The organism is Streptomyces sp. NBC_00234, assembly GCF_036195325.1.
Classification (GTDB): Bacteria; Actinomycetota; Actinomycetes; order Streptomycetales; family Streptomycetaceae; genus Streptomyces.
Genome location: NZ_CP108101.1, coordinates 5889220 through 6004562 on the forward strand (window position 1 = coordinate 5889220; position 115343 = coordinate 6004562).

At 70.2% G+C, this 115343-nt stretch carries 84 protein-coding genes, 1 tRNA gene and 3 rRNA genes (2 of these 88 only partly in view); 61 read left to right on the forward strand and 27 right to left on the reverse strand.

What is annotated here, in order from left to right:
• The 4 genes from OG230_RS26045 to OG230_RS26060 all read left to right on the forward strand — a co-directional run.
• Window positions 1–365, forward strand: the end of a protein-coding gene (locus OG230_RS26045) for an ABC transporter permease (protein ID WP_328906135.1). It extends 439 nt beyond the left edge of the window; only the last 365 of its 804 coding nucleotides appear in the window; its start codon lies off the left edge, out of view; its stop codon occupies window positions 363–365.
• Window positions 366–389: 24 nt separating this feature from the next.
• Window positions 390–1805 carry an NAD(P)/FAD-dependent oxidoreductase gene (locus OG230_RS26050; RefSeq protein WP_328906136.1) on the forward strand — a complete coding sequence of 472 codons (1416 nt, stop codon included), beginning with the start codon at window positions 390–392 and terminating at the stop codon, window positions 1803–1805.
• A gap of 130 nt (window positions 1806–1935) precedes the next feature.
• On the forward strand, window positions 1936–2412 hold the full coding sequence (locus OG230_RS26055; RefSeq protein ID WP_328906137.1) for a hypothetical protein: 477 nt from the start codon (window positions 1936–1938) through the stop codon (window positions 2410–2412).
• A gap of 119 nt (window positions 2413–2531) precedes the next feature.
• On the forward strand, window positions 2532–4355 hold the full coding sequence (locus tag OG230_RS26060; RefSeq protein ID WP_328906138.1) for a chitinase: 1824 nt from the start codon (window positions 2532–2534) through the stop codon (window positions 4353–4355).
• On the opposite strand, the gene OG230_RS26065 is transcribed toward OG230_RS26060, so the two are convergent.
• Window positions 4306–5124 (reverse strand): phosphatase PAP2 family protein, encoded by an 819-nt coding sequence (locus OG230_RS26065; RefSeq protein ID WP_328906139.1) that lies wholly within the window; start codon window positions 5122–5124, stop codon window positions 4306–4308. The genes OG230_RS26060 and OG230_RS26065 overlap by 50 nt on opposite strands.
• 149 nt (window positions 5125–5273) lie before the next feature.
• On the reverse strand, window positions 5274–6614 hold the full coding sequence (gabT, locus tag OG230_RS26070) for a 4-aminobutyrate--2-oxoglutarate transaminase (protein WP_328906140.1): 1341 nt from the start codon (window positions 6612–6614) through the stop codon (window positions 5274–5276).
• A gap of 245 nt (window positions 6615–6859) precedes the next feature.
• Between gabT and OG230_RS26075 the strand changes: the two genes are divergently transcribed.
• The 12 genes from OG230_RS26075 to OG230_RS26130 all read left to right on the forward strand — a co-directional run bounded on the left by OG230_RS26075 (window position 6860) and on the right by OG230_RS26130 (window position 24101).
• Window positions 6860–9250 carry an ATP/GTP-binding protein gene (locus tag OG230_RS26075; protein WP_328906141.1) on the forward strand — a complete coding sequence of 797 codons (2391 nt, stop codon included), beginning with the start codon at window positions 6860–6862 and terminating at the stop codon, window positions 9248–9250.
• A 132-nt stretch (window positions 9251–9382) separates the two neighbouring features.
• Complete coding sequence (locus OG230_RS26080; protein WP_328906142.1) at window positions 9383–10963, forward strand: PucR family transcriptional regulator; 1581 nt, start codon at window positions 9383–9385, stop codon at window positions 10961–10963.
• Between the two features lie 133 nt (window positions 10964–11096).
• On the forward strand, window positions 11097–12542 hold the full coding sequence (locus tag OG230_RS26085) for an aldehyde dehydrogenase family protein (protein WP_328906143.1): 1446 nt from the start codon (window positions 11097–11099) through the stop codon (window positions 12540–12542).
• 223 nt (window positions 12543–12765) lie between these two features.
• A complete protein-coding gene (locus OG230_RS26090; protein ID WP_328906144.1) occupies window positions 12766–14712 on the forward strand; it encodes an acyl-CoA dehydrogenase family protein in 1947 nt (648 codons plus the stop codon).
• A gap of 83 nt (window positions 14713–14795) precedes the next feature.
• Window positions 14796–16034: a 3-phosphoshikimate 1-carboxyvinyltransferase gene (gene aroA, locus OG230_RS26095; protein ID WP_328906145.1), complete on the forward strand. Its 1239-nt coding sequence runs from the start codon at window positions 14796–14798 to the stop codon at window positions 16032–16034.
• A 34-nt stretch (window positions 16035–16068) separates the two neighbouring features.
• On the forward strand, window positions 16069–16713 hold the full coding sequence (locus tag OG230_RS26100) for a hypothetical protein (protein ID WP_328906146.1): 645 nt from the start codon (window positions 16069–16071) through the stop codon (window positions 16711–16713).
• A 54-nt stretch (window positions 16714–16767) separates the two neighbouring features.
• The gene (gene dxr, locus OG230_RS26105) at window positions 16768–18021 is read left to right on the forward strand and encodes a 1-deoxy-D-xylulose-5-phosphate reductoisomerase (RefSeq protein WP_328906147.1); all 1254 of its coding nucleotides are present in this window, start codon (window positions 16768–16770) and stop codon (window positions 18019–18021) included.
• Window positions 18018–19328 carry a M50 family metallopeptidase gene (locus OG230_RS26110; protein WP_328906148.1) on the forward strand — a complete coding sequence of 437 codons (1311 nt, stop codon included), beginning with the start codon at window positions 18018–18020 and terminating at the stop codon, window positions 19326–19328. The genes dxr and OG230_RS26110 overlap by 4 nt, the downstream gene beginning before the upstream one ends.
• A 173-nt stretch (window positions 19329–19501) precedes the next feature.
• Entirely contained in the window at window positions 19502–20656 is a 1155-nt protein-coding gene (ispG, locus tag OG230_RS26115) for a flavodoxin-dependent (E)-4-hydroxy-3-methylbut-2-enyl-diphosphate synthase (RefSeq protein ID WP_328906149.1), read from the forward strand.
• 212 nt (window positions 20657–20868) lie between these two features.
• Window positions 20869–21714: a GNAT family N-acetyltransferase gene (locus OG230_RS26120; protein ID WP_328906150.1), complete on the forward strand. Its 846-nt coding sequence runs from the start codon at window positions 20869–20871 to the stop codon at window positions 21712–21714.
• Between the two features lie 44 nt (window positions 21715–21758).
• On the forward strand, window positions 21759–22364 hold the full coding sequence (locus OG230_RS26125; RefSeq protein ID WP_328906151.1) for a GNAT family N-acetyltransferase: 606 nt from the start codon (window positions 21759–21761) through the stop codon (window positions 22362–22364).
• 36 nt (window positions 22365–22400) lie between these two features.
• A complete protein-coding gene (locus OG230_RS26130; RefSeq protein WP_328906152.1) occupies window positions 22401–24101 on the forward strand; it encodes a proline--tRNA ligase in 1701 nt (566 codons plus the stop codon).
• 78 nt (window positions 24102–24179) lie between these two features.
• Here OG230_RS26130 and OG230_RS26135 read toward each other — a convergent pair whose 3' ends face one another.
• The 3 genes from OG230_RS26135 to OG230_RS26145 are packed head-to-tail and all read right to left on the reverse strand — an operon-like array spanning window position 24180 to window position 26169.
• Window positions 24180–25100 (reverse strand): aminoglycoside phosphotransferase family protein, encoded by a 921-nt coding sequence (locus tag OG230_RS26135; RefSeq protein WP_328906153.1) that lies wholly within the window; start codon window positions 25098–25100, stop codon window positions 24180–24182.
• A 29-nt stretch (window positions 25101–25129) separates the two neighbouring features.
• Window positions 25130–25624, reverse strand: coding sequence for a ferritin-like domain-containing protein (locus OG230_RS26140; protein ID WP_443051381.1), 495 nt, complete (start codon window positions 25622–25624; stop codon window positions 25130–25132).
• Window positions 25621–26169, reverse strand: coding sequence for a hypothetical protein (locus tag OG230_RS26145; protein ID WP_328906154.1), 549 nt, complete (start codon window positions 26167–26169; stop codon window positions 25621–25623). The genes OG230_RS26140 and OG230_RS26145 overlap by 4 nt, the downstream gene beginning before the upstream one ends.
• Window positions 26170–26345: 176 nt before the next feature.
• Between OG230_RS26145 and rimP the strand changes: the two genes are divergently transcribed.
• The 9 genes from rimP to OG230_RS26190 all read left to right on the forward strand — a co-directional run bounded on the left by rimP (window position 26346) and on the right by OG230_RS26190 (window position 38434).
• Window positions 26346–26843, forward strand: a complete 498-nt coding sequence (gene rimP / locus OG230_RS26150; RefSeq protein ID WP_328906155.1) for a ribosome maturation factor RimP — start codon at window positions 26346–26348, stop codon at window positions 26841–26843.
• Between the two features lie 2 nt (window positions 26844–26845).
• A complete protein-coding gene (nusA, locus tag OG230_RS26155; RefSeq protein WP_328906156.1) occupies window positions 26846–27886 on the forward strand; it encodes a transcription termination factor NusA in 1041 nt (346 codons plus the stop codon).
• Window positions 27887–28031: 145 nt separating this feature from the next.
• Window positions 28032–28319, forward strand: a complete 288-nt coding sequence (locus OG230_RS26160) for a YlxR family protein (RefSeq protein ID WP_328906157.1) — start codon at window positions 28032–28034, stop codon at window positions 28317–28319.
• Between the two features lie 140 nt (window positions 28320–28459).
• Window positions 28460–31594: a translation initiation factor IF-2 gene (gene infB, locus OG230_RS26165; RefSeq protein ID WP_328906158.1), complete on the forward strand. Its 3135-nt coding sequence runs from the start codon at window positions 28460–28462 to the stop codon at window positions 31592–31594.
• A gap of 136 nt (window positions 31595–31730) precedes the next feature.
• Complete coding sequence (locus OG230_RS26170) at window positions 31731–32024, forward strand: DUF503 domain-containing protein (RefSeq protein ID WP_328906159.1); 294 nt, start codon at window positions 31731–31733, stop codon at window positions 32022–32024.
• A 38-nt stretch (window positions 32025–32062) separates the two neighbouring features.
• On the forward strand, window positions 32063–32536 hold the full coding sequence (gene rbfA, locus OG230_RS26175) for a 30S ribosome-binding factor RbfA (RefSeq protein WP_328906160.1): 474 nt from the start codon (window positions 32063–32065) through the stop codon (window positions 32534–32536).
• On the forward strand, window positions 32533–33432 hold the full coding sequence (truB, locus tag OG230_RS26180) for a tRNA pseudouridine(55) synthase TruB (RefSeq protein WP_328906161.1): 900 nt from the start codon (window positions 32533–32535) through the stop codon (window positions 33430–33432). The genes rbfA and truB overlap by 4 nt, the downstream gene beginning before the upstream one ends.
• A gap of 210 nt (window positions 33433–33642) precedes the next feature.
• Window positions 33643–37434: a serine protease gene (locus OG230_RS26185; RefSeq protein ID WP_328906162.1), complete on the forward strand. Its 3792-nt coding sequence runs from the start codon at window positions 33643–33645 to the stop codon at window positions 37432–37434.
• 43 nt (window positions 37435–37477) lie between these two features.
• Window positions 37478–38434, forward strand: a complete 957-nt coding sequence (locus OG230_RS26190; protein ID WP_328906163.1) for a bifunctional riboflavin kinase/FAD synthetase — start codon at window positions 37478–37480, stop codon at window positions 38432–38434.
• 81 nt (window positions 38435–38515) lie between these two features.
• Here the strand turns inward: OG230_RS26190 and OG230_RS26195 are convergent, their stop codons facing one another.
• The 8 genes from OG230_RS26195 to eccE all read right to left on the reverse strand — a co-directional run bounded on the left by OG230_RS26195 (window position 38516) and on the right by eccE (window position 49936).
• The gene (locus OG230_RS26195) at window positions 38516–39493 is read right to left on the reverse strand and encodes an ABC transporter ATP-binding protein (protein WP_328906164.1); all 978 of its coding nucleotides are present in this window, start codon (window positions 39491–39493) and stop codon (window positions 38516–38518) included.
• A complete protein-coding gene (locus OG230_RS26200; RefSeq protein ID WP_328906165.1) occupies window positions 39490–40527 on the reverse strand; it encodes an ABC transporter ATP-binding protein in 1038 nt (345 codons plus the stop codon). Before OG230_RS26200 ends, OG230_RS26195 begins: the two co-directional genes overlap by 4 nt.
• A complete protein-coding gene (locus OG230_RS26205) occupies window positions 40524–41444 on the reverse strand; it encodes an ABC transporter permease (protein ID WP_328906166.1) in 921 nt (306 codons plus the stop codon). Before OG230_RS26205 ends, OG230_RS26200 begins: the two co-directional genes overlap by 4 nt.
• Window positions 41441–42532: an ABC transporter permease gene (locus tag OG230_RS26210; RefSeq protein ID WP_328906167.1), complete on the reverse strand. Its 1092-nt coding sequence runs from the start codon at window positions 42530–42532 to the stop codon at window positions 41441–41443. Before OG230_RS26210 ends, OG230_RS26205 begins: the two co-directional genes overlap by 4 nt.
• A gap of 3 nt (window positions 42533–42535) precedes the next feature.
• Window positions 42536–44410, reverse strand: coding sequence for an ABC transporter substrate-binding protein (locus tag OG230_RS26215; RefSeq protein ID WP_328906168.1), 1875 nt, complete (start codon window positions 44408–44410; stop codon window positions 42536–42538).
• A 198-nt stretch (window positions 44411–44608) separates the two neighbouring features.
• Window positions 44609–47545 carry an SCO5717 family growth-regulating ATPase gene (locus tag OG230_RS26220; protein ID WP_328906169.1) on the reverse strand — a complete coding sequence of 979 codons (2937 nt, stop codon included), beginning with the start codon at window positions 47543–47545 and terminating at the stop codon, window positions 44609–44611.
• Between the two features lie 319 nt (window positions 47546–47864).
• Window positions 47865–48587: a hypothetical protein gene (locus OG230_RS26225; protein ID WP_328906170.1), complete on the reverse strand. Its 723-nt coding sequence runs from the start codon at window positions 48585–48587 to the stop codon at window positions 47865–47867.
• The gene (gene eccE / locus OG230_RS26230) at window positions 48587–49936 is read right to left on the reverse strand and encodes a type VII secretion protein EccE (protein ID WP_328911541.1); all 1350 of its coding nucleotides are present in this window, start codon (window positions 49934–49936) and stop codon (window positions 48587–48589) included. Before eccE ends, OG230_RS26225 begins: the two co-directional genes overlap by 1 nt.
• 226 nt (window positions 49937–50162) lie before the next feature.
• On the opposite strand from eccE, the gene eccB reads away from it, so the two are divergent.
• The 4 genes from eccB (at window position 50163) to OG230_RS26250 (ending at window position 53950) form a co-directional block, all read left to right on the forward strand.
• Window positions 50163–51710: a type VII secretion protein EccB gene (gene eccB, locus OG230_RS26235; protein ID WP_328906171.1), complete on the forward strand. Its 1548-nt coding sequence runs from the start codon at window positions 50163–50165 to the stop codon at window positions 51708–51710.
• A gap of 45 nt (window positions 51711–51755) precedes the next feature.
• Window positions 51756–52997, forward strand: coding sequence for a type VII secretion-associated serine protease mycosin (gene mycP, locus OG230_RS26240; RefSeq protein WP_328906172.1), 1242 nt, complete (start codon window positions 51756–51758; stop codon window positions 52995–52997).
• A gap of 244 nt (window positions 52998–53241) precedes the next feature.
• A complete protein-coding gene (locus tag OG230_RS26245; RefSeq protein WP_328906173.1) occupies window positions 53242–53592 on the forward strand; it encodes a hypothetical protein in 351 nt (116 codons plus the stop codon).
• Between the two features lie 52 nt (window positions 53593–53644).
• Complete coding sequence (locus OG230_RS26250) at window positions 53645–53950, forward strand: WXG100 family type VII secretion target (protein WP_328906174.1); 306 nt, start codon at window positions 53645–53647, stop codon at window positions 53948–53950.
• 78 nt (window positions 53951–54028) lie between these two features.
• On the opposite strand, the gene OG230_RS26255 is transcribed toward OG230_RS26250, so the two are convergent.
• Together OG230_RS26255 and eccCa are read right to left on the reverse strand one after the other, a co-directional pair.
• Window positions 54029–54262, reverse strand: coding sequence for a DUF397 domain-containing protein (locus tag OG230_RS26255; RefSeq protein ID WP_328906175.1), 234 nt, complete (start codon window positions 54260–54262; stop codon window positions 54029–54031).
• 151 nt (window positions 54263–54413) lie between these two features.
• On the reverse strand, window positions 54414–58373 hold the full coding sequence (eccCa, locus tag OG230_RS26260) for a type VII secretion protein EccCa (RefSeq protein WP_328906176.1): 3960 nt from the start codon (window positions 58371–58373) through the stop codon (window positions 54414–54416).
• Window positions 58374–58557: 184 nt separating this feature from the next.
• On the opposite strand from eccCa, the gene eccD reads away from it, so the two are divergent.
• The 6 genes from eccD (at window position 58558) to OG230_RS26290 (ending at window position 65632) form a co-directional block, all read left to right on the forward strand.
• On the forward strand, window positions 58558–60039 hold the full coding sequence (gene eccD / locus OG230_RS26265; RefSeq protein ID WP_328906177.1) for a type VII secretion integral membrane protein EccD: 1482 nt from the start codon (window positions 58558–58560) through the stop codon (window positions 60037–60039).
• 179 nt (window positions 60040–60218) lie between these two features.
• Window positions 60219–60509, forward strand: coding sequence for a 30S ribosomal protein S15 (rpsO, locus tag OG230_RS26270; RefSeq protein ID WP_328906178.1), 291 nt, complete (start codon window positions 60219–60221; stop codon window positions 60507–60509).
• A 271-nt stretch (window positions 60510–60780) separates the two neighbouring features.
• The gene (locus OG230_RS26275) at window positions 60781–62994 is read left to right on the forward strand and encodes a polyribonucleotide nucleotidyltransferase (RefSeq protein ID WP_328906179.1); all 2214 of its coding nucleotides are present in this window, start codon (window positions 60781–60783) and stop codon (window positions 62992–62994) included.
• A complete protein-coding gene (locus tag OG230_RS26280) occupies window positions 62991–64370 on the forward strand; it encodes a M16 family metallopeptidase (protein ID WP_328906180.1) in 1380 nt (459 codons plus the stop codon). The genes OG230_RS26275 and OG230_RS26280 overlap by 4 nt, the downstream gene beginning before the upstream one ends.
• A 24-nt stretch (window positions 64371–64394) precedes the next feature.
• Entirely contained in the window at window positions 64395–65147 is a 753-nt protein-coding gene (gene dapB / locus OG230_RS26285) for a 4-hydroxy-tetrahydrodipicolinate reductase (protein ID WP_328906181.1), read from the forward strand.
• A 14-nt stretch (window positions 65148–65161) separates the two neighbouring features.
• Complete coding sequence (locus OG230_RS26290) at window positions 65162–65632, forward strand: tetratricopeptide repeat protein (protein ID WP_328906182.1); 471 nt, start codon at window positions 65162–65164, stop codon at window positions 65630–65632.
• A gap of 60 nt (window positions 65633–65692) precedes the next feature.
• Here the strand turns inward: OG230_RS26290 and OG230_RS26295 are convergent, their stop codons facing one another.
• Entirely contained in the window at window positions 65693–66244 is a 552-nt protein-coding gene (locus OG230_RS26295; protein WP_328906183.1) for a hypothetical protein, read from the reverse strand.
• A 94-nt stretch (window positions 66245–66338) separates the two neighbouring features.
• Window positions 66339–66578, reverse strand: a complete 240-nt coding sequence (locus OG230_RS26300) for a hypothetical protein (RefSeq protein ID WP_328906184.1) — start codon at window positions 66576–66578, stop codon at window positions 66339–66341.
• Between the two features lie 186 nt (window positions 66579–66764).
• On the opposite strand from OG230_RS26300, the gene thyX reads away from it, so the two are divergent.
• From thyX to OG230_RS26335, 7 genes are all read left to right on the forward strand, one after another.
• Complete coding sequence (gene thyX, locus OG230_RS26305) at window positions 66765–67502, forward strand: FAD-dependent thymidylate synthase (RefSeq protein ID WP_328906185.1); 738 nt, start codon at window positions 66765–66767, stop codon at window positions 67500–67502.
• 152 nt (window positions 67503–67654) lie between these two features.
• Window positions 67655–68554, forward strand: coding sequence for a 4-hydroxy-tetrahydrodipicolinate synthase (gene dapA, locus OG230_RS26310; protein WP_328906186.1), 900 nt, complete (start codon window positions 67655–67657; stop codon window positions 68552–68554).
• A 131-nt stretch (window positions 68555–68685) separates the two neighbouring features.
• Window positions 68686–70371, forward strand: a complete 1686-nt coding sequence (locus tag OG230_RS26315; protein ID WP_328906187.1) for a ribonuclease J — start codon at window positions 68686–68688, stop codon at window positions 70369–70371.
• A gap of 613 nt (window positions 70372–70984) precedes the next feature.
• A 16S ribosomal RNA gene (locus OG230_RS26320) occupies window positions 70985–72510 on the forward strand.
• 297 nt (window positions 72511–72807) lie between these two features.
• A 23S ribosomal RNA gene (locus tag OG230_RS26325) occupies window positions 72808–75934 on the forward strand.
• Between the two features lie 76 nt (window positions 75935–76010).
• Window positions 76011–76127, forward strand: a 5S ribosomal RNA gene (rrf, locus tag OG230_RS26330).
• Together the 16S, 23S and 5S rRNA genes with 1 tRNA gene alongside form the textbook arrangement of a ribosomal RNA operon.
• Before the next feature lie 205 nt (window positions 76128–76332).
• Window positions 76333–76405 (forward strand) — tRNA-Thr (locus OG230_RS26335).
• A gap of 61 nt (window positions 76406–76466) precedes the next feature.
• Here OG230_RS26335 and OG230_RS26340 read toward each other — a convergent pair.
• Both OG230_RS26340 and OG230_RS26345 read right to left on the reverse strand, forming a co-directional pair.
• Window positions 76467–77069 (reverse strand): hypothetical protein, encoded by a 603-nt coding sequence (locus OG230_RS26340; protein WP_328906188.1) that lies wholly within the window; start codon window positions 77067–77069, stop codon window positions 76467–76469.
• A 220-nt stretch (window positions 77070–77289) separates the two neighbouring features.
• Window positions 77290–79920 (reverse strand): SpoIIE family protein phosphatase, encoded by a 2631-nt coding sequence (locus OG230_RS26345; RefSeq protein WP_328906189.1) that lies wholly within the window; start codon window positions 79918–79920, stop codon window positions 77290–77292.
• A 401-nt stretch (window positions 79921–80321) separates the two neighbouring features.
• On the opposite strand from OG230_RS26345, the gene OG230_RS26350 reads away from it, so the two are divergent.
• The 9 genes from OG230_RS26350 to OG230_RS26390 all read left to right on the forward strand — a co-directional run bounded on the left by OG230_RS26350 (window position 80322) and on the right by OG230_RS26390 (window position 94702).
• Complete coding sequence (locus OG230_RS26350; RefSeq protein ID WP_328906190.1) at window positions 80322–85766, forward strand: HAMP domain-containing protein; 5445 nt, start codon at window positions 80322–80324, stop codon at window positions 85764–85766.
• Window positions 85767–86010: 244 nt separating this feature from the next.
• Window positions 86011–86694: a response regulator gene (locus OG230_RS26355; protein WP_328906191.1), complete on the forward strand. Its 684-nt coding sequence runs from the start codon at window positions 86011–86013 to the stop codon at window positions 86692–86694.
• 155 nt (window positions 86695–86849) lie between these two features.
• A complete protein-coding gene (locus OG230_RS26360) occupies window positions 86850–89600 on the forward strand; it encodes a DNA translocase FtsK (RefSeq protein WP_328906192.1) in 2751 nt (916 codons plus the stop codon).
• Window positions 89601–89801: 201 nt separating this feature from the next.
• A complete protein-coding gene (locus OG230_RS26365) occupies window positions 89802–90602 on the forward strand; it encodes a helix-turn-helix domain-containing protein (RefSeq protein WP_328906193.1) in 801 nt (266 codons plus the stop codon).
• A 123-nt stretch (window positions 90603–90725) separates the two neighbouring features.
• Complete coding sequence (gene rimO / locus OG230_RS26370) at window positions 90726–92204, forward strand: 30S ribosomal protein S12 methylthiotransferase RimO (protein WP_328906194.1); 1479 nt, start codon at window positions 90726–90728, stop codon at window positions 92202–92204.
• Window positions 92201–93073 (forward strand): CDP-diacylglycerol--glycerol-3-phosphate 3-phosphatidyltransferase, encoded by an 873-nt coding sequence (gene pgsA, locus OG230_RS26375; RefSeq protein ID WP_328906195.1) that lies wholly within the window; start codon window positions 92201–92203, stop codon window positions 93071–93073. Before rimO ends, pgsA begins: the two co-directional genes overlap by 4 nt.
• Window positions 93070–93579, forward strand: a complete 510-nt coding sequence (locus tag OG230_RS26380) for a CinA family protein (RefSeq protein WP_328906196.1) — start codon at window positions 93070–93072, stop codon at window positions 93577–93579. The genes pgsA and OG230_RS26380 overlap by 4 nt, the downstream gene beginning before the upstream one ends.
• A 109-nt stretch (window positions 93580–93688) precedes the next feature.
• Entirely contained in the window at window positions 93689–94072 is a 384-nt protein-coding gene (locus OG230_RS26385; RefSeq protein WP_069169097.1) for a helix-turn-helix domain-containing protein, read from the forward strand.
• Window positions 94073–94393: 321 nt separating this feature from the next.
• Entirely contained in the window at window positions 94394–94702 is a 309-nt protein-coding gene (locus OG230_RS26390; protein ID WP_328906197.1) for a hypothetical protein, read from the forward strand.
• A 4-nt stretch (window positions 94703–94706) separates the two neighbouring features.
• Here OG230_RS26390 and OG230_RS26395 read toward each other — a convergent pair whose 3' ends face one another.
• The 3 genes from OG230_RS26395 to OG230_RS26405 form a co-directional block, all read right to left on the reverse strand.
• Window positions 94707–95471, reverse strand: coding sequence for an SDR family NAD(P)-dependent oxidoreductase (locus OG230_RS26395; protein ID WP_328906198.1), 765 nt, complete (start codon window positions 95469–95471; stop codon window positions 94707–94709).
• 36 nt (window positions 95472–95507) lie between these two features.
• Window positions 95508–96332 (reverse strand): Fpg/Nei family DNA glycosylase, encoded by an 825-nt coding sequence (locus OG230_RS26400; RefSeq protein WP_328906199.1) that lies wholly within the window; start codon window positions 96330–96332, stop codon window positions 95508–95510.
• Window positions 96333–96456: 124 nt separating this feature from the next.
• On the reverse strand, window positions 96457–101142 hold the full coding sequence (locus OG230_RS26405; RefSeq protein ID WP_328906200.1) for a DEAD/DEAH box helicase: 4686 nt from the start codon (window positions 101140–101142) through the stop codon (window positions 96457–96459).
• Between the two features lie 102 nt (window positions 101143–101244).
• Here OG230_RS26405 and OG230_RS26410 point away from each other — a divergent pair, with 102 nt between their 5' ends.
• Genes OG230_RS26410 through OG230_RS26420 form a run of 3 tightly spaced genes read left to right on the forward strand, consistent with a single transcriptional unit; the run spans window position 101245 to window position 103266 of the window.
• A complete protein-coding gene (locus OG230_RS26410; RefSeq protein WP_328906201.1) occupies window positions 101245–102108 on the forward strand; it encodes an AraC family transcriptional regulator in 864 nt (287 codons plus the stop codon).
• A gap of 10 nt (window positions 102109–102118) precedes the next feature.
• Window positions 102119–102964, forward strand: coding sequence for an AzlC family ABC transporter permease (locus OG230_RS26415; protein WP_443051382.1), 846 nt, complete (start codon window positions 102119–102121; stop codon window positions 102962–102964).
• Window positions 102961–103266, forward strand: a complete 306-nt coding sequence (locus OG230_RS26420) for an AzlD domain-containing protein (RefSeq protein WP_328906202.1) — start codon at window positions 102961–102963, stop codon at window positions 103264–103266. Before OG230_RS26415 ends, OG230_RS26420 begins: the two co-directional genes overlap by 4 nt.
• A gap of 71 nt (window positions 103267–103337) precedes the next feature.
• On the opposite strand, the gene OG230_RS26425 is transcribed toward OG230_RS26420, so the two are convergent.
• Both OG230_RS26425 and OG230_RS26430 read right to left on the reverse strand, forming a co-directional pair.
• On the reverse strand, window positions 103338–104699 hold the full coding sequence (locus OG230_RS26425) for an MFS transporter (RefSeq protein WP_328906203.1): 1362 nt from the start codon (window positions 104697–104699) through the stop codon (window positions 103338–103340).
• Entirely contained in the window at window positions 104696–106096 is a 1401-nt protein-coding gene (locus OG230_RS26430) for an alkyl sulfatase dimerization domain-containing protein (protein ID WP_328906204.1), read from the reverse strand. Before OG230_RS26430 ends, OG230_RS26425 begins: the two co-directional genes overlap by 4 nt.
• 147 nt (window positions 106097–106243) lie before the next feature.
• Here OG230_RS26430 and OG230_RS26435 point away from each other — a divergent pair, with 147 nt between their 5' ends.
• Window positions 106244–107476, forward strand: a complete 1233-nt coding sequence (locus OG230_RS26435; RefSeq protein ID WP_328906205.1) for a PucR family transcriptional regulator — start codon at window positions 106244–106246, stop codon at window positions 107474–107476.
• Here OG230_RS26435 and OG230_RS26440 read toward each other — a convergent pair.
• On the reverse strand, window positions 107469–108383 hold the full coding sequence (locus OG230_RS26440) for a hypothetical protein (protein ID WP_328906206.1): 915 nt from the start codon (window positions 108381–108383) through the stop codon (window positions 107469–107471). The two genes, OG230_RS26435 and OG230_RS26440, sit on opposite strands and share 8 nt — an antisense overlap.
• Window positions 108384–108462: 79 nt before the next feature.
• Between OG230_RS26440 and OG230_RS26445 the strand changes: the two genes are divergently transcribed.
• Together OG230_RS26445 and OG230_RS26450 are read left to right on the forward strand one after the other, a co-directional pair.
• On the forward strand, window positions 108463–108657 hold the full coding sequence (locus OG230_RS26445; RefSeq protein ID WP_328906207.1) for a DUF3046 domain-containing protein: 195 nt from the start codon (window positions 108463–108465) through the stop codon (window positions 108655–108657).
• Between the two features lie 260 nt (window positions 108658–108917).
• Window positions 108918–110075, forward strand: a complete 1158-nt coding sequence (locus OG230_RS26450; protein ID WP_328911543.1) for an AI-2E family transporter — start codon at window positions 108918–108920, stop codon at window positions 110073–110075.
• Window positions 110076–110091: 16 nt separating this feature from the next.
• Here OG230_RS26450 and OG230_RS26455 read toward each other — a convergent pair whose 3' ends face one another.
• A complete protein-coding gene (locus OG230_RS26455) occupies window positions 110092–111000 on the reverse strand; it encodes an SDR family oxidoreductase (protein ID WP_328906208.1) in 909 nt (302 codons plus the stop codon).
• Window positions 111001–111267: 267 nt separating this feature from the next.
• Here OG230_RS26455 and recA point away from each other — a divergent pair, with 267 nt between their 5' ends.
• On the forward strand, window positions 111268–112395 hold the full coding sequence (recA, locus tag OG230_RS26460; RefSeq protein WP_328906209.1) for a recombinase RecA: 1128 nt from the start codon (window positions 111268–111270) through the stop codon (window positions 112393–112395).
• Between the two features lie 3 nt (window positions 112396–112398).
• Window positions 112399–113178: a recombination regulator RecX gene (gene recX, locus OG230_RS26465; RefSeq protein WP_328906210.1), complete on the forward strand. Its 780-nt coding sequence runs from the start codon at window positions 112399–112401 to the stop codon at window positions 113176–113178.
• A 210-nt stretch (window positions 113179–113388) separates the two neighbouring features.
• Here recX and OG230_RS26470 read toward each other — a convergent pair whose 3' ends face one another.
• Window positions 113389–114072, reverse strand: coding sequence for a DUF6197 family protein (locus OG230_RS26470; protein ID WP_328906211.1), 684 nt, complete (start codon window positions 114070–114072; stop codon window positions 113389–113391).
• Window positions 114073–114281: 209 nt separating this feature from the next.
• Between OG230_RS26470 and OG230_RS26475 the strand changes: the two genes are divergently transcribed.
• Window positions 114282–115004: an ArsR/SmtB family transcription factor gene (locus tag OG230_RS26475; RefSeq protein ID WP_328906212.1), complete on the forward strand. Its 723-nt coding sequence runs from the start codon at window positions 114282–114284 to the stop codon at window positions 115002–115004.
• Window positions 115004–115343, forward strand: the beginning of a protein-coding gene (locus tag OG230_RS26480; protein WP_328911544.1) for an FtsX-like permease family protein. 2228 nt of this gene lie beyond the right edge of the window; 340 of the gene's 2568 nt are visible here — the first part of the coding sequence; its start codon is at window positions 115004–115006; its stop codon lies off the right edge, out of view. The genes OG230_RS26475 and OG230_RS26480 overlap by 1 nt, the downstream gene beginning before the upstream one ends.

Below are 115343 nucleotides of genomic sequence, written 5' to 3' on the forward strand. Positions count from 1 at the left end.
TCAGTTTCGTGGTGACCGCGGTCAAGGCGCGGGTGATGTCGATGGACCCGAGGCTGGAGGAAGCCGCCCGGGACCTCTACGCGGGCCCCGTGCAGACGTTCGTCAGGGTGACCCTGCCGATCGCCGCCCCGGGAATCGCCGCGGGAGCGCTGCTCGCCTTCGCGCTCTCCTTCGACGACTTCATCATCACCAACTTCAACGCGGGCTCGACCGTGACCTTCCCCATGTTCGTCTGGGGTTCGGCACAGCGCGGCACGCCCGTGCAGATCAACGTCATCGGCACGGCGATGTTCATCATTGCCGTGACGGTGGTTCTCGTCGGTCAGCTCATCGCGAACCGGCGTAAGAACAGCGCACAACCCTAGAAAGTTCCGAAGGAGTTGGAAACCATGGCCCCAGTCGCCATGCGTACTGCCGCACAATCGCTCGCCGGCGCCAAGCCGGTCTCGTACTGGCTCGACGACCCCGCCAGGCCCGAGGCGCTCCCCGCGCTCATCGGGGAGGAGCGCTGCGATCTGCTCGTCATCGGCGGTGGTTACAGCGGTCTGTGGACCGCATTGATCGCCAAGGAGCGGGACCCCGGTCGCGATGTCGTCCTGATCGAGGGGCACGAGGTGGGCTGGGCCGCCTCGGGCCGCAACGGCGGCTTCTGCGCCGCCTCCCTCACCCACGGTCTGGCCAACGGCCTGGAGCGCTGGCCGGACGAAATCGGGAAGCTGGAGGAACTGGGCGAGCGGAACCTCGACGCCATCGAGGAGGCCGTCGCCCGCTACTCCATCGACTGCGAGTTCGAACGCACCGGTGAGATCGACGTCGCCACCGAACCGCACCAGCTCGAAGAGCTGCGCGCCTGGCACCGGGAGACCGCGGATCTCGGCTTCACCGGGATGGAGTTCCTGGACCAGGACGCGGTGCGGGCGGAAGTCGACTCGCCGACCTTCCTGGGCGGGCTCCTGGACCGGCGCGGTGTCGCCATGCTGCACCCCGCGAAGCTGGCCTGGGGCCTGAAGCGGGCCTGCCTGGACCTCGGCGTGCGGATGTACGAGCACACCCGCGGGCTCGACCTGGTCAAGTCCGGTCCGGGGATGGCGGTCCGCACACCGTACGGGCGGATCCTGGCGCACAAGGTCGCGCTCGGTACGAACATCTTCCCCTCGCTCGTCAAGCGCGTACGCCCGTACACCGTCCCGGTCTACGACTACGCGCTGATGACCGAACCCCTCAGCGACGAGCAGCTGGCCGCGATCGGCTGGAAGAACCGGCAGGGGCTCGGCGACAGCGCCAATCAGTTCCACTACTTCCGGCTCTCCTCGGACAACCGGATCCTGTGGGGCGGATACGACGCGATCTATCCGTACGGAGGCCGGCTCAGCGCCGACCTGGACCAGCGGCCCGAGACCTTCCTCAAGCTCGCGGGCCAGTTCTTCGATTGCTTCCCGCAGCTCGCCGGTCTGCGCTTCACCCACGCGTGGGGAGGCGCGATCGACACGTGCTCGCGCTTCTCCGCCTTCTTCGGCACGGCCCATCAGGGACGGGTCGCCTATGCGGCCGGATTCACCGGGCTCGGGGTCGGCGCGACCCGGTTCGGGGCCGATGTGATGCTCGATCTGCTCGCCGGTGAGAAGACGGAGCGGACCGAGCTGGAGATGGTCCGTTCGAAGCCTCTTCCCTTCCCGCCCGAGCCGTTCGCCTGGGCCGGTATCGAGCTCACCAAGAGGTCGCTCGCCAGGGCCGACAACAACGGCGGCCACCGCAACCTGTGGCTGCGGACGATGGACCGGCTGGGTCTCGGCTTCGACAGCTGAACCCGTCCCGTGTGATCCGCTTCACACCGACAGGACTCCGAACCCGCGTAATGAACCGGGCCCGGGCCTCTCTCTTCCGTGAACGCACTGGCAGGAACCTGCCGGTGCCCACGTGAACGGGAGGCATGCCATGACCGGCCCGGGGCCCAAGTCCGCAGTCGAGTGGCTCGCATCAGCGGCACCGGATCCCGACGCCTGCCGGTGGGAATGGGAGCGCAACCCGCAAGGGATCGCGCTCCTGCCCGCCGGCAGGCGCTGGGACGTGCTGATTCTTCCGGGGGAGCTCGGTTATCCGACGCTCGACGTGCTCACCCGTCTCATCGACCGGCCCGGACCGGTGCTCGCCGATTTCGGCGAGGCCCGGATGGGTTTCTTCGTGCCGCCCGGCACCGTGACGCGCTGGATCGGCAGCGGCGTACGGGGCGCGGGCCGGGGCACCTGGATCGTCGTCCCGTATCCCGGCAGGGCCTCCGGCGGCGTGCGGTGGCTCATTCCGCCGGACGGCTCCGGGACGCTCACCGACCCGGCCCTGCTGGAACTCGCGATGCACGAGGCGGCGGGGGCGGCGGCGCGGGACGGCGACGACGGAGGTGGCGGCCGGGGCTGACGGGGGCGAGCGGCGGGGACCGGGAGAGGGCGCTGCGGCGCCAGAGGTCTTGACAAGCTGATTGGTCTGGACCATGTTGTGGCCCGCCGCACCCAATTCCCCCCTGCACGGAGGCTGTTGTGGAACGTACGGGACCCCCTGCCCGATTGTCCGGACTTCTGGCCGCCCTCGCGGCGACGCTGCTCGCCGCCGCGGGACTGGTCGCCACCGCCCCGCCCGCCGGCGCCGCCGACGCCGAACTGGCCCGCAACGGCGGCTTCGAGGCCGGACTGGACGGCTGGAGCTGCACCGCCGGCAGCGGAGCGGTCGTCAGCACCCCTGTGCACGGCGGCACTTCGGCACTGCGGGGCACCCCGGCCGGCAGCGACAACGCCAAGTGCTCCCAGACCGTCACGGTCAAGCCCGGCTCCACCTACACGCTGAGCTCCTGGGTGCAGGGCAGTTACGTCTACCTCGGCGCGTCCGGCACCGGCACCACCGACGTGTCCACCTGGACCCAGTCGCCCGGCGCCTGGAAGCAGCTCAGCACCACGTTCACGACCGGGGCCTCCACCACCTCGGTGACCGTGTACACCCACGGCTGGTACGGCACCCCCGCCTACTACGCCGACGACCTCAGCCTCATCGGCCCGGGCGGCGACCCGGTCGCGCTGCCCGCCGTCCCCGCCGGGCTGAGGGCGGGCACGGCCACCTCCTCCTCCGTCCCGCTCTCCTGGAACGCCGCATCCGGATCCACCGGCTACCACGTCTACCAGGGCGGCGCCAAGGTCCTCACGGTCACCGGCACCTCCGCCACCGTGACCGGCCTGGCCGCCTCGACCGCGTACAGCTTCCAGGTCGCCGCGGTCAACGCCGCCGGTGAGTCCGCCAAGTCGGCCGCGGTCTCCGCCACCACCACGGCGGGCGGCGGCGGGGGCGGGGGAGACCTCCCGGCCCACGCCCTCGTCGGCTATCTGCACTCCAGCTTCGCCAACGGCTCCGGCTATACGCGGATGGCGGACGTGCCCGACTCCTGGGACGTCATCAACCTCGCCTTCGGCGAGCCGACCTCCGTCACCTCCGGCGACATCCGCTTCTCGCTCTGCCCGGTCGCCGAGTGCCCGAACGTGGAGTCCGCGGCCGAGTTCAAGGCCGCCATCAAGGCCAAGCAGGCCGCGGGCAAGAAGGTGCTCATCTCCATCGGCGGCCAGAACGGTCAGGTGCAGCTCGCCACGACCGCGGCCCGTGACACCTTCGTCTCCTCGGTCAGCAAGATCATCGACGAGTACGGGCTGAACGGCCTCGACATCGACTTCGAGGGGCACTCCCTCTCGCTGAACACCGGCGACACCGACTTCCGCAGCCCGACCTCACCGGTGATCGTCAACCTGATCTCGGCGGTCAAGACCCTCAAGGCGAAGTACGGCGCCGGCTTCGTCCTCACCATGGCCCCGGAGACCTTCTTCGTCCAGCTCGGCTACCAGTACTACGGCTCGGGCCCCTGGGGCGGCCAGGACCCCCGCGCGGGCGCCTACCTCCCGGTCATCCACGCCCTGCGCGACGACCTCACCCTGCTGCACGTCCAGGACTACAACTCGGGTTCCATCATGGGTCTGGACAACCAGTACCACTCGATGGGCGGCGCGGACTTCCACATCGCCATGACCGACATGCTCCTCACGGGCTTCCCGGTCGCCGGCGACCAGTCGAGGATCTTCCCGGCGCTGCGCCCCGAGCAGGTCGCCATCGGCCTGCCGGCCTCGACCCAGGCGGGCAACGGGCACACCTCGCCCGCCGAGGTGAACAAGGCGCTGAACTGCCTGACCAAGAAGACCGACTGCGGCAGCTACCAGACTCACGGCACCTGGCCCGCGCTGCGCGGGCTGATGACCTGGTCGATCAACTGGGACCGCTTCAACCAGTGGGAGTTCTCGAAGAACTTCGACGCCTACTTCGGCGGCTGAGCACCCACAGCGCCACCAGCAGCACCCCGCTCAGGCACCAGCTGGCGATCACGTCGAGCGGCCAGTGATAGCCGCGCAGCACCAGACCGATGCTCGTCGCCGCCGTCAGCAGGACGGCGGCGGCGGGCATCGTCCATGAGCGCTTCAGATACGGGACCAGGAGCATCGCCGCCGCGCCGTAGGCCACGGCCGAGGTGGCCGTATGGCCCGACGGGTAGTAGCCGGTGGCCTCGGTCAGAGGGCCCTGGCGGTCGGTCCACAGCTTCAGCGGGACCACCAGCGCGGGCACGGCGGCCATCGCGAGTGCGGCGTACAGCGGTGCGCGGCGGGCGCCGCGCACCAGCGCGAAGACGATCGCGCAGCCCAGTACCGGGAGCGCGACCTGCATGTTGCCGAGATCGGTGAAGAGGTCGGCGAGCCCGGCCGGACCGCGGCCCGCCAGCGCCTCGCCGACGCGCTCGTCGGGACCGAGCAGGGGGCCGTCGGCCAGGACCTGCCAGGTGATGAGCGCGAAGACCGTGAGCAGCACCGCCACCACGGAAACGAGAGGAGCCGGTCGTCCAGGAACAGGGGGGGTTGTTCCTGGACGACCGGCGGGATCGGTTTGCCGCGCGCCCCGGGGGGTGTGGGGCGGGCGGCCATCCGATCGGTGAGGAGTTCCGGAGCCAGAGGCTCCAGTGGTGTGCGCGTGGGCACAACCGGGACGGCACTGGGGAAGCGCCGAACCGGAGTCGCCCGCAGTCTCCTGCGAGCGGCGTGTTTCTCTCATCTGCAGAAACCGTACGTCAGCCGAAGGGGGACCGACAGCCGGAATCGAATCCCGCCATCGGCCCCCCACACGTTCTTCACAGGCCCACACCGGGGCCGGGTCCGGCCCCCGCGAAATCGCCGTGCGGCGTTCGGCGGGGTTCGCACGGATCAGACCGTGGCGAAAGCCTGCTCGAGGACGTCGAGGCCCTCGTTCAGCAGGTCCTCGCCGATGACGAGCGGCGGCAGGAAGCGCAGGACGTTGCCGTACGTGCCACAGGTGAGGACCAGCACACCCTCGGCGTGGCATGCCTTGGCCAGGCCCGCGGCGGCGGCCGGGTTCGGGTCCTTCGTGCCGGGCTGGACGAGCTCGATCGCGATCATCGCGCCACGGCCACGGATGTCACCGATGATGTCGCCGTTGGGGAGCTTCGACTGCATCTCGGCGAGGCGGCCCTTCATGACCTCCTCGATGCGCTTGGCCTTCGCGTTCAGGTCCAGCTCGCGCATCGTCTCGATGGCGCCGAGCGCACCCGCGCAGGCCACCGGGTTGCCGCCGTACGTGCCACCGAGGCCGCCGGCGTGCGCGGCGTCCATGATCTCGGCGCGGCCCGTCACGGCCGAGAGCGGCAGGCCGCCCGCGATGCCCTTCGCCGTGGTGATGAGGTCGGGGACGATGCCCTCGTCCTCACAGGCGAACCACTGGCCGGTGCGGCAGAAGCCGGACTGGATCTCGTCCGCGACGAAGACGATGCCGTTGTCCTTGGCGAACTGGGCGATCGCCGGGAGGAAGCCCTTGGCCGGCTCGATGAAGCCGCCCTCGCCGAGGACCGGCTCGATGATGATCGCGGCGACGTTGTCGGCGCCGATCTGCTTGGTGATCTGGTCGATGGCCTGCGCGGACGCCTCGGCGCCGGCGTTCTCGGCACCGGTCGGCCAGCGGTAGCCGTACGCGACCGGGACGCGGTAGACCTCGGGCGCGAACGGGCCGAAGCCCTGCTTGTACGGCATGTTCTTCGCCGTCAGAGCCATCGTGAGGTTGGTCCGGCCGTGGTAGCCGTGGTCGAAGACGACGACCGCGGTGCGCTTGGTGTAGGCGCGGGCGATCTTCACCGCGTTCTCGACGGCCTCGGCGCCCGAGTTGAACAGCGCGGACTTCTTCGCGTGGTCGCCCGGCGTCAGCTCGGCCAGCTGCTCGCAGACCTCTACGTAACCCTCGTACGGCGTGACCATGAAACAGGTGTGGGTGAAGTCGGCGAGCTGCGCGGACGCGCGGCGCACGACGGCCTCGGCGGAGGCGCCCACCGAGGTCACGGCGATACCGGAGCCGAAGTCGATCAGACGGTTGCCGTCCACGTCCTCGATGATCCCGCCACCGGCGCGGGCCGTGAACACCGGCAGAGTGGAGCCCACCCCTGCGGCGACCGCCGCGAGGCGGCGAGCCTGGAGCTCGACCGACTTCGGGCCGGGAATGGCGGTGACGACGCTGCGCTCCTGCGGGATTGCGCTCATGAGGGGCTCCTGGGGGTGTTTCGTACGCTTCTCTTTCTGCAGGCTAGGGGCGGGGACCCGCGACCGGCATGCTCCGATCGGGAGTGGTGGGGGGCGTGTCCTTGTCCGCTGCGGACAGATGGGCGTACCTGCCACGGAGGTTCCCCGGAAGGGACCGGCCCGGGCGCCTGGCTGAACTCCTGGTGCGGGCGCACTAGATTGACCGGGGCAGCGGACGGACCTGGCCGGTCAGGGGGCAGCGGTTCATGGACACCGAAGGCACGTACGGCGCACGGGACACACGGGCGAACAAGGTGCCCCGTCCCGCCGCGCCACCCTCCGCCGGACCCCCGCCGGCCACTCCGCCCCCTCCGCCGCCCGCCCCGCCGCGCCCGGACCGCGCCCCGGGGACCGGTCCGCGCCTGGACGAGTGGCTGCGCACCCCGCGTCTCCCGCAGGAGCCCGGCGTCTGGCGGTACGGCCACACGCCCAGGCCGCCCGAGAAACCCGAAGGCGTCTCCGACCGGTCCCTGGTGGTCGGCACGGTGATCGCGGTGCTCTGCGGAGTCCTCGTCTGGTCCCTGTGGCGCAACGGGTACATCCCCTACCGGCTGGTCCCGCTCAAGCTCTTCACCCCGCGCGAGTGGTGGTACGTGGGCAGCGCCGGCGGTCCGCGGACGGTGGAGGGCGTCGACGCCCTGACGGTGTACGAGGCCGTCCTGTTCGGGCTGCTCGTGTACGCCTGCGGACGCCTGGGCAACTGGCGCGAGCTCTTCGCGCGGCACGTCGCCGGGCGCGGGCAGCCCTTCCTCGGTGTGGCCACCGCGGCCATGGCGGCCCTGGCCCAGCTCCTCGTCTGGCAGGACGCCGTGCCCCTCGTCAGGCCCGTCCTGGTCCTCGTCGCCTCGGTCGCGGGCGGCGAGGTCTTCCAGAGCCAGAGCGTCGTGAACGTCGTCTACGCGCTGATCACCGCCGCGGTGCTGTACCCGTTCGCCCGCCTGGGCCGCTGGCGGGAGCTCGCCGCCATGTACCGCAAGGGCCGCTTCGGCGGCCCCCGTGCCGCCTCCGCGGCGGAGCCGGCCCCCGAAACGGCCGACGACCGGTGGCCCGAGCTGCGCGCGGCCGGACGGACGGATGCCGCCGAGACGCTCACCGCCGAGGTCCGCGCCGGCCGGATGAACGACGTCGACTGCGCACGGCTGCGCCACGCCTGGACCGTCGCCCGGACGCACCCCGACCGCCTCGCCGGATTCACCGAAGCCGTCCTGCGCGCGGGGGGCGCCGCCGCCCTGCATCCCTCCGGCCGGCGGGACCTGCCGCAGCGCACCGCACGGCACGACGTCCTGACGGGCCAGGTGCGCATCGGCCGGTGCGCGGACGACCCCCACAATCCCTACGAGCGCCGCGGCTCGGGTCTCGCCCTGGAACCCGCGCTGCTGGGCAGCTCCCTGCTGGCGGTGGGGCCGCCCGGCTCGGGCAAGTCCGCCGCTCTCGTACGGCCCGTCGTCGAGTCCCTCGCCCTCCGGGCGCTCGCCGGGCAGGCCGCCGTCCTCGCGGTGGGCGGGGCGGGAGCCGCGCTCGGCCCCGACGACGCGTACGACGTCGTGGTGAGCATCGGCGACCCCCGGTCCGCACACGACTTCGACCTGTACGGGGGGACGACCGATCCCGACGAGGCCGCCGGCGTCCTCGCCGAAGGGCTCATCGGCGACGTGTCCACGGTGGACAGCCGGCGCGCGGCCACCGTGCTCGCCCAGTTGCTCGGCCCCTACCGCACCGTCCACGGGCACTTCCCGCGCGTGTCCGAACTCCGCGAGCTGCTCGACGGCGCCCCCGGCGCCCTCGACGGGCTGCGCCGGGCGCTGGAGGCGGGCGGCCACGCGGCGATGCTGCGCGAACTGGACGCCAGGGCCCGGCAGGCGGGCGGCGCCGGAGATCCCGGGTCGGTGCTCGCCGACCGGATCGCGCTGCTCGACCGGCCCGCGTTCGCCGGATTCTTCGCCACCGGGGACGAGGCCCGCCCCTTCTCGCTGCGCTCCCTGGAACAGCTGCCCCTGCGGGTCCGTATCGATCTGCCGGAGCGCACCCACGCCGAGGCGTCCCGGCTCCTCGCCCGGCTCGTCCTCGCCCAGTTCACGGCCGTGGCCGCGGCGCGCGCCGACCGTTCGCTCTTCGTCTGCCTGGTCCTGGACGACGCGACGCACACCGTGACGCCCGAGACCGTGCGCGGCATCCGGCGGCTGCGGTCGGTCAACGCGGGCGCCGTGCTCGTGCTGCGCACCGTCGACGACGTCCCCGAGGGGCTGCACACCGCGCTGATGGGCGCCGTCGGCTGCTGCATGGCGTTCTCCGGCGTGACCACCTGGGACGGCAAGCGGTTCGCGGAGGTGTGGGGCAAGGAATGGGTGTCGACCCGGGAGGTCGCCCAGCACACGGTCTTCGCCGACCAGCCCTTCACCCGCGCCGTGCACGCCCTGCGCAAGCTGGTGACCGGCAAGGCGGTGACGACGGACGCCGTGACCGTACGGCAGGTGGAGCGGGAACGCTGGTCGGCCTCCGAACTGGCGTACTCCGTTCCGGCCGGGCACGCGGTGCTGTCGCTGACGACCGTGGACGGCGAGCACGTACCGCCGCTTCTGGTGGAACTCGGCGGCTGAGGGGGCCGGCGGGGCCAGAGGTGCTACCGGGGAGTAGGGCGTCGAGCGGCTCCATCGACTCTGCCGCCCTGGCAGAATCGAAGCAGCCGTTCGTACGGGACGGCGAAATCGATCCAAAGGTCCCGCGGTCCCATGCCCCCCACACTCGCCTCGCTCGCCCAGCACTCGGCGCTCAAACTCACGGTCCGTGCGGGGGCCGACCGGCTCGACACCCCGGTGCGCTGGGCGCACGCCAGTGAGCTCACCGACCCCGTGCCGTACATGGAGGGCGGCGAGCTCCTGCTCGTCACCGCCACCAACCTCGACGCCGAGGACGGCGAGGCGATGCTCCGGTACGTACGACGGCTGGCCGCCGCCGGTGTCGCGGGGATCGGATTCGCCGTCGGCGTGAACTACGAGGAGATCCCGCAGGCCCTCGTCGACGCCGCCGAGGCGGCCGGACTGCCGCTCCTCGAAGTGCCCCGCCTCACCCCCTTCCTCGCCATCACCAAGGCCGTGTCGGCGGCCATCGCCGCCGACCAGTACCGGGCCGTCACCGCCGGCTTCGAGGCCCAGCGCGAGCTGACCAGGGCTGCCGTCGCCGGCGACGGACCGGGCGAGCTCCTCACCCGTCTCGCCGCCCACGTCGACGGCTGGGCCGCCCTGTACGACACCTCCGGCGCCGTCGTGGCCGCCGCGCCCGACTGGGCCGCCAGACGGGCCGCCCGCCTCACCCCCGACGTGGAGCGCCTCCGGGACCGCCCCGCACCGGCCAGCGTCGTCGTCGGCGGCTCCGACGACCGGGTCGAACTCCAGTCGCTCGGCACCGGCCGCCTGGTCCGCGGCGCCCTCGCCGTCGGTACGGGGACGGCGCTCGGCACCGCCGAGCGGTACGCCGTGCACTCGGCGGTCGCCCTGCTGACACTCACCACCGTGCGCTCCCGCTCGCTCCAGGGCGCCGAGCAGCGCCTCGGCGCCGCCGTCCTGCGCATGCTGCTCGCCGGTCAGTCCGACCACGCGCGGGCCGTCGCGGGAGACCTGTACGGCGGACTCCTCGACGCCCCCTTCCGGCTGCTGATCGCGGAGGCGGCCCCCGGGTCCACCCCCGAACTCCTCGCCGAGACCGTGGAGGCCGCGGCGGCCCGCGCCGGAGAGGCGCTGCTGTTGGTGCCCGAGGGCGAACGGATCGTGGTGCTCGCCGCGGACGGCGGCGCCGCGGTCCGCGCCTGCGCCGGATACGCCGAGGCGCAGGACGAGCGCCCGGCCCGCGAACCGGGCACGGAGGACGGCGAGGTCGTCGTCGGCCTGTCCGCCCCGTCCGGGCCGATCGCCGTCTCCGCCGCCTACAAGCAGGCCGAACAGGCGCTCTCGGTGGCCCGCCGACGCGGCAGGGCCCTGGTCGAGCACGAGGAGCTGGCCGCGGGCTCCGTCCTCCCGCTGCTCGCCGACGACGCCGTACGGGCCTTCGCCGACGGGATGCTCCGCGCCCTGTACGAGCACGACGCGAAGGGCCGCGGCGACCTCGTCGCCTCCCTGCGCGCCTGGCTGTCCCGGCACGGCCAGTGGGACGCAGCCGCCGCCGACCTCGGCGTGCACCGCCACACCCTGCGCTACCGGATGCGCCGGGTGGAGGAGATCCTCGGCCGCTCGCTGGACGACCCGGACGTCCGTATGGAGCTCTGGCTGGCGCTGAAGGCCACGACGGCGGCCGGCTCGGGCGCCCCCGGAGCCTGATCCCCGACAAAGCGGAGCGTCGGCCGGGTTCTGTACTCCACGCCGGACAAACGTCATCCGCGCCCGGCCGTCCTACGGTGGGGGAGCACGACACCCACGAGCTCCGTACGACCTCCGAAGGGCCGGATCCGCCATGACTTCCACCCACGCCTTCTGGCTGGCCGGCCGCCAGGCCACCGGCGAGGACAGCTTCGACGTCACCAACCCCTGGGACGGCCGTCTTGTCGGCACCGTCAGCGTGCCGACCGACGCGCAGACCGAGGAAGCCGTCGCCGCCGCCCACGCCGTGCGCGAGGAGTTCGCCGCGACCCCGGCGCACGTCCGGGCCGCCGCGCTCGACCACGTCGTGCGCCGTCTGGTGGAGCGCACCGAGGAGATCGCCCAGCTGATCTCCGCCGAGAACGGCAAGCCCATCAAGTGGGCCCGTGGCGAGGTCGGCCGCGCCGTGTCCGTCTTCCGCTTCGCCTCGGAGGAGGCCCGCCGCTTCAACGGCGGCGACGCCCAGCGCCTGGACACCGACGCCGGCGGCACCGGCCGCCTGGGGCTCACCCGGCGCTTCCCGCGTGGCACCGTCCTCGGGATCTCGCCCTTCAACTTCCCGCTCAACCTGAGCGCGCACAAGGTCGCCCCGGCCATCGCCGTCGGCGCCCCGATCATCCTCAAGCCGGCCCCGGCGACCCCGATCTCCTCGCTGATCCTGGGCGAGCTGCTGGCCGAGACCGACCTCCCGGCCGGTTCCTGGTCGGTGCTGACGGTCCCGAACGACCGCATGCCGGCCCTCGTCCAGGACGAGCGGCTGCCCGTGATCTCCTTCACCGGTTCCGGCCCGGTCGGCTACTCGATCATGGACTCGGTGCCGCGCAAGCACTGCACCCTGGAGCTCGGCGGCAACGGAGCCGCGGTCGTCCTCGGCGACTACGCCTCCGAGGAGGACCTGGACTGGGCCGCGACCCGTATCGCGACCTTCTCCAACTACCAGGGCGGCCAGTCCTGCATCTCGGTGCAGCGCGTGATCGCGGACGCCTCGGTCTACGACCGGCTCGTCCCGAAGATCGTCTCGGCCGTCGAGGCCCTCGTCACCGGCGACCCGTCCGACGCCACCACGGATGTCGGCCCGCTGGTCAGCGAGGACGCCGCCAAGCGTGTCGAGTCGTGGGTCGACGAGGCCGTGCAGGCCGGCGCCGCGCTGCTGACCGGCGGCAAGCGGGACGGCGCGACGTACGCCCCGACCGTGCTCACCGAGCTCCCGGACGGCGTCACCCTCTCCGGCGAAGAGGTCTTCGGCCCGGTCCTGTCCGTGCAGAAGGTGGACGGCGAGGCGGAGGCGTTCGCCGCCGTCAACTCCTCCAAGTACGGCCTCCAGGCCGGCGTGTTCACGCACGACCTCCAGACCGCCTTCCGCGCCCACCGCGCCCTGGAGGTGGGCGGCGTGATCATCGGCGACGTCCCCTCGTACCGCGCGGACCAGATGCCGTACGGCGGAGCCAAGCAGTCCGGCGTCGGCCGCGAGGGCGTGCGCTACGCGATGGACGACTACACCTACGAGCGCGTCCTGGTCCTCACCGGCCTCGCCCTCTAGGAGCCCCCGAACGGCCGCCTGCCTTCCGCCCGGACAGCGATCGCAGCAGGCGGTACGACGAACGGCCTGAGCCCACTGTGCGGGGGCTCAGGCCGTTCGTGCGCCCTGCCGCAGGGGTGGTGGGGCCGGGGCACATCGGGTACATACGGACGAGTGGACCGAACGGCGCAGCCGGCCGGTCCGCCGACCCACCCGACCCCAGACGCGGCGAGGTGAGCTCCTCATGTCCGCCCCACAAGAAACGCCCCAGGCGCCCAAAGTCACCGAGCGTGAAGCACGCAGGGTGGCCGAGGCCGCCCGTGAGCAGGACTGGCGCAAGCCCAGTTTCGCCAAGGAACTCTTCCTCGGCCGCTTCCGGCTCGACCTGATCCACCCGCACCCGATGCCCGCCGGTGAGGACGTGCGGCGCGGCGAGGAGTTCCTCTCCCGGCTGCGCGAGTTCTGCGAGACGAAGATCGACGGCGCGCTGATCGAGCGCGAGGCCCGGATCCCCGACGAGGTGATCAACGGTCTCAAGGAACTCGGCGCCCTCGGCATGAAGATCTCCACCCATTACGGCGGCCTCGGGCTCACTCAGGTGTACTACAACAAGGCCCTCGCCCTGATCGGGTCCGCCAGCCCCGCGCTCGGCGCGCTGCTCTCCGCCCATCAGTCGATCGGCGTACCGCAGCCGCTGAAGATCTTCGGCACCGAGGAGCAGAAGGACGCCTTCCTGCCTCGGCTGGCCCGTACGGACATCTCGGCGTTCCTCCTCACCGAACCCGACGTCGGGTCCGACCCGGCCCGGCTCGCCACCTCCGCCGTACCCGACGGCACGGACTACGTACTCGACGGCGTGAAGCTGTGGACGACCAACGGCGTCGTCGCCGATCTGCTGGTCGTCATGGCCCGCGTCCCGAAGTCCGAGGGGCACAAGGGCGGGATCACCGCCTTCGTCGTGGAGGCGGACTCGCCGGGCATCACCGTCGAGCACCGCAACGCGTTCATGGGGCTGCGCGGCCTGGAGAACGGCGTCACGCGCTTCCACCGCGTCCGGGTGCCCGCCGCCCATCGCATCGGTCCCGAGGGCGCCGGGCTCAAGATCGCCCTGACCACCCTCAACACGGGCCGCCTCTCGCTGCCCGCCATGTGCGTGGGAGCGGGGAAGTGGAGCCTGAAGATCGCCCGCGAATGGTCGGCCGCGCGGGAGCAGTGGGGCAGGCCCGTCGCCCGGCACGAGGCGGTCGGCGCGAAGATCTCCTTCATCGCCGCGACCACCTTCGCGCTGGAGGCCATCGTGGACCTCGCCTCGCAGATGGCGGACGAGGACCGCAACGACATCCGGATCGAAGCCGCCCTGGCCAAGCTCTACGGCTCGGAGATGGGCTGCCTGATCGCCGACGAACTGGTCCAGATCCGCGGCGGCCGGGGCTTCGAGACCGCCGACTCCCTCGCCGCCCGCGGTGAACGAGCCGTCCCCGCCGAGCAGTTGCTCCGCGATCTGCGGATCAACCGGATCTTCGAGGGCTCCACGGAGATCATGCACCTGCTGATCGCCCGCGAGGCCGTCGACGCCCACCTCAAGGTGGCCGGAGACATCATCGATCCCGACAAGCCGCTGTCCGCCAAGGCCAGGGCCGGCGCCAACGCGGCGGGGTTCTACGCCCGCTGGCTCCCGAAACTGGTCGCCGGACCGGGACAGCTCCCGCGCACCTACGGTGAGTTCCACCCCTCGGGGCACCCGGACCTGTCCGCCCACCTCCGCTACGTCGAACGCTCCTCCCGCAAGCTGGCCCGCTCCACCTTCTACGCGATGTCCCGCTGGCAGGGCCGCATGGAGACCAAACAGGGGTTCCTCGGCCGGATCGTCGACATCGGCGCCGAACTCTTCGCGATGAGTGCCGCCTGCGTCCGCGCCGAACTCCTGCGCACCACCGGCGAGCACGGCCGTGAGGCGTACCAACTGGCCGACGTCTTCTGCCACCAGTCCCGCATCCGGGTCGAGGAACTCTTCACCCGCCTCTGGGCCAACACCGACGACCTGGACCGGCGCGTGGTCGACGGCGTTCTCTCCGGCGCGTACACCTGGCTGGAGGAGGGTGTCGTCGACCCGAGCGGCGACGGCCCCTGGATCGCGGACGCCACCCCGGGCGCCTCGACGAAGGAGAACGTCCACCGGCCCATCCGCTGAGCCCCGGGTGTCTTCCGGCGGGGCACGTCCACGCGCTGGACGTGCCCCGCCCGCACGCCCGCCGCACGGCAGGATGGGCGCCCGTGACCGTCATCCACATCCCCGGCTCGAAGTCCGTCACCGCCCGCGCGCTGTTCCTTGCCGCCGCGGCCGACGGCACCACCACCCTCGTACGCCCCCTGCACTCGGACGACACCGAGGGCTTCACGGAGGGCCTGACCCGGCTCGGCTACGCGGTGACCAGGGAGCCGGACCGCTGGCACATCGAGGGCCGGCCGGGCGGGCCCGCCGTCACCGACGCCGACGTGTACTGCCGCGACGGGGCCACCACCGCCCGCTTCCTGCCGACACTCGCCGCCGCCGCGGCCTCCGGCACCTACCGCTTCGACGCCTCCCCGCAGATGCGCCGCCGCCCCCTCGCCCCGCTCACCGAGGCCCTGCGCACCCTGGGCGTCGACCTGCGCCACGAGAAGGCCGAGGGCCACCATCCGCTGCGGATCGAGGCGTCCGGCATCAAGGGCGGCGAACTGACCCTGGACGCCGGGGAGTCGTCGCAGTACCTCACCGCCCTGCTCATGCTCGGCCCGCTCACGGCGGAAGGGCTCCGCATCGAGGTCACCGAGCTGGTGTCGGCGCCGTACATCGAGATCACCCTCGCGATGATGCGCAGCTTCGGCGTCGAGGCGGTCCGGGAGGGGAACACCTTCACCGTCCCCTCCGGCGGCTACCGCCCCACCACGTACGCCGTCGAACCCGACGCCTCCACGGCGAGCTACTTCTTCGCCGCCGCGGCCCTCACCGGCCGCGAGGTCACCGTCCCCGGTCTCGGGACGGACGCGCTCCAGGGCGACCTGCGCTTCGTCGACGTCCTGCGCCGCATGGGCGCGGACGTCCGTACGACCGCGGAGGCGACGACCGTCGGTTCCACCGGCAGCCTCACCGGCCTCACGGTCAACATGCGAGACATCTCCGACACGATGCCGACGCTGGCGGCCATCGCGCCCTTCGCCTCCTCGCCCGTCCGTATCGAGGACGTGGCCAACACCCGGGTGAAGGAGTGCGACCGGCTCGACGCCTGCGCCGACAACCTCCGGCGCATGGGCATCACCGTGCTCACGGGTCACGACTGGATCGAGATCCACCCCGGCACCCCCCGGCCCACCGAGATCACCACCCACGGCGACCACCGGATCGTCATGTCGTTCGCCGTCACCGGACTGCGCGCGCCGGGGATGACGTACGACGACCCCGGCTGCGTACGCAAGACGTTCCCCCGCTTCCACGAGACCTTCGCGGATTTCGCTGCCACCACGGCCGGTTAGGGTTCCTGGGCGTTCGTCGTCCACAGGAGAGTCCATGGCCACGCCGCCCCACCACCAGCCCCTGTCCCCGTACGGATTCGGCCGCCCCGCACCGTCGCCGTGCGACATCTGCGGTGCGATACCCGCCGTCCACACCGTCGTCCGCGGGCACCAGGGGCTCGTCGTCACCCTGCGCTTCCTGACCGAGGAAGGCACGTTCTGCCGCACCTGCGGGACCTCGCTGTACCGGAAGATGACCTCGGACACCCTGTGGCAGGGCTGGTGGGGACTGCTGTCCGTGTTCGCCGCCCCGGTCACGCTGTTCATGAACATCGGTGCCCGCTCGCGGATTCGCGCCCTGCCGCACCCGGTGGGCAACCTCCGCCCCCAGCTCGCCCCCGGCCGCCGCGTCCTGGCCCGGCTGCCCGCCCTGGTCATCATCGGCGTCCTGCTCGTGGGCCTCGGCACCTTCGTCGTACCGCGGCTCATCCCCTCCGCGCCGGTCTCGTTCACGGCGGGCGACTGCGGGCGCAACAACGCCGAGTGGCCCGAGCAGGACCTGGAGGAGGTCGGCTGCAGCTCGGCCGAGGCCGAATTCTGGCTCTCGGACGGGGAGAAGTGCTGGGGCATGGACTGGCTGGTGCACATCGATTACAGCGCCGAGCTGAAGTCGCTGTGCGCTCATCCCATGAAGAAGTGACGCGGACGGGGACGCCCTGTCCCGGCACACAGCCGATGCGGCAACAATGGGGGCATGAGCGACAGCCCTGCCCCCCTCGCCGACCCGCATCTGATCTTCGATCCCGCGGAAGGCCGCCGGGATCTCGTGATCCTCGGCTCCACCGGGTCCATCGGCACCCAGGCCATCGACCTGGTGCTGCGCAACCCCGACCGCTTCCGGGTCACCGCACTCTCGGCCGCGGGCGGCCGGGTCGCCCTGCTCGCCGAGCAGGCGCGGCGGCTCGGCGTGCGTACGGTCGCCGTCGCCGCCGAGGACAAGGTGCCGGCCCTGCGCGAGGCACTGCGCGAGGAGTACGGGGCGGGCGAGCCGCTCCCCGAGATCCTGGCCGGGCCCGACGCCGCCACCGAGCTCGCCGCCGGTGACTGCCACACCGTGCTGAACGGCATCACCGGCTCGATCGGCCTCGCCCCGACCCTCGCCGCCCTGAAGGCGGGCCGCACGCTCGCCCTCGCCAACAAGGAGTCGCTGATCGTCGGCGGCCCGCTGGTGAAGGCGCTCGCGGCCCCCGGCCAGATCATCCCGGTCGACTCGGAGCACGCCGCGCTCTTCCAGGCCCTCGCCGCCGGCACCCGCGCCGACGTGCGCAAGCTCGTCGTCACGGCCTCCGGCGGACCCTTCCGCGGACGTACGCGAAGCGAGCTGGCCGACGTCACCAGGGAGCAGGCCCTCGCGCACCCGACCTGGGCGATGGGACCGGTCATCACCATCAACTCGGCGACCCTGGTCAACAAGGGCCTGGAGGTCATCGAGGCGCATCTCCTCTACGACATTCCGTTCGACCGGATCGAGGTCGTGGTCCACCCCCAGTCGTACGTCCACTCCATGGTCGAGTTCACGGACGGTTCCACGCTCGCCCAGGCCACCCCGCCCGACATGGGTGGCCCGATCGCCATCGGCCTCGGCTGGCCGCAACGCGTCCCGGACGCCGCACCGGCCTTCGACTGGTCGAAGGCGTCCAGCTGGGAGTTCTTCCCGCTGGACACCGAAGCCTTCCCGTCCGTCGGGCTCGCCCGGCACGTCGGTACCCTCGGCGGCACCGCCCCCGCGGTCTTCAACGCCGCGAACGAGGAGTGCGTGGACGCCTTCCTGGCAGGACGGCTGCCCTTCAACGGAATCATGGATACGGTCACCGCAGTGGTCGCCGAACACGGCACCCCTGTCACGGGAACTTCACTGACGGTCGCGGACGTCCTCGAAGCGGAGACCTGGGCGCGTGCCCGGGCCCAGGAGCTCTCGGCGAAAGCGACAGCGGAGGCGCGCGCATGAGTATGACGACGATCCTGTTGACGATCCTTGGGATCGCCATCTTCGCCGTGGGTCTGCTGTTCTCGATCGCCTGGCACGAGCTGGGACACCTCTCGACGGCCAAGCTCTTCGGCATCCGTGTGCCGCAGTACATGGTCGGCTTCGGCCCGACCATCTGGTCGCGGAAGAAGGGCGACACCGAGTACGGCATCAAGGCGATCCCCGCGGGCGGCTACATCCGCATGATCGGCATGTTCCCGCCCGGTGCGGACGGACGCATGGAGGCGCGCTCCACCTCACCGTGGCGCAGCATGATCGAGGACGCCAGGTCCGCCGCCTTCGAGGAACTCCAGCCGGGCGACGAGACCCGCCTCTTCTACACGCGCAAGCCGTGGAAGCGCGTGATCGTGATGTTCGCCGGCCCGTTCATGAACCTGGTGCTGGCCGTCGTGATCTTCATGGGCGTGGCCATGACCTTCGGTTTCCAGACGCAGACCACCGAGGTCGCCGGTGTCCAGAAGTGCGTGATCTCCCAGAGCGAGAACCGCGACGCCTGCAAGAAGGGTGACCCGGTCTCGCCCGCGCAGGCCGCGGGACTCCAGAAGGGCGACACGATCGTCTCCTTCGACGGGCAGAAGATCGACGACTGGGCCACGCTCTCCGACCGCATCCGGCAGACCATCGGCCCCGCCACGATCGTCGTGGAGCGCGACGGGCAGGAGCAGACCCTGCACGCCGTGCTGCAGAAGAACGCGGTGGCGCAGAAGGACTCCGACGGCGAGGTCGTCCCCGGCAAGTACGTGGACGCCGGCTATCTGGGCTTCGCCGCCCGCACCGAGATCGTGCCGCTCTCCTTCGGCGACTCCGTCGTCCGGATGGGAGACATGATCGAGAACGGCGTCGACTCGATCATCGCCCTGCCGTCCAAGATCCCGGACCTCTGGAACGCGGCCTTCAGCGACGGGGAACGCGCGGACGACTCCCCGGTCGGCGTGGTCGGCGCCGCCCGCATCGGCGGCGAGGTGATGACCCTCGACGTCCCGGCGCAGAACCAGGTCGCGATGATGCTGTTCCTGCTGGCCGGCTTCAACCTCTCGCTGTTCCTCTTCAACATGCTGCCCCTGCTGCCGCTCGACGGCGGGCACATCGCCGGTGCCCTCTGGGAGGCACTGCGCCGCAACCTGGCGCGGATCTTCAGGCGGCCCGACCCCGGCCCGTTCGACGTGGCGAAGCTGATGCCGGTCGCCTACGTGGTCGCCGGAATCTTCATCTGCTTCACGCTGCTGGTCCTGGTGGCGGACATCGTCAACCCGGTCAAGATCACCTGACCGAACCACGCGCACCACGCGTAGTGGCCGGTCACACATAGGGTGGCCGGCCACCCCCCATGGGGTGGATTCGCCGGACGGGGTGCGCCCGGCGTTCCTCCGGTGCCGTAACCTCGAAGACCGGAGCCCGCCGATCTCGGGACCTTGATCCACACCTTGGGGATGCTCAGCGCATGACTGCGATTTCTCTCGGAATGCCGGCCGTTCCGACCAAGCTCGCCGACCGAAGGGTCAGCCGCCAGATCCAGGTCGGATCGGTCGCGGTCGGCGGTGACGCACCTGTGTCGGTGCAGTCGATGACGACGACGCGTACGTCGGACATCGGGGCGACGTTGCAGCAGATCGCGGAGCTGACGGCTTCGGGCTGTCAGATCGTGCGGGTGGCGTGTCCGACGCAGGACGACGCGGACGCGTTGTCGACGATCGCGCGGAAGTCGCAGATCCCGGTGATCGCGGATATTCACTTCCAGCCGAAGTACGTGTTCGCGGCGATCGACGCGGGCTGTGCGGCGGTGCGGGTGAATCCGGGGAACATCAAGCAGTTCGACGACAAGGTCAAGGAGATCGCGCACGCCGCGAAGGATGCGGGTACGCCGATCCGGATCGGTGTGAACGCGGGTTCGCTGGACGCGCGGCTGCTGAAGAAGTATGGGAAGGCGACGCCGGAGGCTCTGGTGGAGTCGGCGTTGTGGGAGGCGTCGCTCTTCGAGGAGCACGGCTTCGGTGACATCAAGATCTCGGTGAAGCACAACGACCCGGTCGTGATGGTGAACGCCTACCGTCAGCTGGCTGCGCAGAGCGATTACCCGTTGCACCTGGGTGTGACGGAGGCGGGTCCGGCGTTCCAGGGGACGATCAAGTCGGCGGTGGCGTTCGGTGCGCTGTTGTCGGAGGGGATCGGGGACACGATCCGGGTCTCGCTGTCGGCTCCGCCGGCGGAGGAGGTCAAGGTCGGTCTGCAGATCCTCGAGGCGCTGAATCTGAAGCAGCGGCGGCTGGAGATCGTGTCGTGTCCGTCGTGCGGGCGGGCGCAGGTGGATGTGTACAAGCTGGCCGACCAGGTGAGTGCGGGTCTGGAGGGCATGGAGGTTCCGCTGCGGGTCGCGGTGATGGGCTGTGTCGTCAACGGTCCGGGTGAGGCCCGTGAGGCGGACCTGGGTGTGGCGTCCGGCAACGGCAAGGGCCAGATCTTCGTGAAGGGCGAGGTCATCAAGACCGTCCCTGAATCCAAGATCGTCGAGACCCTCATCGAAGAAGCCCTGAAGATCGCCGAGCAGATGGAGAAGGACGGCATCTCCTCCGGCGAACCCCAGGTCTCCATCAGCTGACCCGCACACCGCACGCCCCGCCAACGGCTCACCGCGCCCCGCCGGACCCTGTGTCCTGTCCTCGAACGACAGGCCCCGGTCCGGCGGGGCGCGGCCGTTGCGGACACCGGGCGGGATGCGGTCGCACGGCCCCGGTCCCGGACGCGAGGGGCGCCCGCCGCGCCCTTTCGGTACAGTGCGGAAATCAGCAGACCGCATGGTGAGGCCCCCTCGTGTTGACGCAGACCACCACCCGGGTCCTCGAACCCAGCGACCTCGGCGCCGCGCTCGCCATCCTGGAGAGCGAGCCCGTGGCCAACGCCTTTGTCACGTCCCGCGTACAGGTCGCGGGGCTCGACCCCTGGCGCCTCGGCGGCGAGATGTGGGGCTGGTACGCCGACGGGCGCCTGCGCTCCCTGTGTTACTCCGGGGCCAACCTCGTCCCGATCTGCGCCACCCCCGAGGCCGTCAGGGCCTTCGCCGACCGGGCCCGCCGGGCCGGCCGCCGCTGCTCCTCGATCGTCGGCCCCGCCGAGGCCACCGCCCAGCTGTGGCGCCTGCTCGAACCCGGCTGGGGACCCGCCCGCGAGGTCCGCGCCAACCAGCCGCTCATGGTCACCGAACACCCCTCCGCCGACGTCGAACCCGACCCCCTCGTGCGCCGCGTCCGCAAGGACGAGATGGACGTCCTCATGCCCGCCTGCGTGGCGATGTTCACCGAAGAGGTGGGCATCTCGCCGATGGCCGGCGACGGCGGACTCCTCTACCAGGCACGCGTCGCCGAGCTGATCGGCACCGGCCGCTCCTTCGCCCGCATCGAGGACGGCAAGGTCCTCTTCAAGGCGGAGATCGGTGCGGCGACGTCCCTCGCCTGCCAGATCCAGGGCGTCTGGGTCGCTCCCGAGCACCGTGGCCGCGGCCTCTCCGAGACCGGCATGGCAGCGGTCCTGCGGTACGCGCTGGCCGATGTGGCGCCGATCGTCAGCCTCTACGTGAACGACTACAACACCCCCGCACGCAAGGCGTACGCCCGCGTGGGCTTCCGCGAGACCGGCGCCTTCATGAGCGTCCTCTTCTGACCACGCGGTCCCGGCCCGCCGGGAACGGCCAGTAGGGTTCCCGCATGGCAGCAGCAGCTTCCGGGAGCGGCCCCGGGGTTCCCGACGTCCTGGTCGGCCCCGTCGACCTGGCCGAGCGCGTCGACGAGGCACTGGCGGTGCAGGCCCTCGCCTTCGGCCTGAGCCCGGAGGAGATCGAGGTGCGCCGGCATATCGTGCTGCGCCACCTCGACCATCCGCAGGCCCGGGCCCTCGGAGCCACCACCCCCGCCGGCCGGCTCGTGGGATTCGTGTACGGCATGCCCAACGACCGGTCCCAGTGGTGGTCCACCGTCGTCGAGCCCTATCTGCGCGCCACCGGCTCCGACGGCTGGCTCGACGAGTCGTTCGTGATCACGGAGCTCCACGTCCATCCGGACTTCCAGCAGCGCGGCATCGGCCGCACCCTGATCACCACCGTCACGGACGCCGTCGGCCTGCCGCGTTCCATCCTCTCGGCGATCGACACGGAGAGCCCGGCACGCGGTCTGTACCGCGCCCTCGGCTACCGGGACCTGGCCCGCCAGGTGCACTTCCCCAGTGCTCCCAAGCCGTACGCGGTGATGGGCGCGCCCCTCCCGCTGCGCCGTGCGGAAGCAATCGATTTCCGCCCGCCCCTGCCGCCCGGCTAATCTCGGCCACATCACCCTTCCGAGCAGGAGTTCATCATGGCCCAGGTCCAGCGCATGTCCCGATTGATGATCAAGACACTGCGCGACGACCCGGCAGACGCCGAGACGCTCAACCACAAGCTGCTCGTCCGGGCCGGATACGTACGTCGCACGGCTGCCGGCATCTGGACCTGGCTGCCGCTCGGCAAGAAGGTCCTGGAGAACGTCACGCGTGTCGTCCGCGAGGAGATGGACGCCATCGGCGGCCAGGAGGTCCTGCTCCCCGCGCTGCTCCCCAAGGAGTCCTACGACGCGAGCGGTCGCTACGAGGAGTACGGCGACCTGCTGTTCCGCCTCAAGGACCGCAAGGGCTCCGAGTACCTCCTCGGCCCCACGCACGAAGAGATCTTCACCCAGATCGTCAAGGACCAGATCACGTCCTACAAGGACCTGCCCGTGGTCCTGTACCAGATCCAGACCAAGTACCGCGACGAGGCCCGCCCGCGCGCCGGTGTGCTCCGCGGGCGCGAGTTCCAGATGAAGGACTCGTACTCGTTCGACACCACCGACGAGGGCCTCATCGAGGCGTACCAGCTCCACCGGGCCGCCTACATCCGGATCTTCGAGCGCCTCGGCCTCGACCACCGCATCGTCTCCGCGGTCTCCGGCGCCATGGGCGGCTCCGCGTCCGAGGAGTTCCTCGCCCCGGCCCCGGCCGGCGAGGACACCTTCGCCGACTGCCCCAACTGCGACTACGCCGCCAACACGGAGGCCGTGACCTTCGAGGCCGCCCCCGTCGACGGCTCGGCGCACGGTCCCGTCGAGGAGCTCGACACCCCGGACACCCCCACCATCGAGACGCTCGCCGCCTTCCTCGGCATCCAGGCGTCCGAGACGCTCAAGAACCTCCTGGTCAAGGTCGACGGCGAGATCGTCGCCGTGGGCGTCCCCGGCGACCGCGAGGTCGACCTCGGCAAGCTCGGCGAGCACCTGGCGCCGGCCGTGGTCGAGCTGGTCACCGCCGAGGACTTCGAGGGCCGTCCCGACCTCGTGCGCGGCTACGTCGGCCCGCAGGGCCTGGACAAGGTCCGTTTCATCGCCGACCCCCGTATCGCCTCCGGCACCGCCTGGGTCACCGGCGCCAACAAGCCCGGCACCCACGCGCGCAACGTCGTCGTGGGCCGTGACTTCGAGGTCGACGACTACCTCGACGTCGTGGTCGTCGAGGCGGGCGACCCGTGCCCCAAGTGCGGCGCCGGCCTCAAGCTGGACCGTGCCATCGAGATCGGCCACATCTTCCAGCTGGGCCGCAAGTTCGCCGACGCCTTCCAGCTCGACGTGCTCGGCCAGAACGGCAAGCCGGTCCGGGTCACGATGGGTTCGTACGGCATCGGCGTGTCCCGCGCCGTGGCCGCGCTCGTCGAGCAGACCGCCGACGAGCAGGGTCTGTGCTGGCCCCGCGAGATCGCCCCGGCCGACGTCCACGTCGTCGCCGCGGGCAAGGCGCTCCAGACGGAGCTGGCCCTCGACGTCTCCGAGAAGCTGAACGCGGCGGGCCTCCGGGTCATCGTCGACGACCGCGCGGGCGTCTCGCCCGGCGTGAAGTTCACCGACGCCGAGCTGATCGGTGTGCCGAAGATCCTGGTGGCCGGCCGCCGCTCGGCCGAGGGCGTCCTGGAACTCAAGGACCGCCGCACGGGCGAGCGCGAGGAGCTCACGGTGGACGAGGCGATCGCCCGCCTCACCGACCGGGGCTGACCCTCTCCGACACACCCCGAAGGCCCCCGCGCACCGTGCGCGGGGGCCTTCGGGTTCGTCGGTTCGAGCGAGCGGGTCCTACAGCCAGCCCGCGAACTCCAGGGCCAGTTCGCCGTCCTGTCGGCGTCCCGCGGTCAGTGCCCGGGTGCCCGACTCCACGGCCCGGAACAGCGTCCAGCCGTGCAGCCTCTCCCGGTCCACGTCCAGGGAGTCGGCGAGCTTCTTGACCCGTCGCCGGGCCGTCGCGGCCCCGCCGGGAGAGGCGATCAGATCCTCGACCCGGTCGCGCACCAGCCGTGCCAGGTCGTAGGCCCGCTCGCCGACCAGCGGCTCGGGGCCGACCGTCAGCCAGGGGGAGCGCTCACCCGAGAGCACCTTGCTCTGGCGGAAGTTGCCGTGCAGCAGCAGGACTTCGGGGGAGTGCGCGACCAGTTCCGCACGGGCCGCCAGCGCGTCCGTCACGAGCGGCGCCAGCGTCGGATCGGCCTCCGCGACCGCCCGCATCGGCCCCGCCTGACGTTCCGTCCGCTCGGCCACCGATTCGAAGGAGTGCCCGGCCGGCGGGTCGACCCACAGCCGGCGCACCGTGCCGGCCGCCTCCAGCAGGGCCTTCGCCTCCGGGAGCGAGCGCAGCGACACCTCGTGGTGCAGCCGCTCCAGGAGCAGGGCGTCGCCCGGCAGCGCTCCGGCCGCGGGTTCGAGGAGCTGTACGGCGCCCCAGCCGTTCCAGTGCGCCAACGCCGCCCGCTCGCAGCCGGGCGCGGCCTCGGACGGGGCGATCTTCAGCACGCCCGGGGTCCCGTCGGACCTCCGGACCAGGAGGACGAGGCTGCTGCGTCCGCCGGGGGCGACCACCCGCTCGACGGAGAGTTCCTGCGCGTCCCCCGCGAGCGCCTCTTCGGTCAGTGCGGGAAGCCGCCCGAGCCAGTCGGCCGCGGCGGCGTCCCCGTACATCTCGCCGAGCGCTCGGACCAGACGCTGCGGCGGTTCGAAACCCATACGTGCCTTGTTCCCTTTCAGAGCCTTCTTCAGTGCGTCCCGCTCGTCCCTTCCGGACCCGCGGCTTCCCCGGTCGTGGCCTTCTCGGCAAGCCCGGGAAAGGCTACGCCGGTGCCCCGCCAGCGGACCGCGCGTACGGCGGCCTCCCGCAGAGCGCCCGCGGCCTCACGCCGCAGGGGGCCTTCGGCGGCCCGTACGAGGTCGGAGTAGACGCCCGCGATCCGGTCCTCCAGCACGGCGGCGAGCCGCACCGCCGCCGCCGGATCCCGTACCGCGAACGGCAGAGCGTACGCGGCATCGGCCGCGACCGGCGCACCGCCCAGGTCGCGCACGGTGCGCACCAGCGCGTCGCGCCGGGCCCGGTGCCCGTCGAAGGCGGCCGTGGCCTCGCTGCCGCGCCGCCCGTCGAGCCGGCCGCCGAGCACCGCGTAGCCGTACACCGCGGCGTGTTCGGCGGCCAGGGCGGCCTGTGCGGCCTTCAGTTCCTCGGGGCCGTCCCCGGCCCGCGTGTCCATGACGCTCATGACGCGGTGTCCTTGGCGAGTTCGGTGAGCAGGTACGCGTGCACGGCGCCGGCCGCCGCGACGGAGGCCAGCAGCCGGGCGAGCTCCGGTTCCGCCTCCAGGAGCGAGACGGTGTGCGCGTCGGCGGCGCGTCGTGCCGCCGCGGCGAGTTCCTTGAGAGCGGCCTTCGGCTCGACGGCCGGAGCCGCTGCGGGCGGACCGGGCGCCGTCGCCCCGGCGCCCTTCGACAGGGCCGCCGTGTGCTCCTGTACGGCCGAACGCAGCGGGGCCAGTCCGGCGGCCGTCGCGGGGTGGGCCGCCGCCACCTGGTCGTACCGGGCGAGCAGCGAGGCGCTCACACGCGTCGCGCTCCCGCGCAGTTTCCGCTGTGCCCGGGCGTCCGAGGCCCGGGCGCGGGCCTCGGCCTGGGCCCGTGAACCGGCGTTCGTGGAACCCTTCCTGGCCTCCGGCCCGTCACCGTCGCCGCAGCCCGCCAGCACCGCGCCCATCGAAAGCGCTCCAGTGGCCGCGAGCGCGGCCCTGCGCGTCGTCCCCGTCCGCCGCACGTGTCTCCTCCGGGTCCCGTTCGGTACTGACTGGTTCTGTCCTGAAGTGATCACCGCTGGCGAGCGTACCCGCGCCCCGGGGCAGGCGGACGGCAACACCCCTCCGGACCGGATACCCTTTGACCTGACACACGACGATCCCCACAACAGCACACGCGGCCGAGGAGTCACCCGGGATGAGCACCACCCAGAGCGAGAGGCTGCGCGAACTGCTGGAACCGCTCGTCAGCGCCGAGGAACTGGATCTCGAAGAGATCGAGGTGGCCCGGGCCGGGCGCCGTCAGGTGCTTCGAGTCGTCGTCGATTCCGAACAGGGTGTCGAACTGGACGCCTGCGCCGAGCTCAGCCGCGCGATCTCCGAGAAGCTCGACGAGACGGACGCCATGGGCGAGGGCGAGTACGTCCTCGAAGTGAGCTCTCCGGGCGCCGACCGCCCGTTGACCGAGCACCGCCACTACGTACGCGCCACCGGCCGCCTCGCGAGGCTCCAACTGACCGAGGGCGGCGAGCTGGTCGCTCGCATCCTCGCCGTCGACGACGAGGGACTGGACCTCGAAGTGCCGGGCGTGAAGGGCCGTAAGCCCACCGCCCGCCGGGTCTCCTTCGACGAGATCGCGAAGGCGCGCGTGGAGATCGAATTCAACCGCAAGGACAAGAAGGAAGAGGAGGCGTAGCCGTGGACATCGATGTGAAGCTGCTGAAGGGCTTGGCGCAGGACAAGGAGATCCCCTTCGACGTGCTCGTCGGGGCGATCGAGTCGGCCCTCCTCATCGCGTACCACCGTACGGACGGCAGCCACCGCCGGGCGCGGGTCGAGCTGAACGAGCGCGGCCACGTGACGGTGTGGGCCAAGGAGGACCCGGCCGACCTCGAAGAGGGCCAGGAGCCCAAGGAGTTCGACGACACCCCGTCCGGCTTCGGCCGGATCGCGGCGACGACCGCCAAGCAGGTCATCCTGCAGCGGCTGCGCGACGCGGAGGACGACCGGACGTTCGGCGAGTACGCCGGCCACGAGGGCGATGTCGTCACCGGTCTGGTCCAGCAGGGCAAGGACCCGAAGAACGTCCTCGTCGACATCGGCAAGATGGAAGCCATCCTGCCCGTCCAGGAGCAGGTGCCGGGCGAGGAGTACACGCACGGCCTCCGGCTGCGTTCGTACGTCGTCCGGGTCGCCAAGGGCGTCCGCGGTCCGTCCGTGACGCTGTCGCGTACCCACCCCAACCTCGTGAAGAAGCTCTTCGCGCTGGAGGTCCCGGAGATCGCCGACGGCTCGGTCGTCATCGAGGCGATCGCCCGCGAGGCCGGTCACCGCAGCAAGATCGCGGTGCGCTCCACCCGCGCAGGTCTGAACCCCAAGGGCGCCTGCATCGGCCCGATGGGCAGCCGGGTGCGCAACGTCATGGCCGAGCTGCACGGCGAGAAGATCGACATCGTTGACTGGTCGGACGACCCGGCCGAGATGGTCGCCAACGCGCTGTCGCCCGCACGGGTGAGCAAGGTCGAGGTCGTGGACCTCGGTGCCCGGTCCGCCCGGGTCACCGTGCCCGACTACCAGCTGTCGCTGGCGATCGGCAAGGAGGGGCAGAACGCCCGCCTCGCCGCCCGCCTCACCGGCTGGCGCATCGACATCCGCCCGGACACGGAGACGGACGAGGAGCGGGACATCGCGGACCGTGAGCGCGCCGAGCGCGCCAGGGACCGGTCGCAGCGGGGCTGATCCCGGCCCCTCCGGTATCGGGCCGAGCCGATTCGTGACCGGCCCGAAGGAATAGATCGGGGCGCCACGGCGCTGAGATCACGACAACATCCGTTCGATTTTTGCCCCAAAGGGGTGAGGTCGTTGCGGGGAGGTAGACTTAAACGTGTCTGGCCGGACGCACGCCCGCGCTTGCCCCGAACGAACCTGTGTGGGATGCCGGGAGCGGGCGGCCAAGAGCGAGCTGGTGCGCATCGTGGTGGATGAGGGTGAATGCGTCCCTGATCCGCGCGGTACGCTGCCCGGCCGGGGTGCGTATCTGCACCCCGCCTCTGTCTGTCTCGACCTGGCGGTTCGCCGCCGGGCATTCCCCCGGGCCTTCAAGGCCAAGGGGCCGTTCGGATCCGCGGCACTGCAGCGGTTCGTCGAGCGGGTGACAACGCAAGAAAAGTGAACGGCACGGGACCCCGTGCGGTCAGGTACCTCGCGAGTTGGAAGTAGGTCGAGATTGCGATGAGCACTCGATGAGTACGCGATGAGTACGCCCATGAAGTAGCGACGGTCCGGCGGTAACCCGGACCTAAAAGGAGCGAAGTGGCTAAGGTCCGGGTATACGAGCTCGCCAAGGAGTTCGGGGTTGAGAGCAAGGTCGTCATGGCCAAGCTCCAAGAACTCGGTGAATTCGTACGTTCGGCGTCCTCGACGATCGAGGCGCCGGTTGTACGCAAGTTGACTGACGCACTGCAGGGGCCCGGCGGCAACGCCGGCAAGTCCGCTGCGAAGCCTGGCGCGCCCCGCAAGGCCGCCCCCTCGAAGCCCGCAGCGCCCTCCCCGGCCGCTGCGGCACGTCCCGCTGCCCCGAAGCCCGGCGTCCCGGCCCCCAAGCCGGTCGCAGCCGAGGCCCCGGAGAGCAGCGCCCCCGCCGCACCTTCCGCGCCGTCCGCGGGCCCGCGTCCGGGCCCCAAGCCCGCGCCGAAGCCCGCACCGGTCACCCCGGTGCCCGCGGCTGAATTCTCCGCTCCGGCCCCGGCTCAGCCGGCCCAGCCGCAGCAGGCCCCGCGTCCCGCGGGTGCCACCCCCGGCCCCCGCCCCGCCTCCCGTCCGGCTCCGGCCGGCGGTCAGCGCGACGGTGGCCGTGACGCAGGTCAGCGCGACGGCGGCCGTGGTGGCGAGCGTGGCGGCGACCGCCCCGCGCGTCCCGCGGGCCAGGGAGCGCCGCGACCCGCAGGTGCTCGTCCGGCGGGTCCCCGTCCGGGCAACAACCCCTTCACCTCCGGTGGCTCCACCGGCATGGCGCGTCCCCAGGCCCCGCGGCCCGGCGGCGCCCCGCGTCCCGGTGGCGGTCAGGACCGTCCGGAGCGCCCCGGCGCCCCGCGTCCGCAGGGCGGCCCCGGTGGCGCCCCGCGCCCGCAGGGTCAGGGTGGTGCCCGTCCGAGTCCCGGCGGCATGCCCCGTCCGCAGGCTCCCCGTCCGGGCGGTGCCCCGTCCGGTAACCGGCCGAACCCGGGCATGATGCCGCAGCGTCCCGCTGCGGGTCCGCGTCCCGGTGGTGGCCCCGGTGGCGGTGGCCGTGGTCCCGGTGGCGGCGGCGGTCGTCCCGGCGGCGGTGGCGGCGCAGGCCGTCCCGGTGGCGGCGGCTTCGCAGGCCGTCCGGCCGGTCCCGGTGGTGGCGGCGGCGGTTTCGCCGGTCGTCCCGGTGGTCCCGGTGGCGGTGGCGGCGCAGGCCGTCCCGGTGGTGGCGGCGGCTTCGGCGGTCGTCCCGGCTTCGGTGGACGTCCCGGCGGCCCGGGTGCCCGTGGTGGCACACAGGGTGCGTTCGGCCGTCCCGGTGGTCCCGCGCGTCGTGGTCGCAAGTCGAAGCGTCAGAGGCGCCAGGAGTACGAGGCCATGCAGGCCCCGTCGGTGGGCGGCGTCATGCTGCCTCGCGGCAACGGGCAGGCTGTCCGGCTGTCGCGCGGTGCGTCCCTCACGGACTTCGCGGAGAAGATCAACGCCAACCCGGCGTCGCTCGTCGCCGTGATGATGAACCTCGGCGAGATGGTCACTGCCACGCAGTCCGTCTCCGACGAGACGCTGAAGCTTCTCGCGGACGAGATGAACTACATCCTCGAGATCGTCAGCCCCGAGGAGGAGGACCGCGAGCTGCTCGAGTCCTTCGACATCGAGTTCGGCGAGGACGAGGGCGGCGAAGAGGCCCTGGTCTCCCGTCCGCCGGTCGTGACCGTCATGGGTCACGTCGACCACGGTAAGACCCGACTGCTGGACGCGATCCGCAAGACGAACGTCGTTGCGGGCGAGGCCGGCGGTATCACGCAGCACATCGGTGCGTACCAGGTCGGCGCCGAGGTCAACGGCGAGGACCGTCGCATCACCTTCATCGACACCCCGGGTCACGAGGCGTTCACCGCCATGCGTGCACGTGGTGCGAAGTCCACCGACATCGCGATCCTCGTGGTGGCGGCGAACGACGGTGTGATGCCCCAGACGATCGAGGCGCTGAACCACGCCAAGGCGGCCGAGGTGCCGATCGTGGTCGCGGTCAACAAGATCGACGTCGAGGGTGCCGACCCGACCAAGGTGCGCGGTCAGCTCACCGAGTTCGGTCTGGTGGCCGAGGAGTACGGCGGCGACACGATGTTCGTCGACATCTCCGCCAAGCAGGGCCTCAACATCGAGGCTCTTCTGGAGGCCGTCGTCCTCACCGCCGACGCCTCGCTCGACCTGCGGGCCAACCCGGAGCAGGACGCGCAGGGTATTGCGATCGAGTCCCACCTCGACCGCGGCCGTGGTGCCGTTGCGACCGTCCTGGTCCAGCGAGGCACGCTGCGGGTCGGCGACACGATGGTGGTCGGCGACGCGTACGGCCGAGTCCGCGCGATGCTCGACGACAAGGGCGAGAACGTCGAGGAAGCGGGTCCCTCGACCCCCGTCCTCGTGCTGGGTCTCACCAACGTCCCGGGTGCCGGCGACAACTTCCTGGTCGTCGACGAGGACCGTACGGCCCGTCAGATCGCCGAGAAGCGTGCCGCTCGTGAGCGCAACGCCAACTTCGCCCGCAAGGGTGTCCGGTTCTCCCTGGAGAACCTGGACGAGGCGCTCAAGGCCGGTCTGGTCCAGGAGCTCAACCTCATCATCAAGGGCGACGCGTCCGGTTCGGTGGAGGCTCTCGAGTCCTCGCTGCTCCAGCTCGACGTCGGTGAAGAGGTCGACATCCGGGTCCTGCACCGCGGTGTGGGTGCGGTCACCGAGTCGGACATCGACCTGGCGACCGGCTCCGACGCCATCGTGATCGGCTTCAACGTGCGCGCCGCAGGGCGTGCGCAGCAGATGGCCGAGCGCGAAGGCGTGGACGTCCGGTACTACTCGGTCATCTACCAGGCGATCGAAGAGATCGAAGCGGCCCTCAAGGGCATGCTCAAGCCGGAGTACGAAGAGGTCGAGCTCGGTACGGCGGAGATCCGCGAGGTCTTCCGCTCGTCCAAGCTGGGCAACATCGCCGGTGTGCTGGTCCGGTCCGGCGAGGTCAAGCGCAACACCAAGGCGCGCCTGCTGCGTGATGGCAAGGTCATCGCGGAGAGCCTCAACATCTCCGGTCTGCGCCGCTTCAAGGACGACGTCACCGAGATCCGCGAAGGCTTCGAGGGCGGTATCAACCTCGGAAACTTCAACGACATCAAGATCGACGACGTCATCGCGACGTACGAGATGCGCGAGAAGCCGCGAGGCTGACCCGTACCTCAACAGTCGGGGCCGGTCGACGGGTCTTATTCCGTCGATCGGCCCCGGCCGTTCCGTGTACGGTTCTTGTGTCCCTGCCAAGCGCTGGCAGGGCACGAACCCGAACCGGCGGGACATCCGGACATACATGTATGTGGGGACACTGTCCTTCGATCTGCTCCTCGGCGACGTACGTTCGTTGAAGGAGAAACGCTCCATCGTCCGGCCGATCGTTGCCGAACTTCAGCGCAAGTACGCGGTGAGCGTGGCGGAGACGGGTGAACAGGATCTCCATCGCAGGGCCGAGATCGGCCTCGCGGTGGTCTCCGGGGACACCGGACATCTCACAGATGTACTGGACCGGTGCGAGCGGCTGGTGGCCGCGCGCCCCGAGGTGGAGCTGCTGTCGGTTCGACGGCGGCTGCACAGCGACGAAGACTGAACGAGCAAGGCAAACCCAGAAGGAAGAGTGACGGACCGGTGACCGACAACGCGCGGGCCCGAAAGCTGGCCGATCGCATCCAGGTCGTGGTCGCGGAGACCCTGGACCGGCGTATCAAGGATCCGCGGCTCGGATTCGTGACGATCACGGACGCTCGCGTCACCGGCGATCTGCGGGAGGCCACGGTCTTCTACACGGTCTACGGGGACGACGAGGAGCGTGCGGCCTCCGCCGCCGCGCTGGAGAGCGCCAAGGGCGTCCTCCGCTCCGAGGTCGGCAAGCAGATCGGGGTCCGGTTCACGCCGACCCTGGCCTTCGTGCCGGACGCCCTCCCGGACAACGCCCGCACCATCGAGGACCTCCTCGACAAGGCGCGTGCCAAGGACGCGGCGGTGCGTGAGGTGTCGACCGGCGCGACGTACGCGGGCGGGGCCGACCCGTACCGCAAGCCGGAGGACGAGGACGACGAGGCCGACGGGTCCGACGAGAACGAGGGCCCTGCCTCCGCATGACTCAGCAGAACAGAACGCCGGACGGCCTCGTCATCGTCGACAAGCCGTCCGGCTTCACTTCGCACGACGTCGTCGCCAAGATGCGCGGCATCGCCCGTACCCGCCGTGTCGGTCACGCCGGCACGCTGGACCCGATGGCCACGGGCGTGCTCGTGCTCGGCGTGGAGAAGGCCACCAAGCTGCTCGGCCACCTCGCGCTGACCGAGAAGGAGTACCTCGGCACGATCCGGCTCGGCCAGGACACCGTGACGGACGACGCGGAGGGCGAGATCACCTCGTCCACCGACGCGTCGGGCGTGACCCGTGAGGGCATCGACGCCGGCGTCGCGGCCCTGACCGGCGCGATCATGCAGGTGCCGTCCAAGGTCAGCGCCATCAAGATCGACGGCAAGCGGTCGTACGCGCGGGTGCGCGGCGGCGAGGAGTTCGAGATCCCGGCGCGTCCGGTGACCATCTCGTCCTTCCACGTCTACGACGTGCGCGAGGCCGTGGCGGAGGACGGGACCCCGGTCGTCGACCTGGTCGTCTCCGTCGTCTGCTCCTCCGGTACGTACATCCGGGCCATCGCCCGCGACCTCGGTGCCGGGCTCGGCGTCGGCGGACATCTGACCGCGCTGCGTCGCACCCGGGTGGGCCCGTACGGACTGGACATGGCCAGGACGCTCGACCAGCACCAGCAGGAGCTGACCGTGATGCCGGTCGCGGAGGCCGCCTCCTCGGCGTTCCCCCGCTGGGACGTCGACGAGAAGCGGGCCAAGCTGCTGCTCAACGGGGTCCGGCTGGACATGCCCTCGTATCCGCCGGGGCCGGTCGCGGTCTTCGGTCCCGACGGGACGTTCCTGGTGCTCGTCGAGGAGCAGCACGGCAAGGCCAAGAGCCTCGCCGTCTTCGCCTGACCCGCCGCCGGTCCCGCGTGCCGTTCGCCGTGGAGCGGGCAGTGCCCCCTGTGCCCGCTCCACGATCCCCCTCCCTCGGAGAGCTCTGTCCAAAGAGCGGTGTGAATTCACCCCAATGGACGGGCGCTCGGAGTGAATACGGGGTGCACAAGGGGGCGCGTTACCTCGGTCCGCTACGCGCGCCGATCCGTGCCGACCTACGGTCGGACCATGGGCAGCGGGGACCGGCCGGAGCTGGTAAGAATCTGCGATCGCGCCGGCCGGCCGCGGGGGACGGGATTCGTCGCGGACGACCGCGGCACGGTCCTCACCAGCCATGAGGCCGTCGCCACGTCCGTACCGCTGACGCTGCACGGACGGGACGGACGGCGCTGCGCCGTGCGGCCCGAGGACGTCACGCCCCTGGCGGAGCTCGGCCTCGCCCTGGTGCGCACCGACGGGCCCGACGCCCTGGGCGCGCAGCCGCTGCCGGTGACCGTCAGGGACCGGATCGGGACGGGTACGTACGTGCGCATCGCCGCCCACGGGTGGCGCGAGGCCCGCGTGCTCGGATCGGCCCCCGCGACGTACGCCCACGGGGGCCTGACCCACCGGATCGACGGGGCGCTGGTCCTGGCCCTCGGCACCGACGGACGGGACGCACTGCGCTCGGGCGGGGCGGCCGTGGGCGGGCCGGTGATGGACCCGGAGACCGGTGCGGTCCTCGGCGTGCTCTCCACGGCCCGCGGAGCGGGACACGAGTCGGCAGGGCTCGCGGTGCCCCTCACCGGGCGGACCGCGGGGCCCGGCTCCGAGCTCTTCCAGGCCCTGCTGCGGCGGAACGCGACGACCGTGCCCGGCTACGGCCGCGACCTCAACCTCGCGGGCGCCCACCAGCTGACCGCCACCTCGGTCGGGTCGCTGGGCGGTCCGGGCCACCGTACGGAGCCCGTCGACCGGCCCGACGTCGCCGGGGCCTTCGCCGCCTTCGAGGCGGGTACGGGACAGGTGCTCGGTCTCGTCGGGGCCCCCGGAACCGGCCGCACCACCGAGCTCGCCGCCCTGGCCGCCCGCCGCGCGCAGGGGTCCGTGCCCGCCCTCACCCTCTGGCTGCGCGGCGCCGACCTGCTGGCCGACGACACCTCGGTCGCCGACGCGACGGCCCGCACCCTTCAGCGGTCCGGACGGATCATCGCCGCCGCCGGCGCCGGGGGAGACATGGCGGCGGCCACCCCCGAGGGTGTGGCGGCGCTCGCCACCGCGGCCGGAAGCCCCCTGCTCGTCGTGCTCGACGGCCCGGAGGAGATGCCGCCGCTGCTGGCCCACCGGCTGGCCGACTGGACCGCGGGGACGGCCGACTGGCTGAGCGCCCACGGGGTGCGGATGGTCGTCGCCTGCCGCCCCGAGCACTGGGAGACCGCGGGCGGGCTCTACCCGCCCGACGTCCTGCACCGCCCCGAGCGGCCCGCGGGACGGCTGCCGTCCGCCGTGCGCCTCGGCGACCTGACCGCGGGCCAGGCGGCACTGGCCCGGGAGCGGTACGGCATCCCGGCCGGTGCGATCACCCCGGGCCACGACCGCCATCCGCTCACGCTGCGCCTGCTGGCCGAGGTACGGGAAGCGCTGCCCCCCGACGTCGCCGGCCGGCCCGGCACGGAGGACGTCTTCGGTGCCCACCTGGACCTGATGTGCGTCCGCATCGCCGTCCGGATCGCCGCCGGGGACGAGCAGCGGCTCCGGGGCTCGGCGGTGCGCAGGCTGGCCGCGAAGGTGGCGGGCCAGGTCCACGAGGCGGCCCGGCGCTGTCTCGGACCGGGGCAGGGGGAGCTGGACAGGGCCGCGTTCGAGGAACTCTTTCCGTGGCGCACGGGCTGGGCCTCGGCGGTCCTCACGGAGGGCCTCCTGACCCCGGCGGGCGCCGGCTACCGCTTCGCTCACGAGGAACTGGGCGACTGGGTCCAGGGCGCGCACCTGGACCTCGGCGCGGCGCTGCACGCCCTGGTCCACCGCTGGCACGCGTCGCGCTCACCGGACGGAGCCGGGATCGGAGCCGGAGCCGCATCCCGGGCCGGGGAACGCGGGGACGGGCCGCCCGTCCGGGGTGTGCGCGGCCTCCGGGCCGGTCACGGTGCCGACCCGGTCTCCGCACGGCGCCGCGCCGTCAGGAGCGGACGCGGGATCCCGGCCCCCCGGTCCGCCCCCGAGCCGGTCCCCGGGGCCGCTCCGGAGCGGGACGAGCCCCGCACGCTGCCCGTGCCGCGTCACCGCATCGGCCCGGTGATCCAGGCGATGCTGCTGCTGGGACGGCGCCAGGGGGCGTCCGCGCTGGCGCACCGCATGGCGGACCTCATCGAGGCGATCGACCGGCTCTCGGCGCAGCCGGGCGGGGCCGGGGCCCCCGGGCGGCCGGTCGGGGCGAGCGCGGCAGGACCCGACGGGTTGCCGGAATCCCCGGCGGGGACCGGCGACGCCGTCTGGTGGGCCGCGCACCTGCTCGGGGAGAGTCTGCTCCGGGTGCCCGACGCACGGCCGTACCTCGGAGTGCTCCGGGTGCTCGCGGGACGGATCACCCGGCAGGACCTCGCCGGCGACGGGTCCTCGCCGCCGGAGGCGTACGGAGAGTTCGGCCCGTGGTTCTGGCGGCGGCTGCGACTGCCCGAGGACGAACGGATCGATCTGCTGCGTCGGCTCCTGCCCGCCGACGGCGCCCCGCGCGCGGACGGGGACGAGCGGTATCTCGACGCCGTGGCACGGCGGCTCACCGCCGCCCCGCACACCGTGCAGGCCCTGCTCTGCCGGTGGTTCACCGACGAACGCCCCCTGCACGCGGAGGAGGGGCTGCCGATGCGGCCCACCGTGGCCGCCGCCGCGCAGGCCCTGCTGTACGCCCGCCGCGACCTGGACATCGACGCGCTGACCGAGGCGCTCGCCGCGACCGCCCACCCCCGCGCCGAGGAACTGCTGCGCACCTTCGTCGAGGACGAGCCGTCCGCGCTCTGCCGGGCCGTCGAACGCTGGGCGGGGGACGAGGACCGGCCCGGCCGGCGGGCCGCCGCGGCGGCGTACGCCCCGGTCCTCCTCACCCGCGCCGTCCCGGACGCCGACCGCGCCCTGCTGCGCGGCGCCGCCCTCCACCTGCTCGCGCGCCCCGCCGACTCCCGGCTGCACGGGGCGGCGCTCACCGTCCTCGTACACGATCCGGGGACCAGGGACCGCTATCTGCCGCAGGCCCTCCGGGTGTTCGCCGCCGGTGACCCGCGGCTTCCGGTGGAGCTGCTCGCCGAGGTGTTCCCGGCCCACCCGGGTCCGGTCCTCGCCGCACTGCGGGCCCGGCTGGCGCGCCCGGACGACGGTGCGGGGGACGTGCTCCTGGCGCTCGCCGGTCTGGACACCCCTGCCCTGGCGCTGCACGCCGCCGGCCTCGTACGGGACTACATCGACGCCCACCCCGAGGACGGGGAACGTGTCGCCGCGTACGTCGACGCCCGGCTCGAACACGGCCCTGCCGCCCGCGCGCTGCTGCTGCCCCTGGTCACCGGCTTGCTGCGGGACCGGCCCGCGCCGCCGCCCGCCCGCGGCGCCCTCGCCCGGGTACTGGCCGCGCCCGGGAGCGCGGCCTCGCGTCCGCTGCGGGCCGAGCTGCTGGAAGCGCTGCTGGAGTTCGAGCAGAACACCGGCAGGGACCAGGAGGTGCTCGACGCGCTCCTGCACGCCGCGGCGGCCGGCTCGGGTGCGCGTTCCCCGGTCCGGACGAGGGCACTGGTGCACCGCACCGGCATGCTCCTGGTGCGGACCCCGGAAGGCGCGGCGCGCTTCGACCGCCGCCTGGTCGAACTCGCCCGCGAGGTACCCGGATTCGCGGGCATGGTCATCGGCTGGCTGGCCGACGCGCCCCAGGAATGGGCGGCGGTCGTCGGTCCCAGCGCCCGGCGGACGCTGGAGGCCCTGGATACGTCACAGCCTGCGATGACGGTGCCGATGCAGGCCGTGGGGCGTGAGCATGGCAGTCTTAGACCTGCGTAATGGACAGAGGCACGTACACAGGTTCGGGCGAGGAGCGGTCACAGTGCAGCGCTGGCGTGGCTTGGAGGACATCCCCCAGGACTGGGGACGCAGCGTCGTCACCATCGGCTCCTACGACGGTGTGCACCGCGGACACCAGCTGATCATCGGCCGGGCCGTGGACCGGGCGCGCGAGCTGGGCATCCCGTCCGTGGTCGTCACCTTCGACCCGCACCCCAGCGAGGTCGTCCGTCCCGGCAGCCACCCGCCCCTGCTCGCCCCGCACCACCGGCGCGCGGAGCTGATGGCGGAACTGGGTGTGGACGCGGTGCTGATCCTGCCGTTCACGACCGAGTTCTCGAAGCTCTCGCCGGCCGACTTCATCGTGAAGGTGCTGGTCGACAAGCTGCACGCGCAGGCCGTCATCGAAGGGCCGAACTTCCGGTTCGGCCACCGGGCGGCCGGGAACGTGACGCTGCTCACCGAGCTCGGCGGGACGTACGACTACACCGTCGAGGTCATCGACCTCTATGTGAGCGGCGAGGCGGGCGGCGGTCAGCCCTTCTCCTCGACCCTCACCCGCCGGCTGATCGCCGAGGGCGACGTGACGGGCGCGGCGGAGATCCTCGGCCGGCCGCACCGCGTCGAGGGCATCGTGGTCCGTGGCGCGCAGCGCGGCCGTGAGCTGGGCTTCCCGACGGCGAACGTCGAGACCCTGCCGCACACCGCGATCCCCGCCGACGGCGTGTACGCGGGCTGGCTGACCGTGGACGGCGAGGCGATGCCCGCCGCGATCTCGGTCGGCACGAACCCCCAGTTCGACGGGACCGAGCGCACCGTGGAGGCGTACGCGATCGACCGCGTGGGCCTCGACCTCTACGGGCTGCACGTGGCCGTGGACTTCCTCGCCTACGTACGCGGGATGATGAAGTTCGACTCGATCGACGAGCTGCTCGTGGCGATGGCCGCCGACGTGAAGCGCTCCAGCGAGCTGATCGCCGCCCACGACAACCGGGGCTGAGCGACAGCGACCGACGTACGACGGCGCACGGCCCCGGACCGATCGGTCCGGGGCCGTGCGCCGTCGTCGTGTCGCGGGGTACTACACCGTCGCCGCCCAGTGGCACGCGACCTGGGTCGCCCCGCCGCCCGCGAGGACCGGCAGATCCTCCGTGCGGCAGGCGTCGGCCACACCCGCACGCTCCGCCTCGCCCGTGGCGAGGATCTGGCAGCGCGCGTGGAACCGGCATCCGGACGGCACCTTCGACGGGTCCGGCGGTTCCCCGGTCAGGATCACCGGTTCGCCCTCCGCCTCCGGCAGTACGGACAGCAGGGCCTGGGTGTACGGGTGCCGGGGCGCCGTCAGGATCTGCTCCACGTCACCCGTCTCCACGATCCGGCCGAGGTACATCACGGCCACCCGGTCCGCGATGTTCCACGCCAGACCCAGGTCGTGCGTGACCACCAGCGCCGACAGCCCCAGATCGTCGCGCAGCCGCAGCAGCAGCGCCAGGATCTCGCCGCGCACCGACGCGTCCAGCGAGGCCACCGGCTCGTCGGCCACGATGAGTTCCGGCTCCAGCACCAGCGCGCCGGCGATCACGACCCGCTGGCGCTGACCACCCGACAGTTCGTGCGGATACCGCAGGAAGAACCGCTCCGGGGGCCGCAGCCCCGCGCGCGACAACGCCTGGGCCACCGCCGTTTGTTCGTCCCCCGCGTACCCGTGGATGCGCAGGCCCTCCGCCACCGCGTCGTACACCGTGTGCCGGGGATTGAGCGAGCCACTGGGGTCCTGGAGCACCAGCTGGACCCGCTTGCGGTACGCCTTCAGGGCGCGGCCCGAGTAGTCCAGCGGCTCGCCGCCGAAGGTGACCCGCCCGGCGGACGGCGGGACCAGGCCCAGCAGCGAGCGGGCCAGCGTGGTCTTGCCGCAGCCCGACTCGCCGACCAGCGCGACGATCTCGCCCGGCCGGATGTCGAGGTCGACCCCGTCGACGGCGCGGGCCGGGTCGGCGCCGCGCCTGCCGGGGAAGGTGACCCTGAGTGCCTCCGCGCTGAGCAGGGGAGTGGTGGTCATGTCGTGCTCCTTGCTTCCTCGGCGGCCGGCTCGTCGCTCGGCCCCGGGCCGGGCCCGACGAGCACACAGGCCGCCCGGCGCCCCTCTCCGGCGCTCCGCAACTCCTGGTCCTCGGTGGCGCAGGTGCCCAGCGCGACCGGGCAGCGCGGATGGAACGTACAGCCGGACGGCAGCGCCGACGGGTCCGGCGGGTCGCCCGGCAGACCGCGCGGGGCGTGCCGGGACGAGAGGTCGCCGATCCTGGGGAAGGCGGCGGACAGCGCGTTCCCGTACGGGTGCGAGGCGTTCTCGTACACCTGCTTGGCCGGACCCTCCTCGACGACCCGGCCCGCGTACATCACGGCGAGCCGGTCGCAGGTGTCGGACAGCACCGCCAGGTCGTGGCTGATCATGATGAGGCCGAGGTCCTGGTCGGCCACGAGCTGCTCGATCAGCCGCAGGATCTGCGCCTGGATCATTACGTCGAGCGCGGTCGTCGGTTCGTCGGCGATGACGAGACGCGGATCGCAGGCCAGCGCCATCGCGATCATCACACGCTGGCGCTGACCGCCGGAGAGCTCGTGCGGATACGCGTCGGCGCGCGCCGCCGGGAGCCCGACCTGTTCCAGCAGTTCGCCCGCCCGCTTCCGCGCGGCGGCGGGCGTGGCCTTCTTGTGGAGGAGGATCGGTTCGGCGATCTGGTCCCCGATGCGGTGCACGGCGTTGAGCGAGTGCATCGCGCCCTGGAAGACGATCGACGAGCCCGCCCAGCGCACCGCCCGCAGACGGCCCCACTTCATGGTGAGGATGTCCTCGCCGTCGAGCAGGATCTCGCCCGACAGCGTCGCGGACGCGGGCAGCAGCCGGAGCAGGGCGAGCGCCAGCGTCGACTTCCCGCAGCCGGACTCCCCGGCGATGCCGAGCTTCTGGCCCGCCTCGACCCGCAGATCTACGCCGCGCACGGCGGGGACGCCCGAGGCCCCCGAACCATAGGTGACGTGGAGATTTCTGACGTCGAGCAGCGGCTGCCCGGTCGTCGGCCCGGATGTGGTCAACGGGTCACCCCCAGCTTGGGGTTGAGCACGGACTCGATCGTCCGGCCGCACAGCGTGAACGCGAGCGCGACGACGGCGATGGCGAGTCCGGGCGGGGCGAGGTACCACCAGTTACCGGAGCTGACCGCACCGGCTTCGCGGGCGTCCTGGAGCAGTCCGCCCCAGGAGACGATCGTCGGATCGCCGAGCCCGAGGAAGGCCAGGGTCGCCTCGGTGAGAATGGCGGTGGAGATCACCAGCGTGGTCTGCGAGAGCACCAGCGGCATCACGTTGGGCAGGACGTGGCGGGACATGATGTGGCCGTGTCCGCCGCCGAGCGCCTTGGACCGCTCGATGTACGGGCGTGACTCGACGGACAGCGTCTGTGCCCGGACCAGTCGTGCCGTCGTCGGCCAGGTCGTCACCCCGATCGCGAGGATCGTCGTCCAGACGGACCGGGAGAGCACGGTGGCCAGCGCGATGGCGAGCACCAGGGTCGGCATGACCAGGAACCAGTCCGTGATCCGCATGATCACGGTCCCGTACCAGCCCTTGAAGTGTCCCGCGGTGATACCGACCAGCGTGCCGATCGACACCGAGAGGAAGGCCGCGAGCAGGCCGACGGTCAGCGAGACCCGCGTACCCCACAGCAGCAGGGCCAGCAGGCTGCGTCCGAACTGGTCGGTTCCGAGGGGGAATTCGGCGCTGGGCGACTCCAGCGGGCCACCCGTGGCCTCGGTGACGCTCTGGGACTCCTCGCCCACCAGTAGGGGAGCGGCCAACGCGAGCAGTGCGATCACCCCGAGGACGACGAGTCCGGCGACGCCCGCCCGGTGGGTGCGGTACTGGTTCCAGAAGCGGGTCACGGCGCGGCGTCGGCGGGCCCAGGTGAGGGAGCGCACGCTGCTTGCCTTCACGGCATCGGTCGAGGCAGTCATCGGCCCACCCGGGGATCGAGCAGCGGATAGATCACATCGGCGAGCGTGTTCATGAGGATCACCGCGGCGGCGAAGACGAAGAACAGGGCCTGCACCAAGGGCAGGTCGGGCACGCTCAGCGCCTGGTAGAAGAGCCCGCCGAGGCCGGGCCAGGAGAAGACGGTCTCCACGAGGATGGCACCCGCCACCGTGTTGCCCAGGTTCACGAAGAGCAGGGTCACGGTCGGCAGCATCGCGTTCGGCACGGCGTGGCGGCGTCGTACGAGATCGTCGCGCAGCCCCTTCGCGCGTGCCGTCGTCAGATAGTCGCTGCCCATCTCGTCGAGCAGCGAGGAGCGCATCACCAGGAGGGTGCGGGCGTACTCGACGGCGACGAGGGTGACGACCGGCAGCACCAGGTGGTGGGCGACGTCGAGGGCGTAACCGAAGCCGCTCTCGTTGCCGGACTCCATGCCGCCGGTCGGGAAGATCCCGGGGATCGGGCCGATGCCCACCGACAGCGTGATGATCAGCAGCAGGCCGAGCCAGAAGGACGGCACCGAGTACAGCGTCAGCGCGAAGGCGGTGTTGAAGCGGTCGCCGGCCGAGCCGTTGCGCCAGGCGGATCTGGCACCCAGCCAGATGCCGATCACGGTGTAGATCACGAAGGCGGTGCCGGTGAGCAGCAGCGTCGCGGGAAGCGCCTCGGAGATCTTGTCCATGACGGGGGCGCGGAACTGGTACGAGGTACCGAAGTCGCCGGTGAGGGCCTTGCCGCAGTAGTCGGTGAACTGCCGCCAGACGGGCAGGTCCAGGCCGAACTCGCGCCGCATCGCGGCGATCTGTTCCGTGGACACCTGACGCCCGCCGGTCATCTGCTTCACCGGGTCGCCGGGAATCATCCGGAAGAGGAAGAAGCTGGTGACGAGCACGGCGAGCAGCGAGATGGCCGCACCGGCCAGCTTGCCCGCCACATAGCGGAAATAGGCGGTCGTGCTACGGGATCGCGGACCGCGGGCCGACGGCCCGGCCGGAGCCGGACCGTCGGTCTGCGCACTGTCCACGCCCGGCGCGCTCTTCAGCGGCGCGGGTGTGCTGTCTGTGCTCATGGACTATTCACGGTCTTCCGCGGTGGAACGACGACGCATGGCGAACAGCAGCCCGCCACCGGCGAGGACGACGACGGCGACACCGATCCCGATCAGGACACCGGTGGAGCTGCCACCGTCGTCGGAGGAACCGCTCGAAGCCGCAGCGGCCGGAACCGCCGACCACCAGCTCCAGTACCCGTCCTGACCGTAGATGTTGCCCCCGGCGGAGGGCATCGTCGTGATCGACTTGATCTGGTCGGTACGGTACGCCTCGACGGCGTTCGGATAGGCCATGACATTCATGTACCCGGTGTCGTACAGCCGCGATTCCATCTGCTTCACGAGATCGGCCCGCTTGGCCGGGTCGTACTCGGCCAGCTGCTGCTTGTAGAGCTCGTCGTACTGCTTGTCGCAGATGAAGTTGTCCGTCGCCGCCGACTCCTTCGGCTTGGCCGGCAGGGCGTCGCAGGTGTGGATCGACATGACGAAGTCCGGGTCCGGGTTGACGGACCAGCCGTCGAAGGCGAGGTCGTACTCACCGGCGTACCAGGGGTCGGACACGTTGTCGATGCAGTTGACCTTCAGGCCGATGCCCAGGTCGCCCCACCACTCCTGGAGGTACTTGCCGATCGCCTTGTCGTTCGGGTCCGTGGCGTGGCACAGGATGCGGAAGTCGAGCGGCTTGCCGTCCTTGCCGGCCCGCTTGCCGTCGCCGTTCTTCTTGTAGCCGGCCTCGTCCAGCAGGGCCCCGGCCTTCGCCGGGTCGTAGCTGAGCTTCTGGTCGGCCGAGGGCTGCCAGAAGTACTCGGAGTAGCGCGGCGGGATGTAGCCCTCGCCCTCCACCGCGTGGCCCTGGAAGACCTTGTCGATGATGGTCTTGCGGTCGACGGCCATGAAGAGCGCCTGACGGACCTTCTGGTCGAGCAGCGCCGGATGCCCGTCGCCGAACTTCTTGCCGTCCTTCGTCTGCGCGCCCGGGTTGGTCGCCAGCGCGTAGAAGCGCCGGCCGGGCGCGTCGTTGACCTTGATGTTCTCGGCGGTCTTCAGCGAGGCGGACTGAGCGGGCGTCAGGCTGGGGCTGCCCGCGACGAAGGAGACCTCACCCTTGCGCAGGGCGGCGACGGCGGCGTCCTGGTCCTTGTAGTAGCGGAAGACGACCTCGTCGAACTTGGGCGAGCCGCGCCAGAAGTCCTTGTTGGCCTTGAGCTTCACATAGCTGTCGACCTTGTAGTCCGTCAGGATGAACGGACCGTTCCCCACGATCGGGAACTTCGTGTCGTTGTTGAACTTGGAGAAGTCACCGACCTTCTCCCACACGTGCTTCGGCACGATCGGCACGTCCAGCGCGGCCATCGTGGCCTGCGGCTGCTTCAGCTTGATGACGAGCTGCTCCGGGGTGGGGGCCGTCACCTTCTCGAAGTTGGCGACGAAGCTGCCGTTCGAGGTGGCCGCGCCCTCGTCGGTCATCATCTTGTTGAAGGTCCACGCGGCGTCCTCGGCGGTGGCCTTCTGCCCGTCCGACCACTTCGAGTCGGACCGGATGGTGTACGTCCAGGTCAGCTTGTCCGCCGACGGCTCCCACTTCGTGGCGAGCGCGGGGATCGTGTGGTTGTCCTTGGCGTCGTAGTTGGTCAGGTAGTCGTACATGAGCCGGTGGATGCTCGTGCTGAGCAGACGTTGCGCGAGGAACGGGCTCAGGGAGTCGACACTCTGGGCGACCGCGACCGTCAGGGTCGTCTTGCCGCCGTCGGCCTGCGCCTCCTGCGGCGTGGGCGCGAGTGGGTTTCCCGGTACGACCGAACCGGCTGCGAGCGCCAGTGCGGCGGCGCCGGAGGCCAGGAGGAGACGCACGCTGCGGTGTGGGCGGGGGGATCGGGGTGGAACTCTTGTGACCATGGGACGTTGACCTCGCGTCATGACTCGCATGGAGAAGGCGGGCAGATCTCTGGTTCGCCAGCTGGTGAAGCGAAGGTTTATCAGCGGGGGTCGAGCCGCGTCAACGGTGGGTCAAACGGCGTGTGGGCTGCGGGAATGCAAGAAGGGCCCGCATCGTGGAAACGATGCGAGCCCTCATTGGTTTAGACCTCTACTGCCCTACTGCTGAGGGGCTGGTGGGGGCTGCTGCTGCCATCCCGCGGGCGGTACCGGACCCTGCAGTTCCGACTCCCCGGTCCTGCCGTCGTGCTGTTGGGGCGCCGGGGGAGCGCCGGCCGGGCTCGCGCCGGACTGGGCCTGTGAGGGCAGCGACTGCTGCCAGCCGTTCTGCTGCGCACCGGGGCCGGGCTGCGGCGGGTACGGCTGCTGGGGAGGCAGCTGCTGCGGGGGCTGCTGTCCTCCGTACGGCTGCTGCGGATACGGCTGTTGGGGGTGCTGCGGCTGCTGCGGCTGCGGGTAGGGCTGGTACGGCTGCCCGGCCTGCGGCTGCCCCGGCTGCTGCTGCGGTACGTAGGGCTGCTGGCCCGGCGCCTGCTGACCCGGCGTCTGGTGACCCGGCATCGGCGGAGCGAACTGCGGCGGCTGGCTGCTGCCGTCCGAGGTCCACAGCCCCTGCTGCTGCTGGGCGCGCGCGAAGTCCTCCGCGACCATGGCCGAGAGGTTGAAGTACGCCTCGCGGGTCTTCGGACGCATCATGTCGAGGTCGACCTCGGCGCCCGCCGAGAGGTGCTCGTCGAACGGCACCACGACGACGCCGCGGCAGCGCGTCTCGAAGTGCTGCACGATGTCGTCGACCTTGATCATCTTGCCGGTCTCGCGGACGCCGGAGATGACCGTGATGGAACGCTGCACCAGGTCCGCGTACCCGTGGGCCGACAGCCAGTCCAGCGTGGTCGAGGCACTCGACGCACCGTCCACCGACGGCGTGGAGATGATGATCAGCTGGTCGGCGAGGTCCAGCACGCCGCGCATCGCGCTGTACAGCAGGCCGGTGCCCGAGTCCGTCAGGATGATCGGGTACTGCTTGCCGAGCACGTCGATCGCGCGCCGGTAGTCCTCGTCGTTGAACGTCGTCGAGACCGCCGGGTCCACGTCGTTGGCGATGATCTCCAGACCGGAGGGTGCCTGCGAGGTGAAGCGGCGGATGTCCATGTACGAGTTGAGGTACGGGATCGCCTGGACCAGGTCACGGATGGTGGCACCGGTCTCGCGGCGCACCCGGCGGCCGAGCGTGCCGGCGTCCGGGTTGGCGTCGATGGCGAGGATCTTGTCCTGCCGCTCGGTGGCCAGCGTCGAACCGAGCGCGGTCGTCGTCGTGGTCTTGCCGACGCCGCCCTTGAGGCTGATGACCGCGATCCGGTAGCAGGACAGCACCGGCGTACGGATCAGGTCCAGCTTGCGCTGGCGCTCGACCTCCTCCTTCTTCCCGCCCAGCTTGAAGCGGGCGGCGGCGGAGGGGGTGCGGCTGCTCTTGGCCTTCTGCTTGCCCCGGACCAGGCGGTCCGAGGAGAGCTCCACGGCTGCCGTGTACCCGAGCGGCGCCCCCGGCACGGAACGCTCGCGCTGGTCGTGGGTGACCGGGGTCGGCCAGGCGTTTCCGGTGCGCGGGTCCACGGGGGGTCCCTGCGGGGCTCCCTGCGGTGCCTGCTGCTGCGGATGCTGGGCGGGCGGCTGCTGCTGATGCTGCGGCGCCTGGTAGAGCTCCGGCTGCTGCTGCGGCGTGGCGGGCGTGAGCGGGGCGGGCAGATTGGGCGTTCCCGGGACCGGCGGCTGCGGGGCCTGCGCGGGCAGCGGTGCGCTCTGCGCGGGGAAGTGCGGCTGCTGCGGCTGCTGAGGCGTGGGGGCCTGCGGAGCCTGGGGCGGCTGCGGGAACCCGTATCCGCCCTGTGCCTGCGGGAATCCGTAACCGCCCTGCTGCTGCGGTGCGCCCTGGCCCGGGAACTGCGGCTGCTGTTGCTGGGGCGGCTGAGGTGCCTGCGGCGGCTGGGGCTGCTGAGGCGCCTGGGGGAATCCGTATCCGCCCTGGGGGGCCGGGACCCCGGGCTGCGCCGCCGGGACCGGACCCTGCGGCGGCTGAGGTGCCTGCGCCGCGTGCGGGAAGCCGTAGCCTCCGGGCGCCTCGTTCGTGGGTACCGGCGCGGGCCACTGGGACGCGGGCTGGGGCGCCGCGGGCTGCGGGGCGGCCGGCTGGAAGGCGGGCGGCAGCGGAGGCAGGGCGCCCTGCGCGGGCGGTGCGGGTGACCAGGGGACCGGCGCGTGGGACGGCGCGGCGTCCTGGGGCGCTTCGGCGGGCGGTACGTCCTGGGGCGCCGCGTCCACCGGAGCGTCGGCGGACACCGCGTCCACTGCGGCGGGCCCGGCGTCTCCCGGCGCGTCGGCCGCCGGTTCCGCGGCGGCCGGGACGGAGTCCTCCGCGGAGGCGTCCGGAGCGTCCGGCTCGTCCGTGGACCCGTCATCGGACGTACCCGGGGCCCCGTCCGTCACCGGGGCGACGGCAAGAGCCGCATGCTTCCCGTCGTCCGAGGCGTCGGCGTCCGCGTCCGCTTCCGGCTCCGGGCCGGAGCCCGTACCCGGGGCCGCGCTCGCGTCCGGCGTCGGCTCCGAGGCCGCGATCGCGGCCTCCGCTCCCGCAGCCGCTTCCCGCTCCGCGATCTCCCGCTTCAGGGCCGCCGGCGAGAACCGCATGGTCGCGCCGCTCTCCACGTCGCCACCGCCGAACGGATCCGGCGCCGCGCCGGAACCGGCGGGCTCGGCGGACGGTACGGAGGGTCCGGGGGCGGATGAGGGTTCGTCCGCCGCGGCCGAAGCCGCCGGGGAGGCCGGCGCCGCCGGTTCGGAGCGCGGTGCCCAGTTGGGCTCGTAGCCGCCGCCGGCCGGCAGCCCCGGCACGGAGACCGGCGCCCCGTTGGGCGGCGGAGGCGGCGCGAGATGCGAACCGGCTCCGCCCGACGAGTCCCCCGCCGCGTTCTGCGTGTACCAGGCGGGAGGGGTGTAGTCGATGGTGAACTCACCCGTCATCTCGGCGGGATCCGCGTCGGACGACTCGTCGACGGGCGTGTTCCATCCCCCGCGGATCTCGTCCCGATCGCCGTTCACTTTGCCTCCTGGTGTGGTCGAGCACCCTTGTGCCGTGGTGGGTGGGGGCGACCGTTCCCGTTGTCCGATCCGCCCGGCTCTCCCCCTTGGGACGCGCGTGGCCTGTCCACAGGTTCTCCTGGCGCGCCCTCACCCACCCTAATCGCCATCGGGCTCACTACGGCAGGCCGTACCGCGTCGCAAGAAGCGTCCCAGTACGACACGTACTGCGCCCAAGTGGGCGCCGAGCGGCTGAACGTGAGGACAGAAGCGGTCGAATTCGGATATCTGCGTACGGAACACGGAGCCTCCCGTGCGCAACGCGCCCCTCGCGGGGCGCTCAGTCCATCCGGCGTGCGCTGCCCAACAATCCGGTCTCGGAGTCGGTCGCCTGGGTCATCACGAACTGCCGGTCACGATCCGCGCACCACAGGGTGACGCCGTCGGCCAATGTGGACAGCGCCTGCGACTCGGAGGGCGACAGATGCAGGATGCGGCCGATCTGCGCGGCCTCGTCCGGCGAGACCCGCTGGATGCCGACGAGCGCCGACTTCTCCATCAGGCGCGGAGCCACCGGGCTCAGATACGGCAGCAGCGTCACCACCGACTGCCAGGGGCCCGCCACCACACGTCCGCGCGGCGGTCGCATCCCGCAGTCCCGCACCACGACGACCGGGGATCCGGCCGACGCTCCCTGCGGCGGCACCCGCCCCACGTCGTGCAGCGAGACGCACGGCTGCCCGCCGCCCGCCGCCTGGGCCAGCCCCGTCCAGGCGGCTGCCCGGCCGGTCTCCACGGCGATGCGGGCACCCGTGGCGGCGGCGCGCAGCGCCAGCACCTGGGCCGTCCACAGACCGCCGATCAGCGTGACCTCGTACGGAGTGGGCCGGTTGATGCCCAGCACCGCGGGACGCCCCTCGGCGTCGACCCCGATCACCGTGCCGTCGTCGCCGACCGGCAGGGCCAGGGACTCCAGCTCGTCGAAGGAGACCGCGTGCCTGCTGCGGCGCGGACCGATCAGACCGAAGCCCAGCCGGGCCCGGGTGCTCGACGGTGTGGACATCAGCGGGTACCCCCGAGCGGCAGCGTGGCGAGCACACCGGGCAGCTGCTCGCGGTCCAGTCGCACCAGCGCCGTCTTCACTCCGCGCGCGGTGCGCTCCAACTCATGGCGGGCGGCGACCAGTTCCTCGTCGCTGCGGCCCGTGATCCGGATGTGTCCGGTGACCGAGACCTCCGAGCGGTTGCCGTGGCCCAGCGTCAGGCTGAACGTCGTGGCGAGCGCCGGAATCGAGGTGAGCAGCGCGACCAGCTGCGGCATAGAGGCACCGCCGCCGCCCAACTGCGGCCAGCGGCCGACCCAGTACGTGGTGTGGCGCCGGTCGTCGCAGCGCCAGGTGCGCGAGGTCTCCTCGGTGCGCCGGCCCGGGGTCTCCGACCGGCTGGCCTGCGCCATCGCCAGCGGGCTGACACAGGCGGAGGTCGCGATCGCGGCGGTCAGTTCCTGCTCGGTGAGCACCGTCGCGCGGAACCCGGCCCCGGTCAGCCGGCTGGCCAGCTGGTCGGCGGCCCGCACCGCGCACTTCTGCGCCCCTTCGATGCCGCCGCCGCGCGCCTGCACCGCCTCGGGGCAGAGTTCCGGGTCCAGCTTGAGCGCGATCCAGGTGATCCGCACCGCCGGCGAACCCGTCTGGGCCTGCAGGGGCGCGTAGTTGCGCGCGGCGACCGACTGCGACGGCAGGTGCGGGGCGGGAGCGGGCTGGGTGTGCTGCACGATCTGCGCGGACTCCAGGCGGATTCCGTCGACGTCGAGCACATCGCGCACGAGGGTCAGGGGCAGCGGCCGCGCCGAGCGGTCCGGGCGCAGCGCCGTGGCGTCCGACTCGACCTGGACGACCGCCGTCAGGAACGTGCCGTCGCCGATCATGCCGACCGGGCGCCGGTCGCGGTCGCTGAAGGAGTACGTGCGCAGGGCGGGCTCGCACTCGACGGCGGGCGCCAGGCCGGGCTCCGTACCCGCGGGCAGGACCAGGGAGGCCGCACGCCGGCTGCGGGCCCGCAGCGCGAAGACCGTGCTCAGCCACTCCGGCAGCGACCGGCGGTGCCGGCGGACGACGGCGAGCAGGACCAGGATCGCGGCGGCGACTCCGGCCGGAACCAGCAGCAGCGGTTCGACGACCCAGGCGGCGACCAGCAGGGCGGCGGCGATTTCGATCAGTACGAGTTGTTGCAATCGGAACGAACCGAACTGTCCGGCCCGTCCGTTCAGCCGCGGCGAGGCCGCTCCACCGGAGCCGGGGACGCCCGGAGGTGAGGTGCGGGAACCGCGGCGGGAGGCCCGTGGGCCGCCTGATCCGGGAGCCCCGGACGCCTGTGTGGTCCCGGCCGGACGTGTCCGCGTTGCGGAAGCCATCATTCCGGCATTCCCCCGTTCATAAGGCCCAACTCCACCCGATCGCCCCTGCCCCGCCGGGGCTTCGGCGGCTGGATCACCCTACCCGGCCCACGGGCACTCACGATCAGCAGGCATAGTAGGGGGCCGGTCCGGCACCAGGGTCCGGCATCCGGGGTCCGGCACAGGGGGCGGGGATGCGTCCGCTCCTGGGCCGCGCGGGGAGACACGGGAGACAGACAGACTCATGGCATCACGGCGGGATGAGCTCAACGCGTACACCTTTGCGAAGAAGCGCACGGTGGCGGCATTCCTCCAACCGTCGCCCACCGGGACCGAGGAGGGCGCGCCCCGGCCCTTGCGGGCCGTCGTCCCGAGCCTGATCGTCGGCGCGCTGATCCTCGCCGGATTCGGCGCCTGGGGCATGTTCAAGCCCACCGCGCCCAAGGACTGGGACAAGCCCGGCACCAAGGTGATCGTCGGCAAGAAGTCCACCACCCGCTACGTGGTGCTCAGCACGGGCGAGGGCAAGAACAAGAAGACGCTCCTCCACCCCGTACTGAACCTCGCCTCGGCCCGACTGCTCCTCACCCCGCAGCAGTTCGACGTGGTCCAGGTCGGCGACGACATCCTGGACGCGGGCAAGCCCCCGCGCGGACCGATCCTCGGCATCCCGTACGCCCCCGACCGGCTCCCCGAGCCGAAGGACGCGGGAACGCCCAAGCGCTGGGCGGTCTGCGAACAGCCCGGCGGCAAGGGCAACACCGTGCAGAAGGCGGCGTTCGTCTTCGCCGAGCGGGACCTGAAGCTGACCGAGGGCAGGAAGCAGCTCGCCGGCGGACAGGTGCTCTACGTCCAGGGCCAGGACAGGGCCCGCTACCTCGTCGACGCGAGCGGCACCAAGTACCGCATCGACGAGAGCGCCACCGACAACGGCCATCTGACCAACGCCCTGGTCGGCAGCAGCCTCCCGCAGGCCGTCACCGACGACTGGCTCGCCACCCTGCACGACGGCAGCCCGGTCGTCTTCCCGCGGATCCCCGGCACGGTCGGCGCACCCGCCCGCATCCAGGGCCAGCTCTCCGCCGAGGAGAACAAGGTCGGCATGGTGCTCAGGACCGAGACCGGCAACGGCACCCAGCACTACGTGGTGCTCGACGGCAGGGTTCAGCCGATCTCCGAGTTCACCGCCTGGCTGCTGATCAACTCCCCGCAGACCGCGCCCCTGAACCTGGACAGCGAGGCGCGCGCCGTCGGACTCCAGGACTTCGTCCCGGACGGCGAGACCTTCGCCGGCCAGGGCGCGCGCTGGCCGGCCCACAAGGCCGAGCAGGTCAACTCGGCGTCCGGCGACGGCAGCAGGGACACCATCTGCAGCGTGCTGCGCAAGGTGGACGACAAGGGCCGTACGACGCTGAGCGTCTGGGCCGGTACGGAGTACCCGGCCGCGATCAACGCCGGTGGCACCAGCACCTACGTCACCCCCGGCAGCGGGCTGCTCTACACCCAGGTCCAGGGCCGCCAGACCAGCCCCGACGGCTCGCTCTTCCTGGTCACCGACACCGGGCTGCGGTACGCGGTCCAGGCGAACGGCGACAGCGACGCCCGGCGCTCCGACATCGGCACCGGCGACCAGCAGGGCCAGGGCGACGGCCGCCCCGAGCCGAGCCAGGCGCAGATCCGGCTCGGCTACGAGAAGATCGTCCCCTCCCTCGTGCCGATCGCGTGGTCGGACTTCCTGGCCAAGGGCCCCCGGCTCGACACCAACAGCGCCCGCCAGCCCCAGGGCTCGTAACCGCCTCGTTCGCAGTGGGACCACGAACTCGGGGGAGAGGAACAGATGTTGTACCGGAAGACCGCGCTGCTGACGGCGGCCACGGCCGCGCTGGCCGCACTCGCGGCGCCGCAGGCCGCCTACGCGGCCACGGGGACCGAGGAGCCCGGCGGCCTCGGGATCAACGGCAGCGGTGAGTGCACGTTCCCGATGAAGAAGCAGTTCGAGGGCAGGCCCTGGTCGCTCCAGCGGGTCCTGCTCGACGAACTCTGGCAGGACTCCAAGGGCAAGGGCGTCCGCGTCGCGGTCATCGACACCGGTGTGGACAACGCCAACCCGCAGCTCAGGACCGCCGTCGACACCACCGCCGGCCGTGATCTCCTCAGCGCCAAGGGCGACGGCACGACCGACGAGGTCGGACACGGCACCAAGGTTGCCGGCATCATCGCCGCCCGCCCCCGCAAGGGCACCGGATTCGTCGGACTGGCCCCCGAGGCCACGATCATCCCGATCCGGCAGAACGACGAGAAGAACAGCGGCAAGGACACCACGATGGCCACCGCCATCGACCACGCGCTCGCCAAGGGCGCCGACGTCATCAACATCTCCCAGGACACCACGAAGCCGCTGGCCGCCACGTCCGACCTGGGCAGGGCCGTCGCCAGGGCGCTCGCCAGGAACGTCGTCGTCGTCGCCTCCGCGGGCAACGACGGCGCGGACGGAAAGCGGAAGGCCACCTACCCGGCAGCCTTCGACGGCGTGCTCGCCGTCGCCTCCTCCGACCGCAACAACGAACGCGCCGAGTTCTCCCAGGCCGGGGAGTTCGTCGGCGTCGCCGCCCCCGGCGTGGACATCGTCTCCACCGTCCCCGGCAACGGCCAGTGCGCCGACAACGGCACCAGCTTCTCCGCGCCGTACGTGGCCGGGGTCGCCGCCCTCCTCAAGGCCAAGTACCCCACCTGGACGGCCGCCCAGATCGTCGCCCGGATCGAGCAGACGGCCGAGCGGTCCATCACCGGCCACGACGACTTCGTCGGCTGGGGCGTCGTCGACCCGGTCCGCGCGCTGGCCGGCGACAAGGACGACGTACCGCTCGACGCGGCGCACCCCGACACCCCGCCGCCCAGGGCCCAGGCCCCGGAGCCCGCGCATCTCGCGATGTCCGAGACACCGCAGGAGCGCAGCGAGCGCTACGCCACCTACGCGCTGGCCCTCGCGGCCGTCCTGGTCTCCGTCGTGGCCGGGACCGCGACCGTCGTCCGGGATGTCCGGCGGCGGCGCGGTTTGCGGGAGAGCGCCGCCCAGTGAAGTACCTCTCTCCCCGGAAACCCCAGTTGGGGCGAGATGATGAAGTGACTAGGGTGGTAGCAGACTTCACGTGTGTGACGGGGGAACGAGAAGTGGTCGAGGCCGACGCGGGCGGACGGAAATGCCGCAGCGCGCTCCGGGGACCCCGCACTTACCCCACTCCGTATCCGGAGCACACGGGGGCAGGAAGAAGCCTGACCGCGACCTGCGGACAGGCCCGGGAACTGAGAGATAGGACCTCCGGATGACCAACCCCGCAGGTGGTTTCGGACTTGCCGACGATCCGATCGTCCAGGCGAAGAACAAGATCATCGACACCGCCGAGGCGGTGTCCAAGCAGGCCAGGGAGCTGGCCGACATCCTCGCGACGGTGAGCGCGGGCTGGACCGGTGTGGGCGCCTCGGGATTCTCGTCCGCGCAGATCGTGATCAACGAGGACCACGACGAGATCCGTCGGCTGCTCAACGTGCTCCTCAACGCCGTGAGCCAGACCAAGAACCTCAGCAACGCCAACGACGACGAGGTCCGCGCGGCCTTCAACGCCGTGAAGGCACCGGCGTCCTCGGGCAACACGTCCGGGCTGAACGGCGTCTGAGTCCCGCCGCAGCACCCTTCCACGTACACGCTGAGCACAGAGGAGAAGACTGATGGCTGGGGACCCGAACACCAAGGTCAGGTACGAGAGCGTCCAGGAGATGGCGAACCGCATCCGTGTGGTGTCGCGCAACATCATCACGGACCTCGCGGAGATGGACGCCGCCCTCAAGGTCGTCACCGACACCTGGGACGGTGACGCCCACGCGGAGTACATCACGCTCCAGGGCAAGTACAAGGGCAAGGCCGATCACATGAAGGACCGGCTGGAGCAGGTCGCGAAGATCATCGAGACCGGCAAGGACAGCTACCGCTCCACGGACGTCAAGGCTTCGCGCCTGTTCACCGAGTCGTACTGACCCACCCGTTCGTACACACGCGAGAGGGGCACGCTCGGCGGAGCGTGCCCCTCTTCGCCGTTCCCGCGCGGAACCGTCCTACTTCAGGTCGAACTCGCCGTCACGCGCGCCCAGTACGAAGGCGGTCCACTCGGCCTCCGTGTACCGCAGCACGGTCTCCGGGTCCAGCGAGGAGCGCATCGCCACGGCCCCGCCCGGCAGATGAGCGATCTCGACGCGCTCCTCGGCCTGCTCGGTGCCGGGCGCACCCAGCCATTCCACCCCCGAGATGTCCAGTGCGTACAGCTCGTCCTTCTCCTGCTGAGTGCCCATCAGGCGCCCTTCCTCTCCCGCAATCCATGTACCTGGCCCGCACCCCGATTATCCCGGGTCCGCCCTGTCCACGGGGGCCGAAAGCGGCAAGCCCGTCCGGCCGCCGGAAGAACCGGCAACCGGACGGGCCCGGGATACGTCCGCGGCGCCCTCAGCGCTGCTCGGGCAGCCGCCCGATCTGCACCAGCGGAGTCCCGCGCCTGCGGGAGGCGAAGTAGCCACGCCCCGGCGGCATCGCGTGACCGCGTACCGAGCCGATCAGGTCGCCCTCGGACGGGTCGCCGGAGAGCACCACGCCCTGCGCGCCCAGCTCCTTGATGCGCTGCATGAACCCCTCGTACATCGACCGCGACGCCCCCGCGGAGTTCCGCGCGATGATGAAGCGGACGCCGGTATCCCGGGCGAACGGCAGGTACTCCGCCAGCGGGGCCAGCGGGTTGCCCGCGTTCGTCGCCACCAGGTCGTAGTCGTCGACGATGATGAAGATCTGCGGACCGCTCCACCAACTGCGGTCCCGCAGCTGCTGCGGAGTCACATCCGTCGGCGGCTGCCGGCGCGCGAACACCCCGGCCAGTGCCTCCATGTGCATCTGCATGGAGCTCGCCATCGGCGCGTACTCCAGCAGGTGGGACTCCGGCAGCGCGCCCAGCAGCGCCCGCCGGTAGTCCCCGACGACGAGCTTCGCCTCGTCGGGGGAGTACCGCTCCGCGATCTGCTTGGCGATCAGCCGCAGCAGGTTCGTCTTGCCGGACTCGCTCTCGCCGAAGATCAGGAAGAACGGGTCCGTCTCGAAGTCGACGAACACCGGCTCCAGCGCCGTCTCGTCGATACCGATCGCGATGCCCCGCTCCGGGAACTCGAAGCCCTTGGGCAGCTGGTCCGCGGCCAGCTTGCGCGGCAGCAGCCGTACGGCCGGCGCGGCGGGACCCGTCCAGTTCGCCCGCACCGTGGCGACGAAGGCGGCCGTGCCCTCGGAGAGGTCCGAGGCGTCGCTGACCGAGTCGATACGCGGCAGAGCGCCCATGAAGTGCAGCTTCTCCGGCACCTGCCCGCGGCCCGGCACCCCCGGCGGCACGTTCACCGCGACCTTGCGGTCGAACTCCGAGTCCATGACGTCGCCGAGCCGCAGTTCGAGCCGGCCCAGGATCTGGTCCTTCAGCGCCGCCCGGACCTCCATGTAACGGGCCGCGGTGATGACCACGTGGATGCCGTAACCGAGACCGCGCGAGGCGATGTCCGTGACGGTCTGCTCCAGCATCTCGTACTCGGCCCGGAAGCCGCCCCAGCCGTCGATGACCAGGAACACGTCGCCCCACGCCTCGCCGGGCAGCTCGCCCTGGGCGCGCTTGCGCCGGTAGGTGGCGATGGAGTCGATGGAGTGCGCCCGGAAGAACTCCTCGCGCCGGTTGAGCACGCCCGCGACCTCGGCGACCGTACGACGCACCCGCTCCGGGTCCAGCCGCGAGGCCATCCCGCCGACGTGCGGCAGGTCCGCCAGCGAGACGAGCCCGCCGCCACCGAAGTCCAGCCCGTAGAACTGCACCTCGTGCGGGGTGTGCGTGAGCGCGAACGACGAGATCAGCGCCCGCATCATCGTGGACTTGCCGGACTGCGGACCGCCGACGACCATCATGTGGCCCGCCGCACCGGAGAAGTCCCGGTACAGCACCTCACGCCGCTGCTCGAAGGGCTTGTCGATCAGGCCCAGCGGGACCGTCAGACCGCCGGGCCGGGTGTACTCGGTCGCCGTGAACCCGCGGTCCGCGGTCGGCGCGAGACCCGGCAGCAGCTGGTCCAGCGTCGGCGCCCGGTCCAGCGGGGGCAGCCACACCTGGTGGGCCGGCACCCCCTGGCCCTCAAGGCGCCGCACGATCACGTCCAGCACCGTGTCGGCGAGCGCGTCCTCGTCCGCCTCCGAACGGGCCGCGGCCAGCTGCGCCGGGTCCGGAGCCGCGTACACGACCGGCACCGGAACGGCACTGAACACCGCGGGCCGCCGCTCGACCGGCAGCTGCCCCACCGAGAGATCGGGACCGCCCGTGCGGTACGCCCCCGACACGTACGCCGCCTTGAACCGCGTCATCTCGTCCGTACCGAACTTGAGATAGCCGGAACCCGGCACCGAGGGCAGGTGGTACGCGTCCGGCACACCCAGCGCCGTGCGCGACTCCGCAGCCGAGAAGGTCCGCAGACCGATCCGGTACGAGAGGTAGGTGTCCAGACCGCGCAGCTTGCCCTCCTCCAGGCGCTGCGAGGCCAGCAGCAGATGCACGCCCAGGGAGCGGCCGATCCGGCCGATCTGGATGAACATGTCGATGAAGTCGGGCTTGGCCGTGAGGAGTTCGGAGAACTCGTCGATGACCAGCACCAGCGAGGCCAGCGGCTCCAGCGCGGCACCCGCGGCGCGCGCCTTCTCGTAGTCGTGGATATTGGCGTAGTTGCCGGCCGAGCGCAGCAGCTCCTGCCGGCGCTGCAGCTCACCACGGATCGCGTCACCCATGCGGTCGACCAGCGTCAGGTCGTCCGAGAGGTTGGTGATCACCGCGGCCACGTGCGGCATGTGCGACATGCCGGCGAACGTCGCGCCGCCCTTGAAGTCGGCGAGTACGAAGTTGAGCGTCTCCGAGGAGTGCGTGACCGCGAGCCCCAGCACCAGGGTCCGCAGCAGCTCCGACTTGCCGGAGCCCGTCGCGCCGACACACAGCCCATGCGGGCCCATGCCCTCCTGCGCGGCCTCCTTGAGGTCCAGCATCACCGGCTGGCCGTCCTCGCCGACACCGATCGGCACCCGGAGCCGCTCCGAGACCGACCGGGGACGCCAGGTGCGCGCCACGTCGACCGCGGCCGCGTCGCCCAGGTTGAGCAGATCCGTGAAGTCCAGGTTGGCGAGCAGCGGTTCGTCGTCGTCGCCCCCGCCCATCATGAGCGGCGCCAGCTGCCGGGCCAGCGCCTCGGCGGCAGGCAGCGAGATCCCGTCCGGCACACCCTCGTACGCCAGTCCGGCACCGGACTCCAGCCGCAGCATCCCCGGCCGCACCACCACGGAGAGACCACCGCGCGGCTCGTCCAGCTCGCCCGGCACCACCTCGACGATGGTCACGCCCTGAAGGCCCTCGGCCGCCGCGAACAGCGAGTCCGGCGGCACCATCCCACCGTCCAGGACCACCACGATGTGCGGCTGGTCCAGCACCGGCTGGCTCTCCCGGCCGAACCGCGGCCGGCCCTCGAGACGGCTCGCGAGCAACAGCTCCAGCTCACCCAGATCGTCGCCGAACAGCCGCTTGGTACCGGCCCCGTCGACCTGCCCGCGCACCTGCGTGTGCGGCAGCCACTTCGTCCAGTCCCAGCGCGCCACGGCACCCGGCGCCGCCACCACGGCGACCACCAGGTCCTCGGGGGAGTGCAACGTCACCAACTGCGCCACCAGCGAGCGGGCGGTGGACTGCGCCGCCTCCGGCTGACCGGAGACCGTCACGTGGTAGAACGCCCGCATCGAGACGGCCATCGGCAGCCCGTCCAGGGACCCGTGCACGGCGAGGAACTGCTGCATCGCGCCCGCGCACATCGGCTCCAGCTCGTCCACCGGAGCGGTCTCGGGAGCGATCAGCGGAGTCGCCAGCTGCTGCGCGCCGAGCCCCACCCGCACATGGGCGAAGTCCTTGTCGCCCACGCGCCGTTCCCAGACCCGGCTGCCCTCGGCGACCACCGACCACAGCTGTTCGGGCGCGGGGTGCAGATACAGCTGTACGTCACGCTGCGCGCGGGCGGTCCTGCGGACCGTCCGACGGGTCTGCGCAAGGTATTTGAGGTAGTCGCGCCGCACATCCGCCATTTGCCCCTGCGTACCGCGACGGTGGCGGACCAGCTGGGCGACCACCATTCCGACGGTCGACACGAGCATCAGGACACCCATGATCCGCATGAACGGCGGTGCCTGCGGCGAGAAGAAGAACACCACCGAGGAACCCATGCCGAGCACCGGCAGGATCTGCATCAGCATGCCCTCCTGCTGCCCGCGCGGCAGTTCGGGAGGGGCCTCCAACGTCAACTCGTCCGCGGGTACTTCCGGCGGCAGAGACCGCGGAGGTCGTTTCACGACGATCTGGCTCACCGGAACATCAATCCCTCAATACGGACGGGCGGAAGGCCGGTCTGGTCCGCACCGACGCCCCCGTGGCTGCGTTCGCGCGGACTTCCCTCCGCGCGACGGTGATCCTACTTGCAGATCACCTGGCCCCCTCCCGGTAGGGTGGCGCGCGCACTGTGCGCAACCGCGAATCAGGGGGACCAGACACGTGAGTACGACCGCAGCGACGGGTTTCTGCCGCGTCACTGTCGTGGCGCCCGACAGCCGGATCGACGTCGCCCTTCCGGAAGACATCGCCGTCGCCGACGTCTACCCGGAGATCCTGCGCCTCACGGGCCAGACCCAGGCCGCCGGAACACCCACCGGCTTCCACCTCGTACGCCGCGACGGGACCGTCCTCGACGGCGCCCGCACGCTGGCGGCCCAGCAGGTACTCGACGGCGAACTCCTCAGCCTGCGCCCGTTCGCGCAGTCGCTGCCGCCCGCCGTCTTCGACGACGTCTCGGACGCGGTCGCCTCGGCCGTCACCCGCGACCGCCACCTGTGGAGCGACGAACTGCTGCGCGGCGCCGGCCTGGTCGGCGGCGTACTCCTGCTCGTACTCATGGGCTTCGTGCTCTGGTTCGCGGACCCCCTGCGCCACGACATGCACAGCCTGCCCGGCATCATCGCCGGCTCCGCGGGCCTCCTGCTGACCGCCTTCGCCGGAGTACGCGCCCGGGTCTACGCGGACCGTGCCACCGCCGTCGCCCTCGGCCTCGGCGCACTCCCGCTCGTCCTCATCGCCGGCTCCGGCATCATCGGCCCGGACGCCGGACAGGGACCCGGCCGCCTGCAGTTCCTGCTCGGCTGCGTCGCCGTGCTGGTCGCGTCGGTCGCCCTGGTCGCCCTGACACCGAGCGGGGACGCGCCGTTCGTCGCGGCCACCTTCCTCGCCACCGTCGGCACCCTCGCCACCTTCGTCGCGATCCTCACCGAGGCGTCCGCCACGCAGACCGCCGCCGTCTGCGCCCCGGTGGCCCTCGGCCTCGTCGCCTTCCTGCCCGGCCTCTCGGCCCGCTTCGCCCGGCTCCCCATCGGATACGCCTCCCCGCGCACCACGCCGGCCGGCTACGACGACACCTTCGCCGACGCGAACAGCGGCCCCGAGGCGGACGGCGAACCCGTCGACGCCGAGCGCATCGCCGCCCAGGCCCGCCGCGGCCACGAGATGCTCCTCGGCCTCGTCGGCGGCTGCGCGGCCGTGGCCGTCGGATCGGCGGCCGTGCTCGGCTTCAGCGACAACATCTGGGGCCAGATCCTCGCCCTCGCGGCCGGCCTCGCGATGCTGCTGCGCGCCCGCCTCTTCCGCTACACCTCGCAGGTCGCCTGCGTCCTCGTCGCCGGAATCGGCGCGATCGCCCTGCTGGTCCTCGGCCTCTCCCTCAACCCGCCGACCGACCTGCTGTACGAGCTCGCGCGCTACGGAGACCGCGGCTCCCTCGACATCCGTACGATCTGGCTCTCCGCCGCGGTCGCGGGCGGTGCGGCCCTGCTCACCGCGATCGGCCTGATCATTCCGCGCAAGGGGCTCTCCCCCTTCTGGGGCCGTCTCCTCGACCTCACCGAGAGCGCCCTGCTCCTCTCCCTCGTCCCGCTCTGCCTGGCCGTCCTGGACATCTTCAGCCGGGCCCGCGCGATGACGAGCTAGGTACTCGTCCGGAGCGCTCCGGAACGGCTGGTACTCTGACTGGTGGCCGTTTGTGTACGCGTTCCCGGTTCGTTCTGGGGGCTGCGCTCATCGGACCTTCGCTCCCGAGTCACACAAGCTCCCCTGAGAACAAGACCAGGGGCACTCGTGGGCGCATCGAATACCTAGAGGAGTACCGCGTGCCGCTCGACGCCGTTACGAAGAAGCAGATCATGACCGAGTTCGCGCAGAAGGAGGGCGACACCGGTTCCCCCGAGGTCCAGGTTGCCATGCTCTCCCGCCGCATCTCGGACCTGACCGAGCACCTCAAGACGCACAAGCACGACCACCACTCCCGTCGTGGTCTGCTGATCCTGGTCGGCCAGCGTCGCCGCCTCCTGCAGTACCTTGCCAAGAAGGACATCCAGCGCTTCCGTGCGCTCGTCGACCGCCTCGGCATCCGCCGCGGTGCGGCCGGCGGCGCCAAGTAAGGACGCTGTGAGAGGGAGCGGTTCCCACTTCTAGGGGGCCGCTCCCTTTGCTGTACGTGCGGGACCGGGGTCAAGCTCAGTAACCTGGACGTACAACACCAGAACGAGGAGGAGCGCCCTCCAGCCTCCGCCGGTCCTCGGTAGTGGCCCCCGGGACAACGCCCGGGTGCTTCGATCGAAGACCGGCCCGCACTCAAGGAGCGCTTCTCCGTACCGTCCCCCCGCCACACGGGCGGAAGGACGAAAGACGACGAGTATGGAGAAATCACTAGTGGAGAACGAGACCCACTACGCCGAGGCCGTTATCGACAACGGAACCTTCGGCACCCGCACCATCCGCTTCGAGACGGGCCGCCTCGCCAAGCAGGCCGCCGGCTCCGCCGTTGCGTACCTGGACGACGACACCATGGTGCTGTCGGCCACCACCGCCTCCAAGAGGCCCAAGGACAACCTCGACTTCTTCCCCCTCACGGTGGACGTCGAGGAGCGGCAGTACGCCGCCGGCAAGATCCCCGGCTCGTTCTTCCGCCGGGAGGGCCGCCCCTCCGAGGACGCGATCCTCACCTGCCGCCTGATCGACCGCCCGCTGCGCCCCTCCTTCAAGAAGGGCCTGCGCAACGAGATCCAGATCGTCGAGACGATCATGGCGCTCAACCCCGACCACCTGTACGACGTGGTCGCGATCAACGCCGCCTCCGCTTCCACGATCCTGGCGGGCCTGCCCTTCTCCGGCCCGATCGGCGCCACCCGCGTCGCCCTGATCAAGGGCCAGTGGGTCGCGTTCCCGACGCACACCGAGCTCGAGGACGCCGTCTTCGACATGGTCGTCGCCGGTCGCGTCCTCGAGGACGGCGACGTCGCGATCATGATGGTCGAGGCCGAGGCCACCGAGAAGACCATCCAGCTCGTCCAGGACGGTGCCGAGGCCCCGACCGAGGAGATCGTCGCCGCCGGTCTGGAAGCCGCGAAGCCCTTCATCAAGGCGCTCTGCAAGGCCCAGTCCGACCTCGCCGCCAAGGCTGCCAAGCCCACCGGCGAGTTCCCGGTCTTCCTCGACTACCAGGACGACGTCCTGGAGGCGCTCAGCAAGGCCGTCAGCACCGAGCTCGCCAAGGCGCTCACCATCGCCGGCAAGCAGGAGCGCGAGGCGGAGCTGGACCGCATCAAGGAGATCGCGGGCGAGAAGCTCCTCCCGGCCTTCGAGGGCCGCGAGAAGGAGATCTCCGGTGCCTACCGCGCGCTGACCAAGAAGCTGGTCCGCGAGCGCGTCATCAAGGACAAGGTCCGCATCGACGGCCGCGGCGTCACGGACATCCGTACGCTGGCCGCCGAGGTCGAGGCCATCCCGCGCGTGCACGGCTCGGCGCTCTTCGAGCGTGGCGAGACCCAGATCCTGGGCGTCACCACCCTCAACATGCTCCGTATGGAGCAGCAGCTGGACACCCTTTCCCCGGTGACCCGCAAGCGCTACATGCACAACTACAACTTCCCGCCGTACTCCGTCGGTGAGACCGGCCGCGTGGGCTCGCCCAAGCGCCGCGAGATCGGCCACGGTGCGCTCGCCGAGCGCGCCATCGTGCCGGTGCTGCCGTCGCGCGAGGAGTTCCCCTACGCGATCCGCCAGGTCTCCGAGGCGCTGGGCTCCAACGGCTCGACGTCCATGGGCTCGGTCTGCGCCTCGACCATGTCCCTGCTGAACGCCGGTGTGCCCCTCAAGGCCGCCGTCGCCGGTATCGCCATGGGCCTGATCTCGCAGGAGATCGACGGCAAGACCCACTACGTCGCCCTCACCGACATCCTCGGTGCGGAGGACGCCTTCGGCGACATGGACTTCAAGGTCGCCGGTACGAAGACCTTCGTCACCGCGCTCCAGCTCGACACCAAGCTCGACGGCATCCCCGCCTCGGTCCTGGCCGCCGCGCTGAAGCAGGCCCGTGACGCGCGTCTGCACATCCTGGACGTCATGAACGAGGCCATCGACGTCCCGGACGAGATGTCCCCGAACGCCCCGCGGATCATCACCGTCAAGATCCCGGTGGACAAGATCGGTGAGGTCATCGGCCCCAAGGGCAAGATGATCAACCAGATCCAGGAGGACACCGGCGCCGACATCACGATCGAGGACGACGGCACCATCTACATCGGTGCCCAGCAGGGCTCGCAGGCCGAGGCCGCGCGCGCCACGATCAACGCGATCGCCAACCCGACCATGCCGGAGGTCGGCGAGCGTTACCTGGGTACGGTCGTCAAGACCACCACCTTCGGTGCCTTCGTCTCCCTCATGCCCGGCAAGGACGGCCTGCTGCACATCTCGCAGATCCGCAAGCTCGCCGGTGGCAAGCGCGTGGAGAACGTCGAGGACGTGCTCGCGGTCGGCTCCAAGGTCCAGGTCGAGATCGCGGAGATCGACTCCCGCGGCAAGCTCTCCCTGATCCCGGTCGTCGAGGGTGAAGAGGACGAGAAGAAGGACGACGCTGCCAAGTGACGTCCCGTAGTTCCGTGACGACGGCCCGCACCTCCTCGGAGGCGCGGGCCGTCGCCCGTACCCAAACGCTTCTCAAGGGCAGCAACGGCATCGGCACGGTCCGCCGTACGATCCTCCCCGGCGGTCTCCGGATCGTCACCGAGTCCCTGCCCTCCGTACGCTCCGCCACCTTCGGCATCTGGGCCAACGTCGGATCACGCGACGAGACGCCCGCGCTGAACGGCGCGACGCACTACCTCGAACACCTCCTCTTCAAGGGCACCGCCAAGCGCAGCGCCCTCGACATCTCCTCCGCGATCGACGCGGTCGGCGGCGAGATGAACGCCTTCACGGCGAAGGAGTACACCTGCTACTACGCGCGGGTCCTCGACACGGACCTGCCGCTGGCCATCGACGTCGTCTGCGACATGCTGACCGGCTCCCTGATCGCCTCCGAGGACGTCGACGCCGAGCGCGGCGTCATCCTCGAAGAGATCGCGATGACCGAGGACGACCCGGGCGACTGCGTGCACGACCTGTTCGCGCACACGATGCTCGGCGACACCCCCCTCGGCCGCCCCGTCCTCGGCACGGTCGACACGGTCAACGGGCTGAACCGCGGCCAGATCGCCCGCTTCTACAAGAAGCACTACGACCCCACGCACCTGGTCGTCGCCGCCGCGGGCAACGTCGACCACGCCACGGTCGTACGCCAGGTCCGCAAGGCGTTCGAGCGCGCCGGCGCCCTCTCCCGTACCGACGCCGTCCCGATGGCGCCGCGCGAGGGCTCCCGCACCCTGCGCACCGCGGGCCGCGTGGAGCTCCTGAACCGCAAGACGGAGCAGGCCCACGTGGTCCTCGGCATGCCGGGCCTGGCCCGGACCGACGAGCGCCGCTGGGCGCTCGGCGTCCTCAACACGGCGCTCGGCGGAGGCATGTCCTCCCGCCTCTTCCAGGAGGTACGGGAGAAGCGCGGGCTGGCCTACAGCGTGTACTCGTACACCTCGGGCTTCGCCGACTGCGGACTCTTCGGTGTGTACGCGGGCTGCCGGCCCAGCCAGGTCCACGACGTCCTCAAGATCTGCCGCGACGAGCTCGACCGCGTCGCGAACGACGGGCTCGACGACGAGGAGATCGGCCGTGCCATCGGCCAGCTCTCCGGCTCCACGGTCCTCGGCCTGGAGGACACCGGCGCGTTGATGAACCGCATCGGCAAGAGTGAGCTGTGCTGGGGCGAGCAGATGTCGGTCGACGACATGCTGGAGCGGATCGCGGCGGTCACGCCCGACGACGTCCGCGCGGTGGCGGGCGATGTCCTGGGACACCGTCCTTCGCTCTCCGTCATCGGTCCGCTCAAGGACAAGCAGGCGGACCGCCTGCAAGAAGCGGTCTCCTAACACTCCTCGTAAGGAAGAGATCACATGAGCAAGCTGCGCGTGGCCGTTCTCGGCGCCAAGGGACGCATCGGGTCCGAGGCGGTACGAGCCGTCGAGGCCGCCGACGACATGGAGCTGGTGGCCGCCCTGAGCCGCGGCGACAAGCTGGAGACCCTCGCGGACGCCGGCGCCCAGGTCGTCGTCGAGCTCACCACCCCCGCATCGGTGATGGGCAACCTCGACTTCTGCATCCGGCACGGCATCCACGCGGTCGTGGGCACGACCGGCTGGACCGACGAACGGCTCGCGCAGCTGAACACCTGGCTCGACGGCTCGCCGGAGACCGGGGTGCTCATCGCGCCGAACTTCTCCATCGGCGCGGTCCTCACGATGAAGTTCGCGGCACAGGCCGCGCCCTACTTCGAATCCGTCGAGGTCGTCGAGCTGCACCACCCCCACAAGGCCGACGCGCCCTCCGGGACCGCCACCCGTACCGCCCAGCTCATCGCGGAGGCACGCGAGCGGGCCGGCTCGGCTCCTCAGCCGGACTCCACGGTCACGGCCCTGGACGGCGCACGCGGCGCGGACGTCGACGGCGTCCGCGTCCACGCCATCCGCCTCAGCGGCCTCCTCGCACACCAGGAGGTCCTGCTCGGCGGCGAGGGCGAGACCCTCACCATCCGCCACGACTCCCTGCACCACAGCAGCTTCATGCCGGGCATCCTGCTCGGTACGCGGCGTGTGGTGACCACTCCCGGCCTCACGTTCGGCCTGGAACACTTCCTCGACCTGAACTGACTGAGCCGACACCCATGCGCGCAAAGATCACTTACCTTGTCACCGCTGCCGTCCTGGTCTTCTACTTCGCCCTGGTCGGCAGCCGTGGCCTCCTGCTCATACGGCACGGCACGCTGCTCACGGTCACCTTCGGCGTCGCGGTTCTGATCCTGCCGGTGATCGGCGTCTGGTTCCTGTGGAAGAACACCCAGTTCGTCCGCAGGGCCAACGCCCTGGCCGCCGAGCTGGAAGCCCAGGGCGGCCTGCCGGTCGACGAACTGCTCCGTACCCCGTCCGGCCGTATCGACCGGGACTCCGCCGACGCCGTGTTCGCACGCCGCCGTGAGGAGACGGAGGACAACCCCGACGACTGGCGCTGCTGGTTCCGCCTGGCAGTCGCCTACCAGGACGCCAGGGACACCCCGAGAGCCCGCAAGGCCATGCAGCGAGCCATTGCCCTGCACCGGGCGAGCCCGACGAGCGATCCCGCTCCGTCGGGCGTCTGATCCGTTCGAGCCCGTCCGGCGACCAGCGTCGGCCGGACGGGCCGCTCCGAACGACAGGCCCTAGCCCCGCCGGTACTCGTCGCCCCACGCCTCGATCGCGTCGGTGGCCCGCTCGAACGCCTCCGCACGCGCCAGGAAGTCCGCGTTGTGGTCCGTGACCAGCGGCGGCAACGTTTCGCCACCCTGGCGCACGACGATCAGCGCCTGGCCCTGGACCGTGCGCGGCAGCCCGAGCCACTTGACCGGCTGCTGAACGGTACGCACCGCGGCGGCCCGGTTCCACCGGACCGTCGTCGTGCGGAAGAAGCCCACCCGACGCACTCCGTGCCGGCTGACCCAGGCGCCCACGCGCAGCAGCCGCAGGGCAGAGACGATCACCACCGTGGCGAGGACGAGGCACAACGTCGCCCCGGAAAGTCCTCCGGCCACGGCGGTGATCATCCCGGCGAGCAGGACGAACGAGGCGAGCAGCAACAAAGTGGCCGCCGCCGCGACCCGCCACGGCCCGGGGCGGTAGGGCCGCCGCCAGCTGTCGTGGTCGTCGAACGGCAGCGCGATGTCCTCTGCGCCCGCGTCGAATGCGCGGTCGGCCGTCAGAAAGGGCAGGGGCACGACTGATCCTCACTCACAAGCACGCTCGATTGCTGTGCCCGGTGAGGCTACCGAGGAGCCCACCGACCCGACCACCCCAGGGGGTCCGTACGAGTCAGCGGCCCTGAGCGGCCTCTGAATTCTGGCCGTGCGACGGGCTCCGGTCGGTGTCGAGCGCGGGAACGCCGAAGAGCAGCGATCCGGCCAGACCGGCGACCACGGTGAGCCCCACGAGATAGCGGCCGGCCAGCTGCGAGACGCTGGCCCGCTCACGGGGAGGGGGAGTGACATTGCTGCGGAACCGGTCGGCCTCGGCAACGAACGAGAACGGGACGGATTCACGCCGGCGGAACATGAGGAAGCTCTCCTTGAACTATGTGACGGGTGCTGCTATTGAGTCAGACGCACGGCGGGCCCGATCGGTGCCCCGAATCGCCGAACGATTCGAAGAATTCCTGCGTACGGATGCCGTACGGCTGCCCCCGCCGCGGCCCGTAGAGTGGACGCCGCCCGAGCGCAGCAATTGGAAGGACCCCCGCCGGTGAGCGAGACCCCCGAGCCCACAAAGCTCAGCTTCCGCAGCGATGTCACCGTTGACCTGGTGAAACATGCCGCAGGTGACTCCGACGTACTCTTCGCGGCCCGTGTCTCCACGGCCGGTGAGCAGTCCCTGGAAGAGGTCACCAAGGACCCTGAGCGCTCCAAGGGGCTCATCAACTTCCTCATGCGGGACCGCCACGGAAGCCCCTTCGAGCACAACTCGATGACCTTCTTCATCAGCGCCCCGATCTTCGTGTTCCGCGAGTTCATGCGGCACCGCGTGGGCTGGTCGTACAACGAGGAATCGGGCCGCTACAGGGAGCTGGAGCCGGTCTTCTACGTCCCCGGCGAGTCCCGCAAGCTCATCCAGCAGGGCCGCCCCGGCAAGTACGAGTTCGTCGAGGGCACCCAGGAGCAGCACGAGCTCACCGGCCGCGCCATGGAGGACTCGTACCGCCAGGCGTACGAGGCGTACCAGGAGATGCTGGCCGCAGGTGTGGCCCGCGAGGTCGCCCGCGCGGTGCTCCCCGTTGGCCTGTTCTCGTCCATGTACGCCACGTGCAACGCCCGCTCGCTGATGCACTTCCTCGGCCTGCGCACCCAGCACGAGCTGGCGAAGGTCCCGTCGTTCCCGCAGCGCGAGATCGAGATGGTCGGGGAGCAGATGGAAGCGCACTGGGCGGCTCTCATGCCGCTCACTCATGCGGCCTTCAACAAAAATGGACGGGTCGCCCCGTAAGCGGTGTCCGTATTGCGGCGTTTCGTGAAGTTCATCTAGGCTGATCAAACGGACCCGGCACTGCTTGAACCCCCGAGCAGGCAGTGCCGGGCTCCACTTCCTCGTCCCCCCGAGGGGACACGGCGCTCCGAGCAACGAGTAGCGTGTTACCCATGGCTCCGATCTCCACTCCGCAGACCCCCTTCGGGCGGGTCCTCACCGCTATGGTCACGCCCTTCACGGCGGACGGCGCACTCGACCTCGACGGCGCCCAGCGGCTCGCCGCCCATCTGGTGGACGCAGGCAACGACGGCCTGGTCATCAACGGCACCACCGGTGAGTCCCCGACCACCAGCGACGCGGAGAAAGACCAGCTCGTACGGGCTGTACTCGAAGCAGTCGGAGACCGGGCACACGTCGTCGCCGGCATCGGCACGAACGACACCCGGCACAGCATCGAACTGGCCCGCACCGCGGAGCGCGCCGGCGCGCACGGCCTCCTCGCCGTCACGCCGTACTACAACAAGCCGCCGCAGGAAGGTCTCCTGCGACACTTCACCGCCATCGCGGACGCCACCGGTCTCCCCGTGATGCTGTACGACATTCCGGGCCGCAGCGGTGTGCCCATCGACACAGAGACGCTCGTACGGCTCGCCGAGCACCCCCGGATCGTCGCCAACAAGGACGCCAAGGGGGATCTGGGCCGAGCCAGCTGGGCCATCGCCCAGTCCGGCCTCGCCTGGTACTCCGGCGACGACATGCTGAACCTCCCGCTCCTCTCGGTCGGCGCCATCGGCTTCGTCTCGGTGGTCGGCCACGTCGTCACCCCCGACCTGCGGGCGCTCATCGAGGCCCACCTCGGCGGCGACGTCCAGAAGGCGACGGAGATCCACCAGAAGCTGCTCCCGGTCTTCACCGGGATGTTCCGCACCCAGGGCGTGATCACCACCAAGGCCGCGCTCACCCTGCAGGGCCTGCCGGCCGGTCCACTGCGCCTCCCGCTGGTGGAACTCACCGCCCAGGAGACGGCGCAGCTCAAGATCGATCTGGCTGCCGGTGGGGTACAGCTGTAACCACGGACTTCACAACTGAATAAGCGAGGAACACTCGCGAAAGCACCATCCCCAGACAACAGCAAGTGCACGAATGACATGCGCGCCACGTGCCCTCAGCGGTACGTGGCGTGCGTGGTAAGGAGAGTCTTTTGAGTCATCCGCATCCTGAACTCGGTACCCCGCCGAAGCTCCCGAAGGGCGGCCTGCGCGTAACCCCGCTCGGCGGCCTGGGGGAGATCGGCCGCAACATGACGGTCTTCGAGTACGGCGGACGCCTGCTCATCGTCGACTGCGGCGTCCTCTTCCCCGAGGAGGAGCAGCCGGGCATCGACCTGATCCTGCCGGACTTCACCATCCTCCGGGACCGTCTGGACGACATCGAGGGCATCGTCCTCACGCACGGACACGAGGACCACATCGGTGGTGTCCCGTATCTGCTGCGCCTGAAGCCGGACATCCCGCTCATCGGCTCCAAGCTGACCCTCGCGCTGATCGAGGCGAAGCTCCAGGAGCACCGGATCCGTCCGTACACCCTTGAGGTCACCGAGGGCCAGCGCGAGCGCATCGGCGTGTTCGACTGCGAGTTCATCGCGGTCAACCACTCCATCCCGGACGCCCTCGCGGTCGCCATCCGCACTCCCGCGGGCATGGTCGTCGCCACCGGCGACTTCAAGATGGACCAGCTTCCGCTGGACGGCCGCCTCACCGACCTGCACGCCTTCGCGAGGCTGAGCGAGGAAGGCATCGACCTTCTCCTCTCGGACTCGACGAACGCGGAGGTCCCCGGCTTCGTGCCGCCCGAGCGGGACATCTCCAACGTCCTGCGTACGGTCTTCGCGAACGCCCAGAAGCGGATCATCGTGGCGAGCTTCGCGAGCCACGTGCACCGCATCCAGCAGATCCTGGACGCCGCCCACGAGTACGGCCGCAGGGTCGCCTTCGTCGGCCGCTCGATGGTCCGCAACATGGGCATCGCCCGTGACCTCGGCTACCTCAAGGTCCCCGCGGGCCTCGTCGTGGACGTGAAGACCCTCGACGACCTGCCGGACGACGAGGTCGTGCTGGTCTGCACGGGTTCCCAGGGCGAGCCGATGGCGGCCCTGTCCCGCATGGCCAACCGCGACCACCAGATCCGCATCGTCCCGGGTGACACGGTCATCCTGGCGTCGTCGCTCATCCCGGGCAACGAGAACGCGGTCTACCGCGTGATCAACGGCCTGACCCGCTGGGGCGCCAACGTCGTCCACAAGGGCAACGCCAAGGTCCATGTCTCGGGCCACGCCTCGGCCGGCGAGCTGCTGTACTTCTACAACATCTGCAAGCCGAAGAACCTGATGCCGGTCCACGGCGAATGGCGCCACCTCAGGGCCAACGCCGAACTGGGCGCCCTCACCGGCGTACCCAAGGACCACATCGTCATCGCCGAGGACGGCGTCGTCGTCGACCTCATCGACGGCAAGGCCAAGATCGTCGGCAAGGTTCAGGCGGGATATGTGTACGTCGACGGCCTTTCGGTCGGCGATGTCACCGAGACCTCCCTCAAGGACCGCCGCATCCTCGGCGACGAGGGCATCATCTCCGTCTTCATCGTCGTCGACAGTTCCTCGGGCAAGATCGTGGGCGGCCCCCACATCCAGGCCCGTGGCTCCGGCATCGACGACGCGGCGTTCAGCGCCGTCGTCCCGAAGGTCCAGGACGCGCTCAACAAGTCGGCACAGGACGGCGTCATGGAGCCGCACCAGCTCCAGCAGCTGGTCCGCCGCACGGTGGGCAAGTGGGTCTCCGACACCTACCGCCGGCGCCCGATGATCCTTCCGGTCGTGGTCGAGGTCTGACCTCTACCAGGGCCAACACGGAGCGGGGCGCCTCGATTTGCATCGGGGCGCCCCGCTCCAGTACGTTTACGGCTCCGCCTGACCGGGAAGCACCTCGCGCACTTGTGCGCAGGGAGCACCCGAAGCGGGGCGGGAATTCCGACTCAGATTCTCTGATAAAGTCGGATCCGCCGAAAGGCAAAGGCCCTCCAACAGGCCGCCGGAATCAAATTCGGACCGGAAACGGAACGGAAATGAATCTGGTAAGGTTGGAACCGCCGGAAAGGGAAACGCGAAAGCGAAGAACTGGAAAGCGAAACCCGCTTCGACCGGGAATCGGACACGAAAGAGTCTGATAGAGTCGGAAACGCAAGAACGAAGGGAAGCGCCCGGAGGGCCCCGGTGAAACGGGACCGAAGGAAGCGTCAGTTCCTTGAGAACTCAACAGCGTGCCAAAAGTCAACGCCAAATATGTTGATACCCCGGCCCACTTCGGTGGGTTGGTGGTTCCTTTGAAGTCCTACCGGCCCATGTGGCGGGTAGGCAACACTAGCGAGGACGCTGTGAACGATCGGTCATATTCCGACTCGGTCGTTCCGCTCTTTTATGGTGCTCTCCCGATTACGGGAAAACATTCATGGAGAGTTTGATCCTGGCTCAGGACGAACGCTGGCGGCGTGCTTAACACATGCAAGTCGAACGATGAAGCCCTTCGGGGTGGATTAGTGGCGAACGGGTGAGTAACACGTGGGCAATCTGCCCTTCACTCTGGGACAAGCCCTGGAAACGGGGTCTAATACCGGATAACACTCTGTCCCGCATGGGACGGGGTTAAAAGCTCCGGCGGTGAAGGATGAGCCCGCGGCCTATCAGCTTGTTGGTGGGGTAATGGCCTACCAAGGCGACGACGGGTAGCCGGCCTGAGAGGGCGACCGGCCACACTGGGACTGAGACACGGCCCAGACTCCTACGGGAGGCAGCAGTGGGGAATATTGCACAATGGGCGAAAGCCTGATGCAGCGACGCCGCGTGAGGGATGACGGCCTTCGGGTTGTAAACCTCTTTCAGCAGGGAAGAAGCGCAAGTGACGGTACCTGCAGAAGAAGCACCGGCTAACTACGTGCCAGCAGCCGCGGTAATACGTAGGGTGCGAGCGTTGTCCGGAATTATTGGGCGTAAAGAGCTCGTAGGCGGCTTGTCACGTCGGATGTGAAAGCTCGGGGCTTAACCCCGAGTCTGCATTCGATACGGGCTAGCTAGAGTGTGGTAGGGGAGATCGGAATTCCTGGTGTAGCGGTGAAATGCGCAGATATCAGGAGGAACACCGGTGGCGAAGGCGGATCTCTGGGCCATTACTGACGCTGAGGAGCGAAAGCGTGGGGAGCGAACAGGATTAGATACCCTGGTAGTCCACGCCGTAAACGTTGGGAACTAGGTGTTGGCGACATTCCACGTCGTCGGTGCCGCAGCTAACGCATTAAGTTCCCCGCCTGGGGAGTACGGCCGCAAGGCTAAAACTCAAAGGAATTGACGGGGGCCCGCACAAGCAGCGGAGCATGTGGCTTAATTCGACGCAACGCGAAGAACCTTACCAAGGCTTGACATATACCGGAAAGCATCAGAGATGGTGCCCCCCTTGTGGTCGGTATACAGGTGGTGCATGGCTGTCGTCAGCTCGTGTCGTGAGATGTTGGGTTAAGTCCCGCAACGAGCGCAACCCTTGTTCTGTGTTGCCAGCATGCCCTTCGGGGTGATGGGGACTCACAGGAGACTGCCGGGGTCAACTCGGAGGAAGGTGGGGACGACGTCAAGTCATCATGCCCCTTATGTCTTGGGCTGCACACGTGCTACAATGGCCGGTACAATGAGCTGCGATGCCGCGAGGCGGAGCGAATCTCAAAAAGCCGGTCTCAGTTCGGATTGGGGTCTGCAACTCGACCCCATGAAGTCGGAGTTGCTAGTAATCGCAGATCAGCATTGCTGCGGTGAATACGTTCCCGGGCCTTGTACACACCGCCCGTCACGTCACGAAAGTCGGTAACACCCGAAGCCGGTGGCCCAACCCCTTGTGGGAGGGAGCTGTCGAAGGTGGGACTGGCGATTGGGACGAAGTCGTAACAAGGTAGCCGTACCGGAAGGTGCGGCTGGATCACCTCCTTTCTAAGGAGCATCTAGATTCTCTTCGGGGAATCCAGAGACCATTTCGTCGGCAAATGTTCGACGGTGGTTGCTCATGGGTGGAACGTTGACTATTCGGCACGACAGGTTGTTTCTTCGAGTACTGCTTCGGCGTGGAAAGAAGAAATGGATCGGTCGGGTCGGGCACGCTGTTGGGTATCTGAAGGTACGGCCGTAAGGTCGCCTTCTGTTGCCGGCCCCAGTGAACTCGCCTGTAAGGGTGGGGTGATGGGTGGCTGGTCGTTGTTTGAGAACTGCACAGTGGACGCGAGCATCTGTGGCCAAGTTTTTAAGGGCGCACGGTGGATGCCTTGGCACCAGGAACCGATGAAGGACGTGGGAGGCCACGATAGTCCCCGGGGAGCTGTCAACCAAGCTTTGATCCGGGGGTTTCCGAATGGGGAAACCCGGCAGTCGTCATGGGCTGTCACCCACTGCTGAACACATAGGCAGTGTGGAGGGAACGCGGGGAAGTGAAACATCTCAGTACCCGCAGGAAGAGAAAACAACCGTGATTCCGGGAGTAGTGGCGAGCGAAACTGGATGAGGCCAAACCGTATGCGTGTGATACCCGGCAGGGGTTGCGCATGCGGGGTTGTGGGATCTCTTTTTCATAGTCTGCCGACTGTGAGACGAGTCAGAAACCGTTGGTGTAGGCGAAGGACATGCGAAAGGTCCGGCGTAGAGGGTAAGACCCCCGTAGCTGAAACATCAACGGCTCGTTTAAGAGACACCCAAGTAGCACGGGGCCCGAGAAATCCCGTGTGAATCTGGCGGGACCACCCGCTAAGCCTAAATATTCCCTGGTGACCGATAGCGGATAGTACCGTGAGGGAATGGTGAAAAGTACCGCGGGAGCGGAGTGAAATAGTACCTGAAACCGTGTGCCTACAAGCCGTGGGAGCGTCGCTGTATGTGCTTGCACATGCAGTCGTGACTGCGTGCCTTTTGAAGAATGAGCCTGCGAGTTAGCGGTGTGTAGCGAGGTTAACCCGTGTGGGGAAGCCGTAGCGAAAGCGAGTCCGAATAGGGCGATTGAGTTGCACGCTCTAGACCCGAAGCGGAGTGATCTAGCCATGGGCAGGTTGAAGCGGAGGTAAGACTTCGTGGAGGACCGAACCCACCAGGGTTGAAAACCTGGGGGATGACCTGTGGTTAGGGGTGAAAGGCCAATCAAACTCCGTGATAGCTGGTTCTCCCCGAAATGCATTTAGGTGCAGCGTCGTGTGTTTCTTGCCGGAGGTAGAGCACTGGATAGGCGATGGGCCCTACCGGGTTACTGACCTTAGCCAAACTCCGAATGCCGGTAAGTGAGAGCACGGCAGTGAGACTGTGGGGGATAAGCTCCATGGTCGAGAGGGAAACAGCCCAGAGCATCGACTAAGGCCCCTAAGCGTACGCTAAGTGGGAAAGGATGTGGAGTCGCAGAGACAACCAGGAGGTTGGCTTAGAAGCAGCCACCCTTGAAAGAGTGCGTAATAGCTCACTGGTCAAGTGATTCCGCGCCGACAATGTAGCGGGGCTCAAGCGTACCGCCGAAGTCGTGTCATTCATACACATATCCCCAACGGGAGTATGGATGGGTAGGGGAGCGTCGTGTGCCGGGTGAAGCAGCCGCGGAAGCGAGTTGTGGACGGTTCACGAGTGAGAATGCAGGCATGAGTAGCGATACACACGTGAGAAACGTGTGCGCCGATTGACTAAGGGTTCCTGGGTCAAGCTGATCTGCCCAGGGTAAGTCGGGACCTAAGGCGAGGCCGACAGGCGTAGTCGATGGACAACCGGTTGATATTCCGGTACCCGCTTTGAAACGCCCAGTACTGAATCAGGCGATGCTAAGTCCGTGAAGCCGGCCCGATCTCTTCGGAGTTGAGGGTAGTGGTGGAGCCGATGAACCAGACTTGTAGTAGGTAAGCGATGGGGTGACGCAGGAAGGTAGTCCAACCCGGGCGGTGGTAGTTCCCGGGGTAAGGGTGTAGGCCGTGTGATAGGCAAATCCGTCACACATTAAGGCTGAGACCTGATGCCGAGCCGATTGTGGTGAAGTGGATGATCCTATGCTGTCGAGAAAAGCCTCTAGCGAGTTTCATGGCGGCCCGTACCCTAAACCGACTCAGGTGGTCAGGTAGAGAATACCGAGGCGTTCGGGTGAACTATGGTTAAGGAACTCGGCAAAATGCCCCCGTAACTTCGGGAGAAGGGGGGCCATCACTGGTGATCCGATTTACTCGGTGAGCTGGGGGTGGCCGCAGAGACCAGCGAGAAGCGACTGTTTACTAAAAACACAGGTCCGTGCGAAGCCGTAAGGCGATGTATACGGACTGACGCCTGCCCGGTGCTGGAACGTTAAGGGGACCGGTTAGTGCACTTTCGGGTGTGCGAAGCTGAGAACTTAAGCGCCAGTAAACGGCGGTGGTAACTATAACCATCCTAAGGTAGCGAAATTCCTTGTCGGGTAAGTTCCGACCTGCACGAATGGCGTAACGACTTCTCGACTGTCTCAACCATAGGCCCGGTGAAATTGCACTACGAGTAAAGATGCTCGTTTCGCGCAGCAGGACGGAAAGACCCCGGGACCTTTACTATAGTTTGATATTGGTGTTCGGTTCGGCTTGTGTAGGATAGGTGGGAGACTTTGAAGCGGCCACGCCAGTGGTTGTGGAGTCGTCGTTGAAATACCACTCTGGTCGTGCTGGATGTCTAACCTGGGTCCGTGATCCGGATCAGGGACAGTGTCTGATGGGTAGTTTAACTGGGGCGGTTGCCTCCTAAAGAGTAACGGAGGCGCCCAAAGGTTCCCTCAGCCTGGTTGGCAATCAGGTGTTGAGTGTAAGTGCACAAGGGAGCTTGACTGTGAGACCGACGGGTCGAGCAGGGACGAAAGTCGGGACTAGTGATCCGGCAGTGGCTTGTGGAAGCGCTGTCGCTCAACGGATAAAAGGTACCCCGGGGATAACAGGCTGATCTTCCCCAAGAGTCCATATCGACGGGATGGTTTGGCACCTCGATGTCGGCTCGTCGCATCCTGGGGCTGGAGTCGGTCCCAAGGGTTGGGCTGTTCGCCCATTAAAGCGGTACGCGAGCTGGGTTTAGAACGTCGTGAGACAGTTCGGTCCCTATCCGCTGTGCGCGTAGGAATATTGAGAAGGGCTGTCCCTAGTACGAGAGGACCGGGACGGACGAACCTCTGGTGTGCCAGTTGTCCTGCCAAGGGCATGGCTGGTTGGCTACGTTCGGAAAGGATAACCGCTGAAAGCATCTAAGCGGGAAGCCTGCTTCGAGATGAGTATTCCCACCCCCTTTGAGGGGTTAAGGCTCCCAGTAGACGACTGGGTTGATAGGCCAGATGTGGAAGCCCGGTAACGGGTGGAGCTGACTGGTACTAATAGGCCGAGGGCTTGTCCTCAGTTGCTCGCGTCCACTGTGTTAGTTCTGAAATAACGAACAGCTGTGTTTTTGCCAGCGTTCAAATTTCATAGTGTTTCGGTGGTCATTGCGTTAGGGAAACGCCCGGTTACATTCCGAACCCGGAAGCTAAGCCTTTCAGCGCCGATGGTACTGCAGGGGGGACCCTGTGGGAGAGTAGGACGCCGCCGAACAATTATTCCGGGAAAGCCCCGTGCCCTTGTGGCACGGGGCTTTTCTGCGTTTACGGGTAGGAATGCGGCAGATGCGTGGGTGTCCTCGTGGGGCTGCGGTTGTCCGTTCCCCTGCCCTCCACCGGCGGTCGTGCCACGACGATCGACGGTTTTGCGTACCCCTCAACTCGGGGTATGCTTTAGCTCGTTGCCGCAGGGCAGCAAGGCCCCAATAGCTCAGTCGGTAGAGCGTCTCCATGGTAAGGAGAAGGTCTGCGGTTCGATTCCGCATTGGGGCTCAGGAAAGAGAAAGGCCCCCGCCATTGGCGGGGGCCTTTCTCGTGTTCAGATGCTCGCCGGTCAGGAACGCAGCTTGGGCATCAGCGCCCGGACGGTCTCCGCCATAGCCGGCCAGGCCGCTGTGACCTGTTGATCGGTCAGGGGGGTCAAGCTCTGCACCTGGACCTCGCACTCCAGGTTGCTGTCCCGGACCACTGACCGGAGGTCGCTACGGAAGACCGCGGCCTCTTTGACGCTCTCGTAGCGGAAGGCACCGCCGCCAAGACCCGGTACCCGCACCACCGGGCCTTGAGCCTCCTTCGACGCGGAGGACCGCACGTACTCGTACTGCTTGATCGCGGTGGCCACGTCCTTCCACGCGGTGCAGTAGACGACGGAACGGCCGTCCGCCTTCGTCCCGGCCGTCCTGAAGCCCTGCAGGCAGGCGGCGCCCCTGCCCGTGGCCGGATCGGAGCCGGTCTTCTGCCCCTTCGGCGGACCGTCCGTCGGTGCGACGGCGGCGGTCAGAGGGCCGAAGTCGACCTTCGGGCAGAGGTCCGTCGGCGGACGGTAGTCGCCGGGCCCGCTCGTGGGTGCGGCAGCCGCCGTTGGTGTGCCTCCGGCATCGGCGGACCCTTTCCCGTCCCCGCTGTCACACCCGGCCAGTGAGCCGAGCACGAGCACGAGACCCGTACCCCATCTCGCTGCACGAACGCCTTTGCCTGTCTGGGACAACGCCACGTTCTCTCCCCCTCGGTGCCGGCCCGTCTACGGCCAACGGCGGCACCACCATCGCAAGGCGCAGCCCCGCGCACATCCGGGAGAGTACGTAGTCCTCTACGTAGAGACCGGCGCTACCGGTAAGGCGCTGCCGTGCAAGTCCGTGACGTGACAGGGTGATCGGTCACGGCACCAGGGTCTGCGGCTCGGGGACGCGCATGGCAAGGATGGCCATGTCGTCGGAGGCCGGCTCGGCGGCGAAGCGCTCCACAGCTCGCAGGATGCGTGCGGCCACCGCGCCTGCCGTGAGGCCCGTACAGGTGGCCAGGACATCGGCCAGGCCGTCGTCGCCGAGCATGCGAGCGCCCTCTCGGCGCTCGGTGACGCCGTCGGTGACGCACAGCAGGACGTCGCCCGGGTCGAGGGTGACCTCCTGCTCGTACAGCTCCAGGTCCTCGATGACACCGAGCAGGGGCTGAGGTTCCGCGGCGGCGACGACCGAACCGTCCTGCCGCAGGCGCAGTGGCAGGGGGTGGCCGGCGCACACCACCTTGAGGAGTGCGCTGCCGTCATCCTGGGGCCACAACTCGCCGTAGAGGAGCGTGAGGAAGCGGCTGCGGGTGCCCTCGTCCAGGATGGCCGCGTTCAGGCGCTCCAGGACCGCCGGGCCCGGGAAGCCCTCGCGCGCCAGGAGGCGCAGGGCGTGCCGGGCGAGGCCCGTGACGGCCGCGGCTTCGGGGCCCGTACCGCAGACGTCACCGATGGCGAAGCCGTAGGCGCCGTCATGGATCGGGAAGACGTCGTAGAAGTCGCCCCCGACCTCGTTGCCCTCGCCGGCCGCGCGGTAGATGACCTCGATCTCGACGTTGGGTACGTCGGGCAGGCCCGGGGGCAGCAGGCTGCGCTGGAGCGACTGGCTGATCGCCATGCGCTCCGAGTAGAGCCGGGCGTTGTCGAGAGCGAGCGCGGCCCGGCGCGAGAGGTCCTCGGCCAGTTCCAGGATCTCCTGGCGGAAGTGGTCGTCCGACGGTTTGCCCAGCGTGAGCATGCCGATGACGCGGTTGCGGGCCACCAGGGGGAGCACCACGGTCTCTCCGCCGACGGCGGCTGCCGTCGCGAGCGTGGTGCGTGTCGCCATTCCCATGCTCAGCGGTGCGTCGCGGTCGAGGCTGCGCAGGGACGTGTGGAGGGCCGCCTGGTGGGCGGCCTCCGAGGGGGCGGACCAGACGCGGGCTCCGGGTGCCGGTACCGGGTCCGGCGGGGCGATCTTCGACAGCAGGTCCTTGAGGCCGTCGATGCGCTCCTCGTCCTCGTGGAGCACGTACGAGAGGTACGGCTCGGAGGACTGGTCCGCGATCGTGTAGACGGCGCACCAGGTGGCCAGTGTGGGGACCGTCATCTGGGCCATCAGCGCCAGGGTCTGGTCCCGGTCGAGGGTGCCTGCGAGCAGGTCCGACGCCTCGACGAGGAAGGACAGGGAGCCTCGGCGCAGCCGTTCCAGCTCGCCGAGGCGGGCGGACTCGACGGCCAGGGCGATGCGGTCGGCGGCGAACTGGAGGCGCAGGGCCTCCTCGTTGGAGTAGCGGCCGGGTGCTTCGGCGGCGACGCCGAGGGAGCCGGTGAGGCGTCCCTCGACCTTCAGAGGAACCGTGACGACGGACCGCATGCCGGTGTCGACGAGCAGGGGGACCGCGCCGGGAACCGCGTTGAGGTCCTCGTGGACCGCGGGCATCCTGGCGGAGCCGTAGCGCCCGGTGCCGGCTTCGACGGGGACCCGGGCGAAGCGCTGGCGAGCCGAGGGGAGGCCGGTCGTGGCCCGTACTTCGAGTTCGGTCTCGTCGTCGGTGGCGAGCAGCAGGAACGCCGAGTCGGCGTCGAGCATGTCGCGCGCCCGCTCGACCGTGCGCTGGAGCAGCCCGTCGAGGTCGTCGGGGGCGGGGGAGCCGATGAAGACCTCGAACGGGTCCGTGGCCCGGTGTTCCGTGCCCGTGTCGGTGACCGGCGTGCGGACGGGCGACTGGAGCACGGCGCGTTCGTAGTCGCGGACGAGGAGGCAGACCGTGGACGGTTCGCCCTGGGTGTCGCGGACCCGCAGGTGCGAGGCGTAGACCGGGATGACGCGGCCGTCGGCGCCGCGGAATCCGTAACTGCCTTCCCAGCGGGAGAGTCGGAGTGCGTCGGCGATGCCGGTGTTGGTGCCGGGGGTGTGCGGCCAGGCCGCGAAGTCGGTGAGCTGTTTGCCGGTGACCTGGTCGGCGGCGTAGCCGAAGAGGAACGTGGCGTCGTCGTTCCAGGCGGTGACGCCGCCGGTGCTGTCGATCTGGACGACGGCCACACGTACCCGTTCATCGGTGACGGGGAGCATGGCCGTGGGCAGGAGGGGGCCCGCGGAGCGGATGCCGATGGGGCGTTCGGGCAGGTCGAGTTGGAACCAGACATGTTTGTGCGTGGGGGTGTACTCCACGCCCCAGCGGGAGGCGAGCGCGGCGCAGAGCAGCAGGCCGCGTCCGCTCTCGCGCTCCGGGCCGGCATCGATGCCGGAGCCCTGCAGCGGGACCTCCCGCTCGGGATAGTGGTCGGAGACCTCGACCCGTACGCCGTCCTCCGTGCGCAGGCACAGCACGTCCGCGGCGGTTCCCGCGTGCACGACGGCGTTGGTGACCAGCTCGCTGGTGAGGACGACGGCGTCGTCGACGACGTCGGTGTACCCCCAGCCCTGGAGGGTGTCGCGGACAAAGGCGCGGGCGGTCGCGACCGAGCGCCCGACCGGGTCGAAGGTGGCAGCCGCGCGCGCGGTGATCACAGCACTCCCCATATGGATTCTCGTCGCTTCCCCGAGTCCTGTGCCCGATTCTCGCCGCTTCGATTCGCCTAGCCAGGCTAGACGCTCGCTCACTGTCCCGGGTACACGAGGGCCGACTTCGGTACGGAGGCGGTCTGATAAGCGTGCGCGGGCGCACAACTATGGACTTCGGGAGGAAGGATGGGGGGCAACCGCCGGAGGTTCCGCCCCGACCTGTTTCGGCCTGGTACGTTTCAACGATTTGACGTCCGCATGGTCACCCGTCGACGGTGTCCTGTGGCGGTGAGCCAAAGAAGATCTGGGCAAGCTTCCGGATAGGCCCGAGCTAAACGGTCAACCCCTGCGGGAGGGACACGGTGGAGTCTGGCGTGGCGGCGCGGGGTTCAGGCACGCGCACTAAAGGCGGACAGTCCGTGAAAAAACAGCGCAATGGGACCATCGATGTGGACGCGGCAGCTCTGAACAGACTGCTCGCGGCCCTGGTGGCGATGCGGGACGGAAACTTCCGCAGGCGGCTGACCGTCTCCGGCGACGGGGTACTGACCGAGATCGCGGCGGTCTTCAACGAGGTCGCGGACCGGAATCTTCACCTCACGGGCGAGCTGGCACGTGTACGTCGTGTGGTGGGACGTGAGGGAAAGCTCACCGAACGGCTGGAGACCGGGGCCTGTGAGGGGTCCTGGGCGGCTGCCATCGACGCGTCCAACGAGCTCGTGGACGATCTGGCCCGTCCGGTCTCCGAGGTCGGACGCGTGCTGTCGGCGGTCGCCGACGGTGACCTCGAACAGCGTATGGAACTGCGCTCGCACACCGCCGACGAGACCGTACGGCCCTTGCGCGGCGAGTTCCTGAAGGTCGCCCGCACGGTCAACAACCTGGTCGATCAGCTGTCGGCGTTCACCGAGCAGGTGACGCGGGTCGCGGTCGAGGTGGGTACCGAGGGGAAGCTGGGCGGACAAGCGCAGGTGCGCGGAATGTCCGGTTCGTGGAAAGACCTCACGGACTCCGTGAACACCATGGCGTACCGGCTGACCGCACAGGTGCGGGACATCGCGCTCGTGACGACGGCGGTCGCCAAGGGGGATCTCTCCCGGAAGGTCACCGTTCATGTGGCCGGCGAGATGCTTCAGCTGAAGAACACCGTCAACACGATGGTGGACCAGCTGTCGTCCTTCTCCTCCGAGGTGACCCGGGTCGCGCGTGAGGTGGGTACGGAGGGCGAGCTGGGCGGTCAGGCCACGGTGCCGGGTGTGGCCGGGGTGTGGAAGGACCTCACCGACTCCGTCAACACGATGGCCGGGAACCTGACTTCCCAGGTGCGCGGTATCGCCGAGGTGACGACGGCGGTCGCCAACGGCGACCTGTCGCAGAAGGTCACGGTCAGTGCGCGCGGCGAGGTCGCGCAGCTGGCGGAGACCATCAACCAGATGACCGAGACGCTGCGGACCTTCGCGGACGAGGTCACGCGGGTCGCGAGCGAGGTCGGTGGCGAGGGTCTGCTCGGTGGGCAGGCCCAGGTGCCGGGTGCGGCGGGGACCTGGAAGGACCTCACCGACTCGGTGAACACGGTCTTCCGGAACCTGACGACCCAGGTGCGCGACATCGCGCAGGTGACGACCGCGGTGGCCAGCGGCGATATGACGCAGAAGGTCACGGTCGACGTGGCCGGCGAGATGCTGGAGCTGAAGAACACCGTCAACACGATGGTGGACCAGCTCCAGTCCTTCGGTTCGGAGGTGACCCGGGTCGCCCGGGAGGTCGGCGTCGAGGGCCGCCTCGGCGGGCAGGCAGAGGTGCCGGGTGCGGCGGGGACCTGGAAGGACCTCACCGACTCGGTGAACACGGCGTTCCGGAACCTGACGGGTCAGGTGCGCGACATCGCGCAGGTGACCACGGCGGTCGCGAACGGCGATCTGTCCCAGAAGGTCACCGTGGACGTGGCCGGCGAGATGCTGGAGCTGAAGAACACCGTCAACACGATGGTGGCGCAGCTGTCCTCCTTCGCCGACCAGGTGACCCGGATGGCGCGGGACGTGGGTACGGAGGGCCGCCTCGGCGGGCAGGCGCGGGTCGACGGTGTCTCCGGTACGTGGAAGGAGCTCACCGACTCCGTCAACTTCATGGCGGGGAACCTGACATCCCAGGTGCGTCAGATCGCGCAGGTGACCACGGCGGTGGCCCGGGGTGATCTGTCGCAGAAGATCGACGTGGACGCCCGGGGCGAGATCCTGGAGCTGAAGAACACCATCAACACGATGGTGGACCAGCTCTCCGCCTTCGCCGAGCAGGTGACCCGGGTGGCCCGTGAGGTGGGCACGGACGGGCGGCTCGGTGGTCAGGCGCAGGTGCCCGGTGTGGCCGGGGTGTGGCGCGATCTGACCGATTCCGTGAACGGTATGGCGGGGAACCTCACCGCCCAGGTCCGTAACATCGCGCAGGTCGCCACGGCGGTGGCCCGGGGTGATCTGTCGCAGAAGATCGACGTGGACGCCCGGGGCGAGATCCTGGAGCTGAAGAACACCCTCAACACGATGGTGGACCAGCTGTCCAACTTCGCCGAGCAGGTGACCAGGGTCGCCCGCGAGGTGGGTACGGAAGGCATCCTGGGCGGTCAGGCCGAGGTGCAGGGCGTGTCCGGCACGTGGAAGGACCTCACCCAGTCCGTCAACGGCATGGCGAACAACCTGACCATGCAGGTCCGCAACATCGCCGAGGTCACCACGGCGGTGGCCAAGGGCGACCTCTCCAAGAAGATCACCGTTGACGCCAAGGGCGAGATCCTCGAACTGGTGACGACGGTCAACACGATGGTCGACCAGCTGCTGAACTTCGCCGACGAGGTGACCAGGGTCGCCCGTGAGGTGGGTACCGAGGGGATCCTCGGCGGTCAGGCCCGGGTGCGGGGCGCGACGGGCATCTGGAAGGACCTCAGCGACAACGTCAACCTGATGGCCAACAACCTGACCAGTCAGGTGCGCAACATCTCGCGGGTCTCGTCCGCGGTCGCCAACGGCGACCTGACGAAGAAGGTCACGGTCGAGGCGCGCGGTGAGGTCGCCGAGCTCGCGGACACCGTCAACACCATGGTGACGACGCTGTCCTCGTTCGCCGACGAAGTGACGCGTGTGGCGCGCGAGGTGGGTACGGAGGGCGAGCTGGGAGGCCAGGCGCGCGTCCCGGGTGTCTCCGGTACGTGGAAGGACCTCACCGAGTCGGTGAACTCGATGGCGTCCAACCTGACCGGGCAGGTGCGGCAGATCGCGACCGTCACCACGGCCATCGCCAAGGGTGATCTCACCAAGAAGATCGACATCGACGCGCGCGGTGAGATCCAGGAGCTGAAGAACACCATCAACACGATGGTGGATCAGCTCTCGTCCTTCGCCGAGCAGGTGACCCGGGTGGCCCGTGAAGTGGGCACCGAGGGGCAGTTGGGCGGTCAGGCCCGGGTCCGTGACGTGGACGGCACCTGGCGCGACCTCACCGAGTCGGTGAACGAGATGGCCGGGAACCTGACGCGGCAGGTGCGTGCCATCGCGGCCGTCGCCACCGCCGTGACCCGGGGCGATCTCAACCTCAAGATCGACGTGGATGCCGCCGGCGAGATCCAGGTGCTGCAGGACAACATCAACACCATGATCGCGAACCTGCGCGACACCACCCTCGCCAACAAGGAGCAGGACTGGCTCAAGGGCAACCTCGCGCGGATCTCCGGTCTGATGCAGGGCCGCCGCGACCTCGACGACGTGGCGTCGCTGATCATGAGCGAGCTGACTCCGGTGGTCTCGGCCCAGCACGGCGCGTTCTTCCTGGCCATGGCGCAGGGTGACACCGACGAGGTGGGCGCGGACGGCCGGGAAAGCGCGTACGAGCTCCGTATGCGCGGCAGTTACGGCTACTCGGCGGGCTCCATGCCGACGTCCTTCCGGCCCGGCGAGACGCTGATCGGGACAGCGGCCGAGGAGAAGCGGACGATCCAGGTGGACAACGTGCCGCCGGGCTATCTGAAGATCTCCTCCGGTCTCGGTGAAGCGCCGCCCGCGCATGTGATCGTGCTGCCGGTGCTCTTCGAGGGGAAGGTCCTCGGTGTGATCGAGCTGGCCTCCTTCCAGCCGTTCACGCACATCCAGCGGGACTTCCTCAACCAGCTGGCCGAGATGATCGCGACCAGCGTCAACACCATCAGCGTCAACACCAAGACCGAGAAGCTGCTTGAGCAGTCGCAGGAGCTCACCGAGCAACTGAGGGACCGGTCGCAGGAGTTGGAGAACCGCCAGAAGGCTCTCCAGGCGTCCAACGCCGAGCTGGAGGAGAAGGCCGAGCTGCTGGCCCAGCAGAACCGCGACATCGAGGTGAAGAACACCGAGATCGAGGAGGCCCGGCAGGTGCTGGAGGAGCGAGCCGAACAGCTCGCCGTCTCCATGCGCTACAAGTCCGAGTTCCTGGCGAACATGTCGCACGAGCTGCGCACGCCCCTCAACTCGCTGCTCATCCTGGCCAAGCTGCTCGCGGACAACGCGGAGGGCAATCTCTCTCCGAAGCAGGTCGAGTTCGCCGAGACGATCCACGGCGCAGGTTCCGATCTGCTCCAGCTGATCAACGACATTCTCGACCTCTCGAAGGTCGAGGCGGGCAAGATGGACGTCAGTCCGACCCGGATCGCGCTGGTTCAGCTGGTCGACTACGTGGAGGCGACGTTCCGGCCGCTCACGGCGGAGAAGGGGCTCGATTTCTCCGTACGGGTGTCACCCGAGCTTCCGGCGACGCTGCACACGGACGAGCAGCGGCTCCTCCAGGTGCTGCGCAACCTCCTGTCCAACGCGGTGAAGTTCACCGACAGCGGGGCCGTCGAGCTGGTGATCCGCCCGGCCGGTGCCGATGTGCCCAACTCCATCAGGGAGCATCTGCTGGAGGCGGGGTCGCTGAGGGACGCCGACGCCGATCTGATCGCGTTCTCGGTCACCGACACCGGTATCGGGATCGCGTCCAGCAAGATGCTGGTGATCTTCGAGGCGTTCAAGCAGGCGGACGGGACGACCAGCCGCAAGTACGGCGGTACGGGCCTCGGTCTCTCCATCAGCCGGGAGATCGCCCGGCTGCTGGGCGGCGAGATCCACGCGGCCAGCGAGCCGGGCCGGGGTTCGACCTTCACGCTCTATCTGCCGCTGCACGCGAGCGAACTGCCGCCCCAGGGCTACCCGCAGATGGGACCCGGTCCCATCGAGGCGCACGGCAACGCGATCGAGAGCGGTCTGCGTCCGGAGGCCCCGGCCGGCCGCGCGACCGGTGCGGAGCCGCCGCTGGGTGACCCCTCGGCGACCGCGGGGATGTTCCGGCGGCGGCGCAAGGCGCTGGGCGGGGCCGGGCGGCAGCCCGCTCTGCCGACCGGCCGGCAGAGCGCCGGGAGCGCGGCGCACGAGGAGTGGGTGCAGGAAGCACCGGAGGGCCAGGAGGAGAAGGAGCCGCGGCGGACGTTCCGGTTCCATGGCGAGAAGGTGCTGATCGTCGACGACGACATCCGTAACGTCTTCGCGCTCACCAGCGTGCTGGAGCAGCACGGACTGTCGGTGCTGTACGCGGAGAACGGGCGCGAGGGCATCGAAGTCCTGGAACAGCATGACGATGTGACGGTCGTGCTGATGGACATCATGATGCCCGAGATGGACGGGTACGCGACGACGACGGCGATCCGCAGGATGCCGCAGTTCGCCGGTCTGCCGATCGTCGCGCTCACCGCGAAGGCGATGAAGGGTGACCGGGAGAAGGCGATCGATTGTGGTGCTTCCGACTACGTCACGAAACCGGTCGATCCTGACCACTTGTTGTCGGTCATGGAGCAGTGGATGCGCGGAGAGTGATGACGAATGGAAAGAATCACGATGAGTTGCTGATCGGCTCTGTCTGAACGGGTGTGAGTACGGGGTATTCGGGGAACCTTCTGGTCTCCCACCGCGTTTTCGGTACGTGCACAGTGACATCGCGGTGACAGGGTGTGGTGACGGGCGGGGTGCGGCTACCATGACCGGCACAAGGACGGACGGCGTAAGGGAGTCGTCCCCTGGGGAGGCACCCGGTGCGATTCCGGGGCGAGGAGGACGGGCCATGGTGCAGAAGGCCAAGATCCTCCTGGTCGATGACCGGCCGGAGAATCTGCTGGCGCTGGAGGCCATCCTCTCTGCGCTCGATCAGACACTGGTACGGGCATCGTCAGGGGAGGAAGCGCTCAAAGCGCTGCTCACGGACGATTTCGCGGTCATTCTGCTGGACGTCCAGATGCCGGGCATGGACGGCTTCGAAACCGCCGCGCACATCAAGCGGCGGGAGCGGACCCGGGATATCCCGATCATCTTTCTCACCGCGATCAACCACGGTCCGCATCACACCTTCAGGGGTTATGCGGCGGGCGCGGTGGACTACATCTCGAAGCCGTTCGACCCGTGGGTTCTCCGCGCCAAGGTCTCGGTCTTCGTCGAGCTGTACATGAAGAACTGCCAACTGCGCGAACAGGCCGCTCTCCTGCGGCTCCAGCTCGAGGGCGGCGGCCACGCGGGCGCGGAGCACGAGAAGGAGCCGGCCGGTCTGCTGGCCGAACTCTCGGCGCGCCTCGCGGCTGTCGAGGAGCAGGCGGAAGCGCTTTCCAAGCAGCTCGACGACGAGTCGGCGGACGCGGCTGCCGTGGCGACCGCGGCCCATCTCGAACGCAAACTCACCGGGCTCCGCCGTGCGCTCGACGCGCTGGAGCCGGGCACCGGCGGCTCCGCGGCCGTACTGCCCTCGCAGGGCTGACACCGGTCGTTCGGGGCGCCCACCACCTGGCTGGGCTCTCCGGGCTCTCGTGTGTCGTGAACGCGCGTCAGTTTCCTGCCCCTGCAGGGCGACACGGTCGGGTGAAGCAGTAGGCACACGTGTCCACTGGCGTCGACACCGGTAACCTCTGGCCCATGGCCTCACGTACGTCCGGCAAGGGTTCCCAGGGCACGGCGGGCACCGCGAAGCGCGTCGGCCGTACCCAGGGGCCGGCGAAAAAAGCCGCGCCCGCGAAGAAAGCCACCGCGAAGAAGACCGCGTCACCCAGGAAAGCGCCTGCCAAGAAGGCCGCGCCGAAGCCGGCGCCGTCCCCGACCGGGGGCATCTACCGGCTCGCGCGCGCTGTCTGGCTCGGGCTGGCGCACGGTGTCGGAGCGATGTTCCGCTCGATAGGGCGTGGCGCGAAGGGACTCGACCCCGCGCACCGCAAGGACGGTCTCGCCCTGCTGCTGCTCGGCCTCGCGCTGATCGTGGCCGCCGGCACGTGGTCGAATCTGCGCGGTCCTGTCGGCGATCTCGTCGAGATGCTGGTGACCGGCGCGTTCGGCCGGCTCGATCTCCTCGTCCCGATACTGCTGGGCGCCGTCGCCGTACGGCTGATCCTCTATCCGGAGAAGCCCGAGGCCAACGGCCGCATCGTCATCGGCCTCTCCGCCCTCGTGCTCGGGGTGCTCGGCCAGGTCCACATCGCCTGCGGGGCGCCCGGCCGCGAGGACGGTACGGAAGCGATGCAGGACGCGGGCGGGCTGATCGGCTGGGCCGCGTCCAAGCCGCTCATCTTCACCATGGGCGAGGTGCTCGCCGTACCGCTGCTCCTGCTGCTGACCGTCTTCGGGCTCCTGGTCGTGACCGCGACCCCGGTGAACGCCATTCCTCAGCGGCTGCGCCTGCTCGGTGTGAAGCTGGGCATCGTCGAGCCGGCGTACGAGCGCGGCGCGGAGGGCGAGAGCGACGACGACCGCTACGACGAGCAGTGGCGCGAGGCGCTGCCCGAGCGGTCGCGCCGCTCCGCACGCCGCTCCGTAGCGGACGCGGACCTCGACCCCGAGCACGCCGAGTCCGAGGCGCTCTCCAAGCGCCGCCGGCCGCGCAGGCCGTCCGTGCAGCCCGCCATGAACCGGACCATGGACGCCGTGGACGTCGCGGCTGCCGCCGCGGCGGCGCTCGACGGAGCGGTGCTCAACGGCATGCCGCCCTCGCCGATCGTCGCGGACCTGACGCAGGGCGTCTCGGTCGACCGGGGGCGCGAGCGGACCGGCACTCCGGTGCCCGGGGCCCGCGAGGCCGAGCGGCCCAGGGCCGGTGAGCGGGTCGCGTCGCCGTCCGGCGGCGTACCCGACCTGACGAAGCCGGCCCCCGAGCGCTCCGAGGCGCTGCCCCCACGCGCCGAGCAGCTCCAGCTGTCGGGCGACATCACGTACTCGCTGCCCTCGCTCGACCTGCTGGAGCGCGGTGGGCCCGGCAAGACGCGCAGCGCCGCCAACGACGCCGTCGTGGCCTCGCTGACGAACGTGTTCACGGAGTTCAAGGTCGACGCGGCCGTCACCGGGTTCACCCGCGGCCCGACGGTCACGCGGTACGAGGTGGAGCTCGGCCCGGCCGTCAAGGTCGAGCGGATCACCGCCCTCACCAAGAACATCGCGTACGCCGTGGCCAGCCCGGACGTCCGGATCATCTCCCCGATCCCGGGCAAGTCCGCAGTGGGCATCGAGATCCCCAACTCGGACCGCGAGATGGTCAACCTCGGCGACGTCCTGCGTCTCGCGGACGCGGCGGAGGACGACCACCCGATGCTGGTCGCACTCGGCAAGAACGTCGAGGGCGGCTACGAGATGGCCAACCTCGCGAAGATGCCGCACGTACTGGTCGCGGGCGCGACCGGTTCGGGCAAGTCCTCCTGCATCAACTGCCTGATCACCTCGGTCATGGTGCGGGCGACCCCGGAGGACGTCCGCATGGTGCTGGTCGACCCGAAGCGGGTCGAGCTGACCGCGTACGAGGGCATTCCCCATCTGATCACCCCCATCATCACCAACCCGAAGAAGGCCGCCGAGGCGCTCCAGTGGGTCGTGCGGGAGATGGACCTGCGCTACGACGACCTCGCGGCGTACGGCTACCGGCACATCGACGACTTCAACCACGCCGTGCGCAACGGCAAGGCCAAGGCGCCCGAGGGTAGTGAGCGCGAGCTCTCGCCGTACCCGTACCTGCTGGTCATCGTGGACGAGCTCGCCGACCTCATGATGGTCGCGCCGCGTGACGTCGAGGACTCCATCGTCCGCATCACCCAGCTCGCCCGCGCTGCCGGCATCCACCTGGTGCTCGCCACCCAGCGCCCCTCGGTCGACGTCGTGACCGGTCTGATCAAGGCCAATGTGCCCTCCCGTCTGGCCTTCGCGACCTCCTCGCTCGCCGACAGCCGGGTGATCCTCGATCAGCCCGGCGCCGAAAAGCTCATCGGAAAGGGTGACGGACTGTTCCTGCCGATGGGGGCCAACAAGCCCACCCGTATGCAGGGAGCGTTCGTCACCGAGGATGAGGTCGCCGCCGTCGTCCAGCACTGCAAGGACCAGATGGCCCCCGTCTTCCGTGAGGACGTGGTCGTCGGTACCAAGCAGAAGAAGGAGATCGACGAGGACATCGGCGACGACCTGGACCTGCTCTGCCAGGCCGCCGAGCTCGTGGTCTCGACCCAGTTCGGGTCGACCTCGATGCTCCAGCGCAAGCTGCGCGTTGGTTTCGCCAAGGCCGGCCGGCTGATGGACCTGATGGAGTCCCGCAGCATCGTCGGGCCGAGCGAGGGGTCCAAGGCCCGCGACGTGCTCGTGAAACCGGACGAGATCGACGGAGTGTTGGCCGTCATCCGCGGGGAAACCGCTTCGTAGAGGTTCTGTGGGCAACCGTTTCGCCCGGTCGTACGTCAAGTTGAAGGGAGGGACGGAAGGATGTTCCGCTCTCGGCCCTGCCCGCAGGACTGTCCGGCGAACCCGATGGCGTACAAAGTCGTCCCTCCCGGTTGCCCCACCCTTTCGTACCCCCCCTAGACTGAACATCCAGCAGGTGGCTCACGCTCGAAAGGCGCCCCCGTGTCCATCGGCAACTCCCCCGAAGACGACCGGCCTTCGATCGGTCGCGTGCTCCAGCAGGCTCGTATCGCCGCAGGTCTGACGGTCGAGGAAGTCAGCAGCTCCACCCGGGTGCGCATCCCCATCGTGCACGCGATCGAGGAGGACGACTTCTCGCGCTGTGGCGGCGACGTCTACGCGCGCGGTCACATCCGCACGTTCGCCCGTGTCGTCGGTCTCGACCCGGACCCCCTGGTCGCCCAGTTCGACGACGAGCACGGCGGCCGTCCCGTTCCCACCCCCGCGGCGCCGCTGTTCGAGGCCGAACGCATCCGTTCGGAACCCCGACGGCCCAACTGGACCGCGGCCATGGTCGCGGCCATCGTCGTCGTCGTCGGTTTCGTCGGCTTCACCCTGTTCAGCGGTGAGGACAACGGCCCGAGCACGGCGCAGGTGGCCGAGGGCTCGACCCCCGACAAGACCACTCCCAAGCCCACCACCACCAAGCCATCCGATCCCAAGCCCGTGCCCTCCGAAAGCGCCATCGCGGCAGCTCCCCGGGACAAGGTGACGGTCAAGCTCAGCGCCGTACAGGGCAAGAGCTGGATCTCCGCCAAGGACCACAACGGACGGCTGCTCTTCGACGGGCTGCTGCTCCAGGGCCAGTCCAAGACCTTCCAGGACAAGGAGCGCATCGACCTCGTCCTCGGCGACGCCGGGGCGATCGAGCTCTTCGTGAACGGCAAGAAGGTCGAGGACCAGTTCGAGCCCGGCCAGGTCGAACGGCTCTCGTACACCAAGGGTGACCCCGAAGCGGGCTGACCCTACGGTTCCACCACAGTGAGCGCCCGGCAGTCATGCCGGGCGCTCACTGCTTTGTCACTGCCTGTAAGGGGGGAACCCTGCACGGCGGGGGCAGTGCCGGGACAAAGTAGTCTTGAGTCCATGCCCGAACGCCGTACCGTCGCCCTTGTCACTCTCGGCTGCGCCCGTAACGAGGTGGACTCGGAGGAGCTTGCAGGCCGCTTGGCAGCGGACGGCTGGGAGCTCGTCGAGAACGCCTCCGACGCGGATGTCGCCGTCGTCAACACCTGTGGATTCGTCGAGGCCGCCAAGAAGGACTCCGTCGATGCCCTCCTCGAAGCCAATGATCTGAAGGACCACGGCAGAACCCAGGCGGTGGTCGCCGTCGGCTGCATGGCCGAGCGCTACGGCAAGGACCTCGCCGAAGCCCTGCCGGAGGCCGACGGGGTGCTCGGGTTCGACGACTACGCCGACATCTCCGACCGGCTGCAGACGATCCTCAACGGCGGCATCCACGCCTCGCACACGCCTCGTGACCGGCGCAAGCTGCTCCCGATCAGCCCGGCCGAGCGCCAGGACGCCTCCGTGGCCCTTCCCGGCCACGCCCAGGAGGTCCTCGCGGCCCCCGAGGACCTGCCGGAGGGTGTCGCCCCGGTCTCCGGCCCCCGGGCCCCGCTGCGCCGCCGGCTCGGCACGAGCCCCGTCGCCTCGGTGAAGCTCGCCTCCGGCTGCGACCGCCGCTGCTCCTTCTGCGCCATTCCGTCCTTCCGCGGCTCGTTCATCTCCCGACGTCCCTCCGACGTCCTGGGCGAGACCCGCTGGCTGGCCGAGCAGGGCGTCAAGGAGGTCATGCTCGTCTCCGAGAACAACACCTCGTACGGCAAGGACCTCGGCGACATCCGGCTGCTGGAGACCCTGCTGCCGGAGCTCGCGGACGTCCAGGGGATCGAGCGGATCCGGGTCAGCTACCTCCAGCCCGCGGAGATGCGGCCCGGCCTGATCGACGTCCTGACGTCCACGCCCAAGGTCGCTCCGTACTTCGACCTCTCCTTCCAGCACTCCGCACCCGAGGTGCTGAGGGCCATGCGCCGCTTCGGCGACACGGACCGTTTCCTGGAGCTCCTGGACACGATCCGCGGCAAGGCGCCGCAGGCGGGCGCGCGGTCGAACTTCATCGTGGGCTTCCCGGGTGAGACCGAGGCCGACCTCGCCGAGCTGGAACGCTTCCTCACCGGAGCCCGGCTGGATGCCATCGGCGTCTTCGGGTACTCCGACGAGGAGGGCACCGAAGCGGTCGGTTACGAGAACAAGCTGGACGCCGACGTCATCGCCGAGCGGCTCGCCCACATCTCGCAGCTGGCCGAGGAGCTCACCTCGCAGCGTGCGGAGGAGCGGATCGGCGAGACCCTCCAGGTGCTCGTCGAATCCGTGGACGACGACGAGGACGGTCCGGTCGCGGTGGGCCGTGCGGCACACCAGGCGCCCGAAACGGACGGACAGGTCGTCTTCACCACACGCGAGGGTCTCGTGCCGGGCCTTATGGTCGAGGCAAAGGTCGTAGGTACCGAGGGAGTGGACCTCGTGGCCGAACACCACGAGCTCGCGGAGGTGGCCAGATGACCGGAGTCCCGGCATCCGCGGCAGGCGGGTCCGGCGCGAAGCCGGTCCGCGGCGGCAAGCTGGGCACTGCGGCCGTCAACCAGGCCAGCCTGTGGAACATCGCGAACATCCTCACGATGGTGCGGCTCCTGCTCGTGCCGATCTTCGTGATGCTGCTGCTCCACAACGGCGGCTACGACCCGGTCTGGCGTTCCTTCGCCTGGGCCGCGTTCGCCGTCGCCATGATCACCGACCTCTTCGACGGCCATCTGGCACGCCGGTACAACCTGGTCACCGACTTCGGGAAGATCGCCGACCCCATCGCCGACAAGGCGATCATGGGCGCGGCACTGATCTGTCTATCGGTTCTCGGTGATCTGCCCTGGTGGATCACGGGCGTGATCCTCTTTCGGGAGCTCGGCATCACGCTGATGCGCTTCTGGGTGATCCGGCACGCGGTGATCCCGGCCAGCCGCGGCGGCAAGCTGAAGACGCTCGCGCAGGGCACGGCCGTCGGCATGTACGTGCTGGTGCTGACGGGGCCGCTGGCCACGCTCCGCTTCTGGATGATGATGATCGCCGTCGTGCTGACGGTGCTCACCGGACTCGACTACGTGCGCCAGGCCGTGGTGCTGCGGCGCAAGGGGCTCGCGGCCGAGCGGGTCGCGGCCCTGGAGGCCGTCACGTCCGCCGCGGACGTGACGGGGGCCGACAGGACCGCAGCCGTCGCGGACGCGTCCGGGCCGGAGATCCGCACGGACGCCGCGGATCTGCCGGGGCCGGAAGGCCCTGCGGACGTGCCGGGGCCCGAGAGGCCCGCGGACGTGGACGCCGGCGCGGCTTCCCGCGCGGGCGCCGATGCACGGGGCCCGGCGGAGGCCGAGCGGTGACCGCCGCGGCCCGGGTACTGGGGCGGCTCGTGGAGCGTGGCGAGACTCTCGCCGTCGCCGAGTCGCTGACCGGTGGCCTGGTCGCGGCCGAGATCACCTCCGTGGCAGGCGCCTCACAATCCTTCCGGGGGTCGGTCACGGCATACGCCACCACCCTCAAGAGGGACCTTCTGGGCGTCGACGGACCTCTTCTGGCCGAGCGCGGCGCGGTTGATCCGGACGTGGCCCTCGCCATGGCCGCGGGAGTGCGGCAGGCGCTGGGAGCGGACTGGGGCCTCTCGACGACTGGGGTCGCGGGTCCGGAGCAGCAGGACGGCAAGCCGGTCGGCACGGTCTATGTGGCGGTTTCCGGGCCCGGGGGCGTGGAGAAAGTCGCGGCGCTGCGGTTGAACGGCGGGCGGGCGGACATCCGTAAAGAGAGTGTACGGAGCGTGCTCGAGCTGCTGTCCGGAGAACTCGGTGAAGATGCGAGGGCACAGGATACGGAACAGATCGGGGGGAATTGATGTTTGCAGCCCTGAGTGAACACGACATCGCTCCCCGCACGGCCGCAGCGCAAGGCGGTACGGTGGGGCGTGAAGGATGCGGCTACGCGGTCCGAGGAGGGAGCCACCGATGATTCTGCTCCGTCGCCTGCTTGGTGACGTGCTGCGTCGGCAGCGCCAGCGCCAAGGCCGTACTCTGCGCGAAGTCTCCTCGTCCGCCCGGGTCTCGCTCGGTTATCTGTCCGAGGTGGAGCGGGGGCAGAAGGAGGCATCCTCCGAGCTGCTCTCCGCGATTTGCGACGCGCTTGACGTACGGATGTCCGAGCTCATGCGTGAAGTGAGCGATGAGCTGTCGCTGGCTGAACTGGCCGAGTCGGCAGCAGCCAGTGATCCGGTACCTGTACCGGTACGCCCGATGCTCAATTCCGTCTCCGTTTCGTCGGTGGCAGGTGTGCCGACGGGCCGGGTGACAATCAAGGCGCCCGCGGAAGCGGTGGATGTCGTCGCCGCCTGATCCGCGCGGTCATGCGTGAACCGGAAGCCCCGGTCCGCCCCAGTTGGGGTGGGCCGGGGCTTCTGCGTGTGCCTGGTGCGCCGGGGAGCGGGTGTGGGGGCTGTTCGGATGCAGCCCCGTCGGTCTCGGGGGAAACTGCCCAGGAGGGGCCCCGGTTCTCCGGGGTCGTGTCAGGACGACGCCCCTGTGGCAGTACGTGGCAGGTGGCGGGCGGCAGGCGCGCGGAATCGGGTCCGTCCTCGCTGTGCGCCCCGGTGTCACACCGGTACGCCCTCCCGCCGGGTGATCGTGCCGGACTAGCGTCGGCCGGAGGAGGCAGCCATGACACGGCGATGGGTGCCGGCGCTCGTCCTCGGTGGGCTGTGGTGGTGGGCCGTGCTGCGGCTGGTGCTGGAGCCGGAGCACGCCGGGGTGATCGAGGGCGCGGTGGCGGCGGGCGGGTGGGGGCTGAGTCTTCTGCCGGTCCATGTGACGGCGAGCGCCCGGCCGGCCGGTGCGGGGCGGCGGTCTGCCGGGGCACGTGAGGGTACGGGGTCGCGGTCTGCCGGGGCGCGAGAGGGTACGGGGTCGGGGTCTGCCGGGGCGCGAGAGGGTACGGGCGAGGGCGGCGTGGGGGACGTGGAGCCGTGACGCGTCACCGGGGCATGGCGACGCCACCGTTCGGCCGGAGGATCTGACCGGTCATGAAGGCCGAGGCGTCCGATGCGAGGTGCAGGACGGTGTGGGCGACGTCCAGCGGTTCCCCGACCCGGCCCAGCGGGGATATGCGGACCATCGCGGCTTCCGCCCGGTGCTGCTGGTCCGCGTCGTGGCGGTCGGTCATGGGCGTGCGGACCCAGCCGGGGGCGACGGCGTTCACGCGAATGGTGTGCGGGCCGAGTTCGGTGGCGAGCGTCCTGGTCAGCTGGACGACCGCAGCCTTCGCGGTGCTGTAGCAGAGCAGACCGGGGCTTGCGGCGTCGATGGCGCCCGAGGCCATGGTGATCAGGGACCCGGGTGCGGAGCGGGCGATGAGGCTCCGGGCGACTTCCTGACAGGCGTACAGCACGCCCTTGAAATTCACCGCCATGACCCGGTCGAGGTCCTCGTCCTCGGTGTCGAGGACGAGGCTCGTGTGCATGATCCCGGCGACGGCGGCCAGGATGTCCACCTCGCCGGCCCGCGCGACCGCGGACCGGACCTGACTACGGTCTGTCACGTCGAGGACGTGGGTGTGAGCCGCGCCGCCCGAGCCGGAGATGAGCTCCTGGGTCGCGCGCAGGCCCTTCTCGTCCCGGTCCGCACAGTGGACCGTGGCTCCCGCTTCGGCGAGAAGGACGGCGCTTGCGCGGCCGATGCCGCTTGCCGCGCCGGTGACGAACGCGGACCGGCCGGTGAGGTCGTACGCGGAGAGGGCCATGACGGGACCGTACGACCGAATCTGATGGGTCGTCAACTATGCTGTGGGGCCTGCTTGGCAGTGCGGACACCAGTAGGTGGGGCGGCCGGCTTCGTCGGCCTTCCTGATGGGTGTGCCGCAGCGCAGACAGGAACGGCGCTCCCGGCCGTACACGTAGAGACGTTCCTGCGAGCGGGTCCGGGCGGCGGCACGGGGGCCGCCGAAGGCGGGAGTGGGGCCCGTGGTGGTGCGGGTGGGACGGTCGCGGTTGGCTTCGAGGAGCTGCTTGGCGGTGGTGACCAGGCGGGCCGCGAGGGGTGCGGGGAGTTCGCCGACGGGGAGCCAGGGGGTGACGCGGGCCATGAAGCAGAGCTCGCACTTGTAGACGTTGCCGATGCCCGCGAGATTGCGCTGGTCCAGGAGCGCCTCCCCGAGCGGTCTGTCCGGATCGGCGAGCAGATTGCGCAGGGCGGTGTCGGCGTCCCAGTCGGGGCCGAGCAGGTCGGGACCGAGATGGCCGACTGCCTTCTCCTCGTCGCGGGTGCGGAGCAGTTCGAGGACGGGGAGGCGGTAGCCGACGGCTGTGTGCGTGGCGTTGCCGAGGACGGCGCGGATCTGATGGGCGGGTCCGCCGCGCCAGCGCTCGCCGGCCGCGTAGACGCGCCAGGCTCCGTCCATGCGCAGGTGGCTGTGGAGGGTCAGGCCGTCCTCGATACGCGTGAGGAGGTGCTTGCCGCGCGGGGTGACGTCGAGGACCTTCCGGCCGGTCAGGTCGACCGTGGCGAGGCGCGGGACGCGGAGGTCGGCGTGGGTGAGGACCTGACCTGCGAGCGCTTTGTGCAGACGCTCGGCGGTCTGCAGGACGGTGTCTCCTTCGGGCATGTCTCCATGATGCGGGGTACGGGGTACGGGGGCCTGGGTCTGTGCGGTGCCGGGGTGTGGGACGGCGTGTTCCCCGGGCGGTGTGACGCGGCCGTGTTCGGTTCGGCAGGCGGAGCACCTGCGCTCAGGCGCGCAGGCGCAGGCCCCTCGGGGTGGCGAGGAAGCCGGCCGCTTCCAGGGTGCGGCCCAGGGGAGACGTGAGGGACGAGGCGCCGTTGGTGCGTTCCACCGTGACGGTGCCCAGAGCCCCGGCCCGCGCCGCGGAGGCCAGTGCCTCGGCCGCTGCCCGGAGCGCGGGGTCGTCGGGGTCGTCGGGGTCGGTCGGCCAGGCCAGCAGGGTCTTCCCGCCGCGCTCCATGTAGAGCGTCAGTTCGCCGTCGACCAGGACGACGAGCGCGCCTGCCTTGCGGCCGGGCTTGTGTCCCGCCCCGTCCGGTGGTTCGGGCCAGGACAGGGCGGCGCCGTACGCGTTGGCGGGGTCGGCCGCGGCGAGAACCACTGCGCGCCGGGCGCTGCCCGGGTCCGTGCGGTCGCGGGCCGTGGACGCTGCCCGGAGCCGGTCCACGGCTCCCTCCATCGCGAACTGGGCCGCTCCGAGGCCCTCGACGACATAGCCGCGACGCGCCTGCCCGTTGTCCTCGAAGGCGGCGAGGATGCGGTACGTCGCGGAGAAGCCGCCCTCGACGCCCTCGGCCTGGACGGCTCCGCGCGTCACCACGCCGTGGCGGTCCAGGAGTGTCCGGGCCAGCGCGTGCGCCCGGTGGGTCGGTTCGGGTTCGGCAGCGGGGAGCAGGGACCAGCGGCCCGAGACCGTGGGTGGGCCGGTCCGGGAGGCCGGGCGCGCGGAGGCGGTCAGCGAGCCGTAACGTCCGCGCGGCACGCTGCGTCTGGCCCGGTGGGCCGTGGAACCCGCCGTGCGGCCGGAGCCGAGGAGCGCACGCAGCGGGGCGAGTGTGTCATTGGTGAGACGTCCCGACCAGGCGAGGTCCCAGAGGGCGTCGGCGAGTTGGGGATCGGTGCAGTCCGGGTGGGTGGTGGCGCGGACCTGGTCGGCGATCTGGCGGAAGAACAGGCCGTATCCGCCGGAGAGGGTGGTCAGGACCGATTCGTGCAGCGCCGATTCTTCGAGGGGGTGCGGCGGGGGGAGCAGCAGGGGTGCGCTGTCGGCGAGGTACAGGGAGAGCCAGCCGTCCTTGCCGGGGAGAGCGCCCGCGCCGGCCCAGACGACCTCGCCCGTCGTCGTCAGCTCGTCGAGGAGTGCGGGGGTGTAGCCCGAGACACGGCTCGGCAGGATCAGCTTCTCCAGCGCCGACGCGGGAACGGGGGCTCCCTGCAACTGCTCGATGGCGCGGGCCAGTCCGTCGATCCCGCGCAGGCTGTTGTCGCCGAGGTGCTGCCACTGGGGGAGGAAGGTCGCCAGGGCCGCGGGGGGTACCGGCTCCAGCTCGTGGCGGAGCGCGGCGAGCGAGCGGCGGCGCAGTCGGCGCAGGACCGTGGCGTCGCACCACTCCTGGCCGATGCCGGCCGGGTGGAACTCGCCCTGGACGATCCGGCCCGAGGCGGAAAGCCGCTGCAGGGCTCCGTCCGTGACGGCGGTGCCCAGGCCGAAACGGTCGGCGGCCTGTGTGGACGTGAACGGGCCGTGCGTACGGGCGTGGCGGGCGAGGAGGTCACCGAGGGGGTCCTTCACCGGTTCGGTGAACGCTTCCGGAACACCGACGGGGAGCGCTGTGCCCAGGGCGTCGCGCAAGCGGCCGGCGTCCTCGATCGCCGCCCAGTGGGGGGTTCCGGCGATGCGCACCTGAATGGCCCGGCGGGCCGATGCCAGTTCCGGTGCCCACTGCGGCTGCGCGCCGCGCTCGGCCAGCTCGGAGTCGGTCAACGGGCCCAGGACGCGCAGGAGATCGGCGACCCCTTCGACGTCCTTGATCCTCCGGTCCTCGGTCAGCCACTGGAGCTCCCGCTCCAGCTCGGTCAGCACCTCGGGGTCCAGGAGTTCGCGCAGCTCCGCCTGGCCGAGCAGTTCGGCGAGGAGGTGAGAATCGAGGGAGAGCGCCGCTGCCCGCCGTTCGGCGAGGGGGGAGTCACCCTCGTACAGGAACTGGGCGACGTAGCCGAAGAGGAGGGAGCGGGCGAAGGGCGACGGCTCCTGGGTGGTCACTTCCACCAGGCGGATGCGCCGGGCTTCGAGGTCGCCCATCAGTTCCGTCAGGCCAGGGACGTCGAAGACGTCCTGGAGGCATTCACGGACCGCTTCGAGGACGATCGGGAACGAACCGAACTCGGAAGCGACCTGAAGCAGTTGGGACGCGCGCTGGCGCTGCTGCCAGAGAGGCGTGCGCTTGCCGGGGCTGCGCCGGGGCAGCAGCAGCGCGCGTGCGGCGCACTCGCGGAACCGGGAGGCGAACAGCGCCGAGCCGCCCACCTGGTCGGTGACGATCTGACCGATCTCGCCCTTGTCGAAGACGACGTCGGTCGCACCGACGGGTGCCTGCTCGCTGTCGAAGGCGGCGTCCGGCAGCGCGAGGCCCCGGTCGCCGCCGGCGTCCGGTGCCGGATCGAAGTCGAGGAGATCGAGGCCCATGAGATCGGCGTCGGGAAGTCTCAGGACGATGCCGTCGTCGGCGTGCATGACCTGGGCGTCCATCCCGTACCGCTCGCCGAGACGGGCGGAGAGGGCCAGGGCCCACGGAGCGTGCACCTGGGCCCCGAAGGGGGAGTGCACGACGACCCGCCAGTCGCCCAGCTCGTCCCGGAACCGCTCGACGAGGATGGTCCGGTCGTCCGGGACGTGTCCGCAGGCGCGGACCTGTTCCTCCAGGTACGACAGGATGTTGTCGGCGGCCCATTCGTCCAGGCCGGCGGCGAGCAGCCTGGCTCTGGCGTCCTCCGCGGACAGGCCCCCGATCTCCCGCAGGAACGCGCCCAGTGCGCGGCCCAGCTCCAGCGGGCGGCCCAGCTGGTCGCCCTTCCAGAACGGCAGTCGGCCGGGGACGCCGGGGGCGGGGGAGACCAGGACCCGGTCCCGGGTGATGTCCTCGATCCGCCAGGACGTGGTGCCCAGCGTGAAGACGTCGCCGACCCGGGACTCGTACACCATCTCCTCGTCCAGCTCGCCGACGCGCCCACCGCCCTTCTTCGGGTCGGACCCGGCGAGGAAGACCCCGAAGAGCCCCCGGTCGGGAATCGTCCCGCCGGAGGTGACGGCGAGCCGCTGGGCGCCCGGGCGGCCCGTGACCGTACCGGCGACGCGGTCCCACACCACGCGGGGGCGCAGCTCCGCGAAGGCGTCGGACGGGTAGCGGCCGGCGAGCATGTCGAGCACCGCTGTGAACGCGGATTCGGGGAGCGAGGCGAAGGGGGCGGCACGGCGGGCCAGGGCGAGGAGGTCGTCGGCCTGCCAGGTGTCCAGCGCGACGATGGCGACCAACTGCTGGGCGAGCACGTCCAGGGGATTGGACGGCACCCGCAGGGCTTCGATGGCTCCTTCGCGCATGCGCTCCGTGACCACGGCCGCCTGGACGAGGTCGCCCCGGTACTTCGGGAAGACCACTCCGGTGGAGACGGCACCCACCTGGTGCCCGGCCCGGCCCACCCGCTGCAGTCCGGAGGCGACGGACGGCGGCGACTCGACCTGGATCACCAGGTCGACCGCACCCATGTCGATGCCGAGCTCCAGGCTGGACGTGGCGACGACGGCGGGCAGCCGCCCGGCCTTGAGGTCCTCCTCGACCTGGGAGCGCTGTTCCTTGGAGACCGAGCCGTGGTGGGCGCGGGCGAGCAGGGCCGGGGCACCCTTGGCGGCGCCGGACTGGGCCATGATCTCGGCGGGGGAGTGGGCGTCGGGCAGGGGTGCGGCGTCCGGGTCGAACACGGTGCCGGTCGCCCGCTCGTAGGCGATCTCGTTGAGCCTGTTGCAGAGCCGTTCCGCGAGACGGCGGGAGTTGGCGAACACGATGGTGGAGCGGTGGGACTGGACGAGATCGGCGATCCGCTCCTCGACATGGGGCCAGATCGACGGCTTCTCGGCCTGGTCCGCTCCGCCGTCGGTTGCCGGGGAGCCGCCGAGCTCTCCCAGATCCTCGACGGGCACGACGACCGACAGGTCGAACTGCTTGGTGGAGGGTGGCTGGACGATCTCCACCTTCCGCTGGGGCGACAGGAACCGTGCCACCTCGTCGACCGGGCGGACGGTCGCGGACAGACCGATCCGTCGCGCGGGCCTGGGCAACAGCTCGTCGAGGCGCTCCAGTGACACGGCGAGATGGGCGCCCCGCTTGGTGCCGGCGACGGCGTGCACCTCGTCGAGGATCACCGTCTCGACGCCCGCGAGGGCTTCCCTGGCCGACGAGGTGAGCATCAGGAACAGCGATTCGGGTGTGGTGATCAGGATGTCCGGCGGCCTGGTCGCCATGGAGCGGCGCTCGGCGGGCGGGGTGTCGCCGGAGCGGATCCCGACGCGCACCTCGGGCTCGGGGAGCCCCAGCCGTACGGACTCCTGGCGGATGCCCGTCAGGGGCGAGCGGAGGTTGCGCTCCACGTCCACGGCGAGGGCCTTGAGCGGTGACACGTACAGCACACGGCAGCGCTTCTTCGCCTCGGCGGGCGGGGGGACGGCGGCCAGCCGGTCCAGCGCGGCGAGGAACGCGGCGAGGGTCTTGCCCGAGCCGGTCGGCGCGACCACCAGCACGTCCGAACCCTCGGCGATGGCCCGCCAGGCACCTTCCTGTGCCGCCGTGGGCGCGCTGAAGGCCCCCGTGAACCAGCCGCGGGTCGCGGGCGAGAAGGAATCGAGTGCGCTACCGGCCATGTCCCCCATCGTGCACCTCACCACTGACAACGGCCGGTGCCGGCGGGTCGTGGCGGTGACCGGGATCAGCCGGCCGGGACCCGGACCTGCGAGAATTCGCGTATGGCGACAGCGGGGACGGAGAAGGAGTGGGCACGGTACTGGCAGTACGCGGAGCTGCCCGAGCTGGATCTGCTGCGTGCCCGCTACGTACGCCACACCTTCCGGCGCCACAGCCACGAGGGCTACGTCTTCGGCACGATCACGCAGGGAGTCGAGGACGTCGGTCTGCCCGGCGGCACCGTGCACGCGGGTCCCGGAGCCGTGGTCATGATCAATCCGGAGGTGCCGCACACCGCCCGTGCAGGCGTCCCCGAGGGCTGGGTGTACGCGACGCTCTACCCCTCCGCACAGGTGGTCAACGACATAGCGGCCGACATGACGAACCTGCGCGGCACCGTCGGCTTCGGCGAGACCAGCGTGATGGACCCGCACGCGGCAAGGCTGATCACCGAGGTCCACCGGGCCGCCGAGGAGGGCAACGCCCTTGCGGCGGACAGCGTGCTCCGCGTCCTGGTCGCCCGGCTCCTCGGCAGCCACGGCGGTGTGCTGCCCACCCCGGTGCCGCACTCGGCGGGTGCCCGGGACGCGGCGCGTGCCCGGGCGGCGCTCCAGGAGCGGATGGCCGACCCGCCGACGCTGGAGACGCTCGCCGCCGAGCTCGGGACGAGCCCGTTCGCGCTGCTCCGCGCGTTCAAGAAGCAGTACGGGATGCCCCCGCACACCTGGCTCACCGATGCCCGGGTGAGGCGGGCCCGCAGCATGCTGGACGGAGGCACCGCACCTGCCGAGGCAGCTGTCGCCGTCGGCTTCACCGATCAGCCCCACCTCAATCGTCACTTCACCCGGATCGTGGGAGTGCCCCCGGGGGCGTACCAGCGCGAGCGCGCAAGAACGTACAAGACGGGTACGGACGTCCCCGCCTAGCGTTCCGGGCGTGGCAGAACAGACAGCACCCCCAGGAAGCGCCCGCTCGGTCGGCGGTACCGCCGACGGCCCGGACGCACGAGTGACCGGGGCGCCCGGCAGGGAGACGCCCGGTACCGCGCTGCCCGGCGCCGGTCCGGCCGGTGGGCCGAAGCGCGATGCGGAGGTCGTACGGGACGCGCTCGGCGTGGGTATCGCCGTCGGGCTCTCCGGATTCGCCTTCGGGGTCACCTCGGCCGGTTCCGGACTGACTCTTCTCCAGACCTGCGCGCTCAGCCTTCTCGTCTTCACCGGCGCCTCGCAGTTCGCCCTGGTGGGTGCGCTCGCGGCGGGAGGGAACCCGTACACCGCGGCGGCCGGAGCCTTCTTCCTCGGCGTGCGGAACGCGTTCTACGGCCTGCGGCTCTCGCAACTGCTCGCGCTGCCCCGGGCCGTACGACCGTTCGCCGCGCAGTGGGTCATCGACGAGACGACCGCCGTCACCCTGCCCCAGCCCACCCGACGGGCCGCCCGGATCGGTTTCACGGTCACCGGGCTCACCCTGTACGTCCTGTGGAACCTGACCACCCTGGTGGGGGCGCTCGGCGCCGAGGCGCTCGGTGACACCGACGCGTGGGGGCTGGACGCGGCGAGCCCCGCGGTCTTCCTGGCGCTGCTCGCGCCGATGCTGAAGAGCACCACGGAACGGGTCACGGCTGCTCTCGCGGTGCTGCTCGCCCTAGGGCTCCTGCCCGTACTGCCCGCAGGGCTGCCGGTCCTGCTCTCCGCGCTCGCCGCGCCCGTCGTGCTCTTCCTGATGGGGCGCGGACGCGGCGGAAAGACCGTGCCGACGAACGACGAGGAGCCCCGCCGATGAACGTCTGGATCGCCATCGGGCTCACGGCCGCGGGCTGTTATCTCGCGAAGCTCCTGGGGCTGCTCGTGCCCGCCGGAGCGCTGGAGCGTCCCCTCGTGCAGCGGCTTGCCGCGCTCCTGCCCGTCGCGCTGCTGGCGGCCCTCACCGCACAGCAGACGTTCGGTGACGGACAGCAGCTCGTCCTCGACGCCAGGGGAGCGGGACTTGCGGCGGCGGCTGTCGCCCTGGTCCTTCGCGCGCCCTTCCTTGTCGTCGTCGGGGCCGCCGTTGCGGTGACGGCCGGGGTGCGCGCCCTGGGGTAGGTGTCGGCGCAACGGTAAGGGGCTCGGTCCAATGGACCGAGCCCCTTACCGTTCGCCTCGCCGCCCCCCGCTCAGTGGGCGAGCGGAGCCGTCGGTGGCGTCTCCGGGACACCCAGCCGTGCCGCGTCCCTCTCCGGCCGCAGGAAACAGACCGCGCAGACGCCGGCCACCGCTACCAGCCCCGCCATCAGCAGGTACGCCGAGTGGTACCCGGCCGGCACCGTGGCGGCGGAGTCGACCATCCGCCCGGTGACCAGCGGGGAGAGAATGCCCGCCAAGGCGTATACGAAGGCCAGCGCGCCCAGGACGACTCCACGCTGCGTGGAGGGCGTGATCCGGGCGACGGCGGTCTGCGACACCGTCAGGATCACGTTCGTCAGGGCCATGGGACCGACCATCAGCGCGATCTTCACCCCCACCGAGTCCACCTCCGCGAACGCCGCGATCGCCACCGCGGCCACACACATCACCAGACCGCCCCCGAGCCCGGAAGCCCGCCTGCCGGAGCTCTCCTTGCGGGATGCCCGGCGGGCCAGCAGACCGTGTCCGAGGAGCACCACGGCGTTGCCGACAGCGGTCGCCGTCACCACCGCGCCGGACTGCCGCAGACTCAGGCCGGAGACCTCGTGCAGGTAGTCCGGTGCCCAGGTCAGTCCGGCCGACAGCAGCCAGTACGCGGCGAAGGCGCCGAACGCGGCCGTCAGCCAGGTGCCGGACAGCAGCAGCCTGCGGTACGGCACCGTGGGCGCGTCCCCGCCACCGGAGGCGGCCCGGCCGAGCGGCGGGGCGAGCGGTCCCTCCTCGCCGCGGAGCTGCCAGCAGACCGCCCAGACCAGGCCCACCAGCCCCACGACGCCGAAGGCCCAGCGCCAGCCCCACACATCGATCACCACGGTGAGCAGGGGAGCGGACACGGCCACCCCGCCGGCCGCGCCGACCATCAGCACGGCGGTCGGCAGGGTCCGGTCCTTCTGCCCGAACCAGCCGTGCAGATGGTGCACGGCGACCGGGGCGGCGGGTCCCTCGGCCGCGCCGAGGAGCACCCGGGTCGCCACCAGCGTCCCGAATCCGGCTGCGCCGAGCAGCATCGGCAGCTGGGCCACCGACCACAGCAGTGCCATGGCGAGCAGGAGAACGGTCGTGCGGACCCGGCGGGTCAGGAAGGACACCCCGAGAGCGGCCAGGCTGAACAGTGCGAAGAACGACGACTGTGCCGTGCCGAACTCGCCCCGGGTCAGCCCCAGCTCGTCGCGGATCGGACCGGCGGCCAGACCCATGACGGTCTTGTCGGCGAAGTTGACCAGCATGAACGTGAGCAGCAGCCAGGTGGTGCCCCAGGCCCCGCGCCGCACCCGGTCCGTGCCGCTGCCCGGGCCGGTGGCCCCGGGGCCGTCTGCCGCACGGGTCGGCGCCGCTCCCGGCGAGATACTCATCCGTCCTCCCCCGGAGCCCCGCCGCAGCCGCAGGAGTCGTCCTCCGTGACGCCGACGCTGATCATCCCGGCGGCGCGCCTGCGACCCTCGGGAGAGCGTGTCAGCTCGGTCTCCAGGTCCGTTCCCTCGGCCACCGCGGCCGATTCGGCGGACGCCCAGTTGAAGACTCCCCGGGCCATCGTCGACGTTTCGGCCACCGCACGCTCCGCGTACACCCGTGCCCGTATCCGCGCCACCGCCACATCGGCCGGGGCCGCCAGGGCGGCCGTCTCCGCGAGGTGGGAGGCGAGCCTCAGCTCCCCCTCCTCCAGCAGCTTCGCCGCACGATCGGCCAGGACCCCCGCGCCGCCCGCCGCCCGTGCGAACTCGGTGGCGACGTCGGCGTCCGGTGCGGGCTTGAGATGGGCCGGATTCTGGTCGTACCAGCCGCCCCAGAGCCGCCACAGATTGCGTACGACGAACTCGGGCTCGTCGTAGGCGGGATGCAGATACGGCTTCTCCAGCAGCTCCTGGGGCACCCGGACCCCGTGCAGCACGGCATCGAGGCGGTGGCCCGCGTTCATCAGCGCCCGCGTCTGCTCGCACAGCGACTCCAGGAGCCGCGCCGTGTCGTCGAGTGCCCGGTGGACCCGGTCCTTGCCGACGATCGGCACACCGTGCCCCGGGAGCAGCAGTTCGGCGCCGAGCTCCTGCATGGCACGCAGGGCGCGCGCCCAGTCCTCCGGGTAGCGCTGCACCTTCTGGGGGTTGCCCGCGTTGGGGGTGTTCCAGATGAAGAGATCGCCCGTGCACAGCGTCTTCAGTTCGGGCACCCACACATAGGTGCTGTCGTCCGTCTCACCCTTGGCGTGAACCAGCTCGAACGTCAGGTCACCGCGCTCGACGGTCATCCGGTCCCGATAGGTGGTGTCGGGGTAGCGGTAGGTGGAAGGCCAGTTCAGGGACGGGACGCCGAACTGCCGCCGGTTGATCCAGGTGTTGTAGCCCGCCGTGCTGACGTACCGGTCGAACCGTGCCGTGACCGCCTCGTGGGCGATCACCTCGGGACGCTCACGCCCCTCGGCCGCGGCCTGGGTGTCGAACGGGGTCACTCCGAAGACGTGGTCCACGTGGCCGTGCGTGTAGACGACCGTGCTGACGTGCTGCTCGCTGAACGCCCCTACCGCCCGGTGCAGCGGCTGCGCCGTACGGATGTCCCCGGAGTCCACGAGCACCAGGCCGTCACCGGTGTCGAACACCGCGACGTTGGCGAACGCGGGCAGGAAGCCGACCCGCTCGCGCACGGTCACCAGCCCTGCGTCCGAGTAGGCCCCGGAGAGGTGGGCGAACAGTGTGTCCTCACCTCGCCACACCCGGTCGACATAGCTGAGATAGTCCGTCGGGTTGTGCTCCGTCATACCTGCGGCTCCTTCGGCTGTACGGCGATGGCCAGGAACCCGAGTGTCAGCCCCGGAAGTGACGTCCGACACCCGCTCTCGTCACACCGTCGGGCGCTGCGTACTGTGATCCGTCACAAGAGCCGCCGGGGGACACAGGGAGCCGCCATGCCGCTGTCCGACGAGGCCAGGGCCCTCGCTCTGCGGTGCGAGCCCAAGGTCAACGAACTGGCCCGCCGCATGGCCCGCGAGTCCTTCGAGGAGCTTCCCGGCTATGCCGGGCTCCCGGGCGAGATGAAGGACCTTGAGGTCGCCGCCACCGCCCGGTACGGAGTCCGGCTCTTCCTGCGCCGGGCCGCCGATCCGCATCCCGGCCCCGGCGGGCTGCGGCTGTTCCGGGAACGGGCCGCGCAACGGGCCGAGGAAGGCTTCCCGCTCCACCTGCTGCTGCGCTCGCACGCGCTCGGGGCGTACGTGCTGTGGCAGGCGCTCCGAGACGCCGCGGAGCCCGGCGAGGAGGGTGCTCTCATCGAACTCGTCGACCTGCTGCTGCGCTCGCACCACAAACTGATGGGCGCTGTCGCGGAGACGTACCTGGACGAGCGGTCGGCCCTGGACGCGGAACAGCGTGAACAACGCCGCTCCCTGGTACGCGGTTTTCTCGACGGTGTCCTGGAGCCCCGTCAGGACCTCCTGGAGGAGCTCGGCCTCACCGGGCCCGCCCTGGTGCTCGCCGTGGCCCTGGAGCACTCGGCCGGTGCCGATTCCGGGGACTCGGTGACCGTGCGACGGCGGATGCGACGCGTCCAGACCGCCCTCGACCAGACCTTCGGGACGGAACTGCTGGTGCTGTTCGACGCGGGGGACGGCCGGGCCGTCGTACCGCAGGGAGGCGAAGCGCCCGCCGATCTGGCGCAGCGGCTCACCAGGGCCTGCGGGGCGGAGGTCCGGATCGCGACCGTCCGGGCAGACACTCCGGACACCGTCCCCGAGGCGTCCCGGACGGCCGTGGAAGTGCTGCGGGTGGCGCGCGCGTGCGGGCTGCCGCCCGGGACGCACTCCCTGGACGACGTCCTGCTCGAGTACCACCTCTCGCGCCCGGGCCCGAGCAGCCGGCGCATCGCCGCGCTGCTCGCCCCGGTCGCCGCCCGCCCCGAGCTGCTGCGGACCCTGCGCACGCACCTGGCGGAGCAGCAGGACCGGCGCCGCACCGCGGCCGTGCTCGGACTCCACCCGAACACGGTCGACAACCGTCTCGCCCGATTCGCCGAGCTGACCGGTCTCGACCTGGCGTCGCCGCGGGGCACCGCGCTCGCCATCGCCGCACTGCTGCTGCACGACACCGCCGCGGACGGCGCGGCCACGGCGAAGGGTGCGGGCACCCGGCGACGGATCAGCTGAGGCTGCGCCCGTACGCCCGCAGTGTCTGGAGTGCCCGGAGCGTCACGAGCGGGCGGCCCTCCAGAGCCGTACCGGGGGCCCACTGCCGCCAGGTGAGGGGCCAGCCGCCGTCCTCCTGCTGCCCGGCCGCCAGGTGGTCGAGCGAGCGGTCCAGCTCCTCGTCGGTGAACCAGCCGCGTGCGAGCGATCCCGGTGTGCGGGCGAAGTCGTACGGGAAGTGGTGCTCACCCGGTGCGTATCCGGGCGCCACCGGGTACTCCTCGCGCCGCTCCGGATCCAGAACCGCCAGCCGCTGGTCCCGTACCAGCCGTCCCAGACGGTCGGCCGCCGCTTCGGCCCGCGCACGGTCCGGGACATCGTCCAGGAAGGCGACGGCCGCCTGGATCTCGTACGGATGGGACTGCTCCAGCGCGTCGACGGCGGCCCAGCAGAAGTCGGTGGCCCGGAAGAGCCAGGCGTGCCACACCTGGTTGCGGTGGAGCAGCCCGACGACGGGGCCGGTGGCGAGCAGCTCGGCGGGAGGGTCGTCGACAACCGGGATGAACGGAGCGGCCGGGTAGCCGCGCTGCGAGGGGTGGATCGCGGGCAGCGCACCCTCCTTGGTCGACACATCCGTCAGATAGCGGCAGATCCGCTCGACACGCATGCCGGTGCACCGGCCGATCGAGTCGAGCACGCTCAGCGCGTGGGCGGTGTGCAGCGGCTGGCTCACGGGGCCGCGGAGATCGGGTTCCAGCGCGTGGCCGTAGCCGCCGTCCTCGTTCAGATAGGCGGCGAGCGCGGTCTCGACCGCGTCCGTGCTTCCGCCCAGGAACTCCTGGGCGAACCGCCGCTGTTCGAGGACGCGGGCCGTGAGCCAGATGAACTGCTCGGCGCGGGCGAGTGGATGTGCTCCGGTTCCAGCCATGGACCGACCGTAGAGCGGAAAGCGCTGTCGACAAGGCCGAGCGGCGAGGCTGCACTCCCAGGAGCGGGATAATGGATGCATGCGGTTGACGATTTTCTGGGAGCGGATGGCGGACCACTTCGGTGAGACGTACGCGGACTCCTTCGCGCGCGATCACGTGATGTCCGAGCTCGGAGGCCGCACGGTGCACCAGGCACTGGCGGCCGGATGGGACGCGAAGGACGTCTGGCGCGGGGTCTGCACAGCGGTCGGTGTTCCCGCCGAAAAGCGCTGACGGCTTCCCCGGCCGCGCACGTACGAACCCGGCACGAGCGTCGGCGTCATCCCCCGGACGAGCGGTGGGACCGGGTGTTGTTGACGGCGCCGGCCGTTCCCCCGCCGACGCCCAGGGGCGCGGGGCCGAGCACCACGAGTATGGGTGAGACTTGTCGGGTGGCACCGACAGACGAGACCGCTCAGACCCAGCCGCCCGCCTCACCGCCCGTCCCGCCGGCCGCGCCACCTGCGCCGCCTGTCGGCACCGGTCCGGCCCGGATGCCTGGCTGGCTGCCGCGGGCGATGGTGCTCGCGCTCGCGCTCTACGCCTGTTTCCAGCTCGGCAGCTGGGCGTTCGACCAGCTCATCGGCCTGCTGATCAACGTACTCATCGCCTTCTTCCTGGCCCTGGCCATCGAACCGGCGGTGAGCCGGATGGCGTCGCGCGGCATGCGCCGCGGCCTCGCCACGTTCCTGGTCTTCCTGGCCGTCCTGATCGCCGGAGCCGGCTTCGTCGTCCTGCTCGGCTCGATGCTCGCGGGCCAGATCCTCGACATGGTCGAGGACCTCCCGGAGTACCTCGACTCGGTGATCAACTGGGTGAACGAGACCTTCCGTACCGAGCTGTCCAGGGTCGACGTCCAGGACAGCCTGTTGCACTCCGACTGGCTGCAGAAGTACGTCCAGAACAGCGCGACCGGTGTCCTCGACGTGTCGACGACGGTGCTCGGCGGGCTGTTCAGGCTGCTGACGATCTTCCTGTTCTCCTTCTACTTCGCGGCCGACGGTCCCCGGCTGCGCCGCGCGCTCTGTTCCGTACTGCCGCCCGCGCACCAGGCCGAGGTGCTGCGCGCCTGGGAGATCGCCGTCGACAAGACCGGCGGCTACCTCTACTCCCGCGGACTGATGGCGCTGATCTCCGGTGTCGCGCACTACGTCCTGCTGGAGATCCTGGGGGTGCCCTACGCCCCGGCGCTCGCGGTCTGGGTCGGCCTGGTCTCCCAGTTCATCCCCACCATCGGTACGTATCTGGCGGGCGCCCTGCCGATGCTGATCGCTTTCACCGTCAACCCCTGGTACGCGCTGTGGGTGCTCGGCTTCGTGGTGGTCTACCAGCAGTTCGAGAACTACGTGCTGCAGCCCAAGCTCACCTCCAAGACCGTCGACATCCATCCGGCGGTCGCGTTCGGCTCGGTCGTCGCCGGTACGGCGCTGATGGGTGCCGTGGGCGCGCTGATCGCGATCCCCGCGATCGCGACGCTGCAGGCGTTCCTCGGCGCGTACGTGAAGCGGTACGCGGTGACGGACGACCCGAGGGTCCACGGCGGCCGGCGCGGTCGCCGGGCGGGGACGATCTCGGCGTGGATGCGTCGTGTGCTGGGGGCGCGCGGCAGCGGGGGCGAGCGGCCGGGCGACGGCCCTGACGCACGCGGCTGAGGCGTGGCCGCCGGGGTCAGCGGTATCCGGTGACGTCCGCGGGAAGGCCCGGGTCCTGGACCTCGGTGAGGTATCTCCAGGCGTCGGGACGGCTCCCGTCGATGTCGGTGAACCCGTAGACCTGCGCCAGCCCGCCGCTGGACAGCGACTCGCCGTTCCAGCGGGCCACGTCGGGGTCCTGGGCCAGCGCGGCGACGGCCCGGCCGACGAAGGCGGGACTCTCGGAAATGGCGAAGTGGGGTGAGTGCGCGACCGCGTCGCGCCAGTTGGCCTCGGTGACGCCGTGGGCCTGGAGCATGGCCTCGGACCTGAGCCAGCCCGGAGTGAGTGATACGGCGGTCGCCCGGTGGGGCTCCAGCTCGTGCGCCAGCGCGAACGCCATCCGGTTCACCGACGCCTTCGCCAGGTCGTAGAAGAACGAGACGCGGTAGGTGTGCGCGTTGTACTCGGTGGTGCCGTCGGTCACCTCGACGACCAGTCCGCCCGGCGTCTCGATGAGCAGCGGGACCGCGTAGTGGCTGGTGATGGCGTGGGTGTCGACGGCCAGCCGCAGGGTGTGCAGTCCGGTGTCCAGCGACGATTCCCAGACGGACTTATTCCACTCGATCCGGGCGCCCCAGATGTCGTTCACCAGGACATGGAGGGCGCCCTGCTCGGTCCGGATCCGCGCAACCAGCCCGCTGACCTGGGAGGGGACGAGGTGGTCCACCTGTACGGCGATTCCGCGACCGCCCGCCCGGTCCACGAGAGCGGCGGTCTCCTCGATCGTCTCGGGCCGGTTCATCTCGGAACGCTCGGACCCACTGGTGCGTCCCGTCACATAGACGGTCGCTCCGGCGGCACCGAGCTGGACCGCGATGCCTCGTCCCGCACCGCGGGTGGCCCCTGCGACCAGGGCGACTTTTCCTGAGAGAGATGTCCCCATGTGCCCGGAATCTAGCATGATGTCGAACACTCTTCATTGACTTGACCGACCTACGCTGTTATAAGCCGCTACTCTCGACTGGATGGTTCGGCGTGGTGCGCTTGACACCAAAATCGAACATCCATTCTCATGAGATTCCGGCCGGGTTTTCCCGGGCCCGACCGTGGAGTTGTCCACAGGCCGGGAGGACGTCGAGGCCCATTGTCAGTGGCAGGGGTTAGCGTCTTTGACGTGAAGCGATCGACTCAAGCAAATCGGGTGGAACCCATGGCAGGAACCGACCGCGAGAAGGCGTTGGACGCCGCACTCGCACAGATTGAACGGCAATTCGGCAAGGGCGCGGTGATGCGCCTCGGCGAGCGGCCGAACGAGCCCATCGAGGTGATCCCCACCGGGTCCACCGCGCTCGACGTCGCGCTCGGCGTCGGCGGTCTCCCGCGCGGCCGTGTGGTGGAGGTGTACGGGCCGGAGTCCTCCGGTAAGACGACGCTGACGCTGCACGCCGTGGCGAACGCACAGAAGCTCGGTGGCTCGGTGGCGTTCATCGACGCCGAGCACGCCCTCGACCCCGAGTACGCGAAGAAGCTCGGCGTCGACATCGACAGCCTCATCCTGTCCCAGCCGGACAACGGTGAGCAGGCGCTGGAGATCGTGGACATGCTGGTCCGCTCCGGTGCGCTCGACCTGATCGTCATCGACTCCGTCGCGGCCCTGGTGCCGCGTGCGGAGATCGAGGGCGAGATGGGTGACTCCCACGTGGGTCTGCAGGCCCGTCTGATGAGCCAGGCACTCCGCAAGATCACCAGCGCGCTCAACCAGTCCAAGACCACCGCGATCTTCATCAACCAGCTCCGCGAGAAGATCGGTGTGATGTTCGGCTCGCCCGAGACCACGACCGGTGGCCGGGCCCTGAAGTTCTACGCCTCGGTGCGTCTCGACATCCGACGGATCGAGACGCTCAAGGACGGCACCGACGCCGTGGGTAACCGCACCCGCGTCAAGGTCGTCAAGAACAAGGTCGCGCCGCCGTTCAAGCAGGCAGAGTTCGACATCCTCTACGGCCACGGAATCAGCCGCGAGGGCGGTCTGATCGACATGGGCGTCGAGCACGGCTTCGTCCGCAAGGCAGGCGCCTGGTACACGTACGAGGGCGACCAGCTCGGACAGGGCAAGGAGAACGCCCGCAACTTCCTCAAGGACAACCCCGATCTCGCCAATGAGATCGAGAAGAAGATCCTGGAGAAGCTGGGCATCGGTGTGCGGCCCGAGAGCCCTGCGGTCGAGCCCGCTGCCGACGCGGCCGTTGCCGTCGACGTTGCCGACGCCTCGGCGAAGTCCGTGCCCGCGCCGGTCACCAAGGCCAAGGCCACCAAGGCTGCGGCGGCCAAGAGCTAGGCCGTGACGCGTCGTACGGAGTGGCCGGGCAATGACGCCGACCCCGGCGCCGGCTCCGAATCCGTCGCAGGGGCGGCCCACGAGTCCGGGTCGGGGTTCGATCCCGGGTCCGGGGGCGACTTCCGGGGTGAGTCCGCCGGGCGGTCCGGTTCCCGTCGGGGGAGGGGATCGGGCGGAGGGTTCGGCGAAGGCCGGGGGTCGGGCGGGGGCACCGGCCGTCGTTCCCGCGGCGGCTCCAGAAGCAGTGGTTCCTCGTCCTCGTCGAGGGCCGAGAGGGAGGAACCGCAGGATCCGGTCGAGCAGGCGCGCAACATCTGCCTGCGCCTGCTCACCGGGACCCCACGCACGCGCAAGCAACTCGCGGACGCTCTGCGCAAGCGGGAGATCCCCGACGAGGCGGCAGAGGAAGTGCTGTCGCGGTTCGAGGACGTGGGGCTGATCAACGACGGGGCGTTCGCTGAGGCGTGGGTGGAGTCCCGGCATCACAGCCGGGGGCTGGCTCGCCGGGCCCTCGTCCGTGAGCTGCGCACCAAGGGTGTGGATTCCGCGCTGATCGACGAGGCGGTCGAGCAGCTCGCCCCGGAGCAGGAGGAGGAGACGGCCCGCGAACTGGTGGACCGCAAACTTCGCTCCACCCGGGGGCTGGACCGCGACAAGCGTCTGCGCCGCCTGGCGGGCATGCTCGCGCGCAAGGGGTACGGGGAGGGGATGTCCCTGCGCGTGGTGAGGCAGGCGCTGGCGGAGGAAGGCGAAGACACGGAGGGGCTGGACGAGCCCTTCTGAGCATGCGGCGGGCGGCCCGGGTGTGGGCGGGCCGCGTGAAGGGGAGTCGCCGGCGGGGGACGGCAGCGGCTGTGGGGGAACGGCCGGTGCCGGAAGGCGATGGTGTCCGGGGCTCGGGGCTCGGGGCTCGGGGCTCGGGGCTCGGGCCTCGGGGGGGCGAGGTCCGGCGGCGGGGGCCGGTCTCGGCCGGCGGGGTGACCGTGGGGGCGGTCAGTGGCCCGCGCGTGCGGCCCGCAGGATGGTGGCGTCGAGCAGGGACAGGGCATCCGCCGCGGTGCGGTCGGGATGGCGGTTCCACGGGCCGATCAGGTCCGTCCAGCCCTGCGAACGGAGCTCGGTGATCAGCCAGGCGCCGGCCCGGTCCACCGTGGCGAGGGAGCCGTACCCGAGACGGTGAGCGGTGAGGAGGGCGCCGCAGATGCAGCGGGCGCCACGGGCATTGCGCAGTCGGTACGGGGTGTTCTGCCAGCCCCACTCGACCAGGATCTGCCGGGCGTAGCCGAGGTGCGTGGAGGGGCGCACATCGGGCTGGCCGATCCGCCGCCAGCTGTGCAGACGCTCGGGCATGATCGCGCCCAGTCGCCCGGGAAGCCGCCGCTCGCGGGGCGGTGACGTGGGCAGCGCACGCAGGGACTGGTCGATGAGCTGCTCGACGGGTACGGACAGCAGGTTCCGCCAGTCGGCCGGTTCGGACTCCGTCCTCGATCCTGACCGCGCCCCCGGCTCCGGTCGGGGTTCCGCCCCTGGGTGCAGCTCCGCACCCGGGTCCGGAGCGGGTACCGGTTCGGTGGCGGTGTACTCCCAGCCCGTGATGATGTCCTGCCACACCGCTGTGTCGTGGAGGTGGGAGACCTGGGCGTCGAGCTGATCCGGGGTGAGGTGAGCGGTCTTCATCGGTGCGACATCTCCGTACATTTCGGTCCTCTGTGTTGAGGCGAATGTGCGGGGCCCGGGGTGATTGCTCCACCGGGGCGTGGCGTTCGGGTGTGTCGGCGCGAATTTCGGGCCGGGATGCGGAAGGCCGGGGGAGGGGATAACCCCCGTACGAAGAGGCAGGAATGCTCCAGTGCACAGGTCCATGTGCACAGAGCAGTGTGTGCGGTATGCCAGAGAAGCCCGGCGGTACCGAGATCACAGAGCTGGCTGCCCTCAAGGCGCTTGCCCAGCCGCGACGCCAGCAGATCCTTCAGCACCTCACCCTGAGCGGACCCGCGACGTCCGCGATCCTCGCCCGCGCTCTCGGGCTGAACACCGGATCCACCAGCTACCACCTGCGCGAACTGGCCCGGTACGGCTTCGTGGAGGACGCGACACCGGAGGACGTCGAGGCCGGCACCGCGGGCCTCGGGGGCTCCGACTCGGGCTCCGCCGCCGAGGACGCGGGCAGCAGGAGGCGACGGTGGTGGAAGGCCGTGCCGGGTGATCGGCGCTTCCCGCCCCGGTCCCGTCAGACACCCGAGACGCGGCTCGTCATGGACGAGCTCAACCGCCACGCGTACGCCGCGGACCTCGCCCTCTTCGAGCAGCTCCAGCGTGACGGCGGAGCCGACGAGCGGGCCGAAGGAGGGGCCGAGGACTGGGCCGATGCCTTCGCTTATTCGCGCGGTTCGGTCCGGCTCACCCTCTCCGAACTCCGCGCGTTCTTCGAGGAGTACATCGCGCTGATGAACCGGTACAAGCGTCCGGACTCCGCAACGCCCCCCGGAGCGCGCACGGTCCACACCCGTCTGCTCGCCTTCCCGGGTGCCGTCGAACCCGCAGGCCCCGCAGACCCCGCAGGAAACCGAACTCAGACAACACAGACAACAGAGACGGACGCGTCATGATGCTGCTGCGCTATGCCCTGCACACCGTCCGGGACCGGAAAGGCGGGTTCCTGGGAGCGTTACTGGCCCTCATGTGTGCAGCCGCCCTCATCACGGCCTGCGGCACGCTCCTGGAGACGGGTCTGCGCGGAAAGATCGCCACCGAACGCTATGCCGCCACGCCCCTCATCGTCTCGGCCGACCAGAACGTCCACCGGACGACCGTCAAGCACAAGGGCAACGGCAAGACGAAGGTCAAGCACAAGGCGAAGCCCGTCGCCGAGCGGGCCTGGTTGTCCACCGCCGTCGCGGGGCGGGTCCGCGCCGTCGACGGTGTCGGCACGGTCCTCCCCGAACTCA

What these genes read in the sequence shown, in the direction of transcription:
- OG230_RS26050 (WP_328906136.1), top strand. Translation starts at nt 390, where the DNA reads ATGGCCCCAGTCGCCATGCGTACTGCCGCACAATCGCTCGCCGGCGCC.
- OG230_RS26055 (WP_328906137.1), top strand. Translation starts at nt 1,936, where the DNA reads ATGACCGGCCCGGGGCCCAAGTCCGCAGTCGAGTGGCTCGCATCAGCG.
- OG230_RS26065 (WP_328906139.1), bottom strand. Translation starts at nt 5,124, where the DNA reads ATGAGAGAAACACGCCGCTCGCAGGAGACTGCGGGCGACTCCGGTTCG.
- gabT (WP_328906140.1), bottom strand. Translation starts at nt 6,614, where the DNA reads ATGAGCGCAATCCCGCAGGAGCGCAGCGTCGTCACCGCCATTCCCGGC.
- OG230_RS26075 (WP_328906141.1), top strand. Translation starts at nt 6,860, where the DNA reads ATGGACACCGAAGGCACGTACGGCGCACGGGACACACGGGCGAACAAG.
- OG230_RS26080 (WP_328906142.1), top strand. Translation starts at nt 9,383, where the DNA reads ATGCCCCCCACACTCGCCTCGCTCGCCCAGCACTCGGCGCTCAAACTC.
- OG230_RS26085 (WP_328906143.1), top strand. Translation starts at nt 11,097, where the DNA reads ATGACTTCCACCCACGCCTTCTGGCTGGCCGGCCGCCAGGCCACCGGC.
- OG230_RS26090 (WP_328906144.1), top strand. Translation starts at nt 12,766, where the DNA reads ATGTCCGCCCCACAAGAAACGCCCCAGGCGCCCAAAGTCACCGAGCGT.
- OG230_RS26100 (WP_328906146.1), top strand. Translation starts at nt 16,069, where the DNA reads ATGGCCACGCCGCCCCACCACCAGCCCCTGTCCCCGTACGGATTCGGC.
- dxr (WP_328906147.1), top strand. Translation starts at nt 16,768, where the DNA reads ATGAGCGACAGCCCTGCCCCCCTCGCCGACCCGCATCTGATCTTCGAT.
- OG230_RS26110 (WP_328906148.1), top strand. Translation starts at nt 18,018, where the DNA reads ATGAGTATGACGACGATCCTGTTGACGATCCTTGGGATCGCCATCTTC.
- ispG (WP_328906149.1), top strand. Translation starts at nt 19,502, where the DNA reads ATGACTGCGATTTCTCTCGGAATGCCGGCCGTTCCGACCAAGCTCGCC.
- OG230_RS26125 (WP_328906151.1), top strand. Translation starts at nt 21,759, where the DNA reads ATGGCAGCAGCAGCTTCCGGGAGCGGCCCCGGGGTTCCCGACGTCCTG.
- OG230_RS26130 (WP_328906152.1), top strand. Translation starts at nt 22,401, where the DNA reads ATGGCCCAGGTCCAGCGCATGTCCCGATTGATGATCAAGACACTGCGC.
- OG230_RS26135 (WP_328906153.1), bottom strand. Translation starts at nt 25,100, where the DNA reads ATGGGTTTCGAACCGCCGCAGCGTCTGGTCCGAGCGCTCGGCGAGATG.
- OG230_RS26140 (WP_443051381.1), bottom strand. Translation starts at nt 25,624, where the DNA reads ATGAGCGTCATGGACACGCGGGCCGGGGACGGCCCCGAGGAACTGAAG.
- rimP (WP_328906155.1), top strand. Translation starts at nt 26,346, where the DNA reads ATGAGCACCACCCAGAGCGAGAGGCTGCGCGAACTGCTGGAACCGCTC.
- OG230_RS26170 (WP_328906159.1), top strand. Translation starts at nt 31,731, where the DNA reads ATGTATGTGGGGACACTGTCCTTCGATCTGCTCCTCGGCGACGTACGT.
- truB (WP_328906161.1), top strand. Translation starts at nt 32,533, where the DNA reads ATGACTCAGCAGAACAGAACGCCGGACGGCCTCGTCATCGTCGACAAG.
- OG230_RS26185 (WP_328906162.1), top strand. Translation starts at nt 33,643, where the DNA reads ATGGGCAGCGGGGACCGGCCGGAGCTGGTAAGAATCTGCGATCGCGCC.
- OG230_RS26195 (WP_328906164.1), bottom strand. Translation starts at nt 39,493, where the DNA reads ATGACCACCACTCCCCTGCTCAGCGCGGAGGCACTCAGGGTCACCTTC.
- OG230_RS26205 (WP_328906166.1), bottom strand. Translation starts at nt 41,444, where the DNA reads ATGACTGCCTCGACCGATGCCGTGAAGGCAAGCAGCGTGCGCTCCCTC.
- OG230_RS26210 (WP_328906167.1), bottom strand. Translation starts at nt 42,532, where the DNA reads ATGAGCACAGACAGCACACCCGCGCCGCTGAAGAGCGCGCCGGGCGTG.
- OG230_RS26215 (WP_328906168.1), bottom strand. Translation starts at nt 44,410, where the DNA reads ATGGTCACAAGAGTTCCACCCCGATCCCCCCGCCCACACCGCAGCGTG.
- OG230_RS26225 (WP_328906170.1), bottom strand. Translation starts at nt 48,587, where the DNA reads ATGTCCACACCGTCGAGCACCCGGGCCCGGCTGGGCTTCGGTCTGATC.
- eccE (WP_328911541.1), bottom strand. Translation starts at nt 49,936, where the DNA reads ATGGCTTCCGCAACGCGGACACGTCCGGCCGGGACCACACAGGCGTCC.
- eccB (WP_328906171.1), top strand. Translation starts at nt 50,163, where the DNA reads ATGGCATCACGGCGGGATGAGCTCAACGCGTACACCTTTGCGAAGAAG.
- mycP (WP_328906172.1), top strand. Translation starts at nt 51,756, where the DNA reads ATGTTGTACCGGAAGACCGCGCTGCTGACGGCGGCCACGGCCGCGCTG.
- OG230_RS26245 (WP_328906173.1), top strand. Translation starts at nt 53,242, where the DNA reads ATGACCAACCCCGCAGGTGGTTTCGGACTTGCCGACGATCCGATCGTC.
- OG230_RS26250 (WP_328906174.1), top strand. Translation starts at nt 53,645, where the DNA reads ATGGCTGGGGACCCGAACACCAAGGTCAGGTACGAGAGCGTCCAGGAG.
- OG230_RS26255 (WP_328906175.1), bottom strand. Translation starts at nt 54,262, where the DNA reads ATGGGCACTCAGCAGGAGAAGGACGAGCTGTACGCACTGGACATCTCG.
- dapB (WP_328906181.1), top strand. Translation starts at nt 64,395, where the DNA reads ATGAGCAAGCTGCGCGTGGCCGTTCTCGGCGCCAAGGGACGCATCGGG.
- OG230_RS26290 (WP_328906182.1), top strand. Translation starts at nt 65,162, where the DNA reads ATGCGCGCAAAGATCACTTACCTTGTCACCGCTGCCGTCCTGGTCTTC.
- OG230_RS26300 (WP_328906184.1), bottom strand. Translation starts at nt 66,578, where the DNA reads ATGTTCCGCCGGCGTGAATCCGTCCCGTTCTCGTTCGTTGCCGAGGCC.
- dapA (WP_328906186.1), top strand. Translation starts at nt 67,655, where the DNA reads ATGGCTCCGATCTCCACTCCGCAGACCCCCTTCGGGCGGGTCCTCACC.
- OG230_RS26345 (WP_328906189.1), bottom strand. Translation starts at nt 79,920, where the DNA reads ATGGGGAGTGCTGTGATCACCGCGCGCGCGGCTGCCACCTTCGACCCG.
- OG230_RS26355 (WP_328906191.1), top strand. Translation starts at nt 86,011, where the DNA reads ATGGTGCAGAAGGCCAAGATCCTCCTGGTCGATGACCGGCCGGAGAAT.
- OG230_RS26360 (WP_328906192.1), top strand. Translation starts at nt 86,850, where the DNA reads ATGGCCTCACGTACGTCCGGCAAGGGTTCCCAGGGCACGGCGGGCACC.
- rimO (WP_328906194.1), top strand. Translation starts at nt 90,726, where the DNA reads ATGCCCGAACGCCGTACCGTCGCCCTTGTCACTCTCGGCTGCGCCCGT.
- pgsA (WP_328906195.1), top strand. Translation starts at nt 92,201, where the DNA reads ATGACCGGAGTCCCGGCATCCGCGGCAGGCGGGTCCGGCGCGAAGCCG.
- OG230_RS26385 (WP_069169097.1), top strand. Translation starts at nt 93,689, where the DNA reads ATGATTCTGCTCCGTCGCCTGCTTGGTGACGTGCTGCGTCGGCAGCGC.
- OG230_RS26390 (WP_328906197.1), top strand. Translation starts at nt 94,394, where the DNA reads ATGACACGGCGATGGGTGCCGGCGCTCGTCCTCGGTGGGCTGTGGTGG.
- OG230_RS26395 (WP_328906198.1), bottom strand. Translation starts at nt 95,471, where the DNA reads ATGGCCCTCTCCGCGTACGACCTCACCGGCCGGTCCGCGTTCGTCACC.
- OG230_RS26400 (WP_328906199.1), bottom strand. Translation starts at nt 96,332, where the DNA reads ATGCCCGAAGGAGACACCGTCCTGCAGACCGCCGAGCGTCTGCACAAA.
- OG230_RS26405 (WP_328906200.1), bottom strand. Translation starts at nt 101,142, where the DNA reads ATGGCCGGTAGCGCACTCGATTCCTTCTCGCCCGCGACCCGCGGCTGG.
- OG230_RS26410 (WP_328906201.1), top strand. Translation starts at nt 101,245, where the DNA reads ATGGCGACAGCGGGGACGGAGAAGGAGTGGGCACGGTACTGGCAGTAC.
- OG230_RS26420 (WP_328906202.1), top strand. Translation starts at nt 102,961, where the DNA reads ATGAACGTCTGGATCGCCATCGGGCTCACGGCCGCGGGCTGTTATCTC.
- OG230_RS26425 (WP_328906203.1), bottom strand. Translation starts at nt 104,699, where the DNA reads ATGAGTATCTCGCCGGGAGCGGCGCCGACCCGTGCGGCAGACGGCCCC.
- OG230_RS26430 (WP_328906204.1), bottom strand. Translation starts at nt 106,096, where the DNA reads ATGACGGAGCACAACCCGACGGACTATCTCAGCTATGTCGACCGGGTG.
- OG230_RS26435 (WP_328906205.1), top strand. Translation starts at nt 106,244, where the DNA reads ATGCCGCTGTCCGACGAGGCCAGGGCCCTCGCTCTGCGGTGCGAGCCC.
- OG230_RS26440 (WP_328906206.1), bottom strand. Translation starts at nt 108,383, where the DNA reads ATGGCTGGAACCGGAGCACATCCACTCGCCCGCGCCGAGCAGTTCATC.
- OG230_RS26445 (WP_328906207.1), top strand. Translation starts at nt 108,463, where the DNA reads ATGCGGTTGACGATTTTCTGGGAGCGGATGGCGGACCACTTCGGTGAG.
- OG230_RS26450 (WP_328911543.1), top strand. Translation starts at nt 108,918, where the DNA reads ATGCCTGGCTGGCTGCCGCGGGCGATGGTGCTCGCGCTCGCGCTCTAC.
- OG230_RS26455 (WP_328906208.1), bottom strand. Translation starts at nt 111,000, where the DNA reads ATGGGGACATCTCTCTCAGGAAAAGTCGCCCTGGTCGCAGGGGCCACC.
- recA (WP_328906209.1), top strand. Translation starts at nt 111,268, where the DNA reads ATGGCAGGAACCGACCGCGAGAAGGCGTTGGACGCCGCACTCGCACAG.
- OG230_RS26470 (WP_328906211.1), bottom strand. Translation starts at nt 114,072, where the DNA reads ATGAAGACCGCTCACCTCACCCCGGATCAGCTCGACGCCCAGGTCTCC.
- OG230_RS26475 (WP_328906212.1), top strand. Translation starts at nt 114,282, where the DNA reads ATGCCAGAGAAGCCCGGCGGTACCGAGATCACAGAGCTGGCTGCCCTC.